We start from the raw sequence: 109,717 nt of genomic DNA on the forward strand, positions 1-109,717 counted from the left end.
CGACGAGTGCTTTCGGCCAGTTGACGACCACGGCGCCCGCCGGCCGGCCGGCGGCGCCGAAGACCATCGCGAACGCGTCGCCGGAGCGTTCGAACAGCAGGGTTTCGGTGCCGGCCCGGGGATCGCCGACGAGCTGCACCTTCCAGTCGTACTGGTCGGTCCAGACGTATTCGGCGGGTTTGTGCGCGCGGGGATCACCCGGGTGCACGAGGGTGTGCGCGACGCACGCGGCCTGTTCGACCGCGTTGGTCCAGTGTTCGAACCGCACCGCTCGGCCGTGGCGGGCGGTCTGCCAGCGGGAGACGTCGCCGACCGCGAACACGTGCGGTGCGGCGCGGCCGAACGGGTCGCAGACGACGCCGTCGTCGACCTTCAGCCCGGTGCCGGTCACCCACGCGTCGTCCGGCACGGCGCCGATGCCGACGACCACGGTGGCGGCGTCCACTTCGGACCCGTCGCCGAGCCGGATCCGCAGCCGGCCGCGGATCCGCTCCACCGTCGCGACGCGGGCGCCGAGCCGCACCCGCACTCCGTGCCGCCGGTGCAGGTCCGCGAGCCGGTCGCCGAACACTTCCGGCACCGCGCGGGACAGCAACGCCGGGGTGGCGTCGAGCACGGTCACGTCGGACAGGCCGAGCCGGTTCGCGGTGGCCGCGACCTCCGAGCCGATGAAGCCGCCGCCGATCACGACCACCGGGCCGCCGCGGCCGAGGCCTTCCCGCAGCGCCAGGGTGTCTGCGGCCGTGCGCAGCGAGTGGACGCCTTCGAGGTGCTCCCAGCCGGCGGGCCGCGCGCTCGCGCCGGTGGCGATCACGAGGTCGTCGAAGCCGAGGGCCGACCCGTCGGCCAGGTGCACGCGGGAACCGAGCAGGTCGAGCCGGGTCGCGACCTGCCCGAGCTCGAGCTCGATCTCCGCGTCGGCCGCTTCGCGTTCGGTGAGCAGCCGGACGTCGTCGAGCGCGGTCGAGCCGGCGAGCACCCCCTTGGACAGCGGCGGTTTGTCGTACGGGAGCTCGTCCTCCCGGCCGACCAGCACGACGCGGCCCTCGTAGCCGTGCGACCGCAGCGCCTGGGCCACGCGCACCCCGGCGACGGACGCACCGACGACGACCGTGCGCGGCCTCATGCCCCGTCCACCGCCAGCGCCGCCTCTGGGCACCGGCGCGCGACCTCGCCGACGCGCCCGACCTCGTCCGGTCCGATGGCCTCGCGCAGCAGTGTGACGACTCCGTCGTCGTCGATGTCGAACACGTCGTCGGCGCCGGCCACACAGTTGGCCCAGCCCCGGCACTTCCCCCGATCCGCGTGAACGATGGCCATCCCGTCCTCCTCTTCTATGTCGCCTCTGTGACGACCGCAATAGAAAGAGTAGTCTTCTGCACAGCAGAATGACAACACCCGACGTCGGCTCTCCCTCGGTCAGGTGAGGCCGGCCGGCCGCGCCCAGGGCGCAAAAAAACGGCGGCGACCTGGGCATTTCACCCAGGTCACCGCCGTTCGGAAAAGACGGGGCTCAGCTGTGCAGCAGCGGCGTCGCCTCCCGCACGATCGCCTGGAGTGCCGTCGCGACGACGAGCTGCTGCGACTCGGGCATGCGGCTCGCGGGCACGGCGACGTTGAACGAGATCCGGCCGGCCCCCACCGTCACCGGGAAGGCGACCGCCACCGACGACACCCCGGCCTCGCTCTCCTCGGCACTGGTGGCGTAGCCGAGCTCGCGCACCCGCCCGAGCTCGGCTTCGAGGTCACCGCGGGTGCGGATGCTGCGGTCGGTGAGCCCGCTGATCCGCTCGTCCGGGTAGAGCACCCGCAGCTGATCGGTGCTGAGGCCGGCCAGCATCGCCTTGCCCGACGACGTCGAGCTCGCCGGCAGCGAGCTGCCCAGCCGCGACGCGACCCGGACCGCTTGCGGGCTCTCGATCGCGTCGACGAACCGCACGCTCGTGCCGTCGAGCACGCCGAGGTGCACGGTCTCGCGCAGCTCGGCGTTGAGGCGTTCGAGGTAGGGCCGCAGCACCTGGCGGAAGTCGAACCGCTCGAGGATCGAGAACGCCACGCCGGTCAGCGCCGTACCCGGCTCGTAGGTTTTCGTGGCCGGGTTCTGCCGCACGAACCCGCGGTAGAGCAGCATCGCCATCAGCCGGTGCGCTGTGGACGAGGCGACGCCGAGGTACTCGCTCACCTCCGCCAGCCGCACCTCCGACCGCTCGCCGAACAGCAGCAGCAGCTTGAGCGCGTTGTCGACGGATTCGATCGGGTACTGCGGCGGGTTGACGCCCGCCACGCCCTCGCTTCTGCTCATGCGGAGGACTGTATTCCGCTCGGCGCGGGCGCCGCGAATCTCCCGGTTGTCCGGGTGTCGAAGGACTCTCCGGACGTCAGTTCGCCAGCAGGTGCCGGGTCGACGGCGGTTCCACCGAGAACCCAGCCACTTCCCGGTACAGCCCGGCGTCCTCGCCGGTGATGCGTTCGTGGTGCTGGCGCAGGTGCTCGGCCCAGGTCGCGACCTCGAAGACCTCGACGTAGCGGTCGGGCACGCTCAGGTCGCGGTAGGCGCTCCACCGGCGGGCGCCCGTGCGCTGGCGTGAGACGCCCACGCGGGTGAGCAGGGCCAGGAACTCGGCCGAGCTCTCGGCCGGGACGTGGTAGGCGACCTCGACCAGCACGGGTCCCGCCGTGGGGTCGAGGGTTTCCTCGTCGCCGGTGAGCACGGCGATCTCCGGTTCCGGCCACGGCGTGACGATCGTGCGGTCCAGCTCGCCCGTGCGCGCGTGGATGGGGAGCACGAACAGCGACGCCGCGCCCAGCACCAGCAGCACACCGGAGATGGCGAGCGTCGTCGCGGCGCCCAGGCCGGCGGCGACCAGGCCCCAGATCAGCGCGCCGACGCCCTGGCCGCCCAGGAAGATCATCAGGTACACCGCCAGCGCCCGCGCGCGGACCCAGCCGGGCAGCGCGAGCTGCAGCGTGGTGTTCAAAGTGGACAGTCCCGCCAGCCAGCCGGCGCCGCCCGGCACGAGCAGGACCGCGACCACCGCCGCGCTCGGCAGCAGCGCGGCGGCGAACACCCCGACCGCGTAGGCGATGGTGGCGGCCCCCAGCAGCGTGTTGCGGCCGAACCTCGCGCGCATCGGCCGCATCAGCACGGCGCCGCCCACCGCGCCGAGGCCGAGGGCGCCGAGCAGCACGCCGTAGCCGCCGGAACCGAGACCGAGCCGGTCAGCGGCCACGACCGGCAGCAGCCCCCACAACGCCGACGCGGGCAGCACGAACACCAAGGCGCGCACCAGGATCCGGCGGACACCGGGCGCGTACCGCACATACCGGATTCCGGCGCGCAAGGCGGGCAGCAAGGGTTCCGCCGGGCCGGCGGACTCGGCGCTCGTGCGCCGCCACATCAGCACGGCGCCCAGGATCAGCAGGTCCGACACCGCGTTGATGCCGAACACCACCGCCGGCCCCGTCAGCGCCAGCACGAACCCGGCGAGCGCCGGCCCGATCGCGCGCGCGATGTTGACGTTGAGACTGCCCAGCGCCGCCGCCGACGGCAGTTCCTCGCGCGGCACCAGCTCGGGCTGGATCGCCTGCCAGGCCGGGCTCATCAGCGCCTGGCACACGCCGAGCAGCAGCGTGATCGTGATCAGCGTCGCCGGTGTCACGAGGCCCTGGCTGCTCAGCACCGCCAGGATCCCCGTGATCACAACCATCACCGCCGTGAGCACTGCGATGATCCTCCGCCGGTCGAGCACGTCGGCCAGTACGCCCGCCGGCAACGACACGAACAGCACCGGGATCAGGCTCGCGGCTTGCACGATCGAGGTCAGCGTGGCGGCGTCGGGCTGGTGCACGACCGTCCACTGCGCACCGACCGACTGCATCCAGCTGCCGACGTTCGAGCCCAGCTGCGCGAACCACAGCGCACGGAACACGTGCCGGCGCAGTGGCGCCCACGTGGACGACGCGGGGGCGGACGGTGCGGCCGACAACGGCGACTCCTCGAGCCGGGCGCGCGGACCGGATGTCTGTGCGCGGGGTGATCCTACGGCGCCGGTCCCGGCACGGCGGCCGTCCGCCGTGGTCGCGAGAACCGGCCACGGGGCCGGCTCGCGTTCCGGGATTGACATCACGGTGACCGTGTCCCACTATCTCTTCGTCGGACGTATGTTCGTCAGACGTCCATGTGTTCGTCGGTCGCACACTCTTCGGTCCGGAGCACCTCCCCCGTGGCCGGAGACGCCGGCCGTGGTCCCGTCAGCGCGGAAGGGAACCCACCTTGAGAACCCTGAGAACCGGGCGCGTGCTCGTCTACCTGCTGCTTCTGGGTGCGGTCACGGTCAACTACGTCGACCGCGTCATCCTCTCCGTGGCCGCGAAGCCCATCTCACAAGAGCTCGGGCTCTCGGCGCCGGAGCTGGGACTGCTGCTTTCGGCTTTCCTGTGGAGCTACCTGGTCTTCGTGCTGCCGTGGGGAATCCTCACCGACAAGATCGGCACCAAACCGTCGACGGTTTCCGGGCTGGCACTGTGGACGGTCGCGACGCTCCTGACCGGGGTGTCGGGCGGATTCGGGTCGCTGTTCGCCTTCCGGCTCGTCATGGGCGTGGGCGAGGCGTCGACGTACCCGGCCGGCGCGGCCGCCATCCGCGAGTGGATCCCGACCCGCGAGCGCGGGCTGGCCACCACCGTGTTCAACGCCGGCGGGTACGCCGGCCCCGCGATCGGCTCGGTCGTCGTCGGGTTCCTGGTCGGCCAGTTCGGCTGGCGAAGCGGGTTCTACTTCGGCGCGATCCTCGGCGTGCTCGTGCTGCTGGCATGGATCTTCGTCTACAAGCGACCCGAGCAGGCCCGCTTCATCGGCGAGGCCGAGCGCACGAAGATCCTCACCGAACGCGGCGACCCGGACCGGCCCGGTCACGGCGGTTCGTCCCTCGGCACGTTGCTGCGCTCGCGCACGATGTGGGGGATGTTCGTGGCGCAGGGCTGCGCCGTGTACACCGTCTACATGTTCCTGACCTGGCTGCCGAGCTACCTGCAGGCGACCCACGGGCTCACCGTCCTGAAGTCCGGCCTCTACACCGCCGTGCCGTACGCCGTGGCCGTGCCCGGGACCATGTTCGTCGGCTGGCTCAGCGACCGCCTGCTGCGCGGCCGTCCGGCCGGTTCGGGCCGCCGCCGCGTGATGGTCACCGTGACGATGCTGGTCTCCTCGTGCATCCTGCTCACGCCGTTCGTCACCAACGCCGCGGTGATCCTGGCGCTGTTCTCCTTGTCGCTCACCAGCATCGGCAGTGCGGTGGGCCTCAACATCGCACTGCTCAACGACTTGCTCGCCGACCCGGCGGACACCGGGCGAGCAAACGGGATCCTCATGGTGGGCGGCAACGGGTTCGGCGTGCTCGCGCCCATTGCGACCGGCTACGTGATCGCGTGGTCCGGCGGCTACGGCACGGCGTTCGTCGTCGCCGGCGTGCTCCTCGTCGTCGGCGCCGTGCTGACCATGACGATGACGCGCACCCCGATCGCCGCCCGCCGGGCCGTCACGAACGAGCTGGTGGCCCCATGACCGACGCGACGGCCAAGGACGACATCCGCGAACTGCTGGCCACCTACTGCTTCCTGCTCGACGGCTACGAACTCGCGGAGTTCTCCCTCCTGTTCACCGAAACCGGCACGTGGGAGTCGCGCAACGGCACGGCAACCGGGCCCGCCGCCGTCGAAGAGCTCATGAGCGCCCTCGTGCCGCCGCCCGGGCCTGGCACGCGACGCAAGCACCTCACGACGAACATCGTCATCCGGTTCGACGGCGACGATCGGGCCACCGTGCGGTCGAACTTCCTCGTCGTGCGCGACACGAGCGCGGGCCCTGCGATCGCAGTGGCCGGCACCTACACCGACCGCGTGGTCAGGACCGGAGCCGGCTGGCTGTTCGAACACCGGAAGCTCGCGCACGACATCACCGGCGAGTCCGGCCTGAATCCGACGTGACCGGTCAGCGGGCGGTGTTGTGGTAACGGAAGACCCGCCGCTCCCGCGCCGTCACCGTCGCCATCACGCGGTCGCGCCACGGGGTACCGGTCGCGTGCCGGTACCCCGGCTCGTCGAACAGCTCCACGCCGGAGATCTCGTGCAGCGCCAGCAGATCCGGCCCCGCTCCCTCGACGCGCCGATAGCGCCGGATGCGGTGCCAGCCCGGCAGCTCCAGCAGCAGTGGCACGTGCTCTTCGCGGTACCACTCGTCCAGCGCCGCCTCGTCGCCGGTCAGCGCGACCGCGACGAGCACCGGTGCCGGGCCGGTCTGTTCGCCGTACTCGGCGGTCAGCTCGTACACGCGCCGGTCGAGCGTCTCGAGGCGTTCGACCACCGACTGCTCACGCGGGCTGCGCCGGCGCACGGCCGCGTACTCCGCGGACGCCAGCGAGGCGAGGTCGAGCTCGTACCACGCGAGCCACGACGGCGTGGCGCCGTCGATCGCCCGGTACCGGTAGCCGCTGCGCACACCGGGCACGGCGACCCGCGCCGGCGCGTGCTCACCGTCGTACCAGTCGTGGAACTCGTCCTCGCCGACCGCGCCCGGTTCGGAAAGCACGCAGAGCAGCCCGTCCGTCATCCGTCACTCCTCGCCCTCGCTCGGGTACCGTTCTCGTCAGGCAGCAACCAGGGAAAGGGACGGCAGTGTCGAGAGAAGACCCCGACGTCATCGACTCGGTGGAGAAGGCGTTCCGGTTGCTGCAGGTCTTTTCCGCCGAGCGCGCCGCGATGACCGTCAGCGACGCCGCCGCGGCCACCGGGTTCACCCGCGCCACGGCCCGCCGCATCCTGCTCACGCTGGAGCGCCTGGGGTTCGCGGAGGCCGACGACCGCCACTTCCGCCTCACCGCCCGGGTGCTGCGCCTGGGCTACGGCTACCTCGCCGCCCTGCCGTTCTGGGAGCACGCCCAGCCGCACATGCGCGAGCTGGCCGACGAGCTGCGGGAGTCGTGCTCGATGGCCACCTTGGACGGTCCCGAAATCGTGTACGTGGCCCGGGTCCCGGCGTCGCGGTCGATGTCCATCACGCTCAATGTCGGCTCGCGCCTGCCCGCCTACCCCACGTCGATGGGCCGGGTCCTGCTCGCGGCACTGCCCGAGGCGGACCTGCGATCCTATCTGGACAGTGTGCACCTGGAAAAGCTCACGCGCCACACCATCACCGATCCCGCGCGGCTGTGGGCCGAGCTGCACGAGGTCGCCGAAGCGGGGTTCGCCGTGGTCGACGGGGAACGGGAAGAAGGCGTGCGCTCGGCGGCGGCGCCCGTGCGCGGAGCGGGCGGGCGGACGCTGGCCGCGCTCAACGTGTCGGTCAACGCGGCCCGCGTGTCGCAGGCCGAGCTGCGCAAGCGGTTCGTGCCCCGGCTGCTGGAAACGGCCGACGCGATCACCAAGGACATCGAGGGTCTGCACTAGACCTCCGGCGAGCCGGCGTCCGGGAAGTCGAAGCACTCCGCGGGATTCGTCACGAGCAGCCGTTCGCGGGCGGCCGCGTCCGGCGCGATCTCGGCGATCAGGTCGACGAGATCGCCGTCGTCGGGGACGAACCCGGTGGTGTTCGGGTGCGGGAAGTCCGTGCCCCACAGGACGCGGTCCGGCGCCCGCGTGGCCAGGAGCCGGGCCAGTGCGGCGGAATCCGCGAGGCTCGGCGGCGCGGTCGCGATGCGGTCCGTGCCGCTCAGCTTGACCCACACGGTCCCGGTCGCCAGCAGGTCCAGCAATGCCCGCACGGCCGCGCTGTCGAGACCCTCGCGCAGGTCGACCCGCGCGAGGTGGTCGATCACCACCCGCACCCCCAGCGACCGCACCAGGTCCGCGTGCTCGGCGATACCGGCACCGGCCACGTGCAGCGCGAGGTGCCAGCCGTGGGGCCGGATGAGCTCGAGAACGCGATCGATCTCGTCGCGCGCCGGTGCCGGGCCGAGGTGCGGGGTGAAGTTCAGGCGCGCGCCGCGGACCCCCGCCTCGTGCAGCCGCTTCACCTCCGCCGCGGACGTGTCCGGCCGGATCAGCGCCACGCCGCGGTAGCGGCCGCCGGAAGTCTCCAGCGCGTCGAGGAGCGCGGCGTGGTCGGTGCCGTGGCACGCGGGCTGCACGAGCACCGCGCGGTCGATCCCGAGCAGCCGGTGCAGCGCCCGCAGGTCTTCCTTCGGCGACGCCGGCGGCGTGTAGGACCGGCCCTCGGCGTACGGGAACTTCGCCGTCGGGCCGAAGACGTGGCAGTGCGCGTCACAACTGTTGGCGGGCAACGGGATTCGCGGCGCGTGCGGGTGGGGGTGCGGGCCCGGGTTGCGCGGGTCCGTCACTGGCCGACCTCCAGCGCGACCAGGAACCGCGACACGAGGTTGTACGCGCCCACGGTCACCGTCAGCTCGACGATCTCCTGCTCCGCGAAGTGCTTCTGCAGAGCCAGGAACACCTCGTCCGGCACGGCGACCTGCTTCGTCATCGCGTCGGTGTAGGCCAGCACCGCCAGCTGCCGCTCGTCCAGGACGCTCAGGTCGGCGCCCTCGCGCAAAGCCTCGATCTCCTCGGCCGGCAGACCGGCCTCCGCGGCGACGAGGGCGTGGGCGGTCCACTCGTACTCGGCGCCGTTGAGCTCGGCGACCCGCAGGATCGCCAGCTCCCGCACCGTCGCGGGGAGGACGCCCTGCTTGCGGATCGCGCCGAGCAGGCTGTTCCAGCCGTCGGCGAAAGGCGGGCTGTGCAACAGCATGCGATCGAGCGGGGTCAGGCGCCCCCCACGGCGCGCGCGGATGCGGTCGGCGACTTCGCCGCTCTCGTCCGCGTAGTCCAGCCTGGCCATGTGCGATCTCCTTGTGTTCGTCAGACGTACACTTGAACGTCTGACGAACGAGTATGGCCAGTGCCGAGGGGACCGGTCAACCCGCGAAGGCCGCACCGGGACGAGATCGACGCCACGTTCACCGCGTCTGGAGTGGTCCGCTGAACGATTTGCGCAGGCTCGGCGGCCCGACCACCCGCAGGAGCGTCGCGAGGATCTTGCCCTTCGGCGTCGACGGGGTGCGGGTGAGCTCGACGTCGACGCGGGTGCCTTCGCCGGCCGGCCGCAGCCGGAAGACCCAGCCGCCGCCGGGGCCGAAGAGCTTGGAGTCGAGTGTGGTGACGGTGACGCTCGTGGCGTCCCATTCGTAGCGCGCGCGTTCCCACGCCGCGCTGGTCCCTTCCGTCACTTCGGCCCAGGTGGCGCCGAGGGCGTGGACCTCGAAGTGCTCGGCGTCGATCGAGGGCCAGTGCTCGGCGCGGGCGGGGCCGAAGTCGGTGAGCACGGCGAGCGCGGCGGCCGGGGTGAGGGCGGAGTCGAGGTGGAAGCGGATGACGGGCACGGTGTTTCCCTTCGGAGGTGGTGACGTCATCGTCGCCGCGGGGCCGGCCTCGTCACCCCAGGGTGAGACACGGGTCGGCACCCGGGCCAGGGTGCACCCCAGGGTGTCTCCCTGGCTCCACCGGTGGCCTGGTCACGCGAGGGTGAGCGGCATGAGACGACTGATCCTGCTGGCGGCCGTGCTGCCGCTCGCGGCCGTGCTGGTGCCGGGCGCCAGTGCCGCTCCCGGTGCCCCGGCCACCACGTGTGCGGCCATGCCCGTGTCCGCGCCACCCGGCGCCCAGGTCGAGGCGGTGACCGCGACCGCCCACGAGGGCGGCACCGTCACGTTCCCGGCCGCTCCCCCGCTGCACCCCGCACCGACGACGCTGACGGACGTGCCGGCCTGGTGCGACGTCACCGTCACCCTCACGCACCCGGGCGCCGGTGACCACGTCGCCGTGAAGATCTCGCTGCCCCGCGACCGCGCGAAGTGGTCGGGCCGGTTCCAGGCCACCGGCGGCAGCGCGTACCTCGCCGGAGACTTCGGCAGCCCGCTGGTCGCCGCCGTCAAGGACGGCTACGTCGCCGCCGCGACCGACGCCGGCGTGGGTTCCGACCCGCTCGACGTCAGCGGCTGGGCCCTGAAGCCGGAGACGCCGGCGCTGCTGGAGGACTTCTCGTCGCGCTCGCTGCACGACCTGGCCGTGGTCGGCAAGGACGTGGCGAACCGCTTCTACGGCAAGCCTGTGAGCTACGCGTACTGGAACGGCTGCTCGACCGGTGGAAGGCAGGGGTACGTCGAGGCCCAGGACTACCCAAAGGACTTCCAGGGCATCCTGGCCGACGCGCCGGCCATCAACTGGGACCGCTTCGCCGTGGCCTCGCTGTGGCCGCAGGTCGTGTTCAACGAGGAGAAGACGCAGCCGACGCAGTGCGAACTGGAGGCGTTCAACACCGCGGCGGTCGCGGCGTGCGACACGCTCGACGGCGTCAAGGACGGCGTGATCGGCAACCCGCAGGCCTGCCACTGGGACCCGCGCAAACTGATCGGCACGAAGGTGCTGTGCGAGGGCAAGGAGCTCACCATCTCCGCCGCGACGGCCGAGGTCGTGCGCAAGATCTGGGCCGGGCCGGTCTCGCCGTCCGGGCAGCAGCTCTGGTACGAGTCCAACATCGGCGCACCCTTCAGCGGACACGCGCAGGCCGGCATGCCGTTCTTCGTCGCCGACAGCTGGGTCAAGTACTTCGTGAAGCAGGACCCGACGTTCGACACCACGAAGCTCACGTACAGCTCCTTCGCACAGCTGTTCCGCGAGTCCCAGCAGAAGTTCCACGACGTCATCGGCAGCGACGACCCGGACCTCTCGGCCTTCGCCCACGCCGGCGGCAAGCTGCTGAGCTGGCAAGGCCAGTCCGACGAGCTCGTCCCCACCCAGGGCACGGCCGACTATCGCGAACGCGTCAACCGGCTCATGGGCGGCAACTCCCGCGTCGACCAGTTCTACCGCCTCTTCCTCGCCCCCGGCGTCACCCACTGCGGCGGCGGCCCCGGCGCCCAGCCCACGGACGCCCTGGGCGCCCTGGTGAAGTGGGTCGAGCACGGCCAGGCCCCGGACACCCTGGCCGCCGCCGTCAAGACCACGGACGGCACCACCCTCGCGACCCGCAACCTGTGCCGCTACCCGAAACTCGCCCACTACACCGGCCACGGCAACCCCGCCTCGGCTGCGAATTACCGTTGTAGCTGACGGGTTTTCTTCCTTCCGCCCGGTCCCGGCTCTCCTCGGAGGGCCGGGACCGCCTTCAGTTCAACACCCCACCCAGCTCCCGCCGCGACGTGATGCCCAGCTTCGTGAACACCTTCCGCAAGTACCACTCCACCGTGCGCGGGCTGAGGAACAGGGCGGCCGCGATCTCGGGGTTCGTGCGGCCGGCCAGGGCGAGGCGGGCGATCTGCGTCTCCTGGGGGGTGAGTTCGTCCCACGAGCCCGAGGTGCGTTTGCGGACCGTCTCGCCGGTGGCGGCGAGTTCGCGGCCGGTGCGGGCGGCGAAGGCCTCGGCGCCCATGGCGGTGAAGGCGTCGTGCGCGGCGCGCAGGGGGACGCGGGCTTCGCTGCGCCGGTTTTCGCGGCGCAGCCATTCGCCGTGAAGGAGGCGCGCGCGGGCGAGGGGGACGTCGAGGCGGCCGGTCGACAGGTGCTCGACGGCGGCGCGGTAGTGGTTTTCGGCCTGCTGGCGCGGCCCGGCCAGGGCTTCGGCGAGGGACTGCGCGCCGTGGGCCCAAGCCGTGTCCGCCGCGGCGGTCAACGGGGCGAGACGTTCCCGAGCCGAGGCAGCCACACCAGCGTCACCGGCGTGAGCGGCCGCCTCCACCAGCTCCACGAGCGCCCGGTTGTGCACGCCGAGATCGTCGTACTCGACCACGCGCCGCGCGGCCTCCAGCGCGGCCGAATACTGGCCGAGTCCGTTGTACAGCACGGCTTTCGCGTACCAGGCCTCCGCGAGCAGCCGGCCCTCCCCACTCACCGCGGCCGCCTTCTCGGTCGCCGCGATGCGCTCCAGCGCCGGCTGCTCGCGGCCGCGGTGTGCGGCCAGGTCGAGCGCCGCCGACGGAGCTGCGAGAAGACCCGTGGCTTCGCCGAACGCTTCGGCTTCCGCGACCAGGCCGGCCGCCTCGGAAAAGAGCCCCGCCCGCAACACCGCCCCGGCGCGAAGGACCAAAGCGGACGGCAGCAGCGCCAGCGACCCGGTCTCACGCGCGAATCCGAGCGCGCGCGAGGTCAGGCTGTCCCAAGTGACGTCGTCCCACAGCTCGATCGCGACCGGCGCCGCGAGCCACACCAGACCCGGATCAGCCGCGGCCAACGCGACCCGCAGCAGGGGCGCCGCGGCGCAGCCCTCCGAACGCCACGCCGAAAGCCCGGCCAGAAACAGACCGGCCGGTTCGTTTCCGCCAGCCACGGCCGGATCACCGAACTCTGCGCCGAGCCGCCCCGCGTGCACGGCCGCACCCGCCGCCAGTAAGTACGTCTCCCGCGCCGCCGCGAGGTCCAGCTCCTCGAGCCGGCGCGCGGCCGCCAGCAACGGCGGCCCCGCCGCCCGCCCGCGGTTCACCGCGAACGCCACCTGCGCCCGCAACCGCTCCACCCCCGCGCGGTGCAACGGATCCAACGGCCCCAGCTCGGCAGCCGACAACAACTCCGGCACCTGCATGGGCGCACCCGACGCGAACCGAGCCCGCGCCGCCTCCAACGCCCGCGTCGCGCGCGTCTTGGGGTCCGGCGTCAGCTCGGCGGCCCGCTCGAAAAACGCCGCTGCCCCCGCCGGCCCGCCTCGGGCCAGCGCCCGGTCGGCGGACTGCTCCAGCTCGGCGGCGACCGTCTCGTCCGGCCCCACCGTCGCGTGCGCCCGGTGCCACGCCCGCCGGTCGGAGTGCTGCTCCGGGTCGGTGGCCTCGGCCAGCGCGCGGTGCACGTCCCGCAGCTCCGTCGCGTCGGCCGAACGCCACGCGGCCGAGCGCACCAGTGGGTGCCGGAATCGCACCCGCGCGCCGAGCTCGACCAGCCCCGCAGCCTCCGCAGGCGCTGCCGCACCGGGTTGGACACCAAGATGTTCGAGCGCCCGCCACAGCAACGTCACATCCCCCACCGGCTCCACGGCCGCGGCCAGCAGCAGCCGCCGCGTGTCCGAAGGCAACGCCGAAATCCGCCGCGAAAACTCCTCCTCCAGCCGGTTCACCACCGGCTCCGCGGCACGCGTCCCGAACCCGAACGCGAGCTCCTCGGGCGTCCTGTCCCGGCAAAGCTCCAGCAACGCCAACGGGTTCCCGCGCGTCTCGGCGACGATCCGGTCCCGCACGCGCTCGTCGACCCGCCCGGCGAGCGTCCGGTCCAGCAGCGCCCGCGCGTCCGCGTCGGCGAGTCCATCGACGCGCAGCTGGGGCAACCCCTCCAGCGCGGCGTCGTCCAGGCGCACCCCGAAGACGAGCGCGACCGACTCCGCGTCGAGCCGCCGCGCCACGAACGTCAGGATCACCTCGGACATGCGGTCGAGCCACTGCACGTCGTCCACCACACACATCAGCGGCTGCTCCGCGGCCGCCTCTGCGAACAGGCCCAGCACCGCGAGCCCGATCAGCAACCCCTCCGGCGGACTCCCGGCGGCGAGTCCGAACGCCGTCGCGAGCGCGTCGCGCTGCGGTCCCGGCAGCCGGTCGAGCAGTCCGAGCAGCGGCGCGCACAGCCGTTGCAGCCCCGAGAAGGACAGCTCCGACTCCGACTGCACCCCGACCGTCCGCACGACCCGGCACGGCGGCGCCTGCCCCGCGAGGTGATCGAGCAGCGCCGTCTTCCCGACGCCCGCCTCGCCGCGCACCACGAGCACCCGGCTGCGCCCCGCGCACACGTCACGCAGCAGCTCCTCGAGCGCACCGCATTCCCGCTCGCGTCCCCGAAGAACCCCGTCCACGGCCACCTCCCCCGGCGGACGCTACACGCGTGTTCTCAGGCCGGCGAAACGCGGAACACCGGCCAGCCGATCTCCGTGCGCCACGACCGCGGATCCGGGTCCTCACGCGGGCCGCACAAGTAAGTCTCGTGCACGGGGCCGGCCACGGCGAGCGCGTGCGCCACCACCCAATTGCCCAGCCGGCCGTAGGTGACGTCGATGTCGTCGTGCTCACCGACGTGCACTGTCACGGCGAGGTCCATGGCCGGAAGTGTGTGCGGCACAACGCGACCGACAGCCGGTGCGTCGGAAACCGGCCGGTAGACCAGGGCCGTACCGCGCCCGGCGGTGAACAGCTCGTTGTCGTACAGCCCACCCGGCGGCGCGAAGCCTTCGCGTCCGGCCACGGCGGCGTCCAGTTCGGACATCGCCGCGTCGTACCACTCCAGCACGTCGTCGAGGTCCACTGTGGCCTCGATCGCCGCGACGGTCCGGGCGGGCACCGAGCGCAGCTCGACGGCGAGCTCCTCGACGTCCGGCTTCAGCAGCTGCCGCAACGACGTGACCGCCGCGCGCGTGCGGTCCAGCCGGTCCTCCAGCCGTTGCAGGTGGCCGGCGATGAGGTCGGCGCGCGTTCGCGGGTCACTCGTGGCCAGAATGTGCTTCACCTCGGCGAGCGGCACGTCGAGCTCGCGCAGCCGGTGGATCACCTGGGCGTTCGGAATCTGCTCGCGCGCGTAGTAGCGGTAGCCCGTGGCGTCGTCGACCGACGCGGGCGCCAGCAGCCCCGCCTCGTGATAGCGGCGCAGCGTGCGCACGCTCAAGCGCGTGAGCTGGGCGAACTCGCCGATCGTCAGGCCTGACCGCATGGGGCCACTGTGCACCCTCTCCCGGGGAGAGGGTCAACTCGGGTTTGACTCTCTCCCCGGGAGAGGGCCGACGGTGGGGTCGTCATCCCGAGTCGAACCCAGGAGAGCCCCACATGACCACCGCGCTGCCCCAGACCGTCACCGGCTACCTCACCGCGCACGAAACCCGCGACGCCGACCGTGCGCTGCCGCTCCTCACGCCCGACGCCACCGTCGCCGACGACGGCCACACCTACCACGGTCCCGCCGAAATCCGCGCCTGGCTCGAGGGCGCCGCGAGCGAATACACCTAGACCAGCACGCTCATCGCCACCGAGCGCGTCGACGACGAACACTACGTCGCCACGCACCACCTGGAAGGCGACTTCCCCGGCGGTCAGGTCAACCTGCACTTCCGCTTCACGCTCGCCAACGGGCTGATCTCGCGGCTGGTCATCGAACCCTGACCCGGTCTCGGAAAAACCCCGCGACACCACGGGATCCGCGCGGCTAGAGTAACCGTCAAGGTTCGAGTGTGCCCGGTGCGCAGGCAACGGTTACTTCAACTGGTGCCCACAGGTTCGATTCCTGTACACCGTCGCCGATCTTTCTCGGGCACACCCGAACCGGACCGAAAGCTTCTTCGGGAGCAACAATTTCAGGTGTGCCCGGTGCGCAGGTGACGGTTACTTCCGCTATCAACGGGCATGTTGCGGGTTCGAATCCCGTCACCCCGACCCATCGGGGTGTAGCTCAATCCGGCAGAGCAGCTAAACGTACCGTGGCCGACTTTTTCTCGGGCACACCTGAAACTGTTGCTCCCTCCCACGACCGAACACACAAACATGAGGGGGTCGACCCATGGCCAAGTTCAACATCCTCGGCGCACTGCGGGCGGCCCGCTCGCCGATCTCCAGCGAGGCCGTCGCGAGCGGGCGCACGTACGAAGGCGGGGCCGGCTACGCGCGCGATGCCAAGAGCGAGCTGTTCCTGCTCGCCGTGACCAACCTGGTCGGGGAGCACACGTTCTACGAGAGCGCCGGGCAGCGCGACACCCGCTACGCCGAACTCGTGCGCGCCGCGACGCTGGCCGATCCCGAGTGGACGGTGCGCTTCCTCGCGTGGCTGCGCCGGGAGGCGAACCTGCGCACCGCGGCGCTCGTCGGCGCGGCCGAGTTCGCCGCGGCGCGTCGGGAAGCCGGCCTCGAAGGCCTCTCGCGCCAGGTCGTGAACAGCGTGCTGCAGCGGGCGGACGAGCCGGGTGAGCTGCTGGCCTACTGGACGAGCGTCCACGGCCGCACCCTGCCCAAGCCGGTGAAGCGCGGTGTGGCCGACGCCGCCCAGCGCCTCTACACCGAGAGCTCCTACCTCAAGTGGGACTCCGACGCGCGCGGGTTCCGGTTCGCCGACGTCCTCGGGCTGACGCACCCCGGCCCGCGTGTCGACTGGCAGGACGCGCTGTTCGAGCACGTCCTCGACGTCCGCTTCCACACCGACCGTGAGATCCCCGCTGCGCTGCGGACTCTCGGCGCGCACCGGGAGCTGATGGCCTGGCCGATCGAGCGCCGGCGCGAGCTGGTCGAGTCCGTCACGGCGCCCGAGGCGCTGCGCCGCGCCGGGATGACGTGGGAGTCGCTCGCCGGGTGGCTCCAGGGGCCGCTGACCGCGGCCGCGTGGGAGTCGATGATCCCGTCGATGGGTTACATGGGGCTGCTGCGCAACCTGCGCAACTTCGACCAGGCCGGGGTTTCCGACGAGGTGGCGCAAGCCGTCGCCACGCGGCTCGCCGAACCGGAGCAGGTCGCGCGGTCGCGGCAGCTGCCGATGCGGTTCCTCTCGGCCTACCGGGCGGCGCCGTCGCTGCGGTGGGCGTGGGCGCTGGAACAGGCGATCACGCACTCGCTCGCCAATGTCCCGGTGCTGCCGGGCCGCACATTGATCCTGGTGGACACCTCGTGGTCGATGACCTCGCGGTTCTCGAAGGACGGCACGCTGAAGCGGTGGGACGCGGCCGCGGTGTTCGGGCTCGCGCTCGGGCAGCGGTGCGAGAAGGCCGACGTCGTGTCGTTCTCCGGCGACACCCGCGAGTTCCAGCTGCGGCAGCGGGAATCGCTGCTGAAGTCGGTGGACCGCTGGACCGCCGACGGGTACTTTCTCGGCAACGGCACCGACACGCACCTCGCCGTGGGGAAGCACGAGCGCGGCCACGACCGCGTCGTGATCATCACCGACGAGCAGGCCGCGCACGGCGACGTCGGGCAGTCCGTGCCGGCGGCCACCCCGCTGTACACGTGGAACCTCGCCGGGTACGAGCGTGGCCACGCGCCCAGCGGCGGCCGCAACCGGCACACGTTCGGCGGCCTGACCGACCAGGCCTTCCGGATGATCCCGCTGCTGGAGGCCGGGCGCAACGCCGACTGGCCGTTCTGACCGTCGCGATCGGACGGTGGTTCCGGTGACCACCGTCCGATCGCGACAGTGTGCCTGCCGGGGACCTTTTGCCAACTGGTACAGGAAATCGGCCCTCGATTGGACCGGTCACACGCGCGGGCGCGGACCTAGTGTCGCGTGTCTGAAGTAATTTTACGGTTGATTTTGGTGATGATGTCGTCGTCGGTGGCGGTCCAGGTGAAGGGTTTGGCGCGGTCGTTGTAGGCGTCGATGAAGTCGCGGATGGCGGTTTCGAGGTTGCTGACGCTGGTGAAGGTGCCGCGGCGGATGGCTTGGCGGGTGATGATGCCGAAGAAGATTTCGACCATGTTCAGCCAGGAGCAGCTGGTGGGCGTGAAGTGCAGGGTGATCCGCGTGTTCTTGTCCAGCCACTTTTGGATCTCGGGGTGTTTGTGGGTGGCGTAGTTGTCGACCACGATGTGCAGCTTGACCCGCGGGTGGGCCTTGGCGACTCTTTTGAGGAAGGCAAGGAACTCGACGTTGCTGTGGCGCGGATAGCAGGCGTCGGCGCTGATCCTGCCGGTGGCGACCTCCAGCGCGGCGAAGAGGGTGGTGGTGCCGTGGCGGACGTAGTCGTGGGTTTGTCGTTCGGGCAGTCCCGGGCGCAGCGGCAACGCCAGCTGGGTCCGGTCCAGGGCTTGGATTTGGGATTTCTCGTCTACGCTGACCACGACCGCGTTCGCCGGAGGGTTGAGATACAGACCCACGACATCGCGGATCTTGGGCTCCAGTTCGGGGTCGGTGGAGAACTTGAATGTCTCGATCCGATGGGGCTGAATGTTCCACTTCCGCCAGATCCGCGCCACCGTCGCGAAGGAGATTCCCAGCCGAGTCGCCATCAGCCGTGACGACCAGTGCGTCACCCCCAACTCTGCCGGTGGTTTCCCCTTGTCTGCCAAGGTTTCCGCTAGCACGGAGACCTCGTCGATCTCCGGCGCCCGCCCTGGCCGCGGCAGGTCACCCAAGCCGACGATTCCGGCGTGCTCGTAGCGGCCACGCCACTTGAGCACCGTCGGCCTCGTCGAGCCGGTTCGGGCAGCGATCTCAGTATTGGGAACACCATCGGAGGCCAGCAACACGATCCTGGCCCGCTGGACAAGCCCAGCCGAAGCCGTCGTGGACCTGGTCACCGCCCGAAGCCGTTCCCGATCACCATCACGCAACTCCAACGCCGAGGCCACGTACATGACTGTGATTCTCTCAACACCACAGACGTAAATCAATCAACGACACGCAACACTAGCCTGGCCGTATGATTCTTTCACCCGGCTCAGGCAGCACCTACGACAATCTGCTCACCCGCACGCCGCCATTCGTCCCCGAGGGCTCGCACTTCATGGTCGGCACCGTTTCGATCCCGCCGGGCGACCCGGGCAGCGGCCCGCACCGGCATTCCGGTCCCGTGTTCGGCTACGTGCTCGAAGGCGAGATCCTCTTCGAGCTCGAAGGCGAGGAGCCCTATCCGATCAAGGCCGGGGAGGCGTTCTGGGAGCCCGGCGGCGAGGTCGTGCACTACCAGGCCGGCAACCTGCGCGAGGACATCGCGAGCAAGTTCGTGGTCTGCATGGTCTGCGCGCCCGACGTGCCGATGCTCACGTTCCTCGACGAGGACGAGATCCGCGAGCGCGACCACCTGCGTCATCCGAAGGCCCGTCGCTCGGCCTGAAAGTCTGTCCGGCCTGCTGTCTCCGACACGGAGGCGGCAGGCCGTTCTCGTCAGCTGCGGCCGTAGGCCTTGCGAGCCAGCCGCGCGGCTGAAGGAGCGTGACTGTCGGCTTCGGCCCGGATGTCGGCGATCGTCTTGGCCGCCAGGGCTTTGCGCCACTGGAGCTCGGCGTGCTGCATGGCCGAGTCGACCGCGCACTTGCGGCGGAACGCGCTCTGCGGCGCCTCCTGACCCATTCCGTGCTGCCGGATCTCGGTGCACTGGAACGCGTGGTCCCGGCCCTCGATGGCGGCGACCACGTCCATCAGCGTGATGTCCTCGGGCCGGCGCGCGAGCACGAACCCGCCGCGCGCGCCCGGGAGCGAACGCAGCAGCCCCGCGCGTACGAGCGCCTGCAGCTGCTTGTTCAGGTACGCCACGGGAAGCTCGTAGCTGGCCGCGAGGGACGCGGTGGACACCGGTTCGTCGTCGTCGAGCCACGCGAGCGACAGCAGGACGTGGACGGACCACTCGACACCCTGGTTCATCCGCACGGCCGTCACCCTAGACAATCTGGACCCTGGAAGTCAAGGTTCCGGTTGCGGGCACGGGAGCGCACCTGCCACCATCGGAATCCCCTGTAGCGCACGAGGAGCGGCGAAGTGACCGAAGTGGCCGGTGGCGGACTGACGGACGCGGTGGCGGCGTTCGAAGCCATGCGCCCGCGCCTGTTCGGCATCGCCTACCGGCTGCTGGGCACGGCGGCCGACGCGGAAGACGTGGTGCAGGACACGTGGATCCGCTGGCAGGGCACGGATCGCGATGCGGTGCGCAACGCCGAGGCCTTCCTCGTCACCGCCGCGAGCCGCCTGGCGCTGACCGCCGCGACCTCCGCCCGCGCGCGCCGCGAGCTCTACGTCGGCCCGTGGCTGCCCGAGCCGATCCCGACCGCCGACGGCACCGACGTCACAGTGGAGCGCGGCGAGGCACTCGAGCTCGCCGTGCTGGTGCTGCTCGAACGGCTGACGCCGCAGGAGCGCGCGGTGTACGTGCTCAAGGAGGCCTTCGACTACCCGTATCGCGACATCGCCGGGTTCCTCGACATCAACGAGCAGCACGCGCGCCAGTTGGGCCACCGGGCTCGGGGCCACGTGACCCGCGAACGCGGCGCGCGCGTGAGCCCGGCCGAGCGCGACCGGTTGCTGCAAGCGTTTCTGGCAGCCGCGCAGCGGGGTGATCTCGAAGGCCTGCAGAGCCTGCTGGCCGAGCACGCCGTGGCCTACTCGGACGGTGGCGGCGTCGTCACGGCAGCGCGCAAACCGATCTCCGGCCGCGATCGCGTGGCGCAGTACCTGGTGCGAACGGTCGGGATCCACGGGCAGCAGGTCGACACTTCCGTCGTGGCGGCCAACGGGCAGCACGTGGTCCTCGTCTCCCGCGCCGGCGAACCGCTGGCGGCGTGCTGGGTGGACGCATCGCCGCTGGGCATCGACCAGGTCTGCTTCGTCGTGAACCCGGCGAAGCTCGCCCGGCTGGCCGCGGCGGTCGCGGGGTGAGCTCGCTCGGGATCGACCTGCACCTCGAGGCCGGCGGCGAACCGCGGGCGCGCTCGATCGAGGCCGCGCTGCGCGAGGCCGTGACGTCCGGGCGGCTGCCGGCCGGCACGCGCCTGCCCGGCACCCGCAGCCTGGCCGACGATCTGGGGATCGCGCGCGGCACCGTCGTGGAGGCCTACGCGCAGCTCGTGGCAGAGGGCTGGCTGGTGAGCACGACCGGATCGGGCACCCGCGTCGCCGAAACCCGGCTCCCCGTGGCGAAAGCGATGTCGGAGGTCGAGCCGCGCCTGCTCGACCTGCGGCCCGGACGGCCGGATCTGAGCCTGTTCCCGCACACGTTGTGGTCGGCCAGTGTGAAACGCACGCTGGCGGCGGCGGGACCGTCCAGTTTGGACTACGGCGACCCGGCCGGCTCGCGTCTTCTGCGCGAAGCGGTGGCCACCTATGTGTCGCGGACGCGGGGCGTTCGCGCCGAGGCCGAGGCGGTCGTGATCACGAGCGGCTTCACCCACGGCCTCGCCTTGCTGGCGCGGGCGCTGCGGGAGTCGGGGATGTCCGTGATCGGCACGGAGGACCCCGGCCTCGTCCACCACCGGCGCCTCATCCACGGCGCGGGTCTCGCGACCGCACCGCTGCCTGTGGGTCCGGAGGGCGCGGATCCCGCTATTCTGGACCCGGACGTCCGCGCGGTCCTGCTCACGCCCGCGCACCAGCACCCGCGCGGCGTCGTGCTGAGCCCCGATCTGCGCACGGCCTTCCTCGACTGGGCACGCGCCCGCGACGGCTTCGTCATCGAGGACGACTACGACGGCGAGTTCCGCTACGACAAACAGCCCGTGGGCGCGCTGCAGGCGCTGGACCCGTCGCGCGTGGTCTTCGCGGGCAGCACCAGCAAGTCCCTGGCACCCGGCCTGCGCCTCGGCTGGCTCGTGCTGCCGCCGCGGCTGCGCATCCCCGTGCTCGACGCGCTCGCCGTCACCGGCGCCTCCGTCGGTGCCCCCGACCAGCTCGCCCTCGCCGACCTGCTCCAGCGCGGCGACTACGACCGCCACGTCCGCCGCGCCCGCCAGACCTACCAGAAGCGGCGCGCCGAGCTGGCCACCCGCCTCGCCACCCTCACCGACGTCCCCCTCGACGGCGTCCCCGCCGGCCTCCACGCCCTGCTCCCCCTGGCGTCGCGCCACGAGGAAAAGCGCCTCGTCGACACCGGCCTCCACGCGGGCGTCCGCCTGCTGGGCCTGCACACCTCGGGCTACTGGCACGGCAGCGACGACCGCGCCGGCCTGGTCCTCGGCTACGCCACCCCACCGCAACACTCGTGGCACCCTGCGCTGGACACGCTGGCGCAACTGCTGGAGGGCGCGGAGATCGCCGCTTGGTGACCCGGCTGTTGCCGGCTTGGGCATTCGGTCGGCTTGGGCATTCGGCCTGTCACCTCACGCCGGGCCTCGCCCGCGGCCGGTGCCAGCGGGCACCGGACCACACCGGTGCGCCGCCGCGGCCGTCGGCACAGCTTGAAGCCTTCCGGCCGCGGGTCCCGCACCGCCCTTGCCACCGGGCCGTCAGGCCGCGCCGTCGGGCCCTGCTCCCAACCGGAGCCGAGCGAAACAGGCCACGCCCTGCGCTATCCCCACGACACCGGCCCAGGGTGCAGCCCTCCGGGCACGCCAGCTCACGGCCAGGAACTCCAGGCCACGCCAGTGCGCCTTGCTCCACGCCAGAGCCGAGCCAACCGAGCCGCGCAGTGCGCTGAGGCCGCGGTCAGCCCAGCTCGAACCCTTCCCGCCACGAAGGCCGGCTCGGCAGCCAACCCAGGTCCTTCCGAGCGTGCGTGTTGTCCGCTCCCCGAGCCCACGGCGTGCGCTCACCGTCAGTCCGAGCAGGAGGCGGCGCCCCGACGGAAGCGCAGAACGTCGGCACCCACTCGTAGCCCGCCGCGGGCTCGTCGTCGCAGACGTTGACCGGGCCGGTGGGCCAGGTGAGGGCGGCGAGTGCGGCCGAGGCGGCGTCGTCGATGTGGAGGAAGCTGGTGACGTCGGCGGTGGCGGCGAGGGTGCCGGCCGCGGCGAGCTGGGCCATGAGGCCGCCGGCGGTGTACCAGGTGTCCGGGCCGTAGAGGGTGCCGTAGCGCAGGACCACCCATTCGGGCAATTCCGACACCGCGGTCTCCAGGCTGGCGACGCCCGACACCGAGCCGAGCCGGTCGGGGGCGCCGGTCAGGTCGAGCGGCGTGTCTTCCGTCGCGGGCGCGGCGCCGGGCTCGTAGGCCCACGAGATGCTCTGCGCGACGATCCGCCGCACCCCGGCGGCCTTCGCCGCGTCGACGAGGTTGCGCGTGCCGACCGTGCGCACCTGGGCGTTCGCGGTGCGGTCGCCCGAGCCGAGGTCCGTCAGCTGGTGCATCACGACGTCCGGCGCGGCGGCGCGGACGATCTCGGCCAGCGCGGGCGCGTTGTACGCGTCGCCGAGCACGGCCGTCGCGCCGAGCGCGGTGATCCGGTCGGCCGACCCGGCGCCGCGCGCCAGGCCCACCACCTCGTGGCCCTCCCCGAGCAGCGCCGGCACCACCCGGCGCCCGACAACGCCGGACGCACCGGCGAGGAAGATCCGCATCTTTCCCTCTCAAACGATCTCGTGTGGACAACTCGGCGAGATCCAGTCAACCCGCGCCCACGCCGGACCGGTAGTCCACTTCGCCCCCGCCCCGTTGGACCGGTTCACGGAATCCGGAGGTGTGGATCACACACCGGCCTGTCACGTTCGCCGGACCTGCGCGGTCTGGGCAGTGATCCACACCCGAGACGAAATGAGGCAAGACCGATGCGAGTGGCTGTCGCCGGCGGGACCGGGCTGATCGGCGCGCTGGTGGTGCGGAAGCTGACCGCCGCCGGGCACAAGCCGGTGGTGCTGGCGCGTTCGCGTGGCGTCGACCTGACGACCGGCGCCGGGCTCGGCGGACAGCTCGACGGCTGCGAAGAGGTCGTCGACGTCACCAACGTCATGTCCGTGCGCAGGAAGCCCGCGGTCGGGTTCTTCGCTGCCGCCACGAGCAACCTCCTGGACGCCGCCGCGACGGCCGGGGCGCGGCACGTGATCACGCTCTCGATCGTCGGCGTGGACGACGTCGACCTCGGCTACTACTTCGGCAAGCGCAAGCAGGAGGAGCTCGTGCGCAACGGCCCGGTACCGTGGACGATCCTGCGGGCCACGCAGTTCCACGAGTTCCCGGAGCCCCTTGTGGACGGTGCCCGCGGGCCGTTCGTGGTGGTGCCCCAGGAACTGTCCCAGCCGGTTTCGGCGGACGAGGTCGCGAGCGCGCTGGCCGCGCAGGTCGGGCAGGAGCCGGGCGGCTACGTGCGGCCGCTCGCCGGACCCGAGCAGCTCCAGATGGCCGACATGGCCCGCCGGCTGGTCAAGGCCCGCGGATCCCGCAAGATCGTGCTGCCGGTGCGCCTGCCGGGCGCGGTCGGCAAGGCCATGACCGGCGGCGCGCTGCTCCCGCGCGAAGACTACGCCCGGGGCGAGCGCACGTTCGCCGAGTACCTGCGCCGCGTCGCGAACCGACTGTCCTGAAAGGACTCCGATGAACACCCTCGCCATCCGGGCCGCCCTGGTGATCCCGTTCCTCGACGAAGTGGTCGTCGGCGGCTGGAACCAGCTGTTTCCCGAAAGCTTCTACACCACGTTTCCCACGGTGGACCTGAACCCACCGTTCAGCGAACACTTCGCCCGCGACTTCGGCGGCGCGACGCTGGCCATCGCGCTGATGCTCGGCATCGCGCTGGTCAAACCGAAGACGCACTACGTCGTGCCCGCCGCGGCGGCGTTCTCGCTCTTCGCCGTGCCGCACTTCTTCTTCCACCTGTTCGACACGCACCCGCCGGTGAGGTGGCAGGCCGTCGTGCTCACCACCGCCAATGCCCTCGTGGCACTCCTCGGCCTGGCCGCGATCCTCCTGGCCGTGCTGCGCGACCGGCGCGAGGCTACTGCGGCCTAGCCCGGTACGGGTCGAGCGCGTCGGTCGGCCCCTTGCCGACGAAGTCGCCGGTCGCCCGCCACATCTCGCGTTCGTCCGCCAGCCGCACGGGCAGCGTCAACCCCATCGCGGCGGCGAGCGGCGCGCGGCCGAGGTCGACCATCGCGCGGACGGCGCCGGCCCACTCGTCCGTGGCGACCACAGCCACCCGGTACCAGACGACCGCCGGCACCAGCAGGCCCGCCAGCGCCCCCGCCGTCACCCACGGCAGGTCCGCCCGCCCGGCGATGAGGTCGACGGCAGCGGCCACCGCGACGAGCACGTGGCCGCAGAGCAGGCTGACGAAGAAGTCGACGTTCGTGCGCCCGTCCTCCACCTGCTCGCGGACGGGCTCGGAGACCACGGCGTTGAGCTCGTGCCACAGCACCTGCGAATCGAGCCGGTAGCGGTGGTGGCCGTACTCCTCGAACCGCCGGATCGCGTTGCCGAGCCGCGCGACGGCACCGCGCGCGGAAAAGCCGGCCCGGCCACGCGAAGTAGCCCTCGAGGACGCGGTAGAGCGGCGTCTGCAGTGCCGCCGGCACCAGCCCGAGCACGGCCGTGGCCGGCAGCCCCACAACGGCCGCCCACCCCGCGTCCACGCTCAACGTCCCCATCCGCCTCTGCCCCGGCGCCACGGCGAACCCGAACACCACGACGTTGATCAGGCTCGGCAGGATCCACCCGACCAGCAACGCCCGGGCGCCACCAGAGGGCACCCTGAACAATCCCGGTCATGCGCGCCCCGCGCCCCGCGCCCCGCGCCCCGCGCCCCGCGCCCCGCAGCCGGCGCACCAACCGCCGCCACGCCGCCGGCCGCCAAAAGGTGGGGCCTCGTCAAGGAAAGCTGGACCTGGTGGCTGGACACCCTGTTGACCACCCGGCCACGGTGGACCGTCAGCTTCCCCCGCCTGAGGGGTTCGACATCGAAGCCAACGCCGCCGAGCGAAATGGACCGGGCGTCGCCACGTGGAATCCCCGACGGTGGCGTCGGCGCGTCCGGATCACCGAACCGCGGCGAGTCCTCGTCGGGAGCGCAGGGATCCGTAGGTCCGTCGTTGTCCGACGTCGTCATCCGCCGCCGCCTGTCGTTCGCGCGAGCGCGTTCACCATAGTGGAAAACGCCCGCGCTACCGACGGTCGGCGCGAAATCAGGCCGGCCCCAGATCCGAGGACAGCCAGTGTTCCGGACGCATCGAAATCACGATGTGCTCTCCGAGGTGGGTGCGCTCGAAGTCCAGGAAGGGCGCGACTTTCTCCGGCGGCAGGTACCGCGACACCATTTCCCGCGTTTTCTCGTCGGCGCTGGGGCCGGTACCGGTGACCGGTCCCTCCACCGAGACGTACCGAACGGTAGGAGAGTCCGTTGCACCATCAGGGTGAAACGCCCCGCCGCCTTGATCGCACGGGCTTTGCGCGCGCCCGGGGGCGTGCGGATCCACAGGTCACCGCCAGGGGTGTACTGGTACCAGATGGGCACGACGAGCGGGGCGCGGTCGAGGCGTTCGACCACCGACAACGCGCCGACGTGCGGCTCGGCCAGGAACTGTTCGCGTATTTCCGCTGTCAACACCATGACAGCGCAGGCTACGCCGGGGATCCGACAAGAACCGTCGCACTCGGCCGCTAAGTCCACTGTGGACGAATAAATTCAGTCCGATCGAGTCAACCCTGTAACGCTCATGAAATCCTCCTCGATTGAACTGGGGTAACCCTTTCGCGAGACCGAGAGGAACGGGGAAAATGACACTCGCCAAAACAGATGACCGCGATCTGACGCCCGCGCCGTGACCGCGTCCGGGCAGGACACCGTGCTGGTCGTGGGGGCCGGACCGGTGGGCTTGACCGCCGCCGCCGAGCTGGTGCGCCAGGGCGCGCGCGTGCGGGTGGTCGAGCAGCTGGCCGAGCCCACCACGCAGTCCCGCGCGGTCGTCGTGCATCCGCGCACGCAGGAGCACCTGGCCGCCATGGGCGTGCTCGCGCGAATGGAGCGCGAGGCGTCCGCGATGACCGCGCTGGAGATGTACGCCGGCCAAGACCCGAAGCAGCCCACCGTGCGGCTGGACACCGAGCACCTCGCCACCCGCTACGGCCGCATCCTCGACCTGGCCCAGCCGCGGACCGAGGCGCTGCTCGCCGAACACGCTGCCGGCCTGGGCGTGCGGGTCGAACGCGGCGTGACGCTGGAGAGCCTCGAACAGGACTCGACGGGCGTCACGGCCACCTTCACCTCCGCGGCCGGGCGCGACCGGTCCCGCTACGGCTGGGTGGTGGGCGCCGACGGCGGGCACAGCACCACCCGCACGGCCGTCGGCACGCGGATCGAGGGTGTGTTCGAAGGTCAACATTTTTTGTTCGCCGACGTCGCCGCCGAGTCCGAACGCTCACCCGACACCGTGCGAATGTTCGCGCACCCCGACGGCATCGGCGGCGTGTTCCCGATGCCCGAGGGGCGCACACGGCTGTTGTTCGAAGTCGGACGCCCGGCGGCCGGCGCGGTCCCGACGATCGCCGAGACGCAACAGCTCGTCGACCAGCGCGCGGGCGGCGCCTGGCGCGTGACGGACGCCCACTGGCTCACGTACTTCGAGATCCACCACGGCCAGGTGCCCCGCTACCGGCACGGCCGCGTGCTGCTGGCCGGCGACGCCGCGCACATCCACAGCCCCGCCGGCGGTCAGGGCATGAACACCGGCATCCACGACGCGGTCAACCTCGCGTGGAAGCTCGCCCTGGTCACCACCGGCCGCGCCGATCCTGGGCTGCTCGATTCCTACCACGCCGAACGCCACCGGGTCGGCGCGTCCGTGGTCAAGCAGACCACGCGCATGACCGACGTCATGACGGTCAACGGCGCCGAACGCGGGCTGCGCAACCTCGCGCTGTTCCTGGTCGGACACCTCCCGCCCGTGCGCGAGGAGCTGATCTCCGGCATCGCCGAGGTCGACATCCACTACCGCGCCAGCCCCATCGTCACCGGCCGCGCGACCTCACGGCGGCACCCGCACCCGGGCGACCACGCGCCCGACCTGCCCGGCCTGCGCTCGGCAATCGGCACGCCGACCTCACTCGACGAGCTGCTCCACCGGCCCGGCCACCTGCTCCTCACGAGCGTCCGGGACACGGCGGTCCTCGACGAATTCCGCGCGGCCCTGGCCGGGCTCGGCACGGTCGTACCCGTCGGCCCCGGCGGCCTCCAGGACCCGGACGGCTCGTTCACCGACCTCTACGGCACCGGCGAACACGGCCTCGCCCTCATCCGCCCCGACGGTTACCTCGGCCTCATCACCCGTGAGGGAACTCCCGAAAAGCTGTCCGGATACGCACAACTCCTGATGCACGGCGCTCAGGCCGCGTTGCCCGGTGGTAGGTCCCGCACATCCTGAAACCCGAGCTGCGGGCCGCCACTCGTCGCGGGCAACGGGAGACCGCGCGGCCCGGAATGCCAGGCGCGCAAGGAGAACTTGTCGACGTCGAAGCCACTGCGGGAGCCGAACAGCCGGGCGAGCTCCGCCGCGTCCCGCGTGAGCAGCGGCGGCGAGATGCCGCACTTCGCCGCGAAGCCCACCAGGCACCGTCAGCGTAGGGGCGCGGCGGCGAGCCCGGCGCACGTCGCGGCCAGCAGCCGGGTCAGCGTCGGGGTGAAGTCACCGGGGCCGATGATCGACAGCGACGCGTCGGCCCGGTACGCCGCGGCGAGCTCGGCCCCGGGATGGGTGACCTGCCACAGCGTGGCGGCGAGGGCGTTGGCCGCGGTGACGACGTCGATCGCCGCGGCGGCAAGGGAAGGCGTCGCAGCTCCGATGGCCGCGGTCAGGACGTCGATCGCCTGGCGGCTGCCGCGCTTGAACTCCACGACGTGGTCGACGTCGACGTCGTGTTCCAGGTGCAGCGGGACGTTGGCGAACAAGTCGCACAGCAACGGATCGGCGGCCAGGCACGCGACGAGCACCTCCGCCAGCTCCACCGGCGAGACCGTGCGGCCGCGAAGCTCTTCATCGACCGCGTTCGCCCAGCTCGCCCAGCCGTCCGCCGCGAGCCGCAACAGCACGTGCTTGTGCGAGGGGAAGTAGCGACGCATCGCGGAATGGTGCACGCCCACCTGTTCGGCGATCGCCGTGAGCGTGACCGACGCGACGCCCCGCTCCCGCGCGAGCGTGCGCGCCGCGTCCACCAGGGCTTCAGCACGCTGACGCTTGCTCTCGGGCGAACGCGCGCGCTGGAAGGAAGTCACCCGCCCAGCATAACGCACGACGTGTGCGTTGACAGGACAAGCGCGGCGAGGCTAGCGGGGTCGAGCTCGACATCCGGTTCCTCGAGATCACCGACCACCCCGCCGTCTACGCCCTGATCGACGACGTGGCCCGGACTCACGGCCACCTCGACGCCGTGGTCTCGCAAGCCGGCGGCATCTTCGCCCTCGGTACGGCGGAGCAGATCACGATGGACGGCTTCCGCTTCGTCCTCGAGACGAACTTCTTCGGTCGCCGTCATCAAGGCCGCGCTGCCGCACCTGCGCGCGAGCAAGGGCCGGCTGATCGTCACGACCAGCGCAAACGGGCTGGTCGGCGCGCCGTACAACGACGCGTACGCGGCTTCGAAGTTCGCGCTCGAAGGAGCTGTCGAGTCGCTCGCTCCGGTCGTCGCGCGCTACGGCGTGCGGACCACCATCGTGGAACCCGGGCCGGTGGCCACCGACGTGATGGCCCCGCGGCGCTTCGAGAAGCTGCGGCCCCACGACGCGGTGGAGAACAGCCCGTACCCCGAGCCGTGGGACTTCCTGTCCCGGGTCATCGGCAACACCGGCGGCGTGCAGGCGGTCGAGGAGGTCGGCCCGCAGATCCTCGACCTGCTCGGCCGGGACAACCCGCCGCTGCGGTTCCAGACCGCGCAGTGGGCCCGGGACTTCGTCGCGCCGAAGCTGTCCGCGGACCTCGACGGCAAGAAGGTCTACGAGGCTTCGGAGGTGTACATCGGCCTCGCCGGGTAGTACCTATTGCAGCAGCGGCGGGGTGAGCGCCCGGCGGTGACGCGTGACGAACTGCCACACGAGGAAACCCAGTGCCAGCAACAGGTAGCTATTGCCGATCACGTGGTCCAGCGGCCCCCAGGACAGCTCGCGGAAGTCGTTGTTGGGCAACAGCGAATGCGGCGCGATGATGAAGATCGCGATCACGGCCGCCAGGCCGGCCACCGCGCGGCCGGTCGTGGCGCGGGCGGCCAGCACGATCGTCGCGGGGACGATCCAGACCCAGTGGTGCGACCACGAGATGGGTGAGCACACGAGGACCGCCGCGGCGTTGAGCAGGAAGGCGACCGGTTCGTCGGCCCGGCGCATGGCCGCCGCAGCGAGGAGCAAAGCGGCCAGGGTCCCCGCAGCGACCAGGACGAGCGTGGGCGTCGCGGGGAGACCGAAGCGATGGACGGCGCCCTGGATGGTCTGGTTGGTGGCGAAGATCGAACCGCTCATGCCCGACGCACCGGTCAGCCCGCCGCCGAGCCAATAGGCCGCGGAAGCCTGGGGCGCCGCCACGAAACCGACCGCGCCGGCGGCGACGAACGTGACGAGGGCAGTGGTGAGCGCGCGGAAGTCCTTCCTCAGCAAGAAGAACAGCAGAAATCCGGCGGGCGTGATCTTCACGGCCGCGGCCAGGCCCACCAGCACCCCCCGCGGCAGGCGGGTTTTCGGCCCCAGGCAGTCGATCACGACCAGCGCCATGAGCACGAGGTTGACCTGTCCGAACCACAGCGTCTCGCGCACCGGCTCGAACGCCAGCGACGCCGCCCCGACCACGACCGCGGCCAGCACCGCGGTGTGCGTTTCGGCGCGCGGCCGCACGACGACGTAGACCGTCGCGCCCAGTGCGGTCAGCGAAATCGCCAGCATCAGGACGGCGGCCACCGGCGTGGGCACCGCGGCCGGCACGAGGAACAGGACGGCGGCGAACGGCGGGTAGATGAACGGCAACGTCATGCCCGACCGCGTCGGCGGCAGCGGGCCGTAGAGGTCGCGGCCGTGCGCCAGCGCCTGTGCGCCAAGCCGGTAGACCTCCAGGTCCACCGGCCACAGCGTGCACACGACCGCGAGCACGCCCGCCACGAAGACGACCGCCCCCGCCACCAACGCCACCACGACCCCCCGGCGAGCGGCCGCCTCGTCAAACAGGTGTTTCAGCACTCCGGCCGGTGTCGCGTGCCCCCCAGGGCCTCGGAACGTGATCACCCCGTGATCATCCACGGCGCGTGATCGTTTCACCGAGTCGGGGGCTGTTCGTCACGCTCTGAAGCGGCCAGGGCGGGCCCGCCGCGCTCTCGCCCAGGCGGTGGCGGCCACCGGGCCGCGGCCCGATCGGCGCCGGAATCACGGGCCGCCCGGGCAAATCGGCTCTTCGGTCCGGACCACCTCACGAGCCCACGGCTGCGCCCGACACACCCCGGCCGCGTCGGCAATGCACACGCCCGCCGGCATCAGCGTCACTCGGCGCCGGTAATCACCACGTGGCCGCACGAGCCCGGCGCTGCTCGCGGGCTCCAGGTCCGGACCACTCCGGGTCAGCGGCTCCGGCGCGCAGCGGCCGCCGACACCATCCCCAGCGCCAGATCCGCGTAGTACTCCCCCAGCTCCTCAGGCGAATCCGCTCCGTCCAGCCGGTACCACCGGACCAGGTCGACGCCCAGCGAGAGGATCGCGCGCACGACCCGGTGGGCGTCGACGTCGGGGAAGGCGCCGGTGGTGGTGCCGTGGGTGAGGGCGTCGTGGAAGACCGAGGTGGACCGGCGGCGCAGGCCGACGATCACGTCGTAGTGCGCGGGCGTCAAGGCGCCCAGTTCGTACTGGCTGACGCGCGCGGCGACGTGGTGGCGGGCGTGCCACGAGACGAAGGCGGCGACGAGGGCGCGCAGGTGCGCGGCGGGGTCGGCGTCGGGCGGGACGCGGTTCAGCACGTCGAGTGAACTTTTGTGCCCGGCGCGGGTGATCTCGAAGAGCACTTCCTCCTTGGAGCTGAAGTGCACGTACAGCGCGGCGGGCGAGAGGCCGGCCGCGGCGGTGATGTCCCTGGTCGTGGTGGCGTGGAAACCCTGGGCGGCGAAGCAACGCACGCCACCGGTGAGCAGGCCGCGCGCGGCTTTGCCGAAGCCGGCGTCCCACAGGTCGGGCGAGTCGTCCGCCAGGTCGGGGAGCGCGGATCGCTGGGCGCTCATCGGGGTCCTTTCCGCCGGAAGGGGCCCTTGCTCCGCCCCACGGCTGTGTGTATCGTCGCACACCACCAGCGACTATGACTATGCGCTTAGTCATTATCCCAGGTAGATGTGTGCCAGGTAGATGTTCTGCCGCGATCCGCCGTCGATCGGGAGGAGGACACCGTGGACGTGTCCTGCGCGTTCCCCACCGCCCTGGACTCTCCGGACCAAATCGCACTGGCCGAGCGACTCGGCTACCACCGGGCGTGGGTGTACGACACACCCCAGCAAAGCCCCGACGTGTGGATGACCCTCGCCCTCGCCGCCGACCGCACCGAGCGCATCGGCCTCGGCCCGGGCGTGCTCGTGCCCAGCCTGCGCCACCCCATGGTCAACGCCGCGGCCACGGCCACCCTCGCCGCGCTCGCCCCCGGCCGCGTGGCGGTCGCGTTCGGCACCGGCTTCTCCGGTCGTCGCGCGATGGGGTACGGCGCCGTGCGCTGGGCGTTCATGGAGTCCTACCTCCGCGCGTACCGCGGGCTGCTGCGCGGCGAAACCGTGGAGTGGGAAGGCGCGCGGATGCGAATGCTGCACCCCGACGGCCACGCTCCGGCGCGGCCCGTCGACGTGCCGATCCTCGTCGGCGCGCTCGGCCCCAAGGGCAACAAGGTCGCGACCGAGCTCGGCGACGGCCTGTTCGCCACGCTGCAGACGCCCGAGTTCATGAAGGACCACCCCTGGGTCGCGTTCCTCGAATGGGGCACGGTGCTCGACGAGGGTGAACCCACCGACTCCGCCCACGCACGCTCGGCCGCCGGCCCGGGCTGGGCGCTGTCCTTCCACGGCGCCTACGAGTTCGGCGGCCCCGACGCGGTGCGCACATTGCCCGGCGGGGCGGAATGGCTCGAGGTGGTGGAAAAAACACCGGAGGAACACCGGCACCTCACCATCCACTCAGGACACTGCGTCGACCTCAACGAAGCCGACGGCGCCGCCTGGCAGGCCGGCGGCAACTCCACGCTGCGCGAGGTGACGCTGAGCGGGACCCGCGACGAGGTCCGCCGCAAGGTCGACGACTACGCCTCGCGCGGCGTCACCGAGATCGTTTTCCAGCCATGCGGGCCCGATATCCAGGGCGAGCTCGAGCGTTTCCTCGACGCCGCCGCCGGCTGACCCGAATCCACATCGTCCACGGGGGAATCATGAGCCGCGAAACGACTACCGTCCTAGAAGGACTGTCCTACCTGGAGTGCCCACGCTGGCACGAAAACCGCATCTGGTTCGCCGATTTCTACACCTACCGCGTGTGTTCGGCCGCCGAAGACGGCACCGACCTGCGCACAGAAGCCGAGGTTCCGCACCAGCCGTCGGGCCTCGGCTGGCTGCCCGACGGCCGGCTCCTGGTCGTGTCGATGCGCGACCGCCTGCTGCTGCGCCGCGAGCCGGACGGCACGCTCGTGCCCCACGCGGACCTCTCCGGCCACGTCAAGGGCCACCCCAACGACATGGTCGTCGACGCCCGCGGCCGCGCCTTCGTCGGCGAGTTCGGCTTCGACCTCATGGGCGGCGCGCCGCTCGAATCCGCGTCGCTGCTGCGCGCCGACCCGGACGGCACCGTCACCACCGTCGCGCGGGACCTGTGGTTCCCCAACGGAAGCGTGCTCACCGACGACGGCGTGCTCCTGGTCAACGAGACCTTCGGCAACCGCGTCACGGCGTTCGACGTCGCCGACGACGGGTCCTTGGCCAACCGGCGGATCTGGGCGCAGTTCGGTGACCTGCCGACCGGCGCGGATCTCCCGGCCGCGATCGCGCAGCTGGTCGTCGGCCCCGACGGCTGCTGCCTCGACGCCGAGGGCGCGCTCTGGATCGCCGACGCCGTGGGGGCCCGGGTGATCCGCGTGCGCGAGGGCGGCGAGATCACCGACGAGATCCCCACGGGCACCGGGGTGTTCGCCTGCATGCTCGGCAGCGCCGACGGCCGCACCCTCTACCTGTGCACCGCCCCCGACTTCGACGAGAACGCCCGCAAGAACGCCCGCGAAGGCCGCCTCGCCGCGGCCCGGGTGGACGTGCCCCACGCCGGGCTTCCCTGACCCGTCAGGGTTCCAGCCGCACCGGCAGCCGCGCCTTGCCGGAGAACACGGTGGTGGGCAACGGTTCCAGCGTCTCCCCCGGCTCGGCGAGCTCGAGGCCGGGGAAGCGGTCGAAGAGCGCGGACACGGCGACCGCCGCCTCGGTGAGGCCGAGCGCCCCGGCGATGCAGCGGTGCGCGCCGTGGCCGAAGGCGAGGTGGTCTTTGTCCGGGCGGTGGACGTCGAAGGCCTCGGGCGTTTCGCCGTGGCGGCGAGGGTCGCGCCCGGCCGCGCCGAAGCCCAGGAGGATGGCCTCGCCGCGTCGGATGAGGACGCCTTCGCCGAGATCGATGTCCTCGACGGCGTAGCGCAACGGCATGTGCTGCACGGGAGCGTCGGCGCGCAACGTCTCGTCGAGGGCTTCCGGCCACGGCGTCTGTCCGTTGAGGACCGACGCTCGCTGGTCCGGGTGAGTGGCGAGGTCGAAGACCGCGTTGGTGATCAGGCCGGTCGTCGACGGGATACCGCCGGCGATGGTCACGGCGAGGGCGAGGACGCGTTCCACTTCGGTGAGGTCGGCCGCTTCGACCAGGGTGGTGGCCAGGTCGTCGCCGGGAGTGTCGCGTTTGCTCGCGAGCAGTGCGCCCAGGAACCGCATCACTTCGGCCACGCCGGCCGCCGCTTCCTCCCGGTCTTCCGACGGTGTCAGCAGCCGGCCGATGACGGCGGCCATCTCGGCCCACGCGGCGGGGGCGACGCCGAACAGATCACTCAACGTCTCGCATGCGACGACGTACGCGTATTGAGCCCGGACATCGACGACCTCCCCGGCCGCCGCGAGCCCGGCGAGGAGGTGCTCGACGCGCTCACGCAGGCGCGCCTCCAGCGGCCGCGACCGCTGCGGCCCGAACGCGGCCGCCATGATCGTGCGCAGCCGCCGGTGGTCGGCGCCGTACGCGTTGAGCACGGTCGGCGCGATCAGGAACGGGGCCAGCGGCCAGTCCGCAGCCACCTCGGCGAGTCCGGGCCAGTGCTGCCGCGCGTCGCGGGACACCCGGTCGTCGGCGGCCAGGCTCTTCACGAGGTCGTACCGGGTGACCGACCACGCGGTGATCCCGCCGGACAGGTCCACTCGCACGGCCGGCCCTTCCTCCCGAAGCCGGTCGGCGTCCGCGTGGACGGACCGCCCGGTGAGGTCGAAGGGACACGTCTGCGGAACTGCGGTCATCGGAAGACTTCCTTCGGAACAGGGCCGGATCACTGACGCACATTTTTCGCGGCTCGGCGACCAGGAGTTGTCCGATTGCGCACCGCCTTTGCGCGCCCGCGCACAAAGGCCGGACGCCGGAATCGCGTCCGGCCGGTGAAGTTCTCACACCGCCTGTGCTTCGATCACCGCGTAGGGCGCCTGCAGGTGCGTGAGCTTGGTGCGGCGCAACCCCGCCTCGCTCAGGAGCGCGTCGAACTCGGCCAGCGACCGTTCCCGGCCGGGCAGCATGGTCAGCATGTTCAGATCCATCAACGCGCCGATGCCCGGGTCGGCGGCCTCGCCCAGCACGATCTCGACGATCGCGAGGCGCCCGCCGGGCGTGAGCGACTCGCGGCAGTTGCGCAGGAGCCGCACGTTCTCCTCGTCGCTCCAGTCGTGGAGGATGAACTTGAGCAGGTAGAGGTCGGCCGCCGGCACTGCCTCGAAGAAGTCGCCCTCCAGCGCGGAAAACCAGTCCGCCAGCCCACGCACGTCCGCTTCCGAACGTGCGTCCGGCACCGCGTGTGGCAATTCCACCACGGACCCGAGCAGGTGCGGGTGCTCCACCATCAGGGAGAGCACGAACGCGCCGTTCGCACCGCCGAGGTCGGCCACGGTCTTCGTGGCGCTGACGTCGAGCACCGGCACGGCCTCGGCGATCACCGGGGTCGACAGGTCGGTCACCGCCTTCGAGAACAGGGCGCCTTCCTCGGAGTTCTTGGTGAAGTACTCGAAGATGCTGCACCCCAGGGCCGACTCGACCCGCGACGATCCGGTGCGCACGACCTCGGTGAACGCGCCCCACGGCTGCCAGTGCCCGGGCGCGGCCCACGCGCGGGCGAGGTGGCCCAGCGAGTTCGGCGCGCGGGGCAGCAGGGTCGCCAGCAGCGGCGTCGCGACGAACTCGCCGGCGGCGTGGGTGACCAGGCCGAGCGTGACGCCGGCCCGCAGGAGCCGGTAGGTGGCGGCCGCGTCGGCGTTCTCCTGCTCGGCGACATAGCCGGCCGTCCGCGGTGCTCCCGCCAGGTGCCGGGCGATGTTCAGCTCGGCGAACGTCGCGGTGATCTGGGTAAGAAGCCTCCGGTGACCATGCCGAGCATGGTCGTGAAGTCCTCGGCCGTGGGTGACGGGGTGTTCGCGGGCATGCTGCCCCTTCTCGGATCGGATTCGTTCGGGCTGGGGGCGGCCGGCGTCGCCTCGCCGGCTCCAGCAGGCGGACGAAGAACGCTTCCCCGGATCGTCCGGCCTGCTGCCGGCTCGAAGGCAACCATCGACACGCAGTCCGGACTTGTCCGATCGCGAACAGAACTTGATCGGCTGCGAACGCGATGTCCGGTCGGCCACCCCCGTCTGGCGGAGCGCGCAGAGTGCGGCGCCGACGCGGGCGGAGGGCGGTTCGGCGCCCTACGCTGCCGTGATCAGCACGTTTCCCCCGAGGAGGTCGCATGGGGGCTCCGACGGCAACGCCTTCGGCGCTCGAGTTCGAGGACTGGCACGACCAGGTCTGCCGGCTCGTGCCGCTGAAAGCCGGCTGCGCCGACGACGCCGCGGCCTTCGCCGGCACCGTCGAGTCGACGACGCTCGGCTCGGTGCTGCTCACGACCGTGTCCGCTTCAGAGGGGTTCGTCGAGCGCACGCGCCGGCAGATCCGGTCCGACGACGTCGCCGTGTACAAGTTCGGGCTGCAGGTCGGCGGGACGTGCGTGCTCGAACAGGACGGCCGCCAGGCCTTCCTGAAGCCGGGTGACCTGGCGATCTACGACACGTCGCGACCGTACCGGATCTCGCTCGCCGAGGACTTCCGGATGACGGTGGCGATCTTCTCGCGTGAGCTGGTGCAGCTCCCCCGGGCCGACCTGGCCGAGGCCACCGCGGTCCGGTTTCCCGGCAGCACGGGCATGTTCTCGCTCGTCGCGCCCCTGCTGGCGGGGCTGGGGCGGGACGTCGGCCCGGCGACGACGTTCACCGCGAACCACCTCGGCGACGCCGTCGTGGACCTGACGACCGCGGCCTTCGCCCAGCTGATGCAGCGTTCCGTCGACGGCGAGTCGTCCGCGTCCCAGCGCGCGCTGCTCGCCGGGGCCACGAAGTTCATCGACGAACACCTGCACGATCCGGACCTGTCCACCCAGCTGATCGCGGACGCGCATTTCGTGTCCACTCGCCACCTTCAGAAGGTGTTCGAGTCCCAAGGCACGTCGGTCGCCGCGCGGATCCGCACACGGCGGCTGGAACGCTGCCGACACGATCTCACCGCGCCCCAGCAACGGCACGTGCCGATCGCCGCCATCGGGCGGCGGTGGGGGTTCTCGGATGCCGCACACTTCTCCCGCTTGTTCCGCAGTACTTATGGCCGTTCTCCGCGCGAATACCGCCGCGACAGCGTGCTCGCCGAATAACAAAGCTCAGCGATGACGTACAACCACAGCGTCATCCGACGGGCGCGGTGAGCGGGTGCCGGAATCTAACTTGATCTTGTGAATGATCCCCACAACCGACGTCCGTTTCCGAACACAACGCGTGCGATCACGATCATGCTCGCCGCTCTCGCGGTGGGCCTTGTGAGTGCGTGTTCAAAGCCCACCACCCCGACCGCCGCTGCCCCGAGCCCACCACCCCAGCCGGCGCCCGCCGCGGCCGCGACCAGCTGGTCGCCGGCACCCGTGGTGCCGCTCGCCTCCCAGCCGCCGCCGGCGCTGGTCGTGGACAGTCCCCTGCCCGACCAGCTCGCCATGGGGCTGGTGGTGATCCGCTACCGCGCGGAGAATCTGCGGATCGTGCCCGTGTACGGACCCGCCGCGCTCGACGTGTCGCCGCGGATCGGCCACATCCACGTGACCGTGGACGACGCGCCGTGGCACTGGGCCGACGCGAGCGGCGAGCCGCTGATCCTCCAGAGCCTGCCGCCGGGGCCGCACAAGGTGTGGATCGGGCTGGCGGACCCGACGCACAAGATCCTCGACAGCAAGACGGTCGCCTTCACCGTCCCACCCCACGCCGGCGGCCACTAGCCGACGGCCCGCACGCCGGGCTCAGGCGGCGAACTCCACGATCAGCCGCGCCAGCTCGTCCGGCTGGTCCTCCGGCACGAAGGCGCCCGAATCGGCGACCGTGACCAGCCGGGCGTCGGGCAGGACAGCCGCGAGACGGTCGAAGAGCGAAGCGGGGAAGATCCGGTCGTCGGCCGCGCGGACCAGCAGCACGGGCTTGCCGAAACCGGGCAGTGCCTCGGCGGCGGCCAGCGTGTACCGGGGGTGCACGCCGAGGAGGAACCGGCGCAGGTCCCGGCGGATCTCGCCGCTGTCGTAGACCGGACGCAGGTAGGAGTCCAGCACCTCGGCGGGGATCCCGCGCTTGGCCAACGCGCCGAACGCCGACGACTGCCGCTGCACGATCGGCAGCCGCAACAGCCGGCTGCCGATCCAGGCCGCACCGGACAGGCGCATCAGCCGCGGCAGCGCGTCGAACGGTGCGGGGAAGAACTCCTCGAACGCGTCACACGGCGTGAGCACGACCCGGCCGATCCGACCCGGGTTTTCCGTCATGAGGATCTGGGTCAGTGCCCCGCCGGTGTCGTTGGCGACCACGGTCACGTCAGTGAGGTCGAGCGCGTCGAGGAACTCCCCGATCAAGCGGGCGACGCCGGGCGGTGTCAGGTCCGCATCCGGCGCCAGGGGCACGCGGTGCGCACCGAGCGGCCAATCCGGCGCGAGACATCGAAACCCCGCGTCGGCGACGGCCGGCACGACCTTGCGCCACAGGTTCGCGTTGACGAGCAGCCCGTGTACGAACACCACCGCCGGACCCGACCCACGCTCGGAGTACGCGACCCGCCCGCCGGGCAGGGCCACGCTCTTGCCGGTGCCGAGCATGCCGGCCTCCTCGGTGCTCGACGGTGCCGACAGTCCTTTGTGGATCATGCCGGTGCCACCATCGTCACAGAACACCGCGCGGCCTTCAACACACCTACCCCCATTCCAGGGTGGACCTCAGGCCGGCGCGGGGATTTCGAGGTCGTCGAACCCGGGGATGAACATCACGACGCGGGTGATGAGCTCACCCTCGAACGTCAGCACGTCCCACCCGGTGATGGGCTCGGTTCGCCCGGGCACGGGTTGGCTCTGGGGTGACGGCGATCATCCAGGCAGACAGGTGCCCCTTGACCAGCTGGTCGACGTCTTCCATCCGCGCTCTCCTCGTCCGCGGGTCCGAGATCCAGAGAAGCACGAATTTAGGGGACATGTCAACCAAACCGTACTGCAGGCGTGACCGGTCGGTAAATAATCATGACGACCGGGTCTTCCGGGCCGACGTGCGCCGGATCACGGATCATCCCGATTGTCGCCTGATGGAAGGCTTTTCTCCGCGGGCGGCGTCGGTCTAGGATGGACGATTCTCCTGGGGGAGGAGGGTGGGCGAGGGATGTTCCAGATTCCGGTGACCGCGGACATGCGGCGGTGGACGGTCCGGCTGTGCGTGGACGTCGCGGAGTTCGCGTGCACACCGCTGGTCGAGGACCACACGGCGGCGCGCGCGCTGCCTCGGACCTGGGACGGGCGCGGGCTCGGACTGCCGGAGCACGACGTCGCGGGGTTCGCCGCGGCGCTGGGCGAGATCATGAAGACGCCGCTGTTCTGGCGGGCCTACCGCGGCACCGCTCGCGGCCCGGAGCAGCTGTGGGCCGAGCCGCACCGGGACGACGAGGACGGGTTCGTGTACCTGAGCGGGCCGTGCGGTGAGACGTCCGAGGTCGTCGGCTACCGCCCCGTCTACAGCTTCACCATCGCGCTGGCCGACCTGCGCGGGCTACGGATCCGGCTGGCCGCGTACCTGCGCGACAGCCTCGTCCGCGCCTGATCGTTATCCCGGTTCAGCGGGTCGGGTGGGAGGGTGAGCGACATGGACGACCAGTGGCGATCCGTGGACGACCTGGACGCCGACCCCGCGTGGTCGGTCACGCGCAGCCCGACGCACGGGCAGTGGCTCACGGCGGAGTGGGCGTCTGGACGGTGGCTGGTCGGCCTGACCCCCGTCGACTCCGGCGTGGTGGCGGCCATCCTCTGGTCCGGCGACGACGTGATCGGCCACGCGCGTGGCAGCGAAGCGGCGATGTGCGCGACCTGCCGGACCTGGATCCACGGCCTGCGCACGCAGGACGCCGCACCGGCACCCGGCCGGCGCGACGCCGCCGAGCTCAACGTCTGACGATCGTCAGCGTGCCACCCCCGCCGGAGGGGCCGGCCGGTCACGCCAGCCGGTAGACGCGTTCGGCGTTGCCGCCGAGCACCGCATCGAGCACGCTCGGCTCGAGCCCGAGGCCGGCCACGGCCTTGAGGTTGACGCCGATGCCGGGCGACGCGGGCCAGTCCGTGCCGAAGATCCACCTCGCCGCGATGCGGTCGAGGTCGAACCGGTCGTAGTACTGCGGCAGCTTGCGCGGCGGCAGTCCGGCGATGTCGAGCCAGACGTTCGGCCGGGCCAGCGCCATGAAGCCGGCGACCTCGTAGCTCCAGCCGCGGCCGCCGTGCGCGAGCACGACGGTGAGGTCCGGGAAGTCTCGCAGCACGTCGTCCATCAGCACCGGGTCGCCGCGGCGGCCGCTCGCGCCGGGGAACGAGCTGGGGCCGGTGTGCGTGATCACCGGGATCCCGCGTTGCTCGCACTCGGCGTACGCGGGGTAGAGCTCCCGGTCGTTCGGCGCGAAGTTCCCGTGGACCGGGTGGATCTTCAGGGCGACCGCGCCCAGGTCCAGCTGCCGGCGCAGCTCGGTCGCGACCGGGTAGTGCAGGTGCGGGTTGACGTTGGCGACCAGGCGGAACCGCGTCGGGTTGTACTCGAGGACCGGGAGCAGGTCCTCGGCCGGCTGGATGCCCGTGACCCGGGGGCTGTGCTCGGTGAACAGCAGCGCGCGATCCACCCCGCCGGCGGCGAACAGCGCGTCGATCCGCTCCGGGATGATCGCGCCGTCGGGCCCGTACACGGACTCCACCTCCGCCCGGTCGGAGGCCGGGCTGAGCCAGGTGTCCCAGCCGAGCTTCAACGTCGGGAGCCGCGCCAGGTGCACGTGAGCGTCGACGATCATCCGCGCGATCCTGCCAGTCGAGTTCCGGTGAACGGTCAGCTGGTTCTACCACGGGAAGTGCCCGGGATCGCGACCACGTCGTCGCCCCGGCCGGTCAAGAAGCACCGTCCTCGATGATCACGCCGCGAGCTGCTGGACCAGCAGCGTCGTGCCGATCGCGATCATGGCCCCGCCGGAGAAGCGGGACACACCACGGGCCCAGCCGGGCCGCGTCGACAGCACCACCCGGGCGCCCAGCCCGACTCCGGCGTAGACGAGCCCGCAACTGAGGGTGTGCACCAGGCCGAGCACGAGGATCTGCCCGGCCACCGGCCATGCCACCGACGGGTCGGTGAACTGCGGCAGCAGCGCGAGGAAAAGCAGCAGCGCCTTGGGGTTCAGGCCGCTGATGCCCGCGCCTTTCGCGACCTGCCGCACCCACGAACCGGCCTCGCTGTCCGTCGCCGACCCGGGCGTGGCCGGGCGGACCAGCGCCGACACACCGAGCCAGATCAGGTACACCGCGCCCACGGCGGTGAGCACCGTCAGCACAACAGGCGAGCCCGCCACCAGCGCGGCGACGCCCGCCGCGACCACCGCGGTCAAGGCCAGGTAGCCGACGAGCAGTCCGCCCACCGCGAGCGGGATCGAGCGTTTTCGCAAGCCCGCGTTGATCAGGTAGGCCCAGTCCGCGCCGGGTGTGAGCACCAGCAGGAACGACACGCCCCAGAACGCGAAGATGCCGCCGATCGCCATCGATGTTCCTTTCGCCAGATCCCCCACCTGGGGAAAGGCTATGGCGCAACGTCCGGAAGATGTTTCCAAAGTTCCCCGGATCCGGCGCTCGTGAGGGAGAATTGCGGCCATGGACGCCTTGGACCGGAAGATTCTTGCCGAGCTGCAGCGCGACGGCCGGCAGACCATCACCGAGCTGGCCGAGCGGCTGCAGCTCAGCCTCTCGCCCTGCCACCGCCGGGTCCGCGCCCTGGAGAAATCCGGCACCATCGCCGGGTACCGCGCGTACGTGAACGCCCAGGCCCTGGGGCTCGGCTTCGACTGCCTCGTGTTCGTGACGATGCGCGAATCCGACGGCGCCACCGTGGCCGCGTTCGAAGAGGCCGTCGCCGAGGTCGAGAACGTCGTTCAGGCTCAACGGCTTTTCGGCGACCCGGACTACCTGCTGCGCGTGGTCGCTCGCGACCTGCCCGCGTTCCAGCAGCTCTACGACAAGCGGCTCGCGACGCTGCCCGGCGTTCAGCGCATCAGCTCGACGCTGGTGATGAAGAACGTCGTGGAGGACCGGCCGCTGCCGATGTGAACGGGCCACGGCGGCGGACGAACGGGCACAGTGGACACCCGAGCCCCTTCGGCTCCGGTATTCTCGCACTGTGCACAGTGGACAAATCAGCAGCTTGGGTCTGCTTCTCTCGGGGGTCGCGAGCGTCGTCGCTCCGGGCAACGTCGCCGACACCCTTCGGATCACCGCCGCGGACCCGCGCGGCACCACGGAAATCCGCGCCGGGCTCGGCGGCACCTACGCGGCTCTCGGCGGCTGGGCGCTCGCCAGCAAGCAGCCGGCCGCGGACGTCGCCGTCGGCGCCACCTGGCTGGGCGCCGCCGCCGTCCGGCTCGGCTCGCTCGCCCTCGACCGGCCGAAGACCGACGCGAGTTACTGGGCGTTCCTCGGTCTGGAGGTCGGGCTCGGTTCCCTCGCCCTGCTGTCCGCTCGTTCGCGCCGGCGGGCCCGGCGCCAGAACGCGGGTCAGCCGAGCCGGGCGTAGTCGATGATCGCCTCGAAGTCGAGCCCGCGCAGGGTTCCATAGCCCGGTCCCAGCCGGAACCCAGGCGCGAGGCGAGGAACGCGTCGGCGACGACCGTCGGCGCGTGCCGCACCAGCAGCGCGGCCTGCACGGCGAGCGCGAGGCGCGTGACGAGATAGCGGGCCGTGTCCTCCGGAGCCATGACGAGCTCTTCGATCTCGGCGACGACGTCGGCCAGCACCGGTGCCTGGATCGGCAGCTGCGAAAGCCGCGCGCCGAACGCCGTGCGCCGGTCGTTGTAGTGCAAGCCCTGTGACAGCGCCGCGCGCATCAGCCCGGCCGAGCCGACGGCGAAATCGAGGCGCGCCTTCATGTTCGCCTACGTCGTCGCCCTGCAGGACGGCCTGCGCTTCAGCCCGTTCGCCTCCGCCTGGCGCTCACGCCGAACGCGCTGGCGTACTTCTCGATGTCGCTGATCAGCACTTGCCGACCCGCCGACCCGAACTAACCCGTGACCCCCACCAACCGGAGCGCGAACCGGCTGTACTGCCACACCAGTGCGTCCTCGGACTGCTCGCCGTCGGCGCGATACCAGACCGCGACGCCCATGCCCAGGTCGAGGACCGCGTACGAGGCCAGGCGAACGGAGTCCACCTGGAACACGCCCGCGTCCACACCGGACTGGACGACCGCGCGGAAGCAGGCCTCGTACTCGGCGCGCAGGGCGAGCACGCGGGTGAGGTGCGGCTCGGCGAGGCTGCGGATCTCGCGGGTGCCGACGAAGGCCTCCAGCCGGTGCCGCGCGTGGTAGCGGACGTGGGCCTCGGTGGCGCGGCGGAGGCGTTCGACGGGGTCGGCGACACCTCCCACCGCAGCGCGGTGCGCGGTGAGCAGGTCCTCCATGGTCGTGACCATGATCGCCACCAGCAGGTCCTGCTTGGCGGCGACGTGCTTGTACAGGCTGGGGCCGCGGATCCCCACGGCCGCCCCGATGTCACCCATCGTGGTGCTCTCGAACCCCTTGCGGGTGAACAGCTCGAGCGCGGCCTCACGGATGTGGCCGGACCGGTCCATGCGACCTCCCTTCGGCTAACACAGGATAGCCGACGCGCCGCCACCAGGGTGACTGGTGCCACCGCACTGTGACACAGCACAGGAACCCGCCTATAGTCAGCGGCTAATAGTCATTAGCCGATAGGAGAGCGCCGTGGCCGTCGACCTCGCGCCCGGGCCGGAGGTCGCCGACCTCGCCGAGCGCACCGCGAAGTTCGTCCGCGACGTGGTGATCCCCGTCGAAGAAGAGCACAAGGGCGTGGTGCATTCCGAGGACGTGCGCCGGCAGCTGCAGCAGGCCGCCAAGGACGCCGGCGTCTTCGCCCCGCACGTGAGCGCCGAGTACGGCGGCCACGGTCTCGACATGCGCGGCCGCGCCGCCGTGTTCGAGGAGGCCGGCTACTCGCTGCTCGGCCCGCTCGCGCTGAACATCGCCGCGCCCGACGAGGGCAATATGCACATGCTCGAGGCGATCGCGAGCGACGAACAGAAGGAGCGCTACCTGCGGCCGCTCGCGACCGGCGAGATCCGCTCCTGCTTCGCGATGACGGAGCCCGCCCCGGGTGCCGGGTCCGACCCGGGCGCCCTGGCGACGCTGGCAGAACGCGTCGAAGACGGCTGGCGCATCACCGGCCGCAAGTGGTTCATCACCGGGGCCGAGGGCGCCGGGTTCACGATCTGCATGGCCCGCACGTCCGGCGAGCCCGGCCACACCGGCGGCGCGACGATGTTCCTCGTCGACGCGGACACCCCCGGCATGAAGGTGGTCCGGCACATCGACACGCTCGACGAGAGCCTCTTCGGCGGCCACATCGAGCTCGACTTCGACGGCTGCGTCGTGCCCGAGGACGCGGTGCTCGGCGAGGTCGACGAGGGCTTCCGCTACGCGCAGGTCCGCCTCGGCCCGGCGCGGATGACCCACTGCATGCGCTGGCTCGGCATTGCCCGCCGCGCACAGGACATCGCCGTCGCCCGCGCGGCCGAACGCGAGCTGTTCGGCTCCCGGCTCGGTGACCTGGGCATGGTGCAGCAGATGATCGCCGACAACGAGATCGACATCGCGGCCTCGCGCGGCCTCATCCTGCAAGCGTGTTGGGAGCTCGACCGCGGCGGGCACGCGTCGCAGGAGACGGCGATCGCGAAGACGTTCTGCGCCGAGGCGATCTGGCGCGTGGTCGACCGCGCGGTGCAGATCTGCGGCTCGCTCGGCATCTCCGGCGACGTGCTACTCGGCCGGTTCCTGCGGGAGGTCCGCCCGTTCCGCATCTACGACGGCCCGTCGGAAACCCACCGCTGGGCCATCGCGCGCCGCGTGCTGCGCCGCCAGTCGAAGGCCGTGCGATGACGTCCACAGTGGACGGTCTGGACCTGAAGGCGCTCGAAGCTTTCTTCGCCGCCGAGGTCCCCGGCTTCGGCGGACAGCTGAGCGCGGAAATGCTGCAGGGCGGGCGATCCAACCTCACCTACGTGCTCACCGACGGCCGCAGCCGCTGGGTGCTGCGCCGGCCGCCGCTGGGCGGCCTGACGCCCTCGGCCCACGACATGGGCCGCGAGTACCGCGTCGTGGCGGCGCTGCGCGACAGCGACGTGCCCGTCGCCCGCGCGGTGGTGCTGGGCGGCGAAGACGTGCTCGGCGTGCCGTTCTCGGTGGTGGCGCACGTCGACGGCGTCGTCATCCGGACCACGGAACAGCTCAACACGCTGGCCGACGACGACATCCGACGCTGCGCGGAAGGCCTCGTCGACGTGCTGGCCCGCCTGCACGCCGTCGACCCGCACGCCGTGGGGCTCGGCGACTTCGGCCGGCCCGAGGGGTACCTGGGCCGGCAGGTCCGCCGCTGGCACGACCAGTGGTCACGGGTCCGGACCCGCCCGTTGCCCGACATCGAGGCGCTGCACGCGCGCCTGGAAGAGACCTGCCCGGCCGAGAGCGGCGCGTCGATCGTGCACGGCGACTACCGCATCGACAACATCATCCTCGCCCCGGACGACCCGGCGACAGCCCGCGCGGTCGTGGACTGGGAGATGGCGACGCTGGGCGATCCGCTCGCGGACCTCGGCCTGCACCTGGTGTACTCGGACCCCGCGTTCGCGCCCGTGCTCGCCGGCGCCGCCGCGTCGACGAGCGATCGGCTGCCCGCAGTCGGTGACCTCGCGCAGCGCTACGCCGAGATCAGCGGCCGCGACCTGGGCCGGCTCGACTTCTACCTCGCGCTGGGCTACTTCAAGATCGCCGTGATCGCCGAAGGCATCCACGCGCGCTACCAGCAGGGGCTCACGCGCGGCTCGGGCTTCGAGTCCGTCGGCGGCGCCGTCGCTCCGCTCGCCGCCGCCGGGCTGCGCGCCGCCGCGCGGATCGGGCGGGTGTGACCGTGACCGGAGTGCTCGACCTGTTCCGCCTCAACGGCAAGGTCGCCGTCGTCACCGGCGCCAGCTCAGGGCTGGGCGCGGGGTTCGCCCGCGCGCTGGCCGAAGCCGGCGCCGACGTCGTCCTCGCCGCCCGCCGCACCGACCGCCTGGCCGAGGTCGCCGGAAGCGTCCGCGACCTGGGCCGCCGCGCTGCCGTGGTGGCCGCCGACGTCGCGGACCCCGCTGCCTGCGACGCCCTGGTGCAGGCCGCGCTCGCCGAGTTCGGGCGCATCGACGTGCTCGTGAACAACGCCGGCGTCGGCACCGCCGTCCCGGCCCTGCGCGAGACGCCCGAGGAGTTCCGCCGGGTCGTCGAGGTGAACCTCAACGGCGTCTACTGGGCCGCGCAGGCGTGCGGGCGCGTGATGGCGGCCGGGTCGAGCATCGTGAACATCAGCAGCGTGCTCGCGCTCATCAAGTCCTACGCGCCGCAGGCGGCCTACTCGGCGAGCAAGGCCGGCGTCCTCGGGCTGACCCGCGACCTCGCGCAGCAGTGGTCGGGCCGGCGCGGCATCCGCGTCAACGCCATCGCGCCGGGCTACTTCGCCAGCGAGATGACCGAGGACATCCCCGAAGACGTGCTCCTGCCGTTCGTGAAGCAGCACAGCCCGCTCGGACGGCTGGGCAAGCAGCACGAGCTGGACGCCGCCGTCGTGTTCCTGGCCAGCGACGCGTCGTCCTACATCACCGGCACGACCCTCGCGGTGGACGGGGGCATGTCCGGCCACTGAGCTCAGTTCGCGGCCCGCCGCCGGGCGAGGACGTCACGGGTGGCGGCGGCGAAGGCGAGACAGACGGGATCGGTCTCGTCGGCGTGCCAGGCCAGGGCGAGGCGGCTGGGCGGCAGCCCGGTCAGGGGCACGTAGGTGACGCCTGCTCGCGGGAAGTAGGTCTCGGCCACTGCCGCGGTCAACGTGATCGCGCGACCGGCGGCGACCGCTTGCAGCTCTTCGTCGACGTCGCCGACCTCGACCAGCCGTGGTTTGAGCGCGGCCGGCCGGACGCTTCCCCCGGACCAGAACGCGGCCCACACCGGGTCGGCCGTGCGCCGGACCGCGACGGGGTCGCCGAGCAGCTCGGTCACGTCCACGCTGTCGCGCCCGGCGAGCCTGTGCCGCGACGGCAGCCCGGCGACGCGGAGTTCAGTGCCCAGGACCAGCAGGCGCAGCCCGTGGGAACGGAAGGGCGGGCGTACGAACGCGAGCGACGTCGTGCGGTCGCGCAGCCCGGCCGAGGGGTCCTCCCAGCCGTGGCGCTTGAGCTCGACCTCGACGCCGGGGCTGCGCTCCCGGAAGCGGTCGATGATCTCGGCGGTCAGGTCGCCGGCCGCGACGCCGTAGAAGCCGACCGGCAGCACCCGCCCGTACGCCGACTGCCGGGCCTCGCGTTCCGCTTCGCCCAGGAGCCCCAGGATCTCGCGGGCGTGCTCGACGAACCGCGCCCCGGCGTCCGTGCACGCGACCGAGCGGGTGGTCCGGCGGAACAACGCGACGCCGAGGTGCCGCTCGATGGCCTTGACCCGCGCGGACAACGCCGGTTGCGACACGTGCAGGTGCTCCGCGGCGCGGGAGAAGTTGAGCGTGTCCGCCACCGCGACCACGTAGCGCAGGTGCCGGGCTTCAAGATCCATAACTCAAAAGTACTCAATCCGCCGCGGTCGGTCTTTCCCCTCAGGGCGGTCGGGGACTTAGCCTCGAGGGTGTTCGCGAGGGGAGGACGGACCCAGACGGTCGGCCCTCGCCGGAGGAGGAGGCCTGATGTCGGTGTCGGACGAGGTGGAGACCATCGCCGTGCCTTTGCGCGCGTGGCCGGTCGCGACCGTGTTCGCGCGCCTGGCGTTGGCCGCCGGCTTCCTCTCCGCGGTGGCCGACCGCTTCGGTCTCTGGGGCGCGCTGCACACCGGCAACGTGGCGTGGGGTGGCTTCGCTGCCTTCACGGCGTACACGCACCAGCTCGTGCCCTACCTGCCCGACGGCCTGGCCGGTGTCGCCGCGTGGGCGGCGACCGTCGCGGAGCTCACTTTGGGCCTCACGCTGCTCGCCGGGGTCGCCGTGCGGTGGTCGGCCTGGGCGGCGACGGCCCTGCAGCTCGTGTTCGCGTTGTCCATGATGGTGTTCCTCGGCTGGGAAGCGCCGCTGAGCGCCTCGGTCTTCAGCGCTTGCGCCGCGGCTCTGCTCCTGGCCCTCGCGCCCGTCCGCACGTTCGCGTTCAGCCTCGACCGGCTCTTCGCGACCACATCCGAAAAGAGGTAACCCGTGACTCTCCTCGACGACGACATGCGCCGTGTGGTGGCCGACGCGAAGCTGTCCTTTGTGGCCACCGTCCGCCCCGACGGCGCGCCGAACCTTTCGCCCAAGGGTTCCGTGAGCGTGTACGACGACGAGCACCTGGCGTTCATGGACATGGCCTCGCCGGGCACCATCGAGAACCTGCGGCACGATCCGCGGGTCGAGGTGAACTCGATCGACTTCTTCCGCCGCCGCGGCTACCGCTTCCGGGGCACCGCCGAGATCCTCCCGCCGGGCGACCCCGTGCACAAGTGGCTCGCCGACTGGCTGCTGGCGGCCAACGGCCCGGGCTACCCGTTCCACCACGCCGTGCTCATCCACGTCGACGAGGTCCACCAGGTCCTCTCCCCCGCCTACACCTTCGGCGGTGCGACCGAGGAGGCACTGGTCCCGGAGTGGAAAGCCCGCTACAACGCCGCGTACCCCGAGTGATGCGGGCAGCCGGGATCGACCGCTTCGGCGGCGACATCCGCGCCCTCGACTTCGACGCGCCCGCGAGCCCGGGGCCGGACGAGGTCGTGGTCGCCGTGCGCGCCGCCGGCGTCGGGAACTGGGACGACATCGCCCGGACCGGCGGCTGGGACCTCGGGACACAGCCGCCGATGGCCCTCGGCGTCGAAGCCGCCGGCGTCGTGGCCGAGGTGGGTGGCGCGGTCCGGGACTTCGCCGTGGGTGACGGCGTCGCCGTGCACTCGGCGCCGCTGCGGGCGCAGGGTGCGTGGGCTGAGCGGTTCCTGGCCGGGGCCGCGGAGGTCGCCGCGCTGCCCGACGAGGTGGATTTCGCCACGGCCGCCGCGTTCGCCGTCCCGGCCCTCACCGCCGACCAGGCGCTGCGCGACGCCGTCGAACTCGAGGACGGCCAGACGCTGCTCGTGCACGGCGCCGGCGGCGTGACCGGCCGCCTGCTCGTCGCGCTGGGCGCGAACTACGGCGCCCGCGTGATCGCCACCGGCAGCCCGTCCGGCGCCGAAGCCCTGACCGCCGCGAGGGCCGCTCAAGTGCTGTCCTATTCGGACCCTTCGTGGCCGGAGACCGCCCGCGAGCTCGGCATCGACTGCGCGGTCAACGCCGTCCCCGGCCAAGCCGCTCTCGCCCTCACCGCGGTCCGCGACGGCGGCCACCTCGCCACCATCACCTCCGACCCGCCCGCCCCGGCACGCGGCATCAGCCCCACCGAGGTCTACGTCGCCCCCGACGGCCCGCGGCTGGCAACCCTGCTGCGCCTGCTCGCCGCGGGCACCCTGCCCCTGGACGTCGGGGCGCGCTTTTCCCTGTCCGACGCGGCGGAAGCGCTGGCCCAGGTCCGCCGCGGTACGCACGGAAGCGCTGTCGTCCTGACCTTCGAGTGAGATTGTCCAGGCGGGCAGGTGCGGGGTTACGCGTCGTAACAGCTACGCCGGCAGGGCCCCGTCCAGGAGGGTCTCGGCGGCGGAGCGCGCGAAGTCGAACGCCTCGGTGCTGTTGAGCGAAGTGGACAGTGCCATGGCGCCTTCGAACAGCACCGCGAGCTGGCGGCCCAGCAGATCCGGGTCGGGGGCGCCGGCCTGGCGGGCGGTGTCGATGATCTGACGCAGGATCCGGTGCTTGTGCTCGATGACCAGCGGCAGCCCGGGGTGGTCGGGTTCGGCCAGCTCCACGGCGGCATCGTGGAAGGGGCAGCCGCGATAGCGGGCGACGAGGCCGGGGCGGTCGAAGAGCCCGAGCAGCCGTTCGCGGGGGCTCAGGGCGGTGTCGAAGAGCTTGTACTCGTTGTTGCCGTCGCCGGTGTCGCGCTCGGTGGTGGCGGTGATGCCGTCGAGGTAGGCGGCCACCAGCAGGTCCTTGCCCGGGAACAGCTGGTAGAGCGTCCGCTTGGACACGCCGGCGCGGTCGGCCACCTCGGCGATGCCGGTGGTGTTGATGCCCTGGCGGTAGAACAGGTCGGTCGCCGCGGCCAGGATCCGCGATCGCGGGCTGGTCGCCTCCTGTGTCATGTCACCGCCTCTCTCCCAGGGTACCGATCGGTACCTTAGGCTCAGCATATTCCTCGTTCTCGGCGGTTTTGATGTTCTGCTGGCGTGATTTTAGCCATAGGCTCAACGGGTACCGATCGGTTTCCTCTCCGGCTAGCTTGTTTGTTGAAAGTCAGCATTCGGACCGTAGAAGGAAGACCTCCATGACCACGCACACCACCGCCCCGACCCAGCACGTCACCGTCAACGGCGACCGCATCGCGTACCGCCGCTTCGGCGCCGCCACCGGCACGCCGGTCCTTTTGCTGCAGCACTTCCGCGGCGGTCTCGACAACTGGGACCCGCTGCTGACCGACGGCCTGGCCGCCGACCGCCCCGTGATCCTGCTGGACAGCGTCGGCGTCTCCGGCTCGACCGGAGAAGTCCCGGTGACCTTCGAGGCCATGGCCGACTTCGCCGCCGACTTCGTGCGCGTCCTCGGCCTGGCGCTGGTCGACGTGGTCGGCTTCTCCATCGGCGGCGCCGTGGCCCAGGCCTTGACGTTCCGGCACCCCGAACTCGTGCGCCGCCTGGTGCTGCTCGGCACCATCCCGCCGGCCGGCGACATGAGCGAGGCCGAAGCGAAGGTGCTCGACGTCGTCATGCACCCCGATCTGACCCTGGACGACTACCTCTACCTGTTCTTCGGCCGCAGCGCCGCCGCCAAGCAGGCCGGCCGCGAGTTCTGGCAGCGCCGCCACCAGCGCACCACCGACTACGACCCCGAGGCCACCCCCGCCGTCGGCGAGCGCCAGCAGCAGGCCGTGGTGAGCTGGGCCCAGTGGTCCGAAGCCGACCGCGACGCCGCCCTGCAGGCCATCACGCAGCCCACCCTGGTCGTCAACGGCGACCACGACATCATGCTGCCGACGGTCAACTCGCACCTCCTGGCGAAGCACATCCCGAACTCGCAGCTGATCATCTACCCGGACTCGGGTCACGCGTCGCAGTTCCAGTACCCGAAGGCGTTCCTGGCTCACCTGCGCCAGTTCCTCGACGCGGAGGTCGTGTTCAGCTGACCCGCCGTCCGGACCGGACCGTCACCGTCCGGTCCGGACGGTCCGGCCAGTCAGGATCCGGTGACCGCCCCTGGCGCCCCACGGCGGTCGCGCTCCTCTCGGCTGTGACGGCGAGCACCCGAATACCGTGAACGGGCGGCCGCCCAGCCCCTACACTGTGCGCGTGTCTGCGCAGGTGATCGCCGGGCGTTATCGGCTGGAGGAACGCCTCGGCGCCGGCGGGATGGGTGTCGTCTGGCGGGCGACGGATCTCGAATTGCGCCGGACGGTCGCGCTCAAGCGGTCGCTCGACGGCGACGGCGGGCAGATCCGGCGTGAGGCGCGATTGGGCGCCTCGCTGCACCACCAGCACGTCGTGGCGGTGTTCGACTCCGTCGCCGACGGGGACGACCGGTGGCTCGTGATGGAGTACCTGCCGGCCCGAAGCCTGGAAGAGGTCGTCCGCGCCGACGGCGTTCTGGAACCGGAGCGGGCCGCGGCCGTCGGGGCGCAGATCGCGTCCGCGCTCGTCGCGATGCACGCGCGCGACATGGTGCACCGCGACATCACGCCCGGCAACGTCCTGGTCACCGAGGACGGCACGGCCAAGCTCGCCGACCTCGGCATCTCCCGCTGGGACGAGGTCACGCTCACCGGCAGCGCCAGCGTCGGCGGCACCGCCGGTTACCTCGCGCCGGAGGTGGCGAACGGGTACGCCGCCGGCCCCGCCGCGGACGTCTTCTCGCTCGGCGCGACGCTGTTCGCCGCTGTCGAGGGCGTTTCCCCTTGGGGCAGCGGGGAAAACGGCCCGTTCGGGCAGCTGCGGCGTGCGGCGGAAGGCAAGGTGGAGGCTGCGCGCAACGCCGGCTCGCTCGCCCTCATACTGGCGGTGATGCTCGACCAGCAGCCCGCGAACCGGCCCACCGCCGCCGAGGTCGAGGCCCTCCTCAGCGGCGCCCCGACCGCACAGCTGCCCCGCCGACGCCGCCCGCGACGGCTGAAGCTCGTCGCCGCCGGCGTGCTCGGCGCCGTCGTCCTTCTGGTGGCCGGTTTCCTCGTCTTCACGCGCAGCGACGCGCCGCCCGCGAACGCGACGTCCGACCTCGTCGGCGACCCCCGCACCGCCGACCCGTGCTCGCTGCTGACGGTGAACTCGCTGGCCCCGTACGGCAAGGTGTTCCTCGAACCCAACCTCGGCACGTTCGCGCGCTGCGACCTCGACACCACCCTGGCCGACGGCAGCACGATCGTCACCAGCCTGGAGCTGACCGCGCCGGAGGAATACCCGCAGGTGCCGCCGGTCCGCGGCCGTCTCGGCGACATCCAGCGCCCGAACGCCGACCCCGGCCAGTGCCGCCGCTACTTCGTCCTGCCCGACCTGCGGCTTGTCACCGTCAGCACCGTCCGCGCCGACGGCGAGGACTCCCCTCAGCTGTGCGCCATGTCCGACGCCGTGGTCGGCGACGCCTACGCACGCGTGGTCCGCGGCCCCATCGCCCGCCGTGCCCAGCCGTTCCCGCCGGCGTCACTGGCGCGCGTCGATGCCTGCACCCTCGTCGACGACGCGACCCTCCGCCGCGTCGCCGGCCCGGACTACCCGACCGACCGGTACTTCGCGAACTGGGCGTGTTCCTGGGGCGAGGACGCGGAATCCGTGGACCTGTACTACGACCGTCAATGGCCGCTGGCCACCGACCCGCCCGACGGCGCGACCCCCACGACCGTCGGCGGACGTCCCGCGTACGTCGATCCACACGACGACGACGGCGACGTTTGCGACGTCACCGTCGTCTACCGCACCTACACACCGGCCCTGCCGACGGTGAAGGGCACGCCGGCCCAACGCGACGAGGTCGTCCTCGTCGAGTTCACGGACGAGGCCAACAAGGGGAAGCTCGACGTCATCTGCGCCACCGCGAAGTCGATCGGCGCGGTGGTCGCCGCGCGGCTGCCGTCAGCGTGAGGCCGCGCGCTCAGCAAATGCGTCGCGAGGTGCCGCGCGGATACTCCGGCGGTGACCGATTCCGCGCTGCTACGACCCCGCGCCCTGAGGCCCGGAGATCTCGTCGTCATCGCCTCGCTGTCCGGGCCGCTGCAAGCCGGCTACGAGCCCGACCTCGACCAGGCGGTGGTCGTGCTCGAGCGGAGCGGATTCCGCGTACGCCGGGCACCGTTGCTCGAAGCGGGACGGCACCGGTGGTGGAGCGCGGCCGCGCCGGCGGAGATCGCCGCGGAGTTCAACGCTCTCTTGCGTGATCCCGAGGTGCGCGCGATCATCGCGCACGACGGCGGCCAGACGGTGCTCGGTTACCTCGACCTGATCGACTTCGCCGCGATCACCGCCGACCCCAAGCCCATCCTCGGCTACAGCGACATCTCCCTGCTGCATCTCGTGCTCCACGCACGCACGGGTCTGGTCGGGTTCCACGCCGACCTGGCCACCCCCGGGCTCGGCGGGCACTGGCAGGCCGCTCCCGAACAGCGGAGAGCCGAGTTGGAGAGGCTCTACTCGAAGTTGCTGACCAGCACGGAAGCGATCGGTCCGCTGCCCGCCACCCCGTCGTGGGAGTGCTGGCGCGCCGGACGGGCCGAAGGCCGGCTGATCGGCGGGGTGATCAACCGCATCGCGCTGGCGCAGGCGACGCCTTTCGCGCTCCCGCTCGAGCGGTTCGACGGCGCGGTGCTGTTCTGGGAGGAGATGGGCGGCCTGGCGGCCTACGTGTGGAGCTATCTGCAGGTCCTGCGACACAGCGGCATCCTCGACCGGATCTCGGGCATGGTCGTGGGCGTGCCGCACGCGATCGACGGACTCGCCGCGTCCCCGGAATCCCCGACCCTGCCTGAGATCGTCCTCGACGTCCTCGGCGATCGCGACATCCCGGTCCTGGGCAACGTCGAGTTCGGGCACGCCGGCCCGAACCTGCCGATGCCGGTCGGCCTTCGCGTCGGCCTCGACGCGGGGCAGCGGACGCTGTCGCTGCTCGAACCGGCGGTACGCGCGTAGCTCAGGAGCCGAGCCGTGTGGTCAACTCCGCCACGCCGTCACCACTGAGATCGGGCAGGAACGCCGCACGGCCCGCCATCACCATCACCAGCGACAGCATCGGCCCGGCGACCTCGGGCCCGGCGCCTTGGGCGAAGTCGGCGTCGGTCGCCCGCAAAGTCAGACCCGCGGCCACGGTTTTGCTGTTCACCGCGAAGTTCTTGGTGGCGAAGAACCGGGCGACCGCGAGCAGCCCTTCGGCGTCCGGCGCGTGCTTCAGCCCCAGGGGCCGGCGAATGTCCTCCGCGTGAACGATCACCTCACCCAACCCCGCCGGAGACGGCTTCACCGGCGTCGCGATGGGACCGACGCGGCGAAACCGCTCAAGCGTCTCCTGCGGGGTACTCCCCCGGAACTCTTCGAGCCGCCGCCGGTTGTGCACATCCCCGTCGAACCGGGCCCCGATCATGCTGCGAAACCAGGCCCACCGCGACAGCGTCGCGGCCGCCCCGAGGTGGGCGACGACCTCCTCGACATCCCACTCGGCGCACAGCGTCTGCGCCCGCCACTGCTGCGGCTCGAGCGCGCTCAGGTCTTCGACGAGCGCGGCCAGCTCACGCGCCTGGAACTCCGGCAGGTCGTTCACGCCAGTGACCATAGCCGCCGCACCCGCACCGCGAGGCCCCTGCGGCACGCGCTGTCCGTCTGGGGGCGGCGAGGGCTGTCCGGCGATCATCGGTGCCAGCGTCCGGATCCTGATGGGTACTCTGGATCCACGTGCCGGAGGAGGTTGCGGTCTGCATGGGTGATGGGCATGCGCCCGGACGGTCCGAGCAGGAGGACAGGCTCGGCGCCGAGTGGGAGACGCACCGGCCTGCGGTCTTCGGCGTGGCCTACCGGCTGCTGGGGAGTGTGGCCGATGCCGAGGACGTGGCCCAGGACGTGTGGCTGCGGGCGGCCGGATCCGATCTGCACGAGGTTGACGACCTGCGGGCCTGGCTGGTCACGGTGGCCGCGCGACGGTCGTACGACATCCTCAAGAGCGCTCGCTCGCGCCGGGAATCCTATGTGGGGCCGTGGCTGCCGGAGCCGCTGCTGACCGGGCCGGACGCCTCGGAGCCGGTGCTCGTGGACGAGTCCGTCGGTGCGGCGATGCTGCTGATCATGGAGGAGCTGAGCCCACCGGAGCGCGTGGCCTTCGTCCTGCACGACGTCTTCGGTTTCGAGTTCGCCCGGATCGCGGAAGTGCTCGACGTCTCCGTGCCGGCCGCCCGGCAGCTCGCCTCCCGGGCGCGACGCCGGGTGGCCAAAGCGAAACAGTCCCCTTCGCAGGCACCGAAAGCGGAGCGCGAACGGGTGCTGGCGACCTTCCGCGCCGCCTACGAATCCGGCGACCTGGCCGGCCTGGTGCGGCTCCTGCACCCGGACGCCGTCTACGTCACCGACGGCGGCGGCAAGATCTCCGCGGCACGCAAGCTGATCCACGGTGGTGAGCGCATCGCCGAGGTGATGGTGCGAGTGGGTCGCCAGTGGCGTCCGGACCACATCGACTTCGTCGAGGTCGGCGGCGAACCCGCCCTCGTGTTCCGCCGGCAGGGCCGCGTTTTCTCCGTCGACACGGTGCAGATCACCGACGGTCTGATCACCGCGTACCGCAGGGTCATGAACCCGGACAAACTTTCCCGGATCTGAGCTGTCACACCCGCGGGGGCTGCCTCGTCTCCCTGCCGAGAACGCACGACGCGCCCGGACGGCGCGGCTCGGACCACACGAAGGAATCGAAGGAACTGTGACGAACACGCAGCGCGTCCGCATCGACATGCAGCACCCGGCCGCCTACAAGGCCCTCATCGCCCTGTCGGCGGAGGCGGACAACGGCGCCGTCGCGGCCGGGCTCGACCCGCTCCTGGTCGAACTGGTGAGGATCCGCACCTCCCAGATCAACGGCTGCGCGTTCTGCCTGCGCATGCACAGCCGTGACTCCCTCAAGAAGGGCGAAAACCCCGACCGGATCGCCGTGCTGCCCGCGTGGGAAGAGACCGAGTACTTCTCGGCGACGGACCGCGCCGCCCTCCGCCTGACCGAGGCGATCACCCGCGTGCCGGACGGCCACGTCAGCGACGAGGACTACACCGCCGCCGCGGCCGAACTCACCGAAGACCAGATCTCGGCCGTCTCCTGGCTGGTCACAGTGATGAACGCCTTCAACCGCGTCGCCATCACCAGCCGCTACCAGGTCGCGGGCTGATCTCGCCCCGCCAGTCTGCCGGGCGCCGGCGGACTGGCGGCCTCGGCCGCCCCGTCCACGGCTTTCGCGTGCCGCCATTTCCGCGGGCCGACATTCCTTGGGCGGCTGCGAAATCCTCCGGTTACACCTTGGGCGGCGGCCTCAGCCCGACCCTGGGCCGCGCCCACAGCTACGCCACCGGGGTCCACAGTGGACATTTCGGCGAGCCACGGGAGCCGGAACGTCCCCGGCCGACGCAACGAAAGTCACCAGAACATGCCCACGCTCCTGCACCTCGACAGCTCGATCTGGCCCACCGGCACGTCCACCTCGCGCGACGTGACAGCCACCTTTCGCGGAGAGTGGGAGGCCCAGCACCCCCACGGGACGGTGATCCACCGCGATCTGGCAGCCGACCCGCTGCCCCACCTCACCGACGACGTGTTCACCGCCGGGAACGAGGACCCCCTGCGTGTCACACTGGCCCGCGAGCTCGAACAGGCCGACGTCGTCCTGATCGCCGCCCCGATGTACAACCTCACGGTCCCCAGCACGCTCAAGGCCTGGATCGACCAGGTGATGGTCCCCGGTCGCGTCATCGGCGAGCAGCCGTCCGCCGCGGGCACCCCGGTTGTGGTCGTCTCCAGCCGCGGCAGCACTTACCGGCCCGGCACCCCGCGTGACGGCAGGGATTTCGTCGTGCCCTACCTGACCACTCTCTTCGCCACCTACTTCGGCATCACCGAAGTCGAGTTCATCATCCCCGAGCTCACCTCCGCCGTGAAGCGGGCATGGGGTCCGGAACCTGTTCGCCTGTACGAAGCGTCTCGGGTCCAAGCACACGAAGACGCCATCACCAAGGCCAAGGAGCTGGCGGCCCGCTTCGCCTGAGCCGCGCCGCCGACGACGTCCGGGCCGGCGAGTGCTGAGCCACACCGGGCCGGCCGGGTACCGTGCGGCGGTGACCACGCTCGACGATCGCGGCGGTGCGCCGCTCAGGCGGCTGCACTGCGCGCCGCACCCGGGGCGGGAGTACCTGCCCATCGAGCTCGCCCTGCGCGACATGCGGGCGGCGCACGGGCGGGACCCCGAGACGGGTGACGGGCCGGGCACGCGGTCGTGGGTCGGGGTCTGCCTGGGCATGATCGTGCTCGACACGTTGTCGGGGACGTCCGCGCCGGCGGGGCAGCGATTCAAGCGGCTGCTGATCGAACACGGCGTGGATCACGACGACGCCGTGGTGCTGTGGATCATCCGCAACTCGCTGCTGCACGGCTACGGCCTGCCCCGTCCGGCCGACGTGCGGCACCGGCGCGTGGAGGTGACCGGTGAGACCGACGCGTTCGCGCTGGACACCGGCGACACACGGCTGGTGCGGCTGAGCGCACCGGTGTTCTGCAGCCACCTGGTGGAACGGGTGGCGGCGTCGGTGCCGCACCGATGGGACACGAGCCTCATCCACACGCACGACGCGCCCGCGGACGTTCGCTACGTGCCGTCCCCCGACCGTGGCGACCACATCGGGTAGGCGACTCCTGCTCGCGGACCGTTCGGCGCCGTTTTCAGAGAGAGCCAGTCGCCGCTTGCAGGCCGAGGCTCGTGGCCGCGACGGCGATCCACAGGACGCCGCCGAGCAGGAGCGGGCGGGGGCCGGCGCGGCGCATGTCCGCCAGGCGCAGGGAAAGGCCGATGCCCGCCAGTGCGGTGGTGATGAGGAACGTGCCCAATGTGGACAGTGCGGGGTGCCAGGACGCGGGCACGACGCCGAGGCTGTCGAGCGCGGCGGCGGCGATGAAGCCCACCAGGAACAGCGGGACGATGCGCCGCCACGGCATGGTGCGGATGCTGAACCCGGCCCCGCCCGCGTTCTCGCGGGCTTCGCGGCGGGCGGTGAGGAACGCGAGCACGATCACGATGGGGATGAGTGTGAGCGTCCGGGTCAGCTTGACGACGATGCCGTACGAGCCGGCGTCACCGCCGTAGGCGAAGGAGGCGGCGACGACCGAGGAGGTGTCGTTGATGGCCGTGCCCGCCCACAGGCCGAAGCTGTGCGAGCTCATGCCGAGCAGGTGGCCCAGCGGCGGGAACAGCAGCACGGCGGCGATGTTGAAGGTGAAGATCGTGCCGATGGCGTAGGCGACGTCCGTCTGCTTCGGCTTGATGACGGCGGTGGTGGCGGCGATCGCGGACGCGCCGCAGATGCCCGTGCCCACGCCGATCAGGGTGCGTGTGTCGCGATCGATGCCGAGCCGGCGGCCCAGCAGCCAGGCCCCGCCGAGGGCGACGGTGAGCGTGCCGAGCATGACGGGCAGCGACTGCACGCCGACGCGGACCACTTCCTGCAGCGACAGCCCGGTCCCGAGCACGACGATCGACAGCTGGAGCACCGGTTTCGAGGCCACGCCGTAGCCCGGCGCCCACCGCTGCTCGCGTAGCCCCGGCACGACCGCCGCGGCCAGCGCGCCGAGCAGAATGCCGAACACGGGCCCGCCGACGATCGGGACCAGTGAGCCCAGGGCAGTCGCGACCCCGGCGACGAGAAGCGCCACCAGCAGTCCCGGAGCGGCTTCGGCGACGCGGTCCCGCGCCGGGTGCCGGTCGGCGACCCGGTCCTGGGTGGCGGTCACCGGGCGCCCGTTCGTTCGCGTGTCCCCATCGACACTCCCCTCCCGAGTCTGCCCATGCGTAAATGTACGTACATTCAACGTAGATTATGTCCGCACATTTGGCTACCGGTAGTGTCGGGCGAGACAGCCCGGAGGAGGCCATGGCCCCACGAACGCTGAGCCGCTCCGGCTCCGAACCGCTCTGGCGCCAGCTCCAGCGCGAGCTGCTGACCAGGCTCGATGCCGGTGAGTTCACCGAACAGTTCCCGGGCGAGCTCGCGCTGGCCGAGGAGTACGGTGTCAGCCGCCACACGGTGCGCCAGGCCCTGCGCCAACTGCGCGCCGACGGGGTGGTCGTCGCCGAGCGCGGGCGTCAGCCGCGGGTCGCCCCGCCGGCCGAGATCGCGCAGCCGCTGGGCGCGCTCTACAGCTTGTTCACGTCCGTCGAGGCGGCCGGCCTCGCGCAGCACAGCATCGTCCGCACGTTCGACGTCCGCGCCGACGCACTCGTCGCCGAGCGCCTCGACCTCGAAGCCTCGACGCCGCTGGTCTACCTGGAGCGCCTCCGCCTGGCGGGCGACGAGCCGCTCGCGATGGACCGCGTGTGGCTGCCCGCCGACGTCGCGAAACCGTTGCTGCAGGCCGACTTCACGCACACCAGCCTCTACGGCGAACTCGCCCGCCGCACCGGGATCCGCCTCGACCACGGCCGCGAAGAGGTGCACGCCGTCATCCCCACCGCCGCCGAACGCACCCAGCTCGCCTGCGCCCACGACGTCGCGGCCTTCGCCATCAACCGCCTGAGCCACTCGCAGGGCCGCCCGATGGAGTGGCGCCACACCCTCGTCCGAGGCGACCGCTACGCGTTGACGGCCGAGTTCTCCGCCGCCGGATACCGGCTGGTCAGCCAGTCCTGAGGCGCCACGCGCCCGCGAACCGCACCAAGCCGGAGATCACTCGGGCGTCACCCACCGGTCATCGAGTTCTTCCGGAACCGCGCGGGCGACGTGCCCACCGCGGCGCGGAACGCCTCCACGAACGCCGATTCGGACCGGTAGCCGACCTCCCCCGCGATGCGCACCACGGACCGGTCGGAGTTCGCCAGCAGGTCGGCGGCGACCATCATGCGGACGGTGGTGAGCAGCGTCGCCACGGTGCCCCCGGTGCGCGCGGTGAACCGCCGCACGAACGTGGCACGCGACATCGAGGCCGCCGCGACCATGCGCTCGATGGTCCACGGTTCGCCGCGCCGTTCGACGACGCCGGCGATCACCTCACCCAGCACGTCGTCACCCATCGCGGTCCACAGCGCGGACGTCCCGAGACGTTGCTCGGGGCGGCTGCGCAGCGCCATCGCGAGCAGTGCGTCGCACACCGACGAGACGATGGCGCTCGTTCCCGGGCCGTCGAAGGCGGCTTCCGCGCGCAGGACCTCGGCCAGGGCGAGCGCCGAAGCGTTGAGCGTGACGTGCAGGAGGGACGGCAGCAGGCGGAACAGCAGCATTCCCGCGGCCGTGTCGAAATGGAAGTGGCCGCAGAACAGGTCGTGGTCGGGCTCGGCACCGATGGTGCGGCGAGTGGTGAACGTGGCGCCCTGCGCGTCTTCGAACGGCAGCTTCCGGCCTGAGGTCACGTGGACGTGGTGGGCGTCGCCGTGCGGGAGGACGAGCAGATCCCCGGGGGCGAGGTCGACGACCGCCGCCGCCGTGGTCACGGTGCACCTGCCCTCGAGCGCGACGTAGAACGGCACCTGCCCGGGCGCCGCCGCTTCCTGGTCCACGGAGAACCGGCCGGCCATCAGGCACCGCACGTCGATGCTGCTCTCCGGGCGCACGAGCCGGATGAGCCGGCTCAGCGCGTCCATGAGCCGATTCCGGTGAAACGTGAGCCGTTCACGCGTGGCCCCCTCCTCCGGTGCAGGCAATCATCCAGGGGCCTCGAGCGTGAACGCCACCGGACCAGTGGTCGCGCAAGCGTAGTCTGCGAAGCGCAGGTTCGACGCGCTTCGACCAGTGTCCACACGCAACAGATTCACGAGGTATTCGGGAACGTCGCGAGAAACGGAGACAACGCCATGCCGACGATCACCACCGACGACGGTGTCGAGATCTTCTTCAAGGACTGGGGCACCGGCCAGCCGATCGTGTTCAGCCACGGTTGGCCGCTGTCGGCGGACGACTGGGACACCCAGATGTTGTTCTTCCTGCAGCACGGCTACCGCGTCATCGCCCACGACCGTCGCGGTCACGGCCGCTCGTCGCAGGTCGCCGACGGACACGACCTCGACCACTACGCCGACGACCTCGCCGCCGTCACCGCCCACCTCGACCTGCACGACGCGATCCACGTCGGGCACTCCACCGGCGGCGGCGAGGTCGTGCGCTACCTCGCCCGCCACGGCGAGGCCCGCGTCGCCAAGGCCGCGATCCTGTCCGCCATCCCACCGCTCATGCTGCAGACCGACTCGAACCCGGGCGGCCTGCCCAAGAGCGCCTTCGACGACCTGCAGGCGCAACTGCTGGCGAACCGTTCCGTGTTCTACCGCGCGGTGGCCTCGGGCCCGTTCTACGGCTACAACCGGCCGGGCGCCGAACCCGACGAGGCGATCATCCAGAACTGGTGGCGCCAGGGCATGATGGGCAGCGCGCTGGCCCACTACGACGGCATCGTCGCGTTCTCCCAGACCGACCAGACCGAGGACCTGAAGAAGATCAGCGTCCCCGTCTTCGTCGGCCACGGTGACGACGACCAGGTCGTCCCCTACGCCGACGCCGCCTTGCTGTCGTCGAAGCTCCTGAAAAACGCCACGTTGAAAATTTACCCTGGCTTCCCGCACGGCATGCCGACCACCAAGGCCGACACGATCAACGCGGATCTCCTGGAGTTCTTCCGCTCCTGACCGGTACGCCCTGCTCTACCTCGCCCCGTCGCGGGCGAGGTAGAGCAACTCGTCCGCATTGTCGTTCCTGTGTGGACAGTCCGTCGGCCGCTCGCCTGGTCAGCGCACAGTGAGCCGCGTGAGGCTTGCCGTCGGGTTCCCGGTCACGTGAACGGCGACGTAGCGCGCCTGGCCGGTGAGGGGAACCGTGGTGGCGCGGCGCGCAGCCGGGGTTCGCGCCGCGGTGTAGGTGCGGCCGTCGACACTCGTCTCGACCGTGAAGGCGGGTAGGCGGCCGCCGGTCCAGGTCAGTTCGGCGGTGGTGACGTCGTGGGCCGCGCCGAGGTCGAGGACGAGGCGGCCGTTCGGGCCCGGGCGCCACGAGGTGCGCGGGTCGTCGTCGACGGCTGCGGCAGGGGTGGTCATGCCCGGCGGGAGGGGTTCGGCGGGGAAGGTGACCGCACCCAAAGCCAAGTCCGGCAAGGGGTACGGGCGGGTTCGGTGGGCAGTGACCGTCACCGGGTGCCGGGCGGGGAGGACCACGGGCCGCCACGGTTCGCCCGCCGGCTGCACGGAGAGGACCACGGTGTGGTCGGCGGTCAGCCGGAGGGTGGCGGCGTCGACGACGGTCGCGCGCACGCCGGCGGGCAGGGCGCCGCCCACGCCGCGCACGGTGAAGCGCGCCGGTTCGACGCGGGCTTCGGCGGGCGACGCCGACACCGACAACGAAGTGCCGGTCGCGGTGACGACCTGCGAGCCCTGGTACAGCGCCGCGGCTCCGTCCGAGGCGGGCAGGGTGAGGGTTCCCGACGTCGCCGCGGCGGAGAGGTTGAACAGCACGAGGTGCCCGTCGAGCACGGAAACCCGCAGTGCCGCGGAACTCGCCGTCGGGCGGGGCGCGCGCACCGCAGCGGCCAGGTCGCGCGGATCCGGGCGGCATTCGACGTGCAGGGGCGCGGAATCGCCGTCGGACAGCACGATCCGGTCGCCGGTGACGGTGGCCGGGTGCGGTGAGCCGGATACGACGAACCCGGCGCGGCCGTCGACGTCGAGCCAGCCGCCGGTCGTGCTGATGGCGGGCAGCGGGTAGGTGCCGGCCGCGGTCCACGTGATGCCGTCGGCCGAGGTTTCCACGCGATAGCGACGGCCGGCGGCGGCCTCCCAGGCCACGCGAACGCGGTCGAACCGTTGTGGCGCACCGAAATCGAGGGCGAGCCAGCTGTCGGCGCGCGGGCGGTCAGCGACGGAGACGGCCCAGCGCGTGGTCGCGTCGCCGTCGTTCGCGTACTTCGCCTCCTTGCCCGGCGAAGCCGAAGACGCCGAAGCCGTGGCCGCGCGGGCGAGGTCCGGGCCCGGCGCCCCGTCGCGGACTTCGAACGACCACACCGAATATCCGTACGCCGGATCCGGCTGCACGCCGAGGATCCGCACGTGCCGGGCCGTCACCGCGGAGAAAGTCACGTCGTCGGTGCGCCCACCGCCGGACGGCGGCGCCGGCGCGACGGGGACGGTCACCACGCCTTCGGCGGTGCGGTAGGTCCGCTCGCCGGTCAGCCCCGGCACGCCTGGCATGGCGAGGTTGTACACCGACACCACACCCTCGCCGGCGCCCAGACCGGTGCTGGAGTAGACCGCCGCGCCCGTCGGCAGGGTCGCGAAACCGGCGTAGCCGTTGTCGAATTTCCACACCGCGGCGCTCGCGTCGAATCCGTCGCGGACCTTCACCCACGTCGTCGCGTGCCGTTCCCGCACGGCCAGCGCGGTGGAGGGCAGCAGCATCGGCGTGGCACCGCTGACGGTGAACAGCCAGTCGTCGTGGTGCGGCTGCCACGCGAACTTCGTGAACCCCGGTTTGCTCACCGCCGCGGCCCACGCGGCCGGGCTGCGGTGCGCGAGCAGGCCGGGCCCGTCGCCGAAATCCGCGACGCCGACGGCGTGCGCGTCGAACTCCGCCTGGCTCACCGGACGCACCGGGCCACCGTGGTTCGCGCGCCATTCGTGCAGCAGGTAGCTGATCGCGATCTCCGCGCGTGCCTCCGGCTCGTACTTCGGCTCGCCCGAGAACTTCGTGACGCGATCAGCGGGCGCGTAGGCCTGGTACGGCTCCAGCCGTTCGGCCAGCTGCGCCTCGGCACGCGCGGCGTAGCGGTCGCCGAGCACCTGCGCGCGGAACGCCAGCGGAATGACGTCGCGGCCGTACAGGTGCTCGCGGTCGGCGACCATCGGCATCAGGGGTTCGCCCGCGTCGCTGGCCATCAGCAGCATCGTGCGCCACAGCAGCTCGCCGTTGGGCTGCGCGGTGAGCACCTCCGGCAGCGGCCGCCCGGCCAGCAGGAAGTGCATCGCGTTGCGGCCGGAGGTCCGCCAGAGCTCCTCCTGGTAGTGCGGGCCGAAGGAACCGTGGTTCTCCACAAGGAAGGTGTCGTAGAGGTTCTCCGCCGTGTTGGCCGAGATGGGCACACCGTCCACCACGCGCGGGTTGGCCAGGTCCGCGGCGGGCAGCGCGGTCTCGTTGCGGCTCCACCGCCCGAACCACTCGCGCCACTGCGCGGCGCGGGGATCCATTGCGGCCCAGGCCATCCCCGGGGCGAGGGCCTGGGCGTACACGCCCATCTCCTCCAGCTTGGTGTCGCCGACGTGCCCGCCGGCCAGCCCGTTCGGCGTCCAGTCGCCGGACAGCGGGTCGTTGCCGGTACCGAGCCCGGCGGTGTACGCGGCCTGCCCGGTCGCGATCTCGTCCAGGTTCGCGCGCGTGGCGGCGTCGAGGTCGTGCCACAGCAACCGGCCGGCCAGCTGGAAGTAGGACTGGAACGTGGTGTCGAAGAACAGCCGGCGGCCCCACTCGGTGCCGCCGGTGATGAGGTTGCTTGCCGCGAAGTGCCGGATGGTGTCGACGGTGTGCCGGTGCAGCACCTCGCGCTCGACGCCCGTGACCGCCGCGTCGTACCCGTCTCGCGTGAGCAGGACGGCGTTGCCCAGAACCACGGCGAACGTGAAGTCCTTCGCCGGGTAGACGCCGGCCGCCGGGTCGAACTGCTGCTCGGCCCAGCGGGTGTGGCGCAGCAGCACGCGCAGGTAGGTCGCGGCGACGTCGTCGGGCGCTCCCCCGCTGCGGGCCGGGGCCGGGGCGTCGCCCCGCGCCGCCGGGGTCACCAGGCCCGCGCTCACCAGCGCGAGCCCACCCGCGCCGAGTCCCTGAAGCACCGCGCGCCGCCTCAGCGCCATGTCCGCCCCCTCGTTGACAACCTTGTCATCGCGTCGGCGCCGATTCTGCTTGCCGAGGCGACCGGCGGGCAACGCCGGACGGGAAACCCGTCCGATTCAGGACAACTCAGCCGGCGTCGGACCCGTTCGCGGTGCGTCCCAGCCGCACAGCGGAAACGAGGAAGAAGATGCCACCCAGGGTGGCGTAGCCGGCGAGGGTCGTGAGGGACGCACTGTCCTTTGTGGCCTGCAGGACGAACGAAGCGCCGGCCACGACGGAGATGCCGCCGCTGAGGATCACGGGCCACTGGCCGCCCAGGGTGCGGCGCAGGAGGCCGACGGCGAGCTGCACGAGGCCGGCCACGATCGCCCAGGCGCCCCACACGCCGAGAACGGCGGGGATGCCCGACGAGGCCGCGACGGCCAGGCCCACGGCGGCGAGCAGACTGATCACCACATTCACATACAGGCCCGCGACCGGCTTGCTCCCCTTCGCCGAACGGGCGTCGACGACGGCCGCGGCCACGTCGAACAGCGGGTAGAGCACGAGCAGTGTGGTGCTGACCGGACCGAGGCTCGACCCGGTCACGAACAGCAGCGCGGCCCAGACCACAGCGAACGCGAAGCGGATGAAGTACAGGCGCCGCAAGGGTTTCGCGATGCCTGCGGGGGCCGGAACGGTGGTGGTGCTCATGGAGTGCTCCTTCGTCGTGGGGCCTGAGGTAGACAGATCGTTCTATCTCGTGGTGAGGACTATGGCAGCCGCGACGCCGAGTCGTCAAGACCGACCGTTCTATCTGCTACCGTGGAACCAGCGACGAGAGGTGGACGGCGAAGTGTCTGAAGCACGAGCCCGGCTGCTCGCTTCGGCGACGCGGCTGTTCTATTCGGAGGGTCTCCACTCGGTCGGCATCGACCGGGTCATCGCCGACGCGGGCGTCACCCGCGCCACGCTCTACCGGCACTTCCCGAGCAAGGACGACCTGCTGGTCGCGTACCTGACGGCGGCCGACCAGGCGATCCGTGCCGACGTCGAGACCGCCCGCGCCGGCAAGGCCTCCGGGGCCGACGCCGTCCGCGCGGTCGCCGAGTCGATCGCCGACGGCATCCGCACGCCCGGATTCCGCGGCTGCGCGTTCCTCAACGCCGTCGCGGAGTACCCCGATCCCGCGCACCCCGTCCACCGGGCCGTTCTCGCCCACCGGCAGTGGTTCCTGGAGGTCGTCACCGAGCTGCTCGCGCAGGCCGGCGAGACGGCGCCCGAGCCGGCCGCGAGGCACTTCGTCATGCTGCGGGACGGCGCCATGGCCGCCGGCTGCCTCACCGATCCGGCACCGGTCTGCGAAACCTTCCGCCTCGGCGTCGAGGGAATCCTCAAGTACCGGGACACTCCGGTCGTGGTCACGAAGAAGACCGGCCGGACCTCGTAGGTCCGGGCCTCGTCGCGACACGCGGGCCGCCGCTCTCGAACCTCCGAAACGCCGCGACGGCGGTGAGCGCCGCCACTATTGAATGAACATTCATTGACGCCCGGACGCGCCCGTGTCATCGTCGTATTAAATGAATATTCATTAGTGGAGGTAGCCATGACCAGCACCCTCGCCCCGGCCCACTGGACCCCCGACCGGATCGGCGACCTGCGCGACCGTGTCGCGCTCGTGACCGGCGGCAACAGCGGCATCGGCCTCGAGACCGCCCGCGTGCTGACCCGCCACGGCGCTCGCGTCCTCCTGGCCGGCCGCAGCCAGGAGAAGCTCGACGAAGCCGTCGCCACCCTGCGCAACGACCAGCCCACCGCGCGGCTGGACACCGTCGTGCTGGACCTGGGCTCGCTGGCCTCGATCGCGGAGACGTCCGGGCGGCTGGCGGCCACCGAGACGATCGACCTGCTCTTCAACAACGCCGGCGTCATGAACGTGCCGCAGCGCCGCACGACCTCGGACGGGTTCGAGCTGACCGTCGGCACCAACCACCTCGGGCACTTCGCCCTCACCGCCGGACTGCTGCCCGCGCTGCGCCGCGCCGAGGCCGCGCGAGTGGTCACCGTCAGCGCGCTCGCCGCGACCTGGCGCTCCGGCCGGCTCGACGACCTGATGAGCCTGCAGCGCTACGGCGGGATGAGCGCGTACGCGAAGTCCAAGCGCGCGAACGTCGTCTTCACCCAGGAGCTGTCCCGGCGGCTGGCCGGTACCGCCCTGCGCGCGGTGTCCGTGCACCCCGGCTCGGCCGTGACCAACCTGCAGCGCCACTCCGAAGGCGTGGTCTCCCTGGCGATGATCGCGTTGCTCCGCAACGTGGCCATGGGCTCCCCGGAGGGCGCGGCCTGGCCGTCGCTGTACGTCGCGACCAGCCCCGAAGTGATCAGCGGCGCCTTCTACGGCCCGGCCGGCCGCGACCAGACCTCCGGCACTCCGAAGCCGGTCAAGCTCCCCCGCGGCGCGGACGACCCGGCCGAAGGCGCCCGCCTCTGGGCCGAAAGCGAACGCCTCACCGGCGTCACCTTCGCCCTCTGACCTCCCGAAAGGACCTGATCCCATGGCCGACCCGACCTTCGACCTCCGCCTGCAGAACGTCGACCCCGCGCTCCTCGAGGCCCAGCGCGAGGTGAACGCCGTGCTCGCGAAGATGCCTCACCCGGACGTCCGAACCCCCGAAGGGCTCGCCGCCCTGCGCGCCGGCACCGCCCACAACCCCGGTGTGACGGACCTGAGCCCCACCGAACGCCAGGTCGACGGCCCCGCCGGCCCGCTGCGGCTGCGCGTGTTCACGCCGCCCGAGCCACGCGCGGTCCTCTACCGCATCCACGGCGGCGGCTGGGCTGCCGGAGCACCGGAGGACGACGACCTCGTCAACGACCGCCTCTCGCGCGCGACCGGCGCGATCGTCATCAGCCCGGAGTACCGGCTGGCGCCCGAGGCCACCGTCCCCGAGCAGATCGAGGAGACCGTCGCCGTCGCCCGCTGGCTCGCCCGGCACGCGGCCGCGGAGTTCGGCACCGGCCGGCTGCTGATCGGCGGCATCTCCGCCGGCGCGCACCTCGCCGCGGCGACGCTGCTGGCCCTGCGCGACGCCGGTGACCCCGCGTTCGGCGCGTTCGCGGGCGCGTACCTCGACTGCGGCATCTACGACCTGGGCCTGTCCCCCAGCGCCGCCGCGGCCACCGAAGACAGCCTCGTGCTCACCCGGTCCTGGATCGACGGCCTGCCCGACCTCGCCCTCCCCCACCACACGCCGGAGCAACGGCGCGCCCCGCAGCTGTCCCCGGCGCTGGCCGACCTCACCGGTTTCCCGCCCACCCTGCTGACCGTCGGCGACCTCGACCCACTGCGCGACGACGCGATCCTGCTCGCCGCCCGCCTGCGTCTCGCCGGCTGCGACGCGCGGCTGGAGATCTGGCCCGAAGCCCCGCACGCGTTCACCAACATGGCCACCCCGCTCGGAAACGTCGCCCTCGACAGCGCCATCGCGTGGATCAACGACCTCCTCGAGCCACCGCGCACGGCGCCCGACCCCGCGGCCCTCGTGCACCGGTTCGTCACCGAGGTCGTCAACGGCGGCGACCTCGACGTCGTCGACGAGCTCTGGCACGACGACCTCGCGTGGCACGCCGGCAGCGCCGGCGACCTCCATGGCCTAGAGGCCTACGAGGCGTCCCTGCGTGCCGCGATCGGTGGTGCCTTCACCGGCATGCACCTGACCGTGCACGACACCCATGTCGACGGCGGCACGGTCGTGCTCCGGTTCACCAACAGCGGCACCCACACCGGGCCGTTCCTCGGTGTCTCCGCCACCGGCCGTCACGCGAGCTGGTTCGGCATCGGCATTTACACCGTGCGGGCGCGCAAGATCGCCGAGGCGTGGTTCGGCGAGGACATGCTCGGCCTGCTGCGGCAGCTCAGCGAGAATGAACATTCATTAGGATGACGGCATGGCACGGACCCGAGACCCCGAGAGCAAACGGCGGCAGCTGCTGGACGGCGCGCTCACCGAGTTCGCCGAGCACGGCATCGGCGGCGCCCGCGTGGAGCGCATCGCCACCCGCGCCGGGGTCAGCGCCGGGCTCGTGTATTCCTTCTACGACGGCAAAGAAGGGCTGTACGAGGCGGTCTACGACGCCATCGTCGAGCAGGTCGTCTCCGGGATCCCCATCGACGCGGACGACCTGCCCGAATACGCGGGACAGCTCTACGACGCGGGCCTGCGGTACCCGGACGTGATGCGCTTCATCACCTGGTACCAGCTCGAACGCGGCGGCGTCCGGCCCGTCGTCGCCGAGTCCATGACCGACAAAACCGCGGCGATCGAGGACGCGCAGCGCCGCGGCACCGTGACCGCTCAGCGGACGCCCGGCGAGCTGCTCGCCCTCGTGCTGACCATCGCGAACATGTGGCAGAACCAGGGCGAAGACGTCCGCGACCTCGTCCCCGAACCCGAACGCCGCCGCCTCGTCACCGACACCGTCCGGCAGCTGGTGGACCCGGCACACTGACGGCGGTCCGTCCGCTGTCCATCCCGCTGTCCATCCACTGTGGAGCGGAATCCGCGCCGCACACGGCCGTGACGGCACGCGGACACCGCTTCACCCGAATCGGAGGAGCACCGCGGGCCCCGGACGTGATTCGGTGACGGCGATCGCCCGGGGGCGGGCACTGGACCGCGGAGGGCTCATGACCGGAGACACGCAGCACAGGGTCGTCGCGGGCAGGCTGTGGGCCGGCGGCGGCGCGACGGCACTGGTCGCGGCGCTGGCCGCCATCGTGGTGGTGCTCGTCGCGCGCGGGCTGTTCGACGTGCCCGTGCTGGCCCCGGAAGGCAAGGGCGCTTGGGGCGGTGTCGGCACGGTGGCCTACGCGGTCGGCGCCGCCGTCGTCGCCCTCGCGGCGACGGGACTGCTCCATCTGCTCTTGATCAGTACGCCACGCGCGAAGTCGTTCTTCGTCTCGATCATGCTGCTCGTCACCGCGATCGCCGTCGTCATCCCCCTGGGCCTCGACGCGGACCGCGGCGCTCGGATCGCGACGGCCGCCGGGAACCTCCTCATCGGTCTCGTGATCACGAGCACGCTGTCCGGCGTCGCCGGCGCGGCGGTCCGGGCGCGCCGGCCGGTGCGGTGAGCTCCGCCCCGGGGCACCGGGGAACCGATCCCGGCGCCGGAATTCACCTCCCCCGGGTGATGTCGCGCGGGGCGGTCGATGGGAACGCTGCCGGTGACCGCGTACGGCAATTCTCGCGGCAGAACCCGCGTCCGGGGCAGGCCGGGGGGACACGGCCGGAAGCCGTTCGACCCTGGTAACCGATCCGTTGTGGACGGACCTCCCGGTCGTGCGGGTCTCGAGCATCGGAGGCGTGATGGCACTGGCTCAATCGGACTACCCGTTCCTGGACGTGATCTGGACCATGCTGGTGTTCTTCGGCTGGGTGGTCTGGTTCTGGATGCTCATCGTGATCTTCGGCGACCTCTTCCACCGCTCGGACGTCTCCGGCTGGGGCAAGGCGGGCTGGACTGTGTTCGTCCTGGTGCTGCCGTTCGTCGGCGTGCTGATCTACCTCATCGCGCAGGGCAAGCACATGGGCGAACGCCGCCAGTCCGAGGTGGCGTCCAACCAGAAGCAGTTCGACGACTACGTCCGCTCGGTCGCCGGCAACGGCGACAAGGGCGCCGCCGGCCAGATCGCCGAAGCGAAGAAGCTTCTCGACACCGGCGCCATCAACGCGGAGGAGTACGAATCCCTGAAGGCCAAGGCACTCGCTCGGTGAGCGCGGGCCGGCCAGGCCCCGCCGGCAGGCCGAGGCCGGCGGGGCCGCTCCTGCTCTCCGCCGCGACCGGGTGACCGGGCGGGCCGGTTTCCGACAAGGCGCAGGCGGAGGTGGGCGTGGCCGAGCAGGTGGTTGACCGAAGCGCCGGGCGGCGCCGCGCGGCGGGCATCTACGGGGTGATCGTCACCGCGGCCATCCTGACCGCCGTGGGCGGACAGCTCTCCACCCTGTCGCTGGCCGTCGCGGTCGTGGTCACGCTGCTGATCTACTGGACGGCCGAGGAATACGCGGAGCTGCTGGGCGAGGAAGTCGAAGACGGCAAACTGCCGAGCCGGGCGCGGATCGCCGCGGAGCTGCGGGCCACGTGGCCCATGGTGACGGCCTCTTTCGGCCCGATCGCCGCGCTGCTGCTGGCCCGGTTCGCGGGCGCCTCCCCCGTCGCCGCGGCCAACACCGGACTGGCGGTGGCCGTGGTGGTCCTGACCTACCACGCGTGGTCCGCGGCGCGGGTGGCCCGGCTGCGCGGCGTGGCGCTGATCGTGACGACCTGCGCGGCGGGGCTGCTCGGCGTCGTCATGATCCTTTTGAAGAACCTGATTCTCGTCCATCTGCATTGAACGGCACCCAGTCGGCGCCCGTCTCCTGACGGAACGCCGCCACGGCGGCGCCGACAGTGGGGTAGAAATGAGCGGGGTCCATGGTGCGGGTCAGCTCGTACCGGTCGATCTTGCGCCGCACCGGGTCCTTGACTTCGGCCATGACCAGGTGGATGCCGCGGGCGTTGAGCTCGTCGTCGAGTTCGCGAAGCATGTCGGCCGCGGTCGTGTCCACATCGGTCACCGGCTCGGCGGCCACCAGAATCCAGCCGGGTGCGGGACTCGCCGAGGCCAGCCGGCGGATCTCGGCGCGGAAGGTCCTGGCGTTGGCGAACATCAGCGGCGCGTCGAAGCGGAAGATCACCAAGCCCGGAAGCCGCAGTGCGTGCGGGTAGGACCGGACGTCGTGGAAGCCGCGCAGACCCTCGACCTGCCCGAGAATCGTGTGGTAGGGCAGCCACGCGTGCCGGAACACGTTCAGGATCGACAGTCCCACGGCGATCGCGATGCCGGGCAGCACGCCGAGCAGGGCGACGCCGGCCAGCGCGGCGGCCGAGAGCAGGAACTCGGTCTTGCGCTGCCGCCACAGCCGCACCGTCCCGGGCACGTCGGACAGCGACAGCGCGGCGGTGATGACGATCGCGGCCAGAACCGGCTGTGGCAGGTTCCGGAACAGGCCGGGCGCCGCCACGATCATCACCGTAATCAGCACGGCGCCGACGACCCCCGTCAGCTGGGTGCGCGCCCCTGCCTGCTGCGCGACCGCGGTCCGCGAGCCACTGGTGCTGACCGGAAACCCTTGGAAGAGCCCTGCCGCCAGGTTCGCCACCCCGATGCCCGCCATCTCCTGGTTGCCGTGGACCTCTTGCCCGGTGCGGGCGGCGAAGGCCGAAGCCGTGGAGATCGTGTCCGCCAGCGACACCAAGGCGATGCCCACCGCGCCGGCGAACAGCGGCGCGAGATCGGCGAACCCCACGTGCGGGAGCGTCAGCGGAGGAAACCCGGCAGGAAGAACGCCGACCACCGGCACGCCGTGCTCGGCCAGGTCGAACACGGGGACCACGATGAGCGCGAGCACGACGACGACCAGGACCGCGGGGATTTTGCGCACCCAGCGCTGCAGCACCAAGATCACCGCGAGCGCGCCGAGGCCCACCGCCGCGGCCGCGGCGACCACCTCGCCGCCCGCGATCGCCCGGGCCACCGCGCCGATTTCGGCGATGAGCCCCTCCCCGTCGACGCTGAACCCGCACAGCTTGGGCAGCTGGCCCACCACGATGGTCAGAGCCAGCCCGTTGAGATACCCGATCATCGTGGGCTTCGAGATGAGGTCGGCGATGAACCCGAGCTTCGCGACCGAGGCGACGATCATGATCACCGCGACCATGATCGCCAGCATCGACGCCAGCGCGACGGCCCGCGCCGGGTCGCCGTCCGCCGCCACGAGCGGCAGAATCGTCGCGGCGATCATCGGCCCGAGCGACGAGTCGGGTCCCAGCACGAGGATCCGCGACGGCCCGAACACCGCGTAACCCAGCAGGCACAGGATCGACGTGTACAGACCGGTGATCGCGGGCAACCCGGCGAGCTCCGCGTACGCCATGCCTTGCGGCACCAGGAGCGTCGTGAGGACGACACCCGCCACCACGTCCTTGACCAGCCACTGGCGCCGGTAGGTCCGCACCACCCGCAGACCGGGGATCCACTGGACCATGGCGCCGATCCCTTCTGCCGACAGCCGGTGCCTGCGATGGTAACCAAGCCACGGGTATCGGTCCTCGCCTCAGAAGGAGGAGCCAGTGCGCGGACTCCGTCCACTGTGGAGATCGTCCGCCGACGACGGTCAGTCCGTGACGCCGGCCGCGTCCAGCAGGGTTCCCGGGGTGGCGACGGCCAGGCCGCGCAGGTCGTCGGCGCGGCTGCTGGCCCCGTCGTAGAGAACGGCGAGCTGGCGGGTGAGAAAGTCGGGTCGGTGGCGACGCCGGGATGGTCGGCGCCGCAACCGCTTGACCGGCGCGCACGTCGGAGTCACACCGCGTGCCCGCAGTGGGGGCACGCCGGCTGAGCCGTCAAGCCGGGGGCCAGCACTTCGGCCGCCGACACGACGAGCAGGCCGTGCTCGGCGGCGAACGACGCCAGTTCTTCCGGACCGGCCAGGTCACCCGCGTCCCGTTGCGACACGATGCCGCTGAGCACCGCGGCTTCCCGCTTGCCCGCGAGCCGCACCAGGGCGAGGGCGGCCTCGCCGCGCCCGGCGCGGTGCGGGGTGCTTTCGCGGGCCGTGCGGATGGGCACGACGTGGCCGGGCCGGGTGAAGTCGGCCGGAGTGGCGGCGGGATCGGCCAGCAGCCGGATGGTGCGGGCGCGGTCGGCCGCGGAGATGCCGGTCGTCCCGCCGGCACGGGCGTCGACCGTGACGGCGAAGGCTTCTCCTCCGCACGCCGGCGACCCGGGGTACATCAGCGGGAGCCCGAGGCGGTCGCAGTCCTCGTCCGGCAGGGCGACGCAGACGAACCCGTCGGTGTAGCGCACGGACACCGACACCAGGTGCGGCGTGGCGTCCTGCGCCGCGAACACGAGGTCGCCGTGCGTGCCCGCCACCACCACCGGCCGGCCGGCCGCGATCGCGGCCGCGGCCTGCTCGACGCTCACCGTGTCGAACCGGCTGCCTGCTGAGGAAAGCTGCTGTGTCATTGTCGTCTTCCTTCGTGGGGTCCGGCGGTGGAGAGACGGCCCTCTCCACCGCCGGACCCGGGTCGCTCAGCCGGCGGCGGGCCTCGAGGCGATGCGGTGGAAACCACCGCGGTAGAACAGCAGCGGCTCGGCGCCGTCCTGCGCGTCCGGCGAGCTCATCTCCAGCACCCGGCCGAGGACGAGGTGGTGGTCGCCCGCGTCGTGCTCGGCGTCGATCTCGCAGTCGAGCCACACGAGACTCCCGGCGAGGACGGGGTTCCCGGTCGCGGTTTCGGTGTGCGCGACCCCGCTCCACCTGTCGACGCCCTTGCGAGCGAACGCGGAGGCGACCTCCCGGTGGCCGTGGCCCAGCACGGATACGGCGAACCGGCCGACGTCCCGGATCAGCGGATACGTGCTCGAAGTCCGGGCGACGCCGATCAGGATCAGCGGCGGGTCCAGCGAAACGCTGTGGAACGACTGGCACGTGAACCCGAGACGCTGCCCGTCGTCCGCGGTCGCCCCGACCACCACGACACCGGAGGCGTAACGCCCCACGGCGTCGCGGTACGCGCGGGAATCACTGACGCTCGTCAACTGTCGCGTCACGGGATCCGCACCCCCTCGGCCAGGCGGGCGAGCTGCCCGATCGTGCGGGCGTAGCGCGCGGCCGCCTCGTCGGCGAGGGCGTCCAGCGCGTCCATCGACGAGGTCTCGAAGTACCACCCGGCTCCCGGAACCACGGCGCCGAGCTCGGTCAGCAGCGGGGCGAGGTGGCTGTCGACGCCCATCGAGTGGGCGGGGCTCCCCCCGGTCATCACGGGGATCGCCGTCACCCCGGCCAGCGCGCCCGCCGCGTAGCGGTCCAGGAATGCCTTGACCAACCCGGTGTAGGTGGCCTTGTAAGTCGGGCTCGCGATCACCACGAGATCACTGCCGGCGACGCGCTCGGTCAACGCCGACATCACCTCCGACGGCCACGCGAAGATCTCGGCGGAATGGTCGGCGAGGTCGATGACCTGCCGATCCGCATCGTCCTTCACCAGCCGGTCGAGCAAGGCTTCGGCGACTTTCCTCGTCCGCGAAGCGGGCTTCGGATTTCCGACGACAATGGTGGTTTTCATAGCTGCTCCGTTCGGCCCCGCGAGGCCTCGGGCTTCGTCGCGACAGTGGGACGCTGACGAACTTCCTGCAGCTGGTACGAGATCTTGTGGCCCGTACAGCCCCGCGACAGCTCATGTCACGGGCCGCGTCTTGGCGCGGAGTGACGATCACGTTAGCGCGGAGTGAGGAGCCGGCACAATAACACCCAGGGGTTATGGCCACGCCGGCGTTCGCGAGCAGAAACTGTCGATCAAATCTTCTCGACGAGAAATGTGGTCACCGTGGACGACAGCATGGTCAAGCCGAATCCCATTCGAGACTCGGCCAACAAGCTCAAGCTGAGCATTTTCGGCGTGAACGGCAAAGGCGCTGCCTTCACCCATCACCCCGACCGGTTCTCCGGCGATTGGGACGAGATCAGCCGGCTGGCCAAACGGGCCGATCAGCTGGGCATCGAAGGCTTCGTCTCGGCGTCGCGCTGGCGCGCGTTCGGTGGCGACGGGCACTACTCGGGCGACGTGATGGAAACCTTCGCCTGGGCCGGCGCGATCGCCGCGATCACCGAGCGGATCAGCATCATCAGCACGTTCCCCATGTCACTGATCAACCCGGCGTTCGTCGCCAAAGCCGAGGCGACGGTCGACCTGATCTCCGGCGGCCGTGCGGGGATGAACCTGGTCTGCGGCTGGTTCCCGCCCGAGTTCGAGTTGTTCGGCGTCCCGATGCAGGAGCACAACGACCGCTACGGTTACGCCGACAAGTGGATGGAGGTGTTCGACAAGCTCTGGTCCTCGGACGAGGGCTTCGATCTGAAGAACGAATACTTCGACGTCAAGAACGCCATGTCGCAGCCGCGTCCGCTGCAGTCGCGCCCCGTTCTCCTCAACGCCGGCGGCTCGCCGCGTGGCCGCCAGTTCGCCGCGCAGCACGCCGAAGTCGCCTTCACCATTCCCGACGATCCCGATCCCCAGGCCGTGAAGGCGCGGGTCGCGGAATACCGCGAAGAAGCGCGCAAGAAGTTCGGCAAGGAGATCCAGATCTGGCTTTCCGCGTACGTCGTGCAAAAGGACACCACCGCCGAAGCCGAGGCCTACGCCCAGGACTACATCGTGACGCGAGGCGACGACATCGCGGTCGCGGACCTGATCGAGGCGAACATCCCGAACGCCAAGACGATGCCGCCGGAGAAGATGGCGGAAATGTCTTACGAGTTCAAAGCCGGCTACGGCGCCTACCCGTTGGTGGGGACGGCGAGCGACATCGCGCAGCGCATGAAGGAGCTCTCCGAGGCCGGCGTCGACGGCCTGATGCTGATCTGGCTGGACTACGAACAGGGGCTGGAGAAGCTCGCCGGCGAGGTGCTGCCCCGGATCGAAGAAGCCGGTTTGCGCAGGCCCGCCACCGCCGGGTGATCAACGCCGCCGGGACCGCTTGCGAGCGATCCCGGCGGTTTTGTGTTCCGCCGGGATTTCAGGACTTTACGAGATTGTTCTCCTGCAGGTACCGCAGGGCTTCGAGCCGGGAGCGCACGCCGAGCTTGTGGAAGCTGTGCTTCATGTGCTGTTTGACGGTGTTGACCGCGATCCCGAGCTCGGCGGCGATCTCCGCGTTGCTCAGCCCGCTCGTGGCCAGCGCGAGCACCTCGCGCTCCCGCTCGGTCAGTCCTCCGTCGGCTCCCGCGGACGGCGAGGTGCCGGCCTGGGGTGTCCCCGAAGGCTCGGACAGATCGATCGTGTCGATGTCGAGGGTCGCCGCGGCGGGTCCCGCGAGTGGCGCCCCGGGTGCGCGCCGCTCGTAGGCCGCGGCGTTGGCCAGGCCGATCGCGAGGAACTTCGACAGCCGGTGCGCCAGCTCCTGGTCCCGGGTGGTGAACGCCGGACGGCCGGTCCGGCGGGCGAAGGTCGCCGTGCCGACGGGACGGCCCTCGGCGACGAGCAACGCGTAGAGGCAGTGCTCGAACCCGTAGTCGGCCAGGAGCTGTCCCACCGGTGAGCGCAGGTGGTCGGTGCGGCGGCCGTGCAGCACCGCGTCGTGGACCGGGAACCGCGACGCGGTCGAACGCTTGAAGTACGGGTTCGCCGGCCCGGCGATGGGCACGAACTCGAGGAGCATCTTCACCGGCGCGCCCGTCAAAGATGCCACCTGGCCCCGGTAGCGGCGGTCGAGCAAATGGATCGCGCCCGAATCGCACTGCAGGAGGCGCACCAGCTCCGGCAGGGTCCGCTGCTGCACCGTGACCGGACGTAGTGAACCGCAGGCGAGCTCGCCGAACCGGGCCACCTCCTGCCAGTCGAGACCGGTCATCGTGTGCTCCTCCCGCCGGCCGGCGGCTGATCCTCGGTTGCCGCCCCGCCTCGAGATATTACGGACTCGGCAGCGGCGGCGACCCTTTCGCGACCACGATCGTGTCAGCCGAAAGGGCCGCCGCCGCACTCAGTGACCGAAGGCCTCGTGCAGCCACCAGGCCCCGCCGTCGGAGGTGATCTTGGCGTCGAGCACCAGCGGCCGCCGGGGCGCCGACGACAGCCAGTCCTTGACCGCGGCCAGGTCGTCGGCCGAGCGCACGGTCAGGCCCTCGCAGCCGTGGCCCCGGGCCAGCGCGGCGAGGTCGCCGTCGGGGAAGGTGACGTTGTCCAGGCCCGCTGTCCCGGCGCCGAAGTGGTGCACTTCCGCGCCGTACATGGCGTCGTTGTACACGACGACCAGCAGCGGAATCCCGAGGCGCACGGCCGTTTCCAGCTCCGAGAGCCCCATCAGGAACCCGCCGTCGCCGAGCGCCGCGACGGGGACGCGGTCCGGCCGCGCCAGCGCGGCGCCGATCGCGCTCGCCAGCCCCAGCCCGACCGACTGGAACGCCTGGGTGAAGCAGAACCCGTACTCGTCCGGCACGTCGAGGTACATGCTCGGGTAGCCGAGGAAGTTGCCGGAGTCCAGCGACACGGTCCGCTCGGCCGGCAGCAGCTCGTTGAGCTTCGCCGACAGCGTGCGCGGGTCGATGCGGTCCTCGGTGGAGGCGTCGTCGAACGGGAGCTGGTTCCAGCGCAGGCCCGTGCGGAGGCGGTCGCCGAGCTCCGGTCGCCGGTAGCCCGTCCGCGGCGGCGCGCCACCGGAGCGGAGCAGGGCGGTGGCCGCGCGGGCGGTTTCCGCGACCCCGCCCCACAGCCCCAGGTCGACGCCGCGGTGCCGGCCGATCGCCGCCGGGTCCAGATCGACCTGCACCACGCGGGTGTCGGCCCCGATCAGCGCGCCGTGCCGCGTCGTCCACATGTTCAGTGCGCACCCGAACGCCACGACCAGGTCGGCCTGCGAAACCAGCTCGACCGTCAGCGGTGAGGCGAACCCGCCCGAGACGTCGATGCTCCACGGGTCGTCGTTGAACAGTCCGCGGCTCACGGCCGACGTGGCCAGCAGCGCGCCGGCCTGGTTGCCGAGCTCCCGGACCGCCTCGCCCGCACCGGGCGAACGGCCACCTCGGCCGACGATGAACACCGGCCGGGACGCCTCGCTCAGCAGCCGGGCGAACTCCGCCAGCGGCTCGGGCGCCGGCTGAGGCACGGCGATCGCAGCCGGGACCGTCCCGTGCTCCTGCTCCGGCAGCTCCAGCTCCTGGACGTCGATCGGGACGTTGAGCACCACGGTCCGCCGCTGCTGCGCGCAGATGGCCAGCGCGCGGGCCACGTCCCGCAAGGCCGTCCCCGGCGAGCCCACCCGCAGCGGCACCGCGCCGACACCGGCGGCGAGGCCGGGCTGGTCGATGAAGAAGTTGGACGCCGGGTCGCCGGCCTCGGCCGTCAGCACCAGCAGCGGGGTCCGGCTCTTGGCCGCCTCGGTGATCCCGGTGAGCGCGTTGGTGTAGCCGCAGCCCTGGTGCAACGACAGCACCGCGACCTCGCCCGACATGCGCGCGTACGCGTCGGCCATCGTCGCCGCGCCGCCTTCGTGGCGCGCCGCCACGAACCGCGCTCCCCCGGCCACCAGCGCTTGGGTGAAGTGGAAGTTGCCGCTGCCGACCACCCCGAACGCGGCACGCACACCGTGCTCGGTCAGGTACCGGCCGATGGCCTCGTGCACGAGCATGGTCACTTCGCTCCGTTCTCGACGAGAGCCAGCACGCGGGTCGGGCTCCCGGAGCCGCCGACGACCCGCAGCGGCGCCACGATCAGCAGAGCGCCGGTCGGGGGCAGCAGGTGCAGGTTCTGCAGCTGGGTGATGCCGTACTTGCCGGCGCCGAGCAGGTACGAGTGGACGGGGAACTCGGGATCGAAGCGGAACGCCTGCCCGGCGTCGGTACCGACCGTCTCGACGCCGAACCCGAGGATCGGCGTCTCTTGCGCCAGCCAGCGCGCGCAGTCGGGATCGACGCCGGGGGTGTGCGGCCCGTCGTCGTCGGCGTTGAGAAAGGTCTCCTGGTCGTGCGAGCGCGCAGCCCAGCCGGTGCGGAACAGCAGCCAGCCCTGCGGCAGCGGGCCGTGTTCGCGCTGCCATTCCTCGACGTCGTCGCGGCGCAGCACGTAGTCCGGGTCGGCGGCGGCCTCGCGCGTCTTGTCGATCACGACGGCCGGCGCGACCAGGCGGGCCGGCGGCACGGACGCGACATCCTCCAGCTCGGCGCCGGTGACCCAGTGCCGCGGCGCGTCGAAGTGGGTGCCGACGTGCTCGCCGGTGTGGATGCCGTTCTGGTACGACGTGCGGCCGCGTTCGTCGTATTTCGCCAGCTCCTCCAAGCGGAACCGGGGAATCGGCGCCATGTCCGGCGGAAGGTCGAGCACGGGGGTGTCGGACGAGAGCGGCGCCGTGAGCTCGATGATCGACACGTCACCGCGGGCGAGGGCGCCGACCAGCACGGAGACGGATCCGGTGGTCTCAGGCGAAGAAGACATGAATGCATCGTGTGCGCGCGGGCGCCGGCGCACCAATGCCTATCCCGGCCTGGTTATGCCTGTCTGGTTATACCGGAACGGGTCTGCTATACCTCGCCACGGAAAGGGTGAGGCCAGTGGACCGGCAACGTTTCCTCGACGGCCGCCTCAAGATCCGGCACCTCGTGCTGGTGATCGCGATCGCGGAAAACGGCTCCCTGCTGGGCGCCGCCAAAGATCTGCACGTGACGCAGCCGGCGGTCACCCGGGCGCTGCGCGAGACGGAGTCGATCGTCGGTGTGGAGCTGTTCGTGCGTGGCCCGCGCGGGGTGCGCCCGACCGCGTCCGGGGACATCCTGCTCGACCACGCGCGGGCCGTGGTGAGCACGATGACCTCCGCGCAGCACCGCATCGACGGGCTGCTGCGGGACGGGGCGGAACCCGTGCGCGTCGGCACCAACCTCGCCGGCGCCTACGTGCTGCTCCCCTCGGCACTCGTCCGGCTCAAGGCCGAGCACCCGACCCTGACGGCGACCGTGATCGAGGGCCTGGGAGCCGATCTCGACGTCCGGCTCGCCCACGGCGAGGTCGACCTCCTGGTCGGCCGCCCGCCTGCCGTCGCGAGCCGGTTTCACCACGCGCCGCTGTACGAGGAACCCGTGGGCCTCGTCGCGCGCCGCGACCACCCGGCCATCCGATGCGGACTGCGTTCCCTGGCCGAGTTGCAAGAGTTCCCCTGGATCCTGCCGGGCCGGCCCACCGCGCTGCGCGACGAGCTCGACGAGCTGTTCGCGCGCCACGAAGTTCCCTTGCCCCGCAACGTCATCGAGTGCTCGACGATCCTGACCATGCGCTCGATCCTGCTGCACACCGACGCGATCACACCCCTGCCCCTGCTCATCGGCGCCGCCGACGACGCCCTCGGCTACCTGCCGGTCCGGCTGGAGACCGTGCCTCGTGCCATCGGCATCACCACGCTGGCCGGTCGCACACCGTCGAAGAGTGCCCAGCTCCTGATCGGCCATCTCGTCGCCGAGGCGCAGCGGATCTCCGCGGAGATCTCCCGGCTCGACTTCGGATAACACCCAGGGGTTATGGCCGCGGCGGCGCGAACCGACGATCCTCACCCGAAAGACCCGACGGGGAGGACAGCTCAGTGCAAGCGAACGAAACGGCACGTTCTCTGGCGGTGGCGCGATGACCGGGGCGGAGACCGAGCAGCAGCCCGTCGACCTCGTGATCGCCGCCGGCGCGATCGCCACGATGGACGCGCGGCGGCAGATCCTGCTCGACGGCGCGGTCGCGATCCGCGGCACCCGGATCGTCGCGGTCGGCAAGCGGGAGATCATCCTCGCGCGCTACCGCCCGGACACGCTGATCGACGAGGCCGACAGCCTGCTGACCCCCGGGCTCGTCGACGCCCACCAGCACCCGGCGAGCGGGTTCCTCGTCGGCGGCGGCTTCATCGACGAGCTGCCGCCCGCGCGAAGGCTGGCGGGTGTCATGGCTCCGCACGAGAAAATGCTGACCCCGCAAGAGGCTTACGCCAGCTCGCTGGCAACGTACGCCGAGCTCATCCGCCACGGGACCACTACCTTCATCGACGCAGGCAGCCCACAGTCGGCGGAAGCCGTGAAGGCGGCCGAGGAGATCGGCATTCGCGGCGTGATCGTGCCCCGCACGAGCGACCTGCCCGGCATGCTCGGCCGGGACCCGGAGACCGTCCACTCGGTACTCGACCACGCGGACGAGGTCTACGACCGCTTCCACGGTTCGGCCGGCGGCCGCATCCAGGTCTGGTACGGGCTCGACGACCCGACGTCGGTCAGCGACGAGCTGATCCGGGGCGTCGTCAAACACGCCGGTGACCGCGACACGGGCGTGTCCGGCCATTTCATCGGGATGCCGCCGGCGCCGGGCACTTCGCAGCCCGAGCGGAACCCCCAGCTCGAACGCTACGAGCGGTTCGGCGTGCTGGAGCTGGCGCCGGTGCTCGCGCACGTCGGGTGGCTGCCGGAGGACGACGTGAAGCGGCTCGGGGCGTCGCCGGCGTTCGTCGCCCACTGCCCGTCGACCAGTTTGCTCGGCGGGCAGGGCTGGGTCGCCCACGGCGTGATCCCCGACCTGGCGGCGGCGGGGACCGAGCTGGTGCTCGGCACCGACGCCGCCGCGATCAGCCGTTTCCTCGACCTGGTGCGGGTGATGTACCTGGCGGCGGTGTGCCACAAGGACGCGCACCGCGACCACTCGCTCATGCCGGTCACGTCGGTGTTCGAGATGGCGACGGTGAACGCGGCGAAGGCCCTGCGCGCGGCGGACCGGCTGGGGTCGGTCGAGGCCGGCAAGACCGCGGACCTCGCCCTGTTTTCCTTGGCCGGCCTGGCTTACCGGCCGTTCCGGTTCGGCAACCCGGTCGCCGACCTCGTCTACGCGGGCAGCGGCGCCGACGCGACGACCGTGGTGATCGACGGTGTCGTCGTCATGCGCGACCGGGTGCTCACGACCGTCGACGTAGCCGAGGTGGCGCGGGCGGTCGACGAGGCCGCCGGTCCCGCGATCGACAAGCTGGGCGGGCGCCGGGCGCCGGCCTGGCCGGTCGGCTGACGTCTCCGGGCCGAGGGCCGGCGCATCATTCCACTATGGACAGTCGACAGATGTTCGACGGCCGGTTGAAGATGCGGCACCTCGTCCTCGTCGACGTGCTGACGGCGGAGGGCAGCGTGATGGCCGCGGCGGCGCGGCCGCACGTCGCTCAGCCGTCGGTCACCCGGGCGCTGCGGGAGCTGGAGACCATCGTCGGCGTCGAGCCGTACGAGCGAGGACCGCGCGGGGTCACGCCCACGGTCTACGGACTGTCGTTCACCGAACACGCCCGCTCCATCCTGGGACAGGTGGTCAGCGCCCGGCGCCACCTGTCGGAGCTGGCCGAGGCGCAGCGCGGGACGGTCACCGTCGGCACCCATCTCGCCGGCTCGAACGTGCTGCTCCCCCGTGCGATCGCCCGGGCTCAAAACCGCGCACCCGCAGCTGGCCGTGTCCGTGCGCGAGGCGACGCCGGGGACGCTGGTCGAGGAGCTCGTCGCCGGGCACCTCGACCTGATCGTCGGCCGGATCACCGAACCCGGCGAGCACAAGGGAAGGCGAAGGCCTTGAGGCCGGCCTCGAAGTCCTGGTCCAGCTGCGTGACCGTGAACTCTAGCTCGTGGATCAGGTTGTCGCAGTCGCGGCAGTACCACTCGCCCTTCTCCCGCCGGCCTTCCGGGCGCGCGTGCTCGACGACGAGACCCAGGGTGCCCGGCGGTCGCTGCGGCGAGTGCCGCACGTTGCGCGGCAGCAGGAACATCTGCCCTTCCGGGATGTCGACCCGCTCCCGGCCGTTCTCGGTCATGATCTCGAGGTGGATGTCGCCCTTGATCTGGCAGAACCATTCCTCGTAGGGGTCCACGTGGAAATCGGTGCGCTTGTTCGGCCCGCCGACCATCCCGGCACGGTTTCCTGTCCAATACCCGTTCGCGCTCGCGGCATACGCGCCAGGCATATCCGCGGCAGCCGGCGCGGGAAAACAAGGTTGACGTCCGCGGGCCCGCCGGAGAAGATGGGTGCACACCAGCGAACGAGGGGGCAAGGTCATGACGAACACGCGAAAGCGAGGGACGCAGCGCCGGAATCCGGCCGCCGCGATCGTCGCCGTGCGCTCGTCCGGCCGGAAACCCTTCACCTGGACCGTCACCGGCATTACGGTCGGCTCCCCACCCTGACACGGCACTTCGTCAGGTCGAGGGAGCCGCCCATCGGGAAACCGATCCGGGCGGCTTTCTCTGTTTCGCGCGGTCAATTTACCGGTGAGCTTCCGGAGAGAGCGCGGCGGTCTCCAAAACCGTTCGCCGAAGGTTCGACTCCTTCCACCGGTGCTTCGCGCCGCCTTTCCGGTGACGTGTTCTTTGAAATTTGCACTCTTTGACAATTACACAGCGGAGCAACACTTTTCACGCCGCAGGCTCGCGGCGTCGCGCGGTCGTGGTGAACTCGGCGGACACGTCGGTCTTCCAAACCGAAGCAGAGGGTTCGATGCCCTCCGGCCGCTCGCAGCAGTAGTTCGCCTCTTCAGCTCACCAGGCAGAGCACCCGTCTCGTAAACGGAAGGACCGGGTTCGAGTCCCGGAAGAGGCTCGTGACGGCGGAGGGCCCGCCCTCCCCGCTGCACCACGAGGTGGAGCACGGCGGTCTGTGCAGCGCCGGACCAGGTTCGACTCCTGGCACCTCGACTCGCGCGGCACCCGTTGCCGCGCATGGGGATGAACCTCGCGGGTTTCCCTCCCCTTTCCGGATCGCTGGCTCAACGGCAGAGCAGCCGACTCTTACTCGGCGGGTTCGGGGTTCGACTCCCCGGCGATCCACTTCGCGCCACGGGCCCGTGCGACCCGCGGCGCGAGGGCCGCTAGCTCAACCGCGCAGAGCAGCCGACTTTTACTCGGCGGGTTCAGGGTTCGACTCCCTGGCGGCCCACTCTTTCCCCTGAGGCGCAACAGGCTGCGCACCCGACTGTTACTCGGGAGGTACCAGGTTCGAGTCCTGGCGGGGGAGCTCGTCTTGCCCGAGGTCCCCCGTGGACCGGGGCACGACCCGACGGGAGACGCGCCGGAGCGCAGACGATCCTTGCAAGATCGCCGCGGTGGGTTCGACACCCACGTCTTCCACTCCCACAATCCACCCGACGCGGGCGTGTAGCTCAGAGGAAGAGCACCCCGCCGACGCCGAGGAGCCCCGGGTTCGACGCCCGGCGGGACACCGAAGGACACAAGCCCCTGGTTCGAGGCCCCGAAGGACGGGGGTGCGAGCCCAGCCGGCCCACCTCGCCCGTGACCTCCTCGACGGCACCGCGCGCAGTCCGGCAACCAGCGGACTTCACAAGCCACACCCAGCTTTGCCGCTTTGTCGACGTTCGGCGTCTGCCGGCGTCGAACCACACCCCTCCCGGCATAACGTTCTACAGAACTTTGACGATTGACGGAGGATGAATAGAATCTGCCTAGGCAAGCGACTCGACCACGTCCACCTCACCCAAGGCTGGCGCGATGCCGACTGACTCCGTCACACCCCCCACGTTCAACGCGGCCGACTACCTCGTCGCCCAGCACCTCCGCGACGGCCAGCGCCACCTTGACGGCGCTCCGGGAAGCCGGTCCCGGAACCCGTTGTCTGAATTTCGACTCATGCGGTGAAGTCCCCTCTCGCGGTGAGTGCCACTCGCCGGCAAAGGGATAGGACCTCGGGTTACGCACCCGGCCAGGACGGCTTCCGGCCGCGACCCTGAATGTCCACATCAGACAACCGCCCTGACCAGCACACAACCGAACAAAAGCAAGCCCTGGTCCCATCCCCTGAGAACCCTTGTGCCCGCCCGGACCGGCTCCTATGGTCCGTCAGACGTCTGACGTCTGAGGAGGCAGCGGATGGTGGCGAACCGTGTCGACGGCCCGGCCGGACGAACCGAGCGTGACGGACCGGTGGACTCCCAGGACGACCGCGACCGGCGGGCGGACCGGCGGCACCGGTGGGTGGTCCGCGGCGGGCAGTGGGGCGTCGGCGTGCTGATCATCGTGCTGTGGCAGCTGGCCGGAGAGGTGTTCGGGGCGTTCACGGTGAGCAGCCCGTGGCTGATCGTGCAGCGCATCGTCGAGCTGGTCAGCGGGGGCACCCTGTGGCCGGACCTGGGGACCACGCTGGCGGAGACCTTTGCCGGGCTGGCGATCGGCATGGTGATCGGCGTGGCGCTGGGCGTGCTGATCGCGCCGTCGAAAACCGTCGGACGCTGGTTCTACCCGTACATCATGGCGCTCTACAGCCTGCCGCGCGTGGCGCTCGCGCCGCTGTTCATCGTGTGGTTCGGGATCGGCCTGGAGTCCAAGATCTTCATGGTCGTGACCATGGTCGTGTTCGTCGCCTTCTACAACACCTACCAGGGCATGCGCGGCATCGAGCCCGACCTGCTCGAGATGACGCGCAGCTTCCGCGCGCCGTGGACGGCCCGGCTGCGGTGGGCCATCCTCCCCTCGATCGCGCCCTGGATCCTGACCAGCCTGCGGCTGTCGATCGCGCTGGCGCTGATCGGCGCGGTGATCGCCGAGCTCGTCGGCGCGAGCCAGGGGCTGGGCTACTACATGGGTTACGCCGCCAACGTGCTCGACACCACCGGAGTCTTCGCGGGCCTGGTGATCATCACCGTGATCGCCATGCTCGCCGAACAGCTCGTCGCGCTCGTCGAACGACGGGTCCTGCGTCACCGCGCCACCCGCTGAGGTCCCCTCCGACCACGTCACAGATGAGGACACCACCGATGACCACCCTCTCCCGCATCACGGCCACCGTGGCCGCGCTCGCACTGACCGCGACCGCCACCGCGTGCGGCAGCTCGTCGGCCGGCAGCGGCGGCGACTCCAAGACGATCAGGGTCGAGCTGTTCTGCAGCGGCCTGGCGCCCATCGCCGCCGAGCTCGCGCAGAACAGCGGGATCGCGGCGCAGAAGGGCATCACCATCAAGCCCATGTGCGTCACCAGCGGCTCCACGGCCACCAACGCGCTCATCGGCGGCAGCGCCGACGTGTTCATGGGCGACATCGGGCACGTCGTGCTGGCGCAGAAAAAGGGCGTGAAGATGCGCGCCTACGCCGTGGCCAACGACCGCTTCTCCTACCTCATGGTCGCCCGCAACGACATCGCCTCGGTCAAGGACCTCGCCGGCAAGAAGGTGGCCGTGACCGCGCCGGGCACGCTGTCGGACACGGAAATGCAGAAGGCGGCGCTGGACGCCGGGCTGAACCCGAAGAAGGACCTGACCGTCGTCAGCGGCGGGGCCGGCGCGACGATGCAGGCCGAGCTCAACGGCGGCCAGGTCGTGGCCGGGATGACGAGCCAGCCCGACACGCTGCAGCTGCTGCGGACCGGGAAGTTCAAGGTCCTGTGGCAGGAGCCGGACTACCACTACGTCGACATCGTGGCGATGGCCGACCAGGACTGGGTTTCCGGGCACCAGGACCTCATGAAGACCTTCCTCGCCGCGATGGACGAGGCGTCCGCGCAGGCCAAGGCCAACCCGGACCAGGCGACGACCTGGATGAAGAAGCAGGGCTACAAGATCAGCGACGCCGACCTCAAGACGATCGTCACCGAGGCCATCAAGAGCGTGCCCGACGGTCTCAAGGCCGAGGACGCGGTCGTCAAGTCCTCGACGGATCTGTTGGTGCGTACCGGGTTCCTCACCAACCCGGTTCCGTCCACTCAGGACATCTTCGACTACAGCCTGCTGCCCGCGAAGTAGCCGGGAGGACCACGATGACCGCGAAACCCGAGGCCCTGGCGCCCTCGGCCGGGCCCGCCACGTCGACCCCGAAGCTCAGCCTGCGCGAGGTCGGGCTCAGCTACCGCACCCCGAAGGGCCGGTTCGTCGCGCTCGACGACGTGACCCTCGATCTCGCCCCCGGTGAGTTCGTGGCGCTCGTCGGGCCCAGCGGCTGCGGGAAGTCCACGCTGCTCAAGCTGATCGCGGGCCTGCTGCCCACCACCACGGGCGAGATCCGGCTCGACGGCGCACCTGTGCCCGAAGGCGTACCGGAGGGCGTGGGCCTGGTTTTCCAGTCCGACGCGCTGTTCCCGTGGCGCACCGTCGCGGACAACATCCGCTTCCCGTTGGCGTTGAAGGGAGTCCCCGCCGAAGAGCAACGGGCCGAGGTGCGCCGGCTGGTCGAGCTGGTCGGGCTCACGTCGTTCGAGCAGAGCTACCCCAACCAGCTCTCCGGCGGCATGCGCAAGCGCGTCGGAATCGCCCGCGCGCTGGCGTACGACCCGGACGTCTACCTCATGGACGAACCGTTCGGGCCGCTGGACGCGCAGATGCGGATCCGCCTCGGCGGCGAGTTCCTCTCCATCTGGGAGAACCTCGGCAAGAGCGTGGTCTTCGTGACCCACGACGTCGAGGAGGCCGTGGCGATGGCCGACCGCGTGCTCGTGATGAGCCGCGGTCCCGGCACGATCAAGGAGGAGTTCCGCATCTCCCTGGACCGGCCGCGGCACTTCCAGGAAGTCCGGTTCGAACCCGAGTTCCAGCGCCTGCAGCGGGCGATCTGGCGAAGCCTGGCCGAGGAGTTCGACGAGTGATCATCGACTGCCACAACCACGTGCTTGCGACCGCACTGCCACCCGGCCACGACCGGTTCGTGCGCGAGATGCGGGCGCCCGGGCACCGGCGGGCGGGCCGGCTGCCCGCCTACCGGGCGGCCACCGACGAGGACTGGGTCGGCCTGGAAGGCGACCTGGACCCGATCGACCCGGGCACGCTCGTCGACGACCACGTGAGCGCAGGCGTGGACCGCGCGACCGTGCTGGCCGTCGCGCCCTCGACGTACACCACCTACGGCGAACGCGGGACCATCGACCTCGGCCGCGTGACCGATGTGGACGGTCCGCTGGAAGTGGCCAAGAGCAACGACTACATCGCCTCGCTCACCCGGCGCCACCCCGAGCTCATCGGCATGAGCGCCGTGAACCCGAAGTTCCGCGGCGTCGAGTGGGCCCGCGACGAGCTGACCCGCGCCGTCGGCGAGCTGGGCCTGCAAGGGCTGAAGCTCTACCCCATGTACGACCACTACGCCCCCGCCGACCGCGACCTCGCCTTCCCGATCTACGAACGCGCGGTCGAGCTCGGCATCGGCGTGATGGTCCACATGGGAACGTCCTCGGCCAAGGACACCGTGCTCGACTACGGCCGGCCCGGCGCGCTCGACGAGGTCGCCCGGCACTTCCCCGGCCTGCCGCTGCTGGTGTGCCACGCCGGGTTCCCCTGGGTCGACGAGTGCCTCGCCATGGTGGCCCGCCACGACAACACCTACCTCGACATCAGCATGTTCGCCACGAAGTCCACGCAGCGCCAGCTCTACGACTTCCTCCTGCGCGCGCAGCAGCTGGGCTGCCCGCTGTCGCGGATCTGCTGGGGCACCGACTACCCCGGGGGCGGCAAACCGGCCGTCCTGCTGCCGAAGCTCACGCTCGTCAACGACGTCGCCGACCCCGGCGCGCCGATCTCGCGCCTGGACGTGGCGAACATGGTGGGCGGGAACTGGGCGCGCTTCGCCGGGCTGACCGACTGGAGCGAGCAGGAGACGCTGGAGCAGCTGGAGGCGTGGGAACCTCGGTGGCGCGACTCGTGACAGCTCGTGATCACCCGTCTGCCTGGCCCAGGGTGGGTTCAGGACCCGGCGCGAGGTCATTACGCTCGGAGGGTGCCGATCGACTGTGCGTGTCGGCAGCGTTGCCGTACGACGGGCCGTGAGGCCGCCCCGGGGAGGACAACCGATGGTCATGCGTGAGCCGGAGCTGACACCCGTCTCCATCCAGACGGTCGCCGCGGACTCCTACCGGCAGGCCAAGGAGCGGATGCGTGAGGCCATCACGCGCTACGCCGCCGAGGGGCGCTACCGCCTGCCGTCGGAGGAAGAGCTCAGCACCGCGCTCGGGGTCAGCCGCGCGACGCTGCGCTCGGTGCTGCAGTCGCTGCAGAAGGAAGGCCGCATCCGTCGCCTGCACGGCAGCGGCACCTTCATCAACCGCCACACGATCGGCATCGCCGCCAACCTCGCCGAGGCCAGCCCCTTCGTCGACCTACTCACCCAGGCCGGCTACCGCCCCGCCGTCCGCACGCTCGACCAGCGCCTCATCGCCCTCGACGACGAGCTCGCCACCTCCCTGGAACTCCCCGCCGGCGAGCGCGCGCTGCGCATCGAACGCGTCTTCGACGCCGACGGCAAACCCGCGGTCCACAGCGTCGACCACGTCCCCGCCACCTTGCTCGGCGAACATCCCGAAGACAGCGACCCGCGCCGCTCCACCTTCGAGTTCGTCGAAACCGACACCGGCACGCCCGTCTGCTACTCCGTCGCCGAGATCCGCCCCGTCCTCCCGCCCACCGCGATCGCCACGGCCCTCGGCCTCCCCCGCACCCGCCCCGTCCTTCGCCTGCGCCACACCCACATCCGGGCCGACGAGCTCCCAGTGGCGGTCACGGTGGTGCACGTCAATGACGACTACCTGCGGTTTTCGGTGATCCGGACGTATCTCGACCAGTGAGCCCCGGCGCTTACGCAAGGAGGCTTCGGGACCGTCGGTCACACCGCTTGCCGGAAACAACTGCGGTGGAACACCAGCGGTGCGGCGTCCCCGGCGTGAGCCGCCGAGTGCAGGCGCAGCAGGACGAGGGTGTGGTCACCGGCCTCGAGGGCGCGTTCGATGGTGGTGTCGAACCAGGCGACGCCGTCGTCGAGGGTGATGGCGCCGTGGGCGGTGGTGGTGAGCGGAAGGCCGGTGAAGCGGCTGTCGGCCGGGCCGGCGAGCTGTCGTGCGACGGTGCCGTGGTGGCCGGCGAGGACGGAGACACCCAGGTGGGGCGCGCGGCGCAGGGCGGGCCACGTCCGAGACGCGGTGGCGACCGAGAAGGAGACCAGCGGAGGCTCGAGCGAGACCGAGGTGAACGAGCTCGCCGCGAGTCCCACCGGGCGGCCGTCGATCGACGCGGCGATCGCCACCACGCCGGTCGGGAAGGCGCCGAACGCGGCACGCAGCAGGGCAGGGTCGAGCGCGGGTTCACCAGGCACTGGACTCGACCGAGATCACGGGCACCAGTTCGTTGCCGAGGGTTTCGAGGAAGCTCACGACTTCGGCGGCGACGGAGCGGTGCTGCCGGTCGTTGAGCACGTCGTGGTGGGCGCCGCGGACGACGGACAGGCGGGCGCGCGGGGCGGATTTCACCATGCCGGCCAGGGTTTCGCGGTCGGCGAGCGGGTCTTCGTCGCCGATGAGCACGAGTTGCGGCAGCGGAGGGGCCGACCGGTAGGCGGCGCGCAGCAGCGCCTCGGGCACGGGGGTGGCCAAGGCGCCGCGCTCGTCGATCGACTGGGCCGAGAGCACCCCGCGGTGGGCCGGGCAGCTCGTGCGGACGTCGAGTTCGTCGTCCCAGGCACCGGTCACCCCCGCCGGGCCGGGCAGCCCGGCGAGCACGAGCGCGTCGGGCCACCACGGTTCCGTGCCCGCGCCCGATCCGGCCAGCGCCGCCAGGGCCACGGCGCCGGAGTCGGCGCCGGCCAGCACCAGCGGACGGTCGGTGAGGTCGGCCGTCGCAGCGGTGAGTTGGTCGGCGAAGCGGGCCAGGTCCAGGTCCACAGCGTCGACGACCCGGACGCGGTAGGCGTCGGCGGCCAGCCGAGTGCCGAAGCGCGTGTACGCGGCGCGCGTTTCGCCTCGGCCGGGCACGACGAGCACCGTGCCCCTCGTGCGCAGCTCCGCCGGGGCGGGGAATTCTCGATACAGGCTCACCGGCCGGCTCCTTCCAGTTGGCGCTGCCAGCCGAGTGCGGGCGCGATCTCGGTGGCGATGGTCTCGAGCGCCCGGATCGCGGTGTCGTGGTCCGGGATCGCGGGGTTGAACTGCGTGATCAGATCGGTCGCCACGGGCAGCACCCGCTCCCGCTCGAACGCCGCGACGATCTCGTCGGGATGGCCGTAGAACGCGTGGAACCGTCGCAACGACTCCTCGATTCCCACGCCTGCCGGGAAAACCCCGCGCGAGCCGAACCGCAGGGCCGCGCGGTGCACGTCGTCGCCGATCTGCGCCAGCGCGGTTCGCCGGTCGGACGCGGGGAACACCAGGCGCGACAACCCGATGCGCGGGGTGCGCGGCTCGCGCCAGGCCGCCAGGTACGCGTCCGCCCACGGCCGCTGCACCTCGTCCGTCGGTTGGTCGTAGCCGTACGCCGCCCGGTTGAGCAGGAGGTTGGAGCGTTCCCGGGCCGCGTGTTCGGCCCCGGGCGCGCTGAACACCCCCTGCCACAAGCGATCCCCGAAACCGGACGCCGGTGGCTGGACCGTGAACCCCGGCGTGCCGACCTCTTCGCCGGCGAGGGCGGCCCTCAGCACGGCCAGGCCCTCGGTGGTCAGCTCGCGTTTGCGGGTGACGTCGCGGCCGAACGCGGCGTACTCCGTCTCACTCGCCCCGCTGCCCACGCCGACCTCGACCCGGCCGCCGGACAGCGTGTCGACGACGGAGATGTCTTCGGCCAACCGCACCGGATCTTCCAGCGGCAGCACGGTGATCGCCGTGCCGAGCCGGATGCGGGTGGTGAGCGCGGCGGCGTGGGCGAGGAACGTCCACGGCGACGACAGCCCACCGCCGGCCGGGGGCACGTGGTGCTGCGCCACCCAGCCGACGTCGAAGCCCAGCTCGTCGGCGACGACGAACAGCTCCTGGGCGTTGCGGTAGACCTCGGCCAGGTCGGTGCCGCGGCCCTGCACATGGGTGAGGAAACCGAGCCTCATCGCACGCCCGCGGCGACCGGCGCCGAACGCTCGGCGGTGTGGCGGTTCTCGGGGATCGGCAGGCCGAGGTTGCCGCGCAAAGTCTCCGCTTCGTACTCGGTGCGGAAGAGCCCGCGCTTCTGCAGCAGTGGCACCACGCCTTCGACGAAGTAGGTCAGGTCCTCGTCGTTGCGGAACGCGAGGTTGATGCCGTCGAACGTACCGGCCGCGAACCACCGCTCGATCGTGTCCGCGACGGTTTCCGGCGCGCCCACGAACGGCGATTCCCGACGCTCGCTGAAGGTTTCCACGACCTCGCGCAGCGAGAGCTGCTGCGTTCGCGCCCGCTCGATGATCTTCGCGGCACCCGTGCGCCCGCCGCGCTCGGCGAGGTGCGCGACGTCGGGGAACGGCGCGTCGAGGTCGTAGCCGCTGAAGTCGTGGGCGCCGAACGCACGCCCGAGCAGTGCAAGGCTGGCGCCGAAGTCGTTGTCCTCCTCGGAAATCCGCGCCGCGCGCTGCCGCGCCAGCTCGTCGGTGCCGCGCACGACCGGGCCGCCGTGGATGAAGATCTTGATGTGGTCGGGGTCGCGGCCCGCGGCGGCGGTGCGCCGCTTGATGTCGGTGTAGTACTCCCGCGCCTGCTCGATCGGGCCGCCCGGCGCGTAGATGCCCTCGGCCACTTGGGCGGCGAGGTCGCGACCCTCCTCCGACACACCGGCCTGGAAGATCACCGGCTGCCCCTGCGGCGACCGCGACAGGTTCAGCGGCCCGGCCACGCGGAAGTGCTCGCCGACGTGCTCGAGCGCGTGCAGCTTGGCCGGGTCGAGGAACACGTCACGCTCGACGTCGGCCGGGAAGGCGTCGTCTTCGTAGGAGTCCCACAGCCCTTGCGCCACGCGCACCGACTCCAGCGCGCGGCCGTAGCGGGTGGTGTAGTCGAGGTGCTCTTCGAGCCCGTAGTTGCGGCTGGTGCCGGTGTCGAAGCTGGTGACGACGTTCCACCCCGCGCGCCCGCCGCTGATGTGGTCGAGCGACCCGAAGCGGCGCGCGAGGTTGAACGGCGAGTTGTAGGTGGAGCTGGCCGTGCCGACGAGCCCGACGTGCCGCGTGTGCGTGGCCACGGCCGAGAGCAGGGTCAGCGGTTCGAGCCGGTTGAGGTAGTGCGCCGGGTAGCCGGCGTTGATGAACTGGCTGTCCACGATGAACAGCGCGTCGAACAGCGCGTGCTCGGCCGCCTGGGCCTGGCGGATGTAGTAGCCGATGTCGATCGACGCGTTCTTCGCGACGCTGGGGTCTTTCCACAGGCCGTGCTGGCCGGGGCCGCCGACGCCGTAGGGGTGCAGGGCGAGGTGGATCTTGCGGGGCATGGGAAACGTCCTTCCGTGGTGATCAGGTGTGCAGCAGTGCGCGCAACGCCTCGCGCTCCGCACGGCCGGCCGACGCGGTGTGCAGCGTCGGCGCCGAGCTCACGAGCAGGCGCGTGTACGGGTGGCGCGGGGCGGCGACGACCTCGCGGGCCGTGCCGAGCTCCACGAGCTCGCCGCGGTAGAGCACCGCGACGCGGTCGGCGACCCCGGCGACCGAGCCGAGGTCGTGGGAGATGAACACGAGCGCGACGCCCGCGGCCCGCAGTTCCTTGAGGATCTCCAGGATCTGCACGCGGTTCGCGGCGTCCAGCGCGCTCACCGGCTCGTCGAGGAACACGAGCTTCGGTTCGGTGATCAGGGCCCGGGCCACCGCGACGCGCTGGCGCTGCCCGCCGGACAGCTCGCCGGGCAGCCGCGTGAGCAGTTCCTCGTCGAGCCGGACCCGCTCGAGGTAGGTGCGGGCCCGCGCCAGCGCCTCGGCCCGGGGCACGCCGCGCACCAGCAGCGGTTCGATCAGCGAGTCCGCTGTGGACAGTTCGGGATCGAGGCTGCGCAACGGGTCCTGGAACACGTACTGCACCACGCCGCGCCGGCGCAGCGCCCGCCACTGCCGGGCGCCGTAGCCGGTGACGTCCGTGCCGTCGAGCACGATCCGTCCCGCCGACGGGCGCACCAGCCCCAGCACCGTGCGGGCCAGCGTCGACTTGCCCGACCCGGTCTCGCCGATGACCCCGACGATCTCGCCGGGAGCGACCGTCAGCGAAGCACCGGCCAGTGCGCGCCGGCGCCGCCGTCGGTGTCCGTAGTGGACTTCCAGGTCCGTGACCTCGAGGACGTCGGTCATCCCCGGACCTCGCTGCCGGCCAGGAACCGGTCGAGCCCGTACTGCTCGTGCTCGCCGATGAGCAGCTTCGTGTACTCGTGCCGTGGGTGGTGCAGTACGCGGCGGGTCGGGCCCTGCTCGACGATCTCGCCGTCGCGCATGACCAGCACCTCGTCGCACAGCTGCGCGACCACCGCGAGGTCGTGGGAGACGACGAGCAGGGCGAGCCCCGAGCTTTCCCGCAGGTCGGCCAGCAGGTCGAGGATCTCCGCCTGCACCGTCACGTCGAGCGCGGTGGTCGCCTCGTCGGCGATGAGCACCTGCGGCTCGGCGGCGATCGCGGCCGCGATCAGCACTCGCTGCAACATCCCGCCGGACAGCTCGTACGGGTACTGCGTGTACACGAGCTCCGGGTCGCGCAAGTGCACCGCCGCCAGCAGCTCGATCGCCCGCCGCCGGGCCGCGCGCCGCCGGTGGCCGAGCTTCACCCGCAGCACCTCGGCGACCTGCGCGCCGACCGGGATCGACGGGTTCAGATACGACGCGGGGTCCTGGAACACCGCGCTGATCGTCGAGCCCCGCAGCGCGGTGAGCTCGGGCGTCGACAGTTCGGCCAGGTCGTGGCCCGCGACGTGGATGCTGCCGCCGGCCACGGTGAACCCCGGCGGGAGGATGCCCAGCACGGCCCGGCACGTGAGCGTCTTGCCGCTGCCCGACTCGCCGACGAGGCCGACGGTCCTGCCCGGTGTGAGCTCCAGGCTCACCCCCTTCACGACCTCGCGCCCGCCGGTTTCGTGCCCGTCGGTTTCGTGCCCAGTGGCTTCGTGGCGGATGCGCACGTCGCGCACGGCGAGCACGGGCCCGGCGACCCCGCTCGCGGCGGGCGCGGCGCTTTCGGTGAGGGCGGTCATGCCGTACCTCCGGCTGCGACTCGGCGGGTGGTGGCCCGGGTGTGCGCCGCCGCGCCCGACACGTCGCGGATCGCGTCGGCGAGCAGGTTGGCGGCCCACACCGTGGCCGTGATCAGGAGCGCGGGCGCGACCGGCGCCCACGGTTGGTAGCTGAGGTACCCGAGGTCCGAGGCCAGCAGGCCGCCCCAGGTCGGCGCGGGCGGCTGCACGCCGATGCCGAGGAACGTCAAGCTGGAGACGATGACGAACCCGACCCCGACCGTCTGGGCCAGCGCCACCGCGATCGGCGGCAGCACCTTGACCCACACGTGCCGGCGCACGATCCAGCCGAGCGAAGCACCGGAGATCAGCGCCGCCTCGACGTACTGCGACCGCGCCACGGCGAGCGTCGCGGCCCGCGACACCCGGTAGAACAAGGGCGACACCAGCGCGCCCGTCACCACCATCGCCTGCGTGATCCCGTTGCCCAGCAACGCGGTCACCGCGACCGCGAACAACAGGAACGGCAGCGCGACGAGCGTGTCGGCCAAACGCAGCGTGGCCCATTCGAAGGCGCGCCCGAGGTAGACCGACAAGATGCCGGGCACGGTGCCCGCCACCAGCGCCACCGAGGCGACCTCCAGCGAGGCGAGCACGCTGACCCGCGAGCCGGCCAGCAGCCGGCTGAACACGTCGCGCCCGAGGTTGTCGGTGCCCAGCCAGTGGCCCGCGGACGGGCCGGCCAGCGTGGTGCCGCTCGCGGCCAGCGGGTCCTGCGGCGCGAGCAGCGGGCCGAGGATCGCGAGCAGCGCGACCACGACGAGGATCGTCAGCGCGATGCGCCCCGTGCGGAGCGCGAGGATCCGTCCCAGCACGTCACACCCCCCGCTGCGAGGCCGGCGTCACGCGCCCGAGGACGACGTTGACCAGCAGGTTGAAGGTCACGACCAGTGCGATCGACACCACGAGCACGCCCTGCACCGCGGGCACGTCTCCGCTCTGGGCCGAGTCGTTGGCGAAGCGGCCGAAGCCCTGCAGCCCGAAGATCCACTCGGTGACCACCGACGCGCCGACGAGCGCGGGGAACTTGAGCCCGAGCGTGGCCAGCGCCGGCCCGATCCCGTTGCGCAGCACGTGCCCGAAGAAGACCCGCCGGGGCGAGAGGCCGCGCACGACCGCGCCGATGACGTAGTTCTCCTCGTACGCGCTGACGAGGCCGGTGCGCAGCTGGCGCGCGACGTCGGCCATGACGTCGAAGCTGAGCGCGAGCGCGGGCAGGGTGATGTGCACGAGCCACGGGCCGACACCGTCGGTGACGGGCGCGTACCCGGCCGACGGGAACAGCCCCAGCCCGACCGCGAACACCGCCACCAGCACGATGCCGACCACGAACGCCGGCAGCACGGACACCGTCGTGACGAACCCCGTCACCGCGCGGTCGGCCCAGGTGCCCCGGCGCAACGCGGCCAGCGTGCCGAGCGCGAACCCGGCCACCACGCCGACCACCAGCCCGAACACCGCCACCGACAGGCTCACGCCGAGGCCGAGGCCGATCAGCGTCGAGATGTCGGCGCCGTTGACCCAGCTCGTGCCGAGGTCGCCGTGCAGGACCGCGGTGAACCAATGCCAGTACTGCACCAGGAACGGCCGGTCGAGGCCCCACTGGCTCTCGATGTTGGCGATCGCCTGCGGGGTCGCGTCCTCGCCCAGCTGGATGCGGGCCGGGGACAGTCCGCTCAGCGCCCGCAGCGCGAACGTCACGAAGGTGGCCGCGAAGAACACCGGAACGAAGATCGCGACCGAGCGGGCCAGCGTGCCCGGCAGGCGGCGCAGCGCGGCCGGGAGGAGCAGCCGGGTCTCAGCGGCCACTGATGGTCACCCCCGTCCAGTCGAGGTGCGCCGGGTTCTTCGGCAGAGCGGAGATCGTCTTGCTCTTCGCGATCAGGTTCGGCGAGGAGTAGGTGAACACCAGCGCCCGGCTCGCCAGCCCGGCGCGGGTGGCCGCCTGCAGGACCTGGGCGTAGTCCGCTGCGTCCAACGGCGTGCGCCGGACCTTCGCCACGGCGTCCTCGAAGCCCACGGGCTCGTAGGGGCTGGAGAGGTTGAGCGGGCCGTGGGGTCCGAAGTGGGCAGTCAGCGTCTGCACCGCGGAATCGCGCCCGGTGGTGCTGTAGAGCGAAAGCGTGAGGTTCTTGGCGAAGAACGGTGTGGCCCAGTTCTTGTCGATCTTGATGTTCGTGGTGATGCCCACCGCGGCGAGCTGCGACTGCACGATCTCGGCGTCGGGCTGGGAGTCCGGCACGACGAGGTCGAGCTTGATGTCACCCGGTTTGTACCCGGCGCCGGCGAGCAGCTGCCTCGACTTGGCCGGGTCGTAGGGGTACTGGTCCTTCGACCGCGGATCGTAGGCGACGTAGCCCTCGGGGAAGGGCTGGTCGGTCGCCTCGCCGTAGCCGAAGGTGAGCTTGTCGACGAACTCCTTGCGGTTGACCGCGTACCGCACGGCATCGACCACTTGCGGGTTGTCGAACGGCGCCTTGTTCACGTTGAGGCTGATGTTGGCGGCGTTGAACCCGGGCTGCACGAACACGTCGAGACCGGCCTTTTTCGCGGCGTCCGCCTGGCTGGGGTCGATGTCGGCGAAGTTGTAGACCCCGGTCTGCAGCCCGGAAACGACCGTCGACGCGTCGGGCGCCGAGGTCAGTTCGACGTTGTCGATGTGGATGTTCGCGGCGTCCCAGTAGTCCGGGTTCTTCTTCAGCACGGCTTTCGTGCCGGGGACGACCTGCGTGACGGTGAACGGCCCGGCGCCGACCGGGTTCTGGTCGAGCTTCTTCGGGTCCTGCGCGGCCTTCGGGCTCGCGACCTGCAGCACGCGTTCGCCGAGCAGCTGCGGGATCTGGTAGTCGACCTGCGAGAGGTGGATGACGACGTCGAGGCCGTCGGCGGTGACGGACTCGATGGACGTGAGATCACCGAACAAAGCGGAGTTCTTCTGGTTCTTGGCCCGTTCGATCGCGGCCTTCACGGCAGCGGCGTCGAGCGGGGTGCCGTCGGAGAACTTCAGGCCCTGGCGCAGGTGGAAGGTGACCTGGTCGCCGGCCGCGTTGTACTCCCAGCTCTTCGCGAGGTCGGGCACCGCGTTGCCCTTCTCATCGGTGCGGGTGAGCGACGCGTAAACCAGCGCCAGCTCGCGGAACTGGGCGCCGCTGCCTCCGACCACCGGGTCCCAGTGCGTCGGGAAGTACGAGGAGGCCCAGCGCAGCGTGCCTCCGGCGGAGGCCGCGGCGCCGGCGCCGCACGCGGTGAGCCCACCACCGAGGACGGCCGCGAGGGCGAGGGTGAGTGCGGTGCCGCGCAGGCGGCGCGTGGTGCGTGGGGACATGGGGAATCTTCCTGTGCTCGGGGGACAACGCGTATTCCGGCGTCCACAGTGGACTGACCGGTTCTGGGCAGGGGAAAGGGACGCACCTCAGGGGCGCCGGGGAAAGCGCGAGTGCTCGCCTCAGCGAGGACAGATCGCGGTGCCGCAGCGGGCGTTGTCCAGCCAGCGACAGCAGGTGAGCAGCACGCTCGGCGCGTCGGCGGACCGGTTCATGACAGCGAGCATGACCCGTTGTGCCGCGCGCTGTCCAACGACGTTTCACGATGCGGATTCATCACGATTCGCGATGGTTCGCGAGGTAGGTTCCGACTCATGGAGCAGGTTCTGGACATCGTGCCGCTGCGCAGCTTCGTCGCGGTCGCCGACCGCGGCGGGTTCCAGCGCGCGGCCACGCACCTCCACCTCAGCCAGGCCGCGGTGAGCCAGCACGTGCGCCGGCTCGAAGCCGCCACCGGCCGGCAGCTCGTCGAACGCAGCGGCCGCCGGTCACGCTTCACCGCCGACGGCGACCTGCTGCTCGGCCACGCCCGCCGGATCCTCGGGGTGCACGACGAAGCGCTGCGCGCGTTCGACGTCGCGGACGACGAGACCGTGGTGATCGGGTCGACGGAACACGCCGCCGCCCAGCTCCTGCCCCGCCTGACGGCCGTGCTCGGCACCGCGCTGCCCGGCCACCGCGTGCGCTACCGCCTCGACCGCGGCACCGCCCTGCGCGACGCGCTCGGCACCGGGCGCATCGACCTCGCCCTCCTGCTGGGCGCCACCGACGACCCGCGCGCCGAACCCGTCGGCGAGCTCGACCTGACCTGGTACTGCGCACCCGGCTGGACCCGCCCTGACGGGCCCGTGCCGCTCGTCGCGTTCGACAACCCTTGTGCACTGCGGACTCGCGCGCTGGAAACCCTGTCCGCGTACGGGATCCCTGCTTCTATCGGTGCCGAAGCCAACCAGCTCGCCGGCGTCCACGCGGCCGCCGCGGCCGGCCAGGGCGTCGCCCTCCTCGCGACCCTCGGCACCACCCCCGAGGGCCTCGTCGAATGCGACGACCTCCCCCCGCCCGAACCGCTCCCCCTCGCCTGCTGGCGCCGCCACGGCCTCGACTCCGCCGTGTCCGGCCACGCCGTCGGCTCCCTGCGCCGCCTGCTCACCACCAACCACCCCCTCGCCCGAGGAGCCTGAATGTCCGTCCTGCACGTCCCCGCCGGCTCCGGCGACGGCAAGTTCGTCCGCACCCCCAGCGGCGCCCTCGTGCCCGCCGAGATCGACCCGTTCCACCGCGCGCTGAGGCACGTCGCCCCCAGCGGCCTCCTCGGCCGGACCACACAAACCCCGGGCATGAAACGCCTCGAAGCCATCAGCGGCAAGACGGTGGGCGCGCAGTCGCTGTGGATGGGCCAGACGCACGTTCCCGCGTCCACCGCGTCGGCCAACCATCACCACGGCGCGTCGGAGACCGCCATTTACATCGTGTCGGGAAATCCGACGTTCGTGTTCCTGGATGTCGACGGGGACGAGCCCGTGGAACGGCCCATCGAGACCGGGCCGGGTGACTACGTCTTCGTGCCGCCGTTTGTGCCGCATCGGGAGGAGAACCCGGATCCCGAGAACGAAGCCGTCGTGGTGATCGCCCGGACGACCCAGGAGGCGATCGTGGTGAACCTGGATGAGCTCGACTGGTCACAGGTCCGCGTCGGAGAACCACACTGACAGCGCGAAGAGTTCAGTCTCCATCCGCGCCCGCGAGCCGCGACTCGAGGCGACGGCGCAGCGTGCCGAGGTGCCCCCTCAACCGGTCCGGGGTCCTTCTGCTCGGCTCCAGCATCCTCACGCTCGCCACGGACGACACGCGGGCCCCGTGTTGGAGATCATCGTGGCGGTCGCGAGGGCGGCGCTGATCAGCTTCGCGGTGGCAGGTCTGGTGAAGCCGCAGCTCAGGGGCCGCTGACGAAGAAGTACTGACCACCGCCAAGAAGCCGTCGGCACACCACGTTTCACCGGCTTCCCGTCAAGCAGCCAGCTCCCCCCGTGCGCCGAGGAGTGCCAGGCAGTTGGCCCACATCGCGTCCAGGCGCCGGAGGTCGTTGTAGAGCTTGACGAACATGATCTGCCCCTCCAGCTGCGCGACGATCGACCGCGCGGCCTCCCGGGTGTCTGCGACGTGCGCGTCACCGTGTTGTTGCGCCTCGGCGACGACCTTGTGGACCAGATCCACCTGCGCCTCGAAGATCTCCTGCAGCCGCAGGCGAATCGCTTCGGTCTGGTTGCTCAGCTCCAACGTGAGATTGCCGAAGAGACAACCCGAGACTGTGCCGCAGCTGCGCTGGCCGGCCTGCAGGGTGTTCCCCGTCGCTTCGAAGAGGCGGTGCAGCCGGTCGAGCGGACCGTCCTTGGTCACCAGGATCTCCGACCAGACCGCGAGCTGCCCGGCCCACTGCTGCTCGACAACGGCGAGCGCGAGGGCCTCTTTGGACTCGAAGAAGTAGTAGAAACTGCCTTTCACCACACCCGCGGCCTTGCACACGTCGGCGACTCCCATTCCCGCGTAGCCGCGCGATTCGAGCAGCGCCTGAGCGGAAGCCAGGATCTTCTCCCTGGCATCACTGGTCCGTCCCATGAGAAAAGCCTACGCCGCCAAGACTTCCCGAGCCAGGAAACCGTTCCGCGGGCCACGAATTCGCCGTGGGAGCCTGCGCCTAGGTGGTGAGTGGTTTTACCTCCTGGCGATGAAGCCGCCGTCGGGGTATTCCTGAAGGTGGACAACCGGTCTACTACTTGAGCGAATCTGCCGAGGTCAAGATGGACTACCAAGCGGTCATCACCCGGGTTCTCGACGCCTGGAAGGACGGCGTCGACTCGCACCGGCCCGATCGAGTCGCGAGCTGCTTCACCGAAGACGCCCTGTTCCAGGGTGCGCACCCTGGCTATTCCCTCGGCCGGAAAGGTGTCGAGGAGTACTACGCGGAACAGCCCGTCGGATTGACGGTTCGTTATGAGATCAGGGAAATCCGGCCCCTCACCCAGGACGTGCTTTCCGCCTACGTCGATCCGGTGTTCACCCGCCCGGACGGCACGGAGCTTCGATTTCACCTGACCGTGATTCTGCTCCAGCAGGCCGAAGGCGACTGGTTGATCAGCCACTACCACGTGTCCAAGATCGTGGAATGACCGTCGCGATCTCCGTCTGACATCCAGCGGCCCCGGCGTCGAAAGACACCGGGGCCGCTGAGGCGTCTCGGAAATACATCTGATTCCGCGGCCCACAGTCCGGTTCCTCGGATCAGTCCCCCGTGGATTCGATCCGAAGTGGACGGCGCCGCCCCGGGGCCGCGGACGGTGGGTGTCCGTGGCCCCGGGGTGGCGGGGTGTGTCAGTGGCCGGCGCTCTGGCCGCCGTTGACGTTGAGGATCTCGCCGGTGACGAACGTGGCGTTTTCCAGGTACAGCACGCCTTCGACGATGTCACTGACCTCGCCCATGCGGCCCAGCGGGTGCAGGCCGGCGCGCTCGGCGTAGGTCTCGGGCGGGTTCAGCGCGGTCTTGTGGATCCCCGGGGCGACCGCGTTGACGCGGATCCCGCGCCCGGCGTATTCCACGGCCAGCGACTTCGTCGCCGCCTGCAGGCCGCCCTTCGTCAGCATCGACACCGACGCCGGCACAATCGACACCGGGTGGTCCACGAAACTGGTCGTGATCTGCACGATGTGCCCGCTACCCTGTTCGAGCATGTGCGGAAGCACCTTGCTGGTGATATTGAACCAGCCGGCCAAGTTCACCGACACGACCCACTGGAAATCCTCAGCGGTGAACTCGGTGAACGGCTTCGCCGCGAACACGCCCGCGTTGTTGATCAAGGTGTCGATCCGGCCGAACCGCTCGATCGCCGCGGCCACCACCCGGTCCGACGTCGCCGGGTCGGTGATGTCACCCGCCACCGGCACCACGCCGGCGTCACCGGACTCCTCGACCGAGCGCGCCGTGGCGACCACCGCGTAACCCAGCTTGCGGTACCCCTCCACGATCCCCGCGCCGAACCCCTGCGACGCGCCGGTGACCACGGCCACCTTCTGCCCGCTGTTGCTGCTCATCGTTTCCGTCCTCACGTAGTAGACCGGTTGTCTACAACCAGGACTACGCCGCCTGGGCAGGCGCTGCTAGAAGACAAAACCACCCACCACCAAGACGGAAACTCCCACCGCAGAAGGAGCGCAGCAGCCGGCCGGCGACCCGGACCCAGTCCGGGTGGCCGGCCCGTGTGGACGGTCGTTACTCCTTGCCCTTCGCCGCGGAGGCCGCCGACGTCACCTGCTCGGCGCTTTCGCCATCGACCGTCTCCTTTGTGACCTTCGCGGCGTGCAGCAGGGCCTTGTCGACCTCGATGACCCAGCGTTCCTCGAACAGCGCGACGATGCCCGAGCTGTCCGGTGGCAGCGTGTCCTCCACCTCGGCCTTGATCTCCTTCTTCTCCGCGTGCGACAGCAGCCCGCCGACGCCACCGCCGAGCCCGGCGCCCACGAGCGCACCGGCGAGCAGGGACGGCGGGAAGATCAGGCCGACGACCGCCCCGCCGACGGCGCCCCACGTGGCGCCCTTGCGGGTGGTGTGGAAGTCGTCGTCGACGTGGATCTTGCCGTCGCCGCGGCGGCTGACGAGGATCAGGCCCTTGACCTTGATCACGTCCTCGTGGGCCAGCTGTTTGATCGCGGCCCAGTCACCGCGGGCCGCGTCGGGGTCCGAATAGGCGGCGATGTACAGGTCGACGGGCGCGTCCTTGTTCGAGGCCATGGCCGGTCTCCTCCCGAGCGTCTCGGCGCGAGCATGCCGTCCCCCGGCGGCCCGGCACCTCACCCGCGCCGGGTGGGGTCAGGAGGGCGCCGGCGAAACCGGTTTCGCCTCCCGTTCTTCGGCGGCGTAGGCCTCGGCTTCGGCGTTCGCGCGGTAGTCGGCGGTCTCGCGTTGCAGCCGCCGGCGCACCGCGGGCTGCTGCGCCAGCGCGATCGCGAAGACGGTCAGCAGCACCCAGATCGCGACGCAGCTCAGCACGATCGCGATCGCCGGCAGCACGACCGCGCCCAGCCGCTCCGTCAGCGCCCGCGCGGCGAGCACGCGCCAGAGCAGCATGAAGTTGACGAGGTACCCGACCGCGGACGCCACGCCGAGCGCGATCAGGAACTGCTTGAGAGTGCCCGTTTTGCGCCGCTTCAACAGAGGTTCGTCGCGGTTCGGCAGCACGATCGAGAGCACATTGCCCACGCCGAGCCACAGCAGGATGAAACACACCACCAGCGTGCACGCGCGTGCGAACGCCCCGAACTCCCCGGCGCGCCAGGCCAGCAGGGCGCTGAGTGCGAAGCCGACCGGCGCGACGATGCACACGAGCGCCAGATTCTTGATCACCAGCAAGTGCCACAGGCGCGACCCGGTGTCCAGCGCCGCCCGCACGCGCATGGCGTCGAAGCTCATCGCGTTGACGCAGACGGCACCGCCCATCACGTACGAGATCGTCCACAACCCCAGGTACGGCAGCCATTTCTGGTCCTGGTCCCACCGGAACAGCCGCAGGTACCCCAGGTACAGCAGGCCCAGGCCGAACGCGACCCCCAGCGCCTTGACGGATTTGCGCGGCTTGCGGGTGAGCACGTACCGGATCTCCCCGGCGAGCCCGTGCGCGAGCGCCGGGCCGTGGCGGCTCACGGCGTTGCTGCCGTGCAACGGCACGTGCCCGTCGGCGGCCACCGCACCCGGCTCGTCCTCCCCCGCCCGGATGCGCGCCAGCCGCGCCTCCAGCACGGCCCGCGCCGCGTCGGTCAACGCCATCCGCGCGATCGCGACGGCGGCCACCCCGTCGCGCTCAGCCTGCGCCGCGTCTTCGTGTGTCACAGTCTCGTGTGTCACGGTCGGGTGCGCCACGGCCTCCGCGCGGTCTTCCTGCGGCTCGGCGTCGACGTGGGTCTGCCGCAGCCGCGCCCATTCCGGCGACAGCCGGGCGGGATCGACGTCGCGGTGCATCTCCCGCCGCTGCTCTTCCGAGGCCGCGCGCGCCTTGCCGATCATGCGGCGCACGTCGTCCTCGTCCTTCCACTTCGCGGCCATCGCGTTCTTCTCGGCCGCCGCCGCGCGCTGGACCAGCTCCACGAGATCGTCGACCGCTGCCATACCCCAATCGTAGGAGCGGCGAACAGGGCAGTACAGAGGCGCTTTTCCAGCCGTACACTGGACCGATCGCGGAGGTGGGACGATGAGCGCACAGGAACAGCAGGCACTGGATTCCCTTTACGAGATCGACAATGTCCTCACGATCGACATCGTGATGCCCCAAGCCGACTGGGACGCCGTGCGCACCGAAGAGCCGGCCGGCGGCCGCTGCAACTTCGACTGGACCGGCGGCAGCCGATTCACCTGGCGAAAGGCCACCTCGGTCGAAATTTCCGGCACGAAATTCCCCGCCCGGACGTCATTTCCCGACGTCGGCATCAAGAAGAAGTCGTTCTGCGGTTCGTTCAGCAACGACAAACCGTGTCTGCACATCGACATCGGGAAGTTCCGCGACGCCAACAAGCCCTTGATCACCGCCCTCATCGGGTCCCGGTACCTGACGCTCAACAACTCCGTGCAGGATTCCGCTTTCGTGCGGCAGCCGCTCGACTACAAGCTGTTCGAGCTCGCCGGGCTGCCGCATTCCCGCTGCAATTTCGCGCGCGTCCGCGTGAACGGCACCCTCGTCGGCCAGGGAACCGGCGCCCTCGGCCCCGGCGTCTTCGTGAACGCCGAACCGATCATGCCCCGCTACATCGAGCGCAATTTCGGGAACATGAAAGGGAATCTCTACGAGCTGGAACACAAGGACGACTTCACCGACGCGCGGTTCGACTTCATCGGCGTGGAGGACCTTTCGGAGTTCGACAACAAAGCCGACCTGCGCCTGGCCATCGACCACCTCGCCGCCCACGGGCTGAGCGGGGCCGCCGAGGTGTTCGACCTCGACCAGTTCGTCAAGCTCTACGCGATGGAGTTCTTCCTCAAGCACTGGGACGGCTACACGGGCAACACGAACAACACCTACGCCTACAACGACGTCGAGGCCGTCGCCGCACCCGGTCTGGGCAACGTGAAGTTCAAGCTCATCCCGTGGGGCGTCGACCAGACCTTCCAGCCCACGCGGCACTTCACGGTGCGCACCAGCGGGCTGCTGGCCAAGCTCGTCCACAACGACGCCGGCCGCCGCGCCCAGCTGATGGACCAGATCCGCACCTACCGCGACACGGTCTTCGGCCGCAAAACCCAGCAGGAAGTGCTGACCCCGCTCCTCGAACGCATGGGCGTCGTCCTGACGAGCCTGGGCGTGCCCGACATGCCGGCCCAGCTCATCTCCGTCCGCAAGCAACTGCGCCTCGCCACCTCCGCCGGCTACCTCTGCGCGGGCCTGCCCGGCCCCGACGGCGCCTACGTCCGCGAAGACTCGACCAACGAGTGCCTCCACGCGAGCACCGAACCCGTCCCCGCCGCGCCCGGCGCGCCACCGAACTTCGAGGTCGTCCACCGCCCCCGCCCGGCCGACGTCGAAGACGCCGACCTGTGGTCCTTCGGCCCCCTCGGCGCCGGCACCTCGCCGGCCGCCAAAGCCACCGGCCGCCTCCTCCACGCGAGCGCCACGACCACACCCCTGGGCCACCAGCTGCTCTACACGTGCGCCGCCGACAACTCCAACCACGCCGACGAGTTCACCCTCACCCCGATCGACCCGGTCGCCAACCCGACCAGCTTCAGCGGCTTCTTCACGCTCACCAGCGTCCGCACCGGCCAGGGCGTGACCTTCGGCGCCGATCCGACGCCGGGCGGGAGTCCGAGGGTGTACCAGGATCCGGCACTGTCGAGGTTGTACTTCACCTGAGCGGGGCTTCACGACTGACCAGCCCTCAGACATTTGGTGCGCGCGTGGCTCATCACCCGCTGGCGGCATCCACCACAACACGTAAGCCGGCTGTTGACCGGCCGCGCGGGTTGCCCGCAGTTTGCCCGAATGGCGTTGTCGTAGCCGACCAAAGTGTTGGCCGCACCGTCCATGTGATGGTGAGCCATTTTCTGGCGAGATCGTTCCATGCCCGGGGGGTGCCCAGCTACCGGAGGTGCCTGCGCCGTTCGTCAGCATCATCATGGAAGCGGACTGGGCGCGTCGATCGCCATGACGCCGCATGGCACGAGCATCCCGATGGGGCTGGTCCTGGCGCCCGCGGGCAAGGCCGTCGCCCAGAACAACGGGCTCGCCGGCGGTCACCCGGGGCAACAGCGGGCTGGACCTCGTTTCGCGGCAGAGCCCCGTCGCCTCGCTCCTCGCTTCCGGCCCGATATCATCCACAATGGACGAACTCGGGTCTTCCTTGGAGCCCGGGCAGAACTGGCTGTGGCCCGCGACCTGCGCGAAGCCAAGATCACGCCGGATGCGGCAGAATCCGTCTACGGGATCGTCCTGGCCGGCGGCACGGTGGACGAAGCCGCGACGACCGCCGAACGCGCTCGGCGGCGCGACACCCGGCGCGACCGCTCCCAGGCGCCGGCCTCGCTCGGCAAGACCGACCTGACCAGCGCGCGCCGCCTCGACGACAACCTCGTCGAGCCTGTCGACGGCGGCCTGGCCTGCGGCCACTGCGGCGACCGCCTCAGCACCGCCGCCGGCGACCCGGCGGTCGCGGTCCACGAAGGACCACCGTCGGACGCCGGGCCGCAGATCATCGCGGACGCCGCCGACTACGTCGACGCCCGCGTGGTGTTCCGCCAGTACTGCTGCCTGTCGTGCTGGACGGCCCTGTACTCGGGCGTCGTCCCGGCGGACCACCCGCACACGCTGACGGCACTCGGTCACCGGACCGCGACACCGGCCGGCTGAGTTCCGCGGTCAGCGTCAGCGAAGAAGCCCAGGCCCCTCGGCCTGGGCTTCTTGCTTGCCGCCGGACTCGAACCAGGAGCCCTCCTGCTGTTCATGCCGGGTTCACGACCACGGCCGGACGGGGTCACCACCGGCCGCAAGAGTGGGCGGGGTCTGTTCCGGTAAGAAAGGACCCGCCCATGAGACTGCGCAGATCGCTGGTGGCGCTGACGCTGACCGCCGCTGCCACGACGGCGCTGCCGACGTCGGCGTTCGCGGACACGGCCCTCGACGTGACCGGCAGCGAACAGGTCGCTCCCGGCGTTCGCCTCGAGACCTTCACGACCGCTTCGGCGAGTGCCGCGACCATCCAGGGTGAGCTGCTGACCGTCGACCTGCGCAACCCGCGCGTCTCGGTGGACCTGCTGCACCCGCAGTCGGTGGCGCAGGCCGCGACGGTGTCGCAGATGGCGAACGCCCAGGGAGCGGTGGCCGGCGTCAACGGCGACTTCTTCAACAACACCGAGGCCCAGCACCCCGGCGTCGCCTTCACCGACTCCTCCGACGGCCCCGAGATCGCCGATCGGCGCGTCCTCAAGGCCGCCGTCCCGAACGGGCAGCGGTTCGGGCCCGGGATGCCGCCCGGAGTCACGACGGAGGCTGTGCTCGGCGTCGGCGTCGACCGGGTGGCGCGCCTGGGCTCGGCGCACCTGGAGGGCAGCGTCCGTATCAAGTCGGCCACGTACTCGCTCGGCGGGCTGAACCAGTACGCGATCCCCGTCGGCGGCATCGGCGCCTACACCAGCGCGTGGGGCGCGACCTCCCGCGCCCGCTCGGTCTGCGGCACCGACACCAACCGGGGCGCCGCGTGCAGCACGGACACCACCGAGGTGACGCTCGATCACGACCGGGTCGTCTCGGTCGGCGACACCGCCGGCGCCGGCGCCATCGCGCGGGACGAGACGGTGCTGGTCGGGCGCGAAGCCGGCGCGAACGCGCTGCGGACACTCAAGGTCGGCCAGCACGTCAACGTGCATTACACCCTGTCGACCGGGCGCGGCATCCCGTTCAGCTTCGCGATCGGCGGCTTCCCGATCCTCCGCGACGGCACCGTGGTCCCCGGCCAGGACGCCAAGACCGCCGCGGTCCGCACCGGCGCGGGCTTCAGCGCCGACGGCCACACGCTGTTCCTCGTCGCGGTGCAGGCGAAACCCGGCACCAGCGGCGGCATGACCACCCCCGAGGTCGCCCAGCTCCTGCAGCAAACCGGCGCCGCCAACGCCGTGAACCTCGACGGCGGCGGCTCGACCTCACTCGTGGCTCGCGACCTTGGCGCTCACACCGTGACGGTGCGCAACCACCCGACCGACGCCGCGGGCGAGCGCTCGGTCGCCAACGGGATCGGGGTCTTCGTCCGCTGAGGACCGTCAGGACGTGGCCGGCCCCGTCCTGACGTCGTCGCCGTGGAAGCCGGCTCCTCCGCCTTCCACGGCGACGAGCTGCACACGCTTCGCCGATCTGTGGGTTCTCGAGCTGCGCTCGTCACACGGGGCGAGGATTGTGACGATGGGCACAGCCACCGATGTCGGAACCACGGCACCGGCTCCGTCCCAGGGACACGAGCGGCCACGAGGGCCGCGCGACACGGGAGGCAACCATGACGATCCGCCGATTCGACCACACCGGCTTCGTGGTCGAGGACCTCGCGGCCGCCGTCGCGTTCTTCGTCGAACTGGGGATGGAGCTGGAGGGCGAGACCAAGGTCGAGGGCGAATGGGTGAAC

The 109,717-nt window shown here is 71.2% G+C and carries 115 protein-coding genes, 6 tRNA genes and 3 pseudogenes (2 of these 124 only partly in view); 66 read left to right on the forward strand and 58 right to left on the reverse strand.

Going from position 1 to position 109,717, the window contains the following annotated elements; all coding sequences use genetic code 11:
* From K1T34_RS01635 to K1T34_RS01650, 4 genes are all read right to left on the reverse strand, one after another.
* A protein-coding gene (locus K1T34_RS01635; RefSeq protein WP_220242533.1) for an NAD(P)/FAD-dependent oxidoreductase crosses the window boundary here: on the reverse strand, positions 1–1,126 show its 5' portion. 83 nt of this gene lie to the left of the window's left edge; only the first 1,126 of its 1,209 coding nucleotides appear in the window; it begins with the start codon at positions 1,124–1,126; the stop codon falls past the left edge of the window.
* Entirely contained in the window at positions 1,123–1,320 is a 198-nt protein-coding gene (locus tag K1T34_RS01640; RefSeq protein WP_220242534.1) for a ferredoxin, read from the reverse strand. The genes K1T34_RS01635 and K1T34_RS01640 overlap by 4 nt, the downstream gene beginning before the upstream one ends.
* A 193-nt stretch (positions 1,321–1,513) precedes the next feature.
* Positions 1,514–2,302: an IclR family transcriptional regulator gene (locus K1T34_RS01645; RefSeq protein ID WP_220242535.1), complete on the reverse strand. Its 789-nt coding sequence runs from the start codon at positions 2,300–2,302 to the stop codon at positions 1,514–1,516.
* Positions 2,303–2,378: 76 nt separating this feature from the next.
* Entirely contained in the window at positions 2,379–3,986 is a 1,608-nt protein-coding gene (locus K1T34_RS01650) for an MFS transporter (protein ID WP_220242536.1), read from the reverse strand.
* 287 nt (positions 3,987–4,273) lie between these two features.
* Here K1T34_RS01650 and K1T34_RS01655 point away from each other — a divergent pair, with 287 nt between their 5' ends.
* Both K1T34_RS01655 and K1T34_RS01660 read left to right on the forward strand, forming a co-directional pair.
* Complete coding sequence (locus tag K1T34_RS01655; protein WP_220242537.1) at positions 4,274–5,563, forward strand: MFS transporter; 1,290 nt, start codon at positions 4,274–4,276, stop codon at positions 5,561–5,563.
* Entirely contained in the window at positions 5,560–5,985 is a 426-nt protein-coding gene (locus K1T34_RS01660; protein ID WP_220242538.1) for a nuclear transport factor 2 family protein, read from the forward strand. The genes K1T34_RS01655 and K1T34_RS01660 overlap by 4 nt, the downstream gene beginning before the upstream one ends.
* Positions 5,986–5,989: 4 nt before the next feature.
* On the opposite strand, the gene K1T34_RS01665 is transcribed toward K1T34_RS01660, so the two are convergent.
* The gene (locus tag K1T34_RS01665) at positions 5,990–6,607 is read right to left on the reverse strand and encodes a hypothetical protein (protein ID WP_220242539.1); all 618 of its coding nucleotides are present in this window, start codon (positions 6,605–6,607) and stop codon (positions 5,990–5,992) included.
* Between the two features lie 65 nt (positions 6,608–6,672).
* Between K1T34_RS01665 and K1T34_RS01670 the strand changes: the two genes are divergently transcribed.
* Complete coding sequence (locus K1T34_RS01670; RefSeq protein ID WP_220242540.1) at positions 6,673–7,443, forward strand: IclR family transcriptional regulator C-terminal domain-containing protein; 771 nt, start codon at positions 6,673–6,675, stop codon at positions 7,441–7,443.
* Here K1T34_RS01670 and K1T34_RS01675 read toward each other — a convergent pair.
* The 3 genes from K1T34_RS01675 to K1T34_RS01685 all read right to left on the reverse strand — a co-directional run bounded on the left by K1T34_RS01675 (position 7,440) and on the right by K1T34_RS01685 (position 9,374).
* Positions 7,440–8,333 (reverse strand): amidohydrolase, encoded by an 894-nt coding sequence (locus tag K1T34_RS01675; protein ID WP_220242541.1) that lies wholly within the window; start codon positions 8,331–8,333, stop codon positions 7,440–7,442. The two genes, K1T34_RS01670 and K1T34_RS01675, sit on opposite strands and share 4 nt — an antisense overlap.
* Positions 8,330–8,833 (reverse strand): carboxymuconolactone decarboxylase family protein, encoded by a 504-nt coding sequence (locus tag K1T34_RS01680; protein ID WP_220242542.1) that lies wholly within the window; start codon positions 8,831–8,833, stop codon positions 8,330–8,332. Before K1T34_RS01680 ends, K1T34_RS01675 begins: the two co-directional genes overlap by 4 nt.
* Positions 8,834–8,951: 118 nt before the next feature.
* Entirely contained in the window at positions 8,952–9,374 is a 423-nt protein-coding gene (locus K1T34_RS01685) for a hypothetical protein (protein WP_220242543.1), read from the reverse strand.
* 151 nt (positions 9,375–9,525) lie between these two features.
* On the opposite strand from K1T34_RS01685, the gene K1T34_RS01690 reads away from it, so the two are divergent.
* A complete protein-coding gene (locus tag K1T34_RS01690; RefSeq protein WP_220242544.1) occupies positions 9,526–11,103 on the forward strand; it encodes a tannase/feruloyl esterase family alpha/beta hydrolase in 1,578 nt (525 codons plus the stop codon).
* Between the two features lie 55 nt (positions 11,104–11,158).
* On the opposite strand, the gene K1T34_RS01695 is transcribed toward K1T34_RS01690, so the two are convergent.
* On the reverse strand, positions 11,159–13,822 hold the full coding sequence (locus K1T34_RS01695) for an AAA family ATPase (protein WP_370643604.1): 2,664 nt from the start codon (positions 13,820–13,822) through the stop codon (positions 11,159–11,161).
* A gap of 35 nt (positions 13,823–13,857) precedes the next feature.
* Positions 13,858–14,670, reverse strand: a complete 813-nt coding sequence (locus K1T34_RS01700; RefSeq protein WP_220242546.1) for a MerR family transcriptional regulator — start codon at positions 14,668–14,670, stop codon at positions 13,858–13,860.
* 113 nt (positions 14,671–14,783) lie between these two features.
* On the opposite strand from K1T34_RS01700, the gene K1T34_RS01705 reads away from it, so the two are divergent.
* Together K1T34_RS01705 and K1T34_RS01710 are read left to right on the forward strand one after the other, a co-directional pair.
* The gene (locus K1T34_RS01705) at positions 14,784–14,963 is read left to right on the forward strand and encodes a nuclear transport factor 2 family protein (RefSeq protein ID WP_220242547.1); all 180 of its coding nucleotides are present in this window, start codon (positions 14,784–14,786) and stop codon (positions 14,961–14,963) included.
* Positions 14,964–15,510: 547 nt separating this feature from the next.
* Entirely contained in the window at positions 15,511–17,079 is a 1,569-nt protein-coding gene (locus K1T34_RS01710) for a TROVE domain-containing protein (RefSeq protein WP_220242548.1), read from the forward strand.
* Between the two features lie 128 nt (positions 17,080–17,207).
* Here the strand turns inward: K1T34_RS01710 and K1T34_RS01715 are convergent, their stop codons facing one another.
* Positions 17,208–18,287 (reverse strand): IS630 family transposase, encoded by a 1,080-nt coding sequence (locus tag K1T34_RS01715; protein ID WP_220239988.1) that lies wholly within the window; start codon positions 18,285–18,287, stop codon positions 17,208–17,210.
* 65 nt (positions 18,288–18,352) lie between these two features.
* Here K1T34_RS01715 and K1T34_RS01720 point away from each other — a divergent pair, with 65 nt between their 5' ends.
* Positions 18,353–18,766, forward strand: coding sequence for a cupin domain-containing protein (locus K1T34_RS01720; RefSeq protein WP_220242549.1), 414 nt, complete (start codon positions 18,353–18,355; stop codon positions 18,764–18,766).
* Positions 18,767–18,816: 50 nt separating this feature from the next.
* Here K1T34_RS01720 and K1T34_RS01725 read toward each other — a convergent pair whose 3' ends face one another.
* Positions 18,817–19,293 carry an Rrf2 family transcriptional regulator gene (locus tag K1T34_RS01725; protein ID WP_370643866.1) on the reverse strand — a complete coding sequence of 159 codons (477 nt, stop codon included), beginning with the start codon at positions 19,291–19,293 and terminating at the stop codon, positions 18,817–18,819.
* Between the two features lie 114 nt (positions 19,294–19,407).
* Between K1T34_RS01725 and K1T34_RS01730 the strand changes: the two genes are divergently transcribed.
* Positions 19,408–20,301 (forward strand): sigma factor, encoded by an 894-nt coding sequence (locus K1T34_RS01730; protein WP_255638239.1) that lies wholly within the window; start codon positions 19,408–19,410, stop codon positions 20,299–20,301.
* Positions 20,298–21,683: a PLP-dependent aminotransferase family protein gene (locus K1T34_RS01735; RefSeq protein ID WP_220242551.1), complete on the forward strand. Its 1,386-nt coding sequence runs from the start codon at positions 20,298–20,300 to the stop codon at positions 21,681–21,683. Before K1T34_RS01730 ends, K1T34_RS01735 begins: the two co-directional genes overlap by 4 nt.
* Positions 21,684–22,062: 379 nt before the next feature.
* On the opposite strand, the gene K1T34_RS01740 is transcribed toward K1T34_RS01735, so the two are convergent.
* Complete coding sequence (locus K1T34_RS01740; protein ID WP_220242552.1) at positions 22,063–22,914, reverse strand: NAD(P)-dependent oxidoreductase; 852 nt, start codon at positions 22,912–22,914, stop codon at positions 22,063–22,065.
* Positions 22,915–23,121: 207 nt separating this feature from the next.
* Here K1T34_RS01740 and K1T34_RS01745 point away from each other — a divergent pair, with 207 nt between their 5' ends.
* Both K1T34_RS01745 and K1T34_RS01750 read left to right on the forward strand, forming a co-directional pair.
* Positions 23,122–23,874 (forward strand): SDR family oxidoreductase, encoded by a 753-nt coding sequence (locus tag K1T34_RS01745; RefSeq protein ID WP_220242553.1) that lies wholly within the window; start codon positions 23,122–23,124, stop codon positions 23,872–23,874.
* 10 nt (positions 23,875–23,884) lie between these two features.
* On the forward strand, positions 23,885–24,298 hold the full coding sequence (locus K1T34_RS01750; RefSeq protein WP_220242554.1) for a hypothetical protein: 414 nt from the start codon (positions 23,885–23,887) through the stop codon (positions 24,296–24,298).
* On the opposite strand, the gene K1T34_RS01755 is transcribed toward K1T34_RS01750, so the two are convergent.
* The 3 genes and pseudogenes from K1T34_RS01755 to K1T34_RS54575 all read right to left on the reverse strand — a co-directional run.
* Positions 24,285–24,704, reverse strand: coding sequence for a hypothetical protein (locus K1T34_RS01755; RefSeq protein ID WP_220242555.1), 420 nt, complete (start codon positions 24,702–24,704; stop codon positions 24,285–24,287). The genes K1T34_RS01750 and K1T34_RS01755 overlap by 14 nt on opposite strands.
* A gap of 763 nt (positions 24,705–25,467) precedes the next feature.
* Positions 25,468–25,653, reverse strand: coding sequence for a hypothetical protein (locus K1T34_RS54570; protein WP_370643867.1), 186 nt, complete (start codon positions 25,651–25,653; stop codon positions 25,468–25,470).
* A gap of 89 nt (positions 25,654–25,742) precedes the next feature.
* Positions 25,743–25,892 (reverse strand): annotated as a pseudogene (locus tag K1T34_RS54575) (pyridoxamine 5'-phosphate oxidase family protein); the annotation flags it as partial.
* 211 nt (positions 25,893–26,103) lie between these two features.
* Between K1T34_RS54575 and K1T34_RS01765 the strand changes: the two are divergent.
* On the forward strand, positions 26,104–27,702 hold the full coding sequence (locus K1T34_RS01765) for an FAD-dependent monooxygenase (protein WP_220242556.1): 1,599 nt from the start codon (positions 26,104–26,106) through the stop codon (positions 27,700–27,702).
* On the opposite strand, the gene K1T34_RS01770 is transcribed toward K1T34_RS01765, so the two are convergent.
* Genes K1T34_RS01770 through K1T34_RS01780 form a run of 3 tightly spaced genes read right to left on the reverse strand, consistent with a single transcriptional unit; the run spans position 27,663 to position 28,861 of the window.
* Complete coding sequence (locus K1T34_RS01770) at positions 27,663–27,884, reverse strand: hypothetical protein (RefSeq protein WP_220242557.1); 222 nt, start codon at positions 27,882–27,884, stop codon at positions 27,663–27,665. The genes K1T34_RS01765 and K1T34_RS01770 overlap by 40 nt on opposite strands.
* A gap of 9 nt (positions 27,885–27,893) precedes the next feature.
* Positions 27,894–28,550: a TetR family transcriptional regulator gene (locus tag K1T34_RS01775; RefSeq protein ID WP_220242558.1), complete on the reverse strand. Its 657-nt coding sequence runs from the start codon at positions 28,548–28,550 to the stop codon at positions 27,894–27,896.
* A complete protein-coding gene (locus K1T34_RS01780; RefSeq protein ID WP_220242559.1) occupies positions 28,547–28,861 on the reverse strand; it encodes a hypothetical protein in 315 nt (104 codons plus the stop codon). Before K1T34_RS01780 ends, K1T34_RS01775 begins: the two co-directional genes overlap by 4 nt.
* On the opposite strand from K1T34_RS01780, the gene K1T34_RS01785 reads away from it, so the two are divergent.
* Complete coding sequence (locus tag K1T34_RS01785) at positions 28,830–29,306, forward strand: SDR family NAD(P)-dependent oxidoreductase (protein WP_255638876.1); 477 nt, start codon at positions 28,830–28,832, stop codon at positions 29,304–29,306. The genes K1T34_RS01780 and K1T34_RS01785 overlap by 32 nt on opposite strands.
* A 3-nt stretch (positions 29,307–29,309) precedes the next feature.
* Here K1T34_RS01785 and K1T34_RS01790 read toward each other — a convergent pair whose 3' ends face one another.
* Both K1T34_RS01790 and K1T34_RS01795 read right to left on the reverse strand, forming a co-directional pair.
* Positions 29,310–30,494, reverse strand: coding sequence for a glycosyltransferase 87 family protein (locus tag K1T34_RS01790; RefSeq protein ID WP_255638240.1), 1,185 nt, complete (start codon positions 30,492–30,494; stop codon positions 29,310–29,312).
* A 374-nt stretch (positions 30,495–30,868) separates the two neighbouring features.
* Positions 30,869–31,519, reverse strand: a complete 651-nt coding sequence (locus tag K1T34_RS01795) for a TetR/AcrR family transcriptional regulator (RefSeq protein WP_220242560.1) — start codon at positions 31,517–31,519, stop codon at positions 30,869–30,871.
* 162 nt (positions 31,520–31,681) lie between these two features.
* Here K1T34_RS01795 and K1T34_RS01800 point away from each other — a divergent pair, with 162 nt between their 5' ends.
* Positions 31,682–32,671, forward strand: coding sequence for an LLM class flavin-dependent oxidoreductase (locus K1T34_RS01800; protein ID WP_220242561.1), 990 nt, complete (start codon positions 31,682–31,684; stop codon positions 32,669–32,671).
* Between the two features lie 29 nt (positions 32,672–32,700).
* On the forward strand, positions 32,701–33,594 hold the full coding sequence (locus tag K1T34_RS01805; RefSeq protein WP_220242562.1) for an SMP-30/gluconolactonase/LRE family protein: 894 nt from the start codon (positions 32,701–32,703) through the stop codon (positions 33,592–33,594).
* A 4-nt stretch (positions 33,595–33,598) separates the two neighbouring features.
* Here the strand turns inward: K1T34_RS01805 and K1T34_RS01810 are convergent, their stop codons facing one another.
* Positions 33,599–34,801, reverse strand: a complete 1,203-nt coding sequence (locus K1T34_RS01810) for a cytochrome P450 (protein ID WP_220242563.1) — start codon at positions 34,799–34,801, stop codon at positions 33,599–33,601.
* A 144-nt stretch (positions 34,802–34,945) separates the two neighbouring features.
* A complete protein-coding gene (locus K1T34_RS01815; RefSeq protein ID WP_220242564.1) occupies positions 34,946–36,166 on the reverse strand; it encodes a methyltransferase in 1,221 nt (406 codons plus the stop codon).
* A 101-nt stretch (positions 36,167–36,267) separates the two neighbouring features.
* Here K1T34_RS01815 and K1T34_RS01820 point away from each other — a divergent pair, with 101 nt between their 5' ends.
* Together K1T34_RS01820 and K1T34_RS01825 are read left to right on the forward strand one after the other, a co-directional pair.
* Positions 36,268–37,221 (forward strand): helix-turn-helix domain-containing protein, encoded by a 954-nt coding sequence (locus tag K1T34_RS01820; protein WP_220242565.1) that lies wholly within the window; start codon positions 36,268–36,270, stop codon positions 37,219–37,221.
* A 162-nt stretch (positions 37,222–37,383) separates the two neighbouring features.
* Complete coding sequence (locus K1T34_RS01825) at positions 37,384–37,833, forward strand: DUF6130 family protein (protein WP_255638241.1); 450 nt, start codon at positions 37,384–37,386, stop codon at positions 37,831–37,833.
* 21 nt (positions 37,834–37,854) lie between these two features.
* On the opposite strand, the gene K1T34_RS01830 is transcribed toward K1T34_RS01825, so the two are convergent.
* Both K1T34_RS01830 and K1T34_RS53015 read right to left on the reverse strand, forming a co-directional pair.
* Positions 37,855–38,742, reverse strand: a complete 888-nt coding sequence (locus tag K1T34_RS01830) for an alpha/beta fold hydrolase (protein WP_370643605.1) — start codon at positions 38,740–38,742, stop codon at positions 37,855–37,857.
* A gap of 69 nt (positions 38,743–38,811) precedes the next feature.
* Positions 38,812–38,934 carry a hypothetical protein gene (locus tag K1T34_RS53015; RefSeq protein WP_255638242.1) on the reverse strand — a complete coding sequence of 41 codons (123 nt, stop codon included), beginning with the start codon at positions 38,932–38,934 and terminating at the stop codon, positions 38,812–38,814.
* A gap of 310 nt (positions 38,935–39,244) precedes the next feature.
* Here K1T34_RS53015 and K1T34_RS01835 point away from each other — a divergent pair, with 310 nt between their 5' ends.
* Together K1T34_RS01835 and K1T34_RS01840 are read left to right on the forward strand one after the other, a co-directional pair.
* Positions 39,245–39,679: a hypothetical protein gene (locus K1T34_RS01835; RefSeq protein WP_220242567.1), complete on the forward strand. Its 435-nt coding sequence runs from the start codon at positions 39,245–39,247 to the stop codon at positions 39,677–39,679.
* Positions 39,680–39,721: 42 nt separating this feature from the next.
* Positions 39,722–40,027 carry a hypothetical protein gene (locus K1T34_RS01840; RefSeq protein ID WP_255638243.1) on the forward strand — a complete coding sequence of 102 codons (306 nt, stop codon included), beginning with the start codon at positions 39,722–39,724 and terminating at the stop codon, positions 40,025–40,027.
* 40 nt (positions 40,028–40,067) lie between these two features.
* On the opposite strand, the gene K1T34_RS01845 is transcribed toward K1T34_RS01840, so the two are convergent.
* Both K1T34_RS01845 and K1T34_RS01850 read right to left on the reverse strand, forming a co-directional pair.
* A complete protein-coding gene (locus tag K1T34_RS01845; RefSeq protein ID WP_220242568.1) occupies positions 40,068–40,904 on the reverse strand; it encodes an amidohydrolase family protein in 837 nt (278 codons plus the stop codon).
* 117 nt (positions 40,905–41,021) lie between these two features.
* Entirely contained in the window at positions 41,022–41,639 is a 618-nt protein-coding gene (locus K1T34_RS01850) for a LysE family translocator (RefSeq protein ID WP_220242569.1), read from the reverse strand.
* A 109-nt stretch (positions 41,640–41,748) separates the two neighbouring features.
* Between K1T34_RS01850 and K1T34_RS01855 the strand changes: the two genes are divergently transcribed.
* Both K1T34_RS01855 and K1T34_RS53020 read left to right on the forward strand, forming a co-directional pair.
* Positions 41,749–42,201 (forward strand): Lrp/AsnC family transcriptional regulator, encoded by a 453-nt coding sequence (locus K1T34_RS01855; RefSeq protein ID WP_220242570.1) that lies wholly within the window; start codon positions 41,749–41,751, stop codon positions 42,199–42,201.
* Positions 42,202–42,271: 70 nt separating this feature from the next.
* Entirely contained in the window at positions 42,272–42,664 is a 393-nt protein-coding gene (locus K1T34_RS53020; protein ID WP_255638244.1) for a DUF4345 family protein, read from the forward strand.
* Between the two features lie 205 nt (positions 42,665–42,869).
* Here K1T34_RS53020 and K1T34_RS54580 read toward each other — a convergent pair.
* Both K1T34_RS54580 and K1T34_RS01865 read right to left on the reverse strand, forming a co-directional pair.
* Positions 42,870–43,016, reverse strand: a pseudogene (locus K1T34_RS54580) (acyl-CoA dehydrogenase family protein); the annotation flags it as partial.
* 131 nt (positions 43,017–43,147) lie between these two features.
* A complete protein-coding gene (locus K1T34_RS01865) occupies positions 43,148–43,717 on the reverse strand; it encodes a TetR/AcrR family transcriptional regulator (RefSeq protein WP_220242572.1) in 570 nt (189 codons plus the stop codon).
* A 133-nt stretch (positions 43,718–43,850) separates the two neighbouring features.
* On the opposite strand from K1T34_RS01865, the gene K1T34_RS01870 reads away from it, so the two are divergent.
* The 3 genes from K1T34_RS01870 to K1T34_RS01880 are packed head-to-tail and all read left to right on the forward strand — an operon-like array spanning position 43,851 to position 46,836.
* Complete coding sequence (locus K1T34_RS01870) at positions 43,851–45,041, forward strand: acyl-CoA dehydrogenase family protein (RefSeq protein WP_220242573.1); 1,191 nt, start codon at positions 43,851–43,853, stop codon at positions 45,039–45,041.
* Positions 45,038–46,066 carry a phosphotransferase family protein gene (locus K1T34_RS01875; RefSeq protein WP_220242574.1) on the forward strand — a complete coding sequence of 343 codons (1,029 nt, stop codon included), beginning with the start codon at positions 45,038–45,040 and terminating at the stop codon, positions 46,064–46,066. The genes K1T34_RS01870 and K1T34_RS01875 overlap by 4 nt, the downstream gene beginning before the upstream one ends.
* A gap of 2 nt (positions 46,067–46,068) precedes the next feature.
* Entirely contained in the window at positions 46,069–46,836 is a 768-nt protein-coding gene (locus tag K1T34_RS01880; protein WP_220242575.1) for an SDR family NAD(P)-dependent oxidoreductase, read from the forward strand.
* A gap of 2 nt (positions 46,837–46,838) precedes the next feature.
* Here K1T34_RS01880 and K1T34_RS01885 read toward each other — a convergent pair whose 3' ends face one another.
* Positions 46,839–47,735, reverse strand: a complete 897-nt coding sequence (locus tag K1T34_RS01885) for a LysR family transcriptional regulator (protein ID WP_220242576.1) — start codon at positions 47,733–47,735, stop codon at positions 46,839–46,841.
* A 127-nt stretch (positions 47,736–47,862) separates the two neighbouring features.
* On the opposite strand from K1T34_RS01885, the gene K1T34_RS01890 reads away from it, so the two are divergent.
* The 3 genes from K1T34_RS01890 to K1T34_RS01900 are packed head-to-tail and all read left to right on the forward strand — an operon-like array spanning position 47,863 to position 49,742.
* The gene (locus K1T34_RS01890; protein WP_220242577.1) at positions 47,863–48,357 is read left to right on the forward strand and encodes a hypothetical protein; all 495 of its coding nucleotides are present in this window, start codon (positions 47,863–47,865) and stop codon (positions 48,355–48,357) included.
* 3 nt (positions 48,358–48,360) lie between these two features.
* Positions 48,361–48,825, forward strand: coding sequence for a pyridoxamine 5'-phosphate oxidase family protein (locus K1T34_RS01895; RefSeq protein WP_220242578.1), 465 nt, complete (start codon positions 48,361–48,363; stop codon positions 48,823–48,825).
* Entirely contained in the window at positions 48,825–49,742 is a 918-nt protein-coding gene (locus tag K1T34_RS01900) for an alcohol dehydrogenase catalytic domain-containing protein (protein ID WP_220242579.1), read from the forward strand. Before K1T34_RS01895 ends, K1T34_RS01900 begins: the two co-directional genes overlap by 1 nt.
* Positions 49,743–49,784: 42 nt before the next feature.
* Here K1T34_RS01900 and K1T34_RS01905 read toward each other — a convergent pair whose 3' ends face one another.
* Positions 49,785–50,366, reverse strand: coding sequence for a TetR/AcrR family transcriptional regulator (locus tag K1T34_RS01905; RefSeq protein WP_220242580.1), 582 nt, complete (start codon positions 50,364–50,366; stop codon positions 49,785–49,787).
* A gap of 182 nt (positions 50,367–50,548) precedes the next feature.
* Here K1T34_RS01905 and K1T34_RS01910 point away from each other — a divergent pair, with 182 nt between their 5' ends.
* The 3 genes from K1T34_RS01910 (at position 50,549) to K1T34_RS01920 (ending at position 54,386) form a co-directional block, all read left to right on the forward strand.
* A complete protein-coding gene (locus tag K1T34_RS01910) occupies positions 50,549–51,403 on the forward strand; it encodes an alpha/beta fold hydrolase (protein WP_220242581.1) in 855 nt (284 codons plus the stop codon).
* Positions 51,404–51,566: 163 nt separating this feature from the next.
* Positions 51,567–53,345: a serine/threonine-protein kinase gene (locus K1T34_RS01915; protein WP_220242582.1), complete on the forward strand. Its 1,779-nt coding sequence runs from the start codon at positions 51,567–51,569 to the stop codon at positions 53,343–53,345.
* Between the two features lie 51 nt (positions 53,346–53,396).
* On the forward strand, positions 53,397–54,386 hold the full coding sequence (locus K1T34_RS01920) for an LD-carboxypeptidase (protein WP_220242583.1): 990 nt from the start codon (positions 53,397–53,399) through the stop codon (positions 54,384–54,386).
* Between the two features lies 1 nt (position 54,387).
* Here the strand turns inward: K1T34_RS01920 and K1T34_RS01925 are convergent, their stop codons facing one another.
* Positions 54,388–55,011, reverse strand: coding sequence for a maleylpyruvate isomerase family mycothiol-dependent enzyme (locus K1T34_RS01925; protein ID WP_255638246.1), 624 nt, complete (start codon positions 55,009–55,011; stop codon positions 54,388–54,390).
* 155 nt (positions 55,012–55,166) lie between these two features.
* On the opposite strand from K1T34_RS01925, the gene sigJ reads away from it, so the two are divergent.
* From sigJ to K1T34_RS01945, 4 genes are all read left to right on the forward strand, one after another.
* Entirely contained in the window at positions 55,167–56,057 is an 891-nt protein-coding gene (gene sigJ, locus K1T34_RS01930; protein ID WP_220242585.1) for an RNA polymerase sigma factor SigJ, read from the forward strand.
* 97 nt (positions 56,058–56,154) lie between these two features.
* Positions 56,155–56,613, forward strand: coding sequence for a carboxymuconolactone decarboxylase family protein (locus K1T34_RS01935; RefSeq protein WP_220242586.1), 459 nt, complete (start codon positions 56,155–56,157; stop codon positions 56,611–56,613).
* Between the two features lie 255 nt (positions 56,614–56,868).
* Positions 56,869–57,483: an FMN-dependent NADH-azoreductase gene (locus tag K1T34_RS01940; RefSeq protein ID WP_220242587.1), complete on the forward strand. Its 615-nt coding sequence runs from the start codon at positions 56,869–56,871 to the stop codon at positions 57,481–57,483.
* A 70-nt stretch (positions 57,484–57,553) separates the two neighbouring features.
* Positions 57,554–58,120, forward strand: a complete 567-nt coding sequence (locus tag K1T34_RS01945) for a hypothetical protein (protein ID WP_220242588.1) — start codon at positions 57,554–57,556, stop codon at positions 58,118–58,120.
* Between the two features lie 34 nt (positions 58,121–58,154).
* Here the strand turns inward: K1T34_RS01945 and K1T34_RS01950 are convergent, their stop codons facing one another.
* Positions 58,155–59,219, reverse strand: a complete 1,065-nt coding sequence (locus tag K1T34_RS01950) for a YeiH family protein (protein WP_220242589.1) — start codon at positions 59,217–59,219, stop codon at positions 58,155–58,157.
* A gap of 140 nt (positions 59,220–59,359) precedes the next feature.
* Between K1T34_RS01950 and K1T34_RS01955 the strand changes: the two genes are divergently transcribed.
* Entirely contained in the window at positions 59,360–60,115 is a 756-nt protein-coding gene (locus tag K1T34_RS01955) for a GntR family transcriptional regulator (protein WP_220242590.1), read from the forward strand.
* A gap of 47 nt (positions 60,116–60,162) precedes the next feature.
* On the opposite strand, the gene K1T34_RS01960 is transcribed toward K1T34_RS01955, so the two are convergent.
* On the reverse strand, positions 60,163–61,062 hold the full coding sequence (locus K1T34_RS01960) for an AraC family transcriptional regulator (protein WP_220242591.1): 900 nt from the start codon (positions 61,060–61,062) through the stop codon (positions 60,163–60,165).
* A 210-nt stretch (positions 61,063–61,272) separates the two neighbouring features.
* On the opposite strand from K1T34_RS01960, the gene K1T34_RS01965 reads away from it, so the two are divergent.
* Entirely contained in the window at positions 61,273–62,097 is an 825-nt protein-coding gene (locus K1T34_RS01965) for an alpha/beta fold hydrolase (RefSeq protein ID WP_220242592.1), read from the forward strand.
* A 99-nt stretch (positions 62,098–62,196) separates the two neighbouring features.
* Here K1T34_RS01965 and K1T34_RS01970 read toward each other — a convergent pair whose 3' ends face one another.
* Positions 62,197–65,301, reverse strand: coding sequence for a discoidin domain-containing protein (locus K1T34_RS01970; protein WP_220242593.1), 3,105 nt, complete (start codon positions 65,299–65,301; stop codon positions 62,197–62,199).
* Between the two features lie 106 nt (positions 65,302–65,407).
* The gene (locus tag K1T34_RS01975; protein WP_220242594.1) at positions 65,408–65,974 is read right to left on the reverse strand and encodes a hypothetical protein; all 567 of its coding nucleotides are present in this window, start codon (positions 65,972–65,974) and stop codon (positions 65,408–65,410) included.
* A 142-nt stretch (positions 65,975–66,116) separates the two neighbouring features.
* On the opposite strand from K1T34_RS01975, the gene K1T34_RS01980 reads away from it, so the two are divergent.
* From K1T34_RS01980 to K1T34_RS02010, 7 genes are all read left to right on the forward strand, one after another.
* Positions 66,117–66,710 (forward strand): TetR/AcrR family transcriptional regulator, encoded by a 594-nt coding sequence (locus tag K1T34_RS01980; protein WP_220242595.1) that lies wholly within the window; start codon positions 66,117–66,119, stop codon positions 66,708–66,710.
* A gap of 156 nt (positions 66,711–66,866) precedes the next feature.
* Entirely contained in the window at positions 66,867–67,793 is a 927-nt protein-coding gene (locus tag K1T34_RS01985; RefSeq protein WP_220242596.1) for an oxidoreductase, read from the forward strand.
* Between the two features lie 22 nt (positions 67,794–67,815).
* Positions 67,816–69,204 (forward strand): alpha/beta hydrolase fold domain-containing protein, encoded by a 1,389-nt coding sequence (locus tag K1T34_RS01990; RefSeq protein ID WP_220242597.1) that lies wholly within the window; start codon positions 67,816–67,818, stop codon positions 69,202–69,204.
* 4 nt (positions 69,205–69,208) lie between these two features.
* Positions 69,209–69,769, forward strand: coding sequence for a TetR/AcrR family transcriptional regulator (locus K1T34_RS01995; RefSeq protein WP_220242598.1), 561 nt, complete (start codon positions 69,209–69,211; stop codon positions 69,767–69,769).
* 178 nt (positions 69,770–69,947) lie between these two features.
* A complete protein-coding gene (locus K1T34_RS02000) occupies positions 69,948–70,394 on the forward strand; it encodes a DUF6069 family protein (protein WP_220242599.1) in 447 nt (148 codons plus the stop codon).
* A gap of 235 nt (positions 70,395–70,629) precedes the next feature.
* Positions 70,630–71,037 carry an SHOCT domain-containing protein gene (locus K1T34_RS02005; protein WP_220242600.1) on the forward strand — a complete coding sequence of 136 codons (408 nt, stop codon included), beginning with the start codon at positions 70,630–70,632 and terminating at the stop codon, positions 71,035–71,037.
* 116 nt (positions 71,038–71,153) lie between these two features.
* A complete protein-coding gene (locus tag K1T34_RS02010) occupies positions 71,154–71,654 on the forward strand; it encodes a hypothetical protein (RefSeq protein ID WP_255638247.1) in 501 nt (166 codons plus the stop codon).
* Here K1T34_RS02010 and K1T34_RS02015 read toward each other — a convergent pair.
* The 5 genes from K1T34_RS02015 to K1T34_RS02035 all read right to left on the reverse strand — a co-directional run bounded on the left by K1T34_RS02015 (position 71,611) and on the right by K1T34_RS02035 (position 75,430).
* On the reverse strand, positions 71,611–73,347 hold the full coding sequence (locus K1T34_RS02015; protein ID WP_220242602.1) for a SulP family inorganic anion transporter: 1,737 nt from the start codon (positions 73,345–73,347) through the stop codon (positions 71,611–71,613). The genes K1T34_RS02010 and K1T34_RS02015 overlap by 44 nt on opposite strands.
* Positions 73,348–73,476: 129 nt before the next feature.
* Complete coding sequence (locus K1T34_RS02020; RefSeq protein ID WP_220242603.1) at positions 73,477–73,665, reverse strand: hypothetical protein; 189 nt, start codon at positions 73,663–73,665, stop codon at positions 73,477–73,479.
* Positions 73,662–74,327, reverse strand: a complete 666-nt coding sequence (locus K1T34_RS02025; RefSeq protein ID WP_220242604.1) for a 3,4-dihydroxy-2-butanone-4-phosphate synthase — start codon at positions 74,325–74,327, stop codon at positions 73,662–73,664. Before K1T34_RS02025 ends, K1T34_RS02020 begins: the two co-directional genes overlap by 4 nt.
* A 66-nt stretch (positions 74,328–74,393) precedes the next feature.
* Complete coding sequence (locus K1T34_RS02030) at positions 74,394–74,915, reverse strand: flavin reductase family protein (RefSeq protein WP_255638248.1); 522 nt, start codon at positions 74,913–74,915, stop codon at positions 74,394–74,396.
* Complete coding sequence (locus K1T34_RS02035) at positions 74,912–75,430, reverse strand: NADPH-dependent FMN reductase (RefSeq protein WP_220242605.1); 519 nt, start codon at positions 75,428–75,430, stop codon at positions 74,912–74,914. Before K1T34_RS02035 ends, K1T34_RS02030 begins: the two co-directional genes overlap by 4 nt.
* A gap of 261 nt (positions 75,431–75,691) precedes the next feature.
* On the opposite strand from K1T34_RS02035, the gene K1T34_RS02040 reads away from it, so the two are divergent.
* Positions 75,692–76,822 carry an LLM class flavin-dependent oxidoreductase gene (locus K1T34_RS02040; RefSeq protein ID WP_220242606.1) on the forward strand — a complete coding sequence of 377 codons (1,131 nt, stop codon included), beginning with the start codon at positions 75,692–75,694 and terminating at the stop codon, positions 76,820–76,822.
* Between the two features lie 58 nt (positions 76,823–76,880).
* Here the strand turns inward: K1T34_RS02040 and K1T34_RS02045 are convergent, their stop codons facing one another.
* The 3 genes from K1T34_RS02045 to K1T34_RS02055 all read right to left on the reverse strand — a co-directional run bounded on the left by K1T34_RS02045 (position 76,881) and on the right by K1T34_RS02055 (position 80,290).
* On the reverse strand, positions 76,881–77,714 hold the full coding sequence (locus K1T34_RS02045) for a LuxR C-terminal-related transcriptional regulator (RefSeq protein ID WP_220242607.1): 834 nt from the start codon (positions 77,712–77,714) through the stop codon (positions 76,881–76,883).
* 129 nt (positions 77,715–77,843) lie between these two features.
* On the reverse strand, positions 77,844–79,487 hold the full coding sequence (locus K1T34_RS02050) for a thiamine pyrophosphate-binding protein (protein ID WP_220246946.1): 1,644 nt from the start codon (positions 79,485–79,487) through the stop codon (positions 77,844–77,846).
* 2 nt (positions 79,488–79,489) lie between these two features.
* Positions 79,490–80,290 (reverse strand): cyclase family protein, encoded by an 801-nt coding sequence (locus K1T34_RS02055; RefSeq protein WP_220242608.1) that lies wholly within the window; start codon positions 80,288–80,290, stop codon positions 79,490–79,492.
* A gap of 116 nt (positions 80,291–80,406) precedes the next feature.
* Between K1T34_RS02055 and K1T34_RS02060 the strand changes: the two genes are divergently transcribed.
* The 4 genes and pseudogenes from K1T34_RS02060 (at position 80,407) to K1T34_RS02075 (ending at position 83,422) form a co-directional block, all read left to right on the forward strand.
* Positions 80,407–81,351 (forward strand): LysR substrate-binding domain-containing protein, encoded by a 945-nt coding sequence (locus K1T34_RS02060; protein ID WP_220242609.1) that lies wholly within the window; start codon positions 80,407–80,409, stop codon positions 81,349–81,351.
* 115 nt (positions 81,352–81,466) lie between these two features.
* Positions 81,467–82,873 (forward strand): amidohydrolase family protein, encoded by a 1,407-nt coding sequence (locus tag K1T34_RS02065; protein WP_220242610.1) that lies wholly within the window; start codon positions 81,467–81,469, stop codon positions 82,871–82,873.
* Positions 82,874–82,944: 71 nt separating this feature from the next.
* Positions 82,945–83,109, forward strand: a pseudogene (locus K1T34_RS54585) (LysR family transcriptional regulator); the annotation flags it as partial.
* A gap of 151 nt (positions 83,110–83,260) precedes the next feature.
* A complete protein-coding gene (locus tag K1T34_RS02075; protein WP_220242611.1) occupies positions 83,261–83,422 on the forward strand; it encodes a hypothetical protein in 162 nt (53 codons plus the stop codon).
* On the opposite strand, the gene K1T34_RS02080 is transcribed toward K1T34_RS02075, so the two are convergent.
* On the reverse strand, positions 83,382–84,005 hold the full coding sequence (locus tag K1T34_RS02080) for a hypothetical protein (protein WP_220242612.1): 624 nt from the start codon (positions 84,003–84,005) through the stop codon (positions 83,382–83,384). The two genes, K1T34_RS02075 and K1T34_RS02080, sit on opposite strands and share 41 nt — an antisense overlap.
* 102 nt (positions 84,006–84,107) lie before the next feature.
* Between K1T34_RS02080 and K1T34_RS02085 the strand changes: the two genes are divergently transcribed.
* The 11 genes from K1T34_RS02085 to K1T34_RS02135 all read left to right on the forward strand — a co-directional run bounded on the left by K1T34_RS02085 (position 84,108) and on the right by K1T34_RS02135 (position 90,388).
* A tRNA-Trp gene (locus K1T34_RS02085) sits at positions 84,108–84,180 on the forward strand.
* Between the two features lie 100 nt (positions 84,181–84,280).
* Positions 84,281–84,353 (forward strand) — tRNA-Gly (locus K1T34_RS02090).
* Positions 84,354–84,367: 14 nt separating this feature from the next.
* Positions 84,368–84,439: transfer RNA gene (locus K1T34_RS02095), tRNA-Thr, on the forward strand.
* Between the two features lie 155 nt (positions 84,440–84,594).
* A tRNA-Lys gene (locus K1T34_RS02100) sits at positions 84,595–84,666 on the forward strand.
* Between the two features lie 35 nt (positions 84,667–84,701).
* Positions 84,702–84,775: transfer RNA gene (locus K1T34_RS02105), tRNA-Lys, on the forward strand.
* Positions 84,776–84,780: 5 nt separating this feature from the next.
* Positions 84,781–84,853: transfer RNA gene (locus K1T34_RS02110), tRNA-Asn, on the forward strand.
* An 869-nt stretch (positions 84,854–85,722) separates the two neighbouring features.
* On the forward strand, positions 85,723–86,568 hold the full coding sequence (locus tag K1T34_RS02115; protein WP_220242613.1) for an ABC transporter permease: 846 nt from the start codon (positions 85,723–85,725) through the stop codon (positions 86,566–86,568).
* Positions 86,569–86,606: 38 nt separating this feature from the next.
* Complete coding sequence (locus K1T34_RS02120) at positions 86,607–87,587, forward strand: ABC transporter substrate-binding protein (protein ID WP_220242614.1); 981 nt, start codon at positions 86,607–86,609, stop codon at positions 87,585–87,587.
* A gap of 14 nt (positions 87,588–87,601) precedes the next feature.
* Entirely contained in the window at positions 87,602–88,423 is an 822-nt protein-coding gene (locus tag K1T34_RS02125; protein ID WP_220242615.1) for an ABC transporter ATP-binding protein, read from the forward strand.
* Positions 88,420–89,472: an amidohydrolase family protein gene (locus tag K1T34_RS02130; RefSeq protein ID WP_220242616.1), complete on the forward strand. Its 1,053-nt coding sequence runs from the start codon at positions 88,420–88,422 to the stop codon at positions 89,470–89,472. The genes K1T34_RS02125 and K1T34_RS02130 overlap by 4 nt, the downstream gene beginning before the upstream one ends.
* A gap of 145 nt (positions 89,473–89,617) precedes the next feature.
* Positions 89,618–90,388 carry a GntR family transcriptional regulator gene (locus tag K1T34_RS02135; protein WP_220242617.1) on the forward strand — a complete coding sequence of 257 codons (771 nt, stop codon included), beginning with the start codon at positions 89,618–89,620 and terminating at the stop codon, positions 90,386–90,388.
* Positions 90,389–90,426: 38 nt separating this feature from the next.
* Here K1T34_RS02135 and K1T34_RS02140 read toward each other — a convergent pair whose 3' ends face one another.
* From K1T34_RS02140 to K1T34_RS02175, 9 genes are read right to left on the reverse strand one after another with little or no spacing between them, the layout of a single operon-like run.
* Positions 90,427–90,912: a flavin reductase family protein gene (locus K1T34_RS02140; protein WP_220242618.1), complete on the reverse strand. Its 486-nt coding sequence runs from the start codon at positions 90,910–90,912 to the stop codon at positions 90,427–90,429.
* Complete coding sequence (locus K1T34_RS02145) at positions 90,902–91,630, reverse strand: alpha/beta hydrolase (RefSeq protein WP_220242619.1); 729 nt, start codon at positions 91,628–91,630, stop codon at positions 90,902–90,904. Before K1T34_RS02145 ends, K1T34_RS02140 begins: the two co-directional genes overlap by 11 nt.
* Entirely contained in the window at positions 91,627–92,628 is a 1,002-nt protein-coding gene (locus K1T34_RS02150) for an LLM class flavin-dependent oxidoreductase (protein ID WP_220242620.1), read from the reverse strand. The genes K1T34_RS02145 and K1T34_RS02150 overlap by 4 nt, the downstream gene beginning before the upstream one ends.
* A complete protein-coding gene (locus K1T34_RS02155) occupies positions 92,625–93,977 on the reverse strand; it encodes an NtaA/DmoA family FMN-dependent monooxygenase (RefSeq protein WP_220242621.1) in 1,353 nt (450 codons plus the stop codon). The genes K1T34_RS02150 and K1T34_RS02155 overlap by 4 nt, the downstream gene beginning before the upstream one ends.
* A 22-nt stretch (positions 93,978–93,999) precedes the next feature.
* Positions 94,000–94,821 carry an ABC transporter ATP-binding protein gene (locus K1T34_RS53030; protein ID WP_255638249.1) on the reverse strand — a complete coding sequence of 274 codons (822 nt, stop codon included), beginning with the start codon at positions 94,819–94,821 and terminating at the stop codon, positions 94,000–94,002.
* On the reverse strand, positions 94,818–95,711 hold the full coding sequence (locus tag K1T34_RS53035) for an ABC transporter ATP-binding protein (RefSeq protein ID WP_255638250.1): 894 nt from the start codon (positions 95,709–95,711) through the stop codon (positions 94,818–94,820). The genes K1T34_RS53030 and K1T34_RS53035 overlap by 4 nt, the downstream gene beginning before the upstream one ends.
* A complete protein-coding gene (locus K1T34_RS02165) occupies positions 95,708–96,565 on the reverse strand; it encodes an ABC transporter permease (RefSeq protein WP_255638251.1) in 858 nt (285 codons plus the stop codon). Before K1T34_RS02165 ends, K1T34_RS53035 begins: the two co-directional genes overlap by 4 nt.
* 1 nt (position 96,566) lies before the next feature.
* Positions 96,567–97,559, reverse strand: coding sequence for an ABC transporter permease (locus tag K1T34_RS02170; RefSeq protein ID WP_220242622.1), 993 nt, complete (start codon positions 97,557–97,559; stop codon positions 96,567–96,569).
* On the reverse strand, positions 97,549–99,075 hold the full coding sequence (locus tag K1T34_RS02175) for an ABC transporter substrate-binding protein (RefSeq protein WP_220242623.1): 1,527 nt from the start codon (positions 99,073–99,075) through the stop codon (positions 97,549–97,551). Before K1T34_RS02175 ends, K1T34_RS02170 begins: the two co-directional genes overlap by 11 nt.
* 312 nt (positions 99,076–99,387) lie before the next feature.
* Here K1T34_RS02175 and K1T34_RS02180 point away from each other — a divergent pair, with 312 nt between their 5' ends.
* On the forward strand, positions 99,388–100,254 hold the full coding sequence (locus K1T34_RS02180) for a LysR substrate-binding domain-containing protein (protein WP_220242624.1): 867 nt from the start codon (positions 99,388–99,390) through the stop codon (positions 100,252–100,254).
* The gene (locus K1T34_RS02185; protein ID WP_220242625.1) at positions 100,255–100,782 is read left to right on the forward strand and encodes a cupin domain-containing protein; all 528 of its coding nucleotides are present in this window, start codon (positions 100,255–100,257) and stop codon (positions 100,780–100,782) included.
* Positions 100,783–101,080: 298 nt separating this feature from the next.
* On the opposite strand, the gene K1T34_RS02190 is transcribed toward K1T34_RS02185, so the two are convergent.
* Positions 101,081–101,689 (reverse strand): TetR/AcrR family transcriptional regulator, encoded by a 609-nt coding sequence (locus tag K1T34_RS02190; RefSeq protein ID WP_220242626.1) that lies wholly within the window; start codon positions 101,687–101,689, stop codon positions 101,081–101,083.
* Between the two features lie 158 nt (positions 101,690–101,847).
* Between K1T34_RS02190 and K1T34_RS02195 the strand changes: the two genes are divergently transcribed.
* Positions 101,848–102,240, forward strand: coding sequence for an SgcJ/EcaC family oxidoreductase (locus K1T34_RS02195; RefSeq protein WP_255638252.1), 393 nt, complete (start codon positions 101,848–101,850; stop codon positions 102,238–102,240).
* Between the two features lie 202 nt (positions 102,241–102,442).
* On the opposite strand, the gene K1T34_RS02200 is transcribed toward K1T34_RS02195, so the two are convergent.
* The 3 genes from K1T34_RS02200 to K1T34_RS02210 all read right to left on the reverse strand — a co-directional run bounded on the left by K1T34_RS02200 (position 102,443) and on the right by K1T34_RS02210 (position 105,227).
* On the reverse strand, positions 102,443–103,159 hold the full coding sequence (locus K1T34_RS02200; RefSeq protein WP_220242627.1) for an SDR family NAD(P)-dependent oxidoreductase: 717 nt from the start codon (positions 103,157–103,159) through the stop codon (positions 102,443–102,445).
* Positions 103,160–103,337: 178 nt separating this feature from the next.
* On the reverse strand, positions 103,338–103,856 hold the full coding sequence (locus K1T34_RS02205) for a DUF1269 domain-containing protein (RefSeq protein ID WP_220242628.1): 519 nt from the start codon (positions 103,854–103,856) through the stop codon (positions 103,338–103,340).
* A 78-nt stretch (positions 103,857–103,934) separates the two neighbouring features.
* Positions 103,935–105,227 (reverse strand): hypothetical protein, encoded by a 1,293-nt coding sequence (locus K1T34_RS02210; protein WP_220242629.1) that lies wholly within the window; start codon positions 105,225–105,227, stop codon positions 103,935–103,937.
* Positions 105,228–105,309: 82 nt separating this feature from the next.
* Between K1T34_RS02210 and K1T34_RS02215 the strand changes: the two genes are divergently transcribed.
* The 4 genes from K1T34_RS02215 to K1T34_RS02230 form a co-directional block, all read left to right on the forward strand.
* Complete coding sequence (locus K1T34_RS02215; protein WP_220242630.1) at positions 105,310–106,962, forward strand: CotH kinase family protein; 1,653 nt, start codon at positions 105,310–105,312, stop codon at positions 106,960–106,962.
* A 510-nt stretch (positions 106,963–107,472) separates the two neighbouring features.
* Positions 107,473–107,955 (forward strand): hypothetical protein, encoded by a 483-nt coding sequence (locus K1T34_RS02220; protein ID WP_220242631.1) that lies wholly within the window; start codon positions 107,473–107,475, stop codon positions 107,953–107,955.
* Positions 107,956–108,134: 179 nt separating this feature from the next.
* Positions 108,135–109,355 (forward strand): phosphodiester glycosidase family protein, encoded by a 1,221-nt coding sequence (locus K1T34_RS02225; protein ID WP_220242632.1) that lies wholly within the window; start codon positions 108,135–108,137, stop codon positions 109,353–109,355.
* A gap of 236 nt (positions 109,356–109,591) precedes the next feature.
* Positions 109,592–109,717, forward strand: partial view of a VOC family protein gene (locus K1T34_RS02230; protein ID WP_220242633.1) — the beginning only. 312 nt of this gene lie beyond the right edge of the window; only the first 126 of its 438 coding nucleotides appear in the window; it begins with the start codon at positions 109,592–109,594; its stop codon lies off the right edge, out of view.

It is taken from the genome of Amycolatopsis sp. DSM 110486 (assembly GCF_019468465.1).
Classification (GTDB): domain Bacteria; phylum Actinomycetota; class Actinomycetes; order Mycobacteriales; family Pseudonocardiaceae; genus Amycolatopsis.

Excerpts from the sequence above, each read along its gene's own strand:
- K1T34_RS01700 (WP_220242546.1), bottom strand. The coding sequence starts at position 14,670 with ATGCGGTCAGGCCTGACGATCGGCGAGTTCGCCCAGCTCACGCGCTTG.
- K1T34_RS02125 (WP_220242615.1), top strand. The coding sequence starts at position 87,602 with ATGACCGCGAAACCCGAGGCCCTGGCGCCCTCGGCCGGGCCCGCCACG.
- K1T34_RS01885 (WP_220242576.1), bottom strand. The coding sequence starts at position 47,735 with ATGGATCTTGAAGCCCGGCACCTGCGCTACGTGGTCGCGGTGGCGGAC.
- K1T34_RS02045 (WP_220242607.1), bottom strand. The coding sequence starts at position 77,714 with ATGACCGGTCTCGACTGGCAGGAGGTGGCCCGGTTCGGCGAGCTCGCC.
- K1T34_RS01725 (WP_370643866.1), bottom strand. The coding sequence starts at position 19,293 with ATGAACCAGGGTGTCGAGTGGTCCGTCCACGTCCTGCTGTCGCTCGCG.
- K1T34_RS01740 (WP_220242552.1), bottom strand. The coding sequence starts at position 22,914 with ATGCGGATCTTCCTCGCCGGTGCGTCCGGCGTTGTCGGGCGCCGGGTG.
- K1T34_RS01750 (WP_220242554.1), top strand. The coding sequence starts at position 23,885 with ATGAACACCCTCGCCATCCGGGCCGCCCTGGTGATCCCGTTCCTCGAC.
- K1T34_RS01840 (WP_255638243.1), top strand. The coding sequence starts at position 39,722 with ATGGACGACCAGTGGCGATCCGTGGACGACCTGGACGCCGACCCCGCG.
- K1T34_RS02135 (WP_220242617.1), top strand. The coding sequence starts at position 89,618 with ATGGTCATGCGTGAGCCGGAGCTGACACCCGTCTCCATCCAGACGGTC.
- K1T34_RS53035 (WP_255638250.1), bottom strand. The coding sequence starts at position 95,711 with ATGACCGCCCTCACCGAAAGCGCCGCGCCCGCCGCGAGCGGGGTCGCC.
- K1T34_RS01995 (WP_220242598.1), top strand. The coding sequence starts at position 69,209 with ATGGCACGGACCCGAGACCCCGAGAGCAAACGGCGGCAGCTGCTGGAC.
- K1T34_RS01990 (WP_220242597.1), top strand. The coding sequence starts at position 67,816 with ATGGCCGACCCGACCTTCGACCTCCGCCTGCAGAACGTCGACCCCGCG.
- K1T34_RS01985 (WP_220242596.1), top strand. The coding sequence starts at position 66,867 with ATGACCAGCACCCTCGCCCCGGCCCACTGGACCCCCGACCGGATCGGC.
- K1T34_RS02175 (WP_220242623.1), bottom strand. The coding sequence starts at position 99,075 with ATGTCCCCACGCACCACGCGCCGCCTGCGCGGCACCGCACTCACCCTC.
- K1T34_RS02025 (WP_220242604.1), bottom strand. The coding sequence starts at position 74,327 with ATGACACAGCAGCTTTCCTCAGCAGGCAGCCGGTTCGACACGGTGAGC.
- K1T34_RS01890 (WP_220242577.1), top strand. The coding sequence starts at position 47,863 with ATGTCGGTGTCGGACGAGGTGGAGACCATCGCCGTGCCTTTGCGCGCG.
- K1T34_RS02055 (WP_220242608.1), bottom strand. The coding sequence starts at position 80,290 with ATGTCTTCTTCGCCTGAGACCACCGGATCCGTCTCCGTGCTGGTCGGC.
- K1T34_RS01965 (WP_220242592.1), top strand. The coding sequence starts at position 61,273 with ATGCCGACGATCACCACCGACGACGGTGTCGAGATCTTCTTCAAGGAC.
- K1T34_RS02005 (WP_220242600.1), top strand. The coding sequence starts at position 70,630 with ATGGCACTGGCTCAATCGGACTACCCGTTCCTGGACGTGATCTGGACC.
- K1T34_RS01810 (WP_220242563.1), bottom strand. The coding sequence starts at position 34,801 with ATGACCGCAGTTCCGCAGACGTGTCCCTTCGACCTCACCGGGCGGTCC.
- K1T34_RS02015 (WP_220242602.1), bottom strand. The coding sequence starts at position 73,347 with ATGGTCCAGTGGATCCCCGGTCTGCGGGTGGTGCGGACCTACCGGCGC.
- K1T34_RS01970 (WP_220242593.1), bottom strand. The coding sequence starts at position 65,301 with ATGGCGCTGAGGCGGCGCGCGGTGCTTCAGGGACTCGGCGCGGGTGGG.
- K1T34_RS02205 (WP_220242628.1), bottom strand. The coding sequence starts at position 103,856 with ATGGCCTCGAACAAGGACGCGCCCGTCGACCTGTACATCGCCGCCTAT.
- K1T34_RS01850 (WP_220242569.1), bottom strand. The coding sequence starts at position 41,639 with ATGGCGATCGGCGGCATCTTCGCGTTCTGGGGCGTGTCGTTCCTGCTG.
- K1T34_RS01680 (WP_220242542.1), bottom strand. The coding sequence starts at position 8,833 with ATGGCCAGGCTGGACTACGCGGACGAGAGCGGCGAAGTCGCCGACCGC.
- K1T34_RS02190 (WP_220242626.1), bottom strand. The coding sequence starts at position 101,689 with ATGGGACGGACCAGTGATGCCAGGGAGAAGATCCTGGCTTCCGCTCAG.
- K1T34_RS01715 (WP_220239988.1), bottom strand. The coding sequence starts at position 18,287 with ATGTACGTGGCCTCGGCGTTGGAGTTGCGTGATGGTGATCGGGAACGG.
- K1T34_RS02115 (WP_220242613.1), top strand. The coding sequence starts at position 85,723 with ATGGTGGCGAACCGTGTCGACGGCCCGGCCGGACGAACCGAGCGTGAC.
- K1T34_RS02035 (WP_220242605.1), bottom strand. The coding sequence starts at position 75,430 with ATGAAAACCACCATTGTCGTCGGAAATCCGAAGCCCGCTTCGCGGACG.
- K1T34_RS01805 (WP_220242562.1), top strand. The coding sequence starts at position 32,701 with ATGAGCCGCGAAACGACTACCGTCCTAGAAGGACTGTCCTACCTGGAG.
- K1T34_RS02180 (WP_220242624.1), top strand. The coding sequence starts at position 99,388 with ATGGAGCAGGTTCTGGACATCGTGCCGCTGCGCAGCTTCGTCGCGGTC.
- K1T34_RS01820 (WP_220242565.1), top strand. The coding sequence starts at position 36,268 with ATGGGGGCTCCGACGGCAACGCCTTCGGCGCTCGAGTTCGAGGACTGG.
- K1T34_RS01960 (WP_220242591.1), bottom strand. The coding sequence starts at position 61,062 with ATGGACGCGCTGAGCCGGCTCATCCGGCTCGTGCGCCCGGAGAGCAGC.
- K1T34_RS01975 (WP_220242594.1), bottom strand. The coding sequence starts at position 65,974 with ATGAGCACCACCACCGTTCCGGCCCCCGCAGGCATCGCGAAACCCTTG.
- K1T34_RS02120 (WP_220242614.1), top strand. The coding sequence starts at position 86,607 with ATGACCACCCTCTCCCGCATCACGGCCACCGTGGCCGCGCTCGCACTG.
- K1T34_RS01690 (WP_220242544.1), top strand. The coding sequence starts at position 9,526 with ATGAGACGACTGATCCTGCTGGCGGCCGTGCTGCCGCTCGCGGCCGTG.
- K1T34_RS01645 (WP_220242535.1), bottom strand. The coding sequence starts at position 2,302 with ATGAGCAGAAGCGAGGGCGTGGCGGGCGTCAACCCGCCGCAGTACCCG.
- K1T34_RS02050 (WP_220246946.1), bottom strand. The coding sequence starts at position 79,487 with ATGCTCGTGCACGAGGCCATCGGCCGGTACCTGACCGAGCACGGTGTG.
- K1T34_RS01835 (WP_220242567.1), top strand. The coding sequence starts at position 39,245 with ATGTTCCAGATTCCGGTGACCGCGGACATGCGGCGGTGGACGGTCCGG.
- K1T34_RS02155 (WP_220242621.1), bottom strand. The coding sequence starts at position 93,977 with ATGCCCCGCAAGATCCACCTCGCCCTGCACCCCTACGGCGTCGGCGGC.
- K1T34_RS01660 (WP_220242538.1), top strand. The coding sequence starts at position 5,560 with ATGACCGACGCGACGGCCAAGGACGACATCCGCGAACTGCTGGCCACC.
- K1T34_RS01710 (WP_220242548.1), top strand. The coding sequence starts at position 15,511 with ATGGCCAAGTTCAACATCCTCGGCGCACTGCGGGCGGCCCGCTCGCCG.
- K1T34_RS02215 (WP_220242630.1), top strand. The coding sequence starts at position 105,310 with ATGAGCGCACAGGAACAGCAGGCACTGGATTCCCTTTACGAGATCGAC.
- K1T34_RS53030 (WP_255638249.1), bottom strand. The coding sequence starts at position 94,821 with ATGACCGACGTCCTCGAGGTCACGGACCTGGAAGTCCACTACGGACAC.
- K1T34_RS02065 (WP_220242610.1), top strand. The coding sequence starts at position 81,467 with ATGACCGGGGCGGAGACCGAGCAGCAGCCCGTCGACCTCGTGATCGCC.
- K1T34_RS02080 (WP_220242612.1), bottom strand. The coding sequence starts at position 84,005 with ATGCCGGTGACGGTCCAGGTGAAGGGTTTCCGGCCGGACGAGCGCACG.
- K1T34_RS02225 (WP_220242632.1), top strand. The coding sequence starts at position 108,135 with ATGAGACTGCGCAGATCGCTGGTGGCGCTGACGCTGACCGCCGCTGCC.
- sigJ (WP_220242585.1), top strand. The coding sequence starts at position 55,167 with ATGGGTGATGGGCATGCGCCCGGACGGTCCGAGCAGGAGGACAGGCTC.
- K1T34_RS02000 (WP_220242599.1), top strand. The coding sequence starts at position 69,948 with ATGACCGGAGACACGCAGCACAGGGTCGTCGCGGGCAGGCTGTGGGCC.
- K1T34_RS01910 (WP_220242581.1), top strand. The coding sequence starts at position 50,549 with ATGACCACGCACACCACCGCCCCGACCCAGCACGTCACCGTCAACGGC.
- K1T34_RS01905 (WP_220242580.1), bottom strand. The coding sequence starts at position 50,366 with ATGACACAGGAGGCGACCAGCCCGCGATCGCGGATCCTGGCCGCGGCG.
- K1T34_RS01830 (WP_370643605.1), bottom strand. The coding sequence starts at position 38,742 with ATGATCCACAAAGGACTGTCGGCACCGTCGAGCACCGAGGAGGCCGGC.
- K1T34_RS01720 (WP_220242549.1), top strand. The coding sequence starts at position 18,353 with ATGATTCTTTCACCCGGCTCAGGCAGCACCTACGACAATCTGCTCACC.
- K1T34_RS02185 (WP_220242625.1), top strand. The coding sequence starts at position 100,255 with ATGTCCGTCCTGCACGTCCCCGCCGGCTCCGGCGACGGCAAGTTCGTC.
- K1T34_RS01940 (WP_220242587.1), top strand. The coding sequence starts at position 56,869 with ATGCCCACGCTCCTGCACCTCGACAGCTCGATCTGGCCCACCGGCACG.
- K1T34_RS01955 (WP_220242590.1), top strand. The coding sequence starts at position 59,360 with ATGGCCCCACGAACGCTGAGCCGCTCCGGCTCCGAACCGCTCTGGCGC.
- K1T34_RS01745 (WP_220242553.1), top strand. The coding sequence starts at position 23,122 with ATGCGAGTGGCTGTCGCCGGCGGGACCGGGCTGATCGGCGCGCTGGTG.
- K1T34_RS02210 (WP_220242629.1), bottom strand. The coding sequence starts at position 105,227 with ATGGCAGCGGTCGACGATCTCGTGGAGCTGGTCCAGCGCGCGGCGGCG.
- K1T34_RS01900 (WP_220242579.1), top strand. The coding sequence starts at position 48,825 with ATGCGGGCAGCCGGGATCGACCGCTTCGGCGGCGACATCCGCGCCCTC.
- K1T34_RS01845 (WP_220242568.1), bottom strand. The coding sequence starts at position 40,904 with ATGATCGTCGACGCTCACGTGCACCTGGCGCGGCTCCCGACGTTGAAG.
- K1T34_RS01705 (WP_220242547.1), top strand. The coding sequence starts at position 14,784 with ATGACCACCGCGCTGCCCCAGACCGTCACCGGCTACCTCACCGCGCAC.
- K1T34_RS02150 (WP_220242620.1), bottom strand. The coding sequence starts at position 92,628 with ATGAGGCTCGGTTTCCTCACCCATGTGCAGGGCCGCGGCACCGACCTG.
- K1T34_RS01855 (WP_220242570.1), top strand. The coding sequence starts at position 41,749 with ATGGACGCCTTGGACCGGAAGATTCTTGCCGAGCTGCAGCGCGACGGC.
- K1T34_RS01665 (WP_220242539.1), bottom strand. The coding sequence starts at position 6,607 with ATGACGGACGGGCTGCTCTGCGTGCTTTCCGAACCGGGCGCGGTCGGC.
- K1T34_RS02200 (WP_220242627.1), bottom strand. The coding sequence starts at position 103,159 with ATGAGCAGCAACAGCGGGCAGAAGGTGGCCGTGGTCACCGGCGCGTCG.
- K1T34_RS01640 (WP_220242534.1), bottom strand. The coding sequence starts at position 1,320 with ATGGCCATCGTTCACGCGGATCGGGGGAAGTGCCGGGGCTGGGCCAAC.
- K1T34_RS01865 (WP_220242572.1), bottom strand. The coding sequence starts at position 43,717 with ATGGACCGGTCCGGCCACATCCGTGAGGCCGCGCTCGAGCTGTTCACC.
- K1T34_RS01795 (WP_220242560.1), bottom strand. The coding sequence starts at position 31,519 with ATGAGCGCCCAGCGATCCGCGCTCCCCGACCTGGCGGACGACTCGCCC.
- K1T34_RS01875 (WP_220242574.1), top strand. The coding sequence starts at position 45,038 with ATGACGTCCACAGTGGACGGTCTGGACCTGAAGGCGCTCGAAGCTTTC.